Origin of the sequence: Bacillus sp. S71 (assembly GCF_016625265.1) — a bacterium.
Taxonomy (GTDB): Bacteria; Bacillota; Bacilli; order Bacillales; family Bacillaceae_G; genus Bacillus_A; species Bacillus_A cereus.
Genome location: NZ_JACVUW010000005.1, coordinates 346,030 through 450,691, shown reverse-complemented (window position 1 = coordinate 450,691; position 104,662 = coordinate 346,030). Strand labels below are relative to the sequence as shown.

Genomic DNA, 104,662 nt, shown 5'->3' with positions numbered 1-104,662 from the left:
ACCATCGATGTCATCAACTTTAGTTAATTCAACTGCGCCTTTAGTTAAGCTGTTAGTAGCAGTAACAGAAGCTTTAGCAGTTTGACTCTTTTCAATAGTAAACTTGATAGGATTTTGATTTAAGTCATAATGCTTAGGAGCTTTCGTTTCAATGAACTGATAATCTCCCGGACGTAAATCAGAAACAGAAATCTTCCCATCTTTATCGGTAGTTAAATCAGAACGAACATCCTTGCCGTCCATATCTACAATTTTAAAGATTGCTCCTTCAAGAGTAGTACCATCGATGTCATCAACTTTAGTTAATTCAACTGCGCCTTTAGTTAAGCTATTCGTAGCAGTAACAGAGGCGATTTTTTCTTGGCCTTTTTTAACTGTGAACTTAATAGGTGTTTTATTTAAGTCATAGTGTTCAGGAGCTTTTGTTTCGATAAACTCATAGTCTCCTGGCGGTAATTCATCCACAACTAAACGGCCGTTTTTATCAGTAGTTAAATCGGTACGAACATCGTGTCCATCCTTATTAACAATTTTAAATACTGCACCTTCAAGTGTTGTGTTTTGCTTGGCATCATCAACTTTAATTAACTCAACACTACCTTTCGTTAAGCTATTAATAGCTGTAACGAAGACATGCTTTGTTTGACTTCTTTCGATTGTGAACTTAATTGGTTCTTCATTTAAGTCGTAATGTTTAGGAGCTTTTGTTTCAATAAATTGATAGTCTCCTGGTTGTAAGTCTTTAGCGATGATTTTTCCGTCTTTATTGGTAACTAAATTCGTACGAATGTCGTTACCGTTCAGATCAGTAATTTTAAATACCGCACCTTCTAGCATTTCTTTCTTATCTATAGAGTCAACTTTCGTTAATTCCACGCCACCTTTTGTTAGGCCATTCTTAGCAGTAACAGAAGCGTGAGTTAGTTGACTTCTTTCGATAGTGAAGCTAATAGGTGTTTTATTTAAATCGTAATGCTTAGGAGCTTTCGTTTCAATGAATTGATAGTCTCCTGGGCGTAAGTTCGTAGCAGTAATCTTACCATCTTTATCAGTAGTTAAATCAGTGCGAACAATTTTACCTTTCGCATCGATGATGTTAAACACTGCATCAGAAAGTTTTGTATCTGGATTTATATCATCCACTTTTACTAATTCTACAGCACCCTCAGTTAAGCTATTTGTAGCAGTAACTTGGAGCTTTTCTTTTTGGCTTTTCTTAATTGTAAACTTAATAGGTGTACTATCTAATTTATAGTGTTCAGGAGCTTTCGTTTCAACAAACTGATAGTCCCCAGGACGTAAATCAGAAACAGAAATTTTTCCGTGTACATCTGTTGTAAGCTCAGTACGAATGTCGTTACCATTCAGATCAGTAATTTTAAATACCGCATCTTTAAGAGCAGTACCATCTACATCATCCACTTTAGAAAGTTCCACAGCGCCTTTCGTTAAGCTATTTGTAGCTGTAACGGAGATAGGATCAGCTTGGCTCTTTGTAATTGTGAATGGAATCGGCTCTTTGTTTAAATCGTAGTGTTTTGGAGCCGTTGTCTCGATGAATTGATAATCACCAGGACGTAGGTCAGAAACGCTAATTTTACCTTGTTGATTCGTAACAAGATTTTTGCGAATTACAGTACCATTCATATCCACAATTTTAAATACTGCGCCTTCAAGAGTAGTGCCATCGACGTCATCCACTTTAGAAAGTTCCACGCCGCCTTTTGTTAAACTATTTTTCATAGTAACGGTAGCAATATCTTTTTGGCTTTTTTCAATTGTAAATATAATTGGTTTTTTGTCTAAATCATAGTGTTCAGGAGCCGTTATTTCAACGAATTGATACGTACCAGGACGTAAGTTTTCGATAACGATTTTACCTTCGCTGTTTGTTTTTAAATCTGTTTTAAGTACTTTGCCATCTTGATCCAGTAAATTAAATACCGCATCAGCAAGTTTTGTTTGAGTGTTTAAATCATCAACTTTAAGTAATTCGATACTACCTTGTTTTAAGCTATTTGTAGCAGTTAAAGAAATAGCTTTCTTCTGTCCTTTTTCAATAGTGAATTTGATTGGTGTTTCATCTAAAACGTAATGCTTAGGAGCTTTCGTTTCGATAAATTGGTAATCACCAGGACGTAGGTCGTTAATTTCGATTATTCCTTGTTCATTTGTAACAAGGTCTTTATGAACTACATCACCGTTCATATTAACAATTTTAAATACTGCATCTTTAAGAACAGTGCCATCAACATCGTCTACTTTAGAAAGTTTAACTGCACCCTTTGTTAAAGCATTTGTAGCAGTGATATGAAGAGTTTCAGTTTGGCTCTTTTTAATTGTAAATACGATAGGTTTTTTATATAAATCGTAATGTTCAGGAGCAATTGTTTCAACGAATTGATACGTACCAGGACGTAGATTTTCAACAACAATTTTACCTTCAGCATTTGTTTTTAAGCCTTCTTCAACTAGCTCCCCGTCTGCATCTAATAAATTAAATACGGCGTTAGCAAGTTTTGTATTTACATCAATATCGTCAATCTTTGTTAGTTCAACGCTACCTTTTTTCAAAGCATTTTTGCCTGTAACATTGATCTCTTTCGTTTGACTTCTTTCAATTGTAAATGGAATCGTTGTTTCATCTAATACATAGTGCTCAGGAGCTTTTGTTTCAATGAACTGATAGTCTCCAGGGCGTAAATCAGAAACAGAAATTTTACCGTTTTTATCTGTAACAAGACTCGTATGAACTTCCTTACCATTCATATCCACAATCTTAAAGATTGCACCTTCGAGCATCGTACGATCGATGTCATCAATTTTTGTTAATGTTACTGCACCTTTCTTTAAACTGTTAGTAGCAGTAACAGTAATATTCTCTTTTTGACTTTTTTCGATAGTGAACGGAATAGGGTCTTTGCTTAAGGTATAGTCTTTTGGAGCTTTTACTTCAATAAATTGATAGTCTCCAGGACGTAAATCAGAAGCAGAAATTTTACCGTTTTTATCAGTTGTTAAACCTTTGCGAATTACCTTTTTAGTATCATGAGCGTCAACGATTATAAATTCTGCACCTTCAAGAGTAGTGCCATCAACATCATCAACTTTTGTTAAAGTGACGCCACCTGTAAGTAAACTATTTTTTACAGTAACGGGGATAGGAAGATCTTCCTTACTACCTTTTTTAATTGTGAACTTAATAGGTGTTTTGTCTAATTTATAATGTTCAGGGGCTTTTGTTTCGATAAATTGATAATCCCCTGGTGCTAAATCAGGAATAACTAATACTCCGTAATCATCTGTTGTTAAATCTTTCATAATTTCTTTGCCAGTTGCATCTTGCAATGTGAATACAGCGCCGGCAAGAGCTTTACTACTTTCCACATCATCTTCTTTAATAAGTTTAACTTTTCCTTTCGTTAAACTATTTTTAAATGTAAGTGGAAGGAGTTTTTGTTGTCCTTTTTCGATTGTAAATTCAATTGGTTCTACATTTACATCGTAATAAGTTGGAGCCTTTGTCTCGATAAGCTTATAGTTACCAGGACGTAAGTCATCTACAACTAGCATTCCTTTACTATTCGTAACAAGGTCCGTACGAACATCTTCATTAGTATCTCTATTAACGATTTTAAATACTGCACCTTCAAGTGTTTCCTTTTCATCTGCAGCATTCACTTTTGTTAACTCAATACCGCCTTTTGTTAAGCTGTTTTTAGCGGTAACAGTAGCCTGAGTTGTTTGACTTTCTGTAATCGTAAATTTAATTGGTTTTGTATTTTTGTCGTAATACTTCGGTGCTGTTACTTCGATAAATTTATAATCGCCAGGGCGTAAGCCAGTAGCGATAGCTTTACCATCCGCACCAGTTTTTACATTTTCGCGAATAACTTTCTTTTCATCATTTGCATCAACAATTTTAAATACAGCACCTTCAAGAGCTGTACCATCGATATCATCAACTTTTGTTAATTCAACATCTCCTGGTTTTAAAGCATTTTCAGCTTTCACAAGTAGAATTTCTTTCTGACTTCTATCGATTGTAAATTCAATAGGTTCTGCTCGTAAAACGTAATGTTCAGGAGCAGCTATTTCAATAAATTTATACGTACCAGGACGTAGGTTACTAACTTTAACTTTACCGTGTTTATCAGTAGTTAAGTTAGTGTGAGGGGAAACGTCATTATTATTTGTATCGACAAGTTTGAATACAGCACCTTCTAGTGGTTTTTTCTCACCAAACTCATCAACTTTTAATAATTCAACCTCGCCCGTTTTTAAGCTGTTATTTGCCGTAACAGTAGCAAGAGCTTGTTGGCTTTTATCAATTGTAAACTCGATAGGGTTTGTACTTAACGTATAATCCTTAGGAGCTTCTGTTTCGATAAATTTATAAGCACCAGGCTCTAAATCTTTAACGGTAACTTTTCCATCTGAACCTGTTTTTATATTTTCACGAATTACTTGTTTCTCGTCATTCGCATCGACAATTTTAAATACAGCACCTTCAAGGGCAGTGCCATCGACATCATCAACTTTCGTTAAAGTGACACCACCTTTAATGAGGTGATTTGTCGCTGTAACAGTAAGTGCTTTCTGTTGGCTCTTATCAATTGTAAATTTAAGTGGTTTTTTATCTATTTCATAATGTTCAGGAGCTTTCTCTTCAACAAATTGGTACTCTCCAGGAAGTAAATTTTTCGCTTCGATTTGTCCGTTACCATTTGTCGTTAATTTGGTATAACCAGGAATTCTTTTGTTATTTCGGTCCCGTACACTAAATACTGCACCTTCTAAAGTATTACCCTCTTTATCAACTTTTGTTAGGATAACTGAGCCTCTAATCAAGTTGTTTTGGGCCTCTTTATTAATTACTGTTGTTTGATCTTCCTCGATTGTAAATTCAATAAGTCGATCATCTAATTGATAATGTTCAGGAGCCTTTATTTCTTTTAAGTAGTAAGTTCCTGGTTTTAAATTATCTACAGTAATTTGTCCTTTATCATTTGTTATTAATTCTTTATGTTCAGGAATGACATTATGGTTTTGATCAAGCAGAGAGAAAACTGCATTTTTAAGCTTTTCTTTGTTATGAGCATCAGTCTTTGTAAGTACTACTTTTCCAACAAATTTCTCGTTTTTAAGAGTATATGTTGTAGTTTCTTCTGCACCAAGCTTAACAAGTTTACCTGCTTTTAATTCTTTACTAATGACATAGCCATCAAGAGTTTTCATTTCTCTAAGCAGATATTCATCGCGTTTTAAGTTGTTAAACTGAGCGATACCATTGTCGTCTGTTGTAATTGTTCGAATAGCAGTTGTACCTGTGCGATCGAATAAAGTAAATACTACGCCAGATAAAATTTTATTTGGATCTGCATTATCTACTTTTTTAATTTGAAGGTTTCCGCGTCCCTTAGTAGCAGAACCGCCTCCAGATCCAGAAGATACTTTAACTACTATTTCTTCAATTTTTTCAGTTTCTGTTAATTTTAAACTATTACCAGTAATCTTCGCTTTATTGCTTACCTTTTCATTATTGTCTGCATTAATGAGTGAACGGTATTCTAAAATATAAGCTCGATCAATAGTATGAAGAAATTCAATTGTAAATTGTTGTTTCCCCGTATTGTTGTCTGTTGTTATTTTGAGTTTATAGTCTTTTCCTTCTTTTAATTCGTTTGTTGTATCTTTCGTTAAAGTGCCATCCACGGCTACTGTTGTCCCATATAGGTGGAATGACTTTTCATCGAGAATTTGATTGTCTGTCGGATCGTCTGTTACGACAGCATTTTCAATCGTTGATTGACTTGCATTAATAGAAACGCTCCAATCAATGTACTTGTCATTTTGTTTTGCTTTTTTCGTAACGCCGCTACCACCATTTTTGATCTCGAATGCACCATGAATATTGGCGATAGTTTCCGATCCATCTTTTAATTTGGCGTAATTATCATAGCGCTTATTAATTTCTTCACCTGCAAGTGAAGTTTTAAAGCTGATATGGTACGCTGTTTTAATTTCATTTTTAAAATGAATCGTTAATGTATTTTTATTATCTTTCGTTGCATTTTCTACCGTATATTCGTCAGGGGAAACAAGTGCCCCTAATTTATAACCGTCTGCACCACCAGTTAATTCCATATGATGAATCTCAATGGAGTCTGGTATAAGTTTTTGATTGTTTTCTAGTACGTCAACGATAGAAGGGTCTTTAATAGTCCTGTTATTATAGTTAAACCCTATGTCCCATTTGATTTCTTTCGTTTGGGCATTGTAAGAACCGTATTTAAATCCGTTTCCTTTTGTATAGCCGTCAGGATTGAATCTATCATGAGATTTACTATTTTTATCGTTCCCATTTATATCTTTCCATGATAACTCAGCTGTATTTTTGAATGATTTATTATCATCCTTTTTAGATAGAGTCTCGTAATTAAAGTCTGTTGTGTACGTGATGGTTAAAGTTTTATCCATATTAGACTTATAACTACCAGCTAGTGTTACTTTGAATCCGTCAGCTGTTACATCAAGTGTGTAATCAGAGTCTAATTTCAGTTCAGTTGATCCATCAATAATTTTGAAACTATCTTTTTGTAATGTAAGTCCACTATAGTCAAACGTATCAGTGATAACAGCATCATTTAACACGTAATTGTTATCATTTACAATAATTGTCCATTTCGTTGTTTTCTTATTGTAATCTGTATCGTTTGCATTTTTATTATGTTTCTTTATGATGTTTTGTTGTTGTAATGTAACTTTGTTTGTTTTACTCCATTTTCCATCTGCAATAATTGTATTTTCGATTTCGCCATCTTGTATAACATCATTCTTGGCTTTCGATGTATAAGTAATCACATAGGCACTATTAATATCTTCATTAAATTGTAAATCAAATCCCTCATCGGTTTCTTTTACAGTAAAGTTTGTGGCGTTGTCACCTGTAACAAGTTTTCCGTTATTATCATAAGAAGCATTTTTAACCACGATAGAACTTGCATCAACTTTATGAGATTTGTCCAAGATGTCTTTTAAAAGCGCATCAGATTGTTTAATATCTCTTTGGTCACCGTTGAAAGTAATTGTCCATTCAATTGTTTGTGTTTTTGGATTATATTTACTAGTTTTCTCTAGATGTGTACCGCGTGAAACAGTTACAGTTGCATTTGCGGATACATCTCCTTGATTCTTGCTAGATACTTTTGCTTCATTTTTGAAACTAGTAACACTTTCGTCAGTAATTTTTGTTGCATATTCAATTTGATATGCTTTTTTTGTTTCATTTTTAAAAGCGATATTTAATTTATCGGAGGATGAAGTGAGTGTATATTCTTCTTTACTAACTTCGGCTCCACGAGTCGTTTTCCCGTTAATATCTACTTCTAACTCATAAACCTTAATAGAATCTTCATTGAGACTGGCTCCATTTGGAATATTGTCTTGGAAGACAGCGTTTGTAAGAATGTCTTTTGTTTTGTTCATTTCGACTGTCCAATTAATTTGATTCGTATTAATCGGTCTATCAGGTATACCTTTTTTATTCATAGATTTCTTTACATTAGGTTTGAAATCAAGCTCGATAATAACGTCTTGTTCTTTAATTGGGAAAGGAATTTTTTGTTCCGTAGTCCCTTTAATTTTTGTTTTATTGAATTCCGTACCAACTTTTAAATGACCATCTATATTAGGGTTGTCTTCAACGTACTCGTTAAAAGTCATAGTTACTTTTCCGTTTAAATCAACAACGAACGTCCCAATTTCATGTCCTGTTCCATCAACTAAAGGCTGTGTAATGGTGTTGTGGACGATAAAATATTCCGGTAGTTGGAAAATATAGTAATCTCCCTTTTTTACTTTTAATGATTCTAAAACTTCCCATGTAAAATCGATATTGGCAGCAGAATCAGGATTTGGACGATTATCTGTATCATTAAATGGTTTTCCGTCTTTATCTGTTAATTTTATGCTTGTTAAAATATTTTCTTTAATTTGCTTAGGTGATGGGTCTGGATTTTCAACAGGTTGCCCTGTTGTGTTATCACCAGGGTTCTCAGTAGGTTGCTGTATCCCGCCATCTTTTGGCTGTTCCGTAGGCTGCTGAGGATTCCCGTCTTTCGGCTGTTCCGCAGGTTGCTGAGTGTTCCCGTCTTTTGGTTGTTCCGCAGGTTTCTGCTGTGTCTCACCATCTTTTGACTGTTTCGCAGGCTGCTGAGGATTCCCGTCTTTTGGTTGTTCCGCAGGTTTCTGCTGTGTTTCACCATCTTTTGGCTGTTCAGTAGGTTGCTGTGCGTCACCGTTCTTTTGCTCTTCGGTAGTCTGCTTAGCATCATCACTATTAATAGTAGGTGAAGTAGGGTTATCTACTTGAACAGGAACTGAGATAGTCTTAGCTACTGTACCTAGAGGGAAAGTGAGTGGGACGGCTTTTATGCCAGGTTTTAAATCTGGATTGAATACAGTGTCAAATTTAATTTTTCCCTTAACACCTTTTGAATCTTTTACTGAATCGTTAAAGACTATTTTCATTTTGTTATCGTTTGCCGTAACAAAATATTGACCAATAATTTGTTGATCTGCCATCAAGTTTCCTTGTTGGTCATTTTTTACTTTTAATGCGTTAGGTATTTGAAGAACTGTTGCATCTTTTTCTTGTGCAATTTGATGATCTTTTATTGACCAAGCATATTCTAGGTGAATGATTGATCCTGCATTTATTAAGTTTTTAGGATTTAATGCTTCGTCAATAATATGATTCGTTGCATCTTTCATTTCAACAGTGTCAAATAAGGAATCTCCTGTTAAGGTTTCCGCTTTTACTTGATTGTATGGAAAACTAGCAAGTTGCGAAAATAGTACGAATACAATTAAACATACATTGAAAAGTTTTTTCATTTTTCCTCCTCTGAACATTCATTTGTCCATTGGGGACTTATTCCACATGAACAAATGGAATATAAAAAGTATTTTTTATAAGCTATTTACTTTTTGCTATCCCTCCGTTTCTATACGCGTTCTCAGACAAGTAGGATTATGTTCAAAGTAATATTATTTAACGTAAAACAAAATGTATATTTACACAGTTCTGTGGAAATATACACAATTCGACAAAAAATGTCGAAAAAAATACTGATATTAAAGAATGATATCAGACCTTTATATGTGAGATAGTTTTCATGTATATCTAGTAAAAAAGAATGGTTATAAAGGTAAGTTTTACGATACATACTAACCAATGTAGTGTATCCCTTTGTGAAGGCTTATTTTTGCCTTAAAGTTATGTGGAGATAAAAAGCTAGATAGGGTTGGTTTTGGTCAGAATGAAGACAATATGTACTTTGAAAATAGTCATTTATTTTGTCTAAAGAGAGTTGTGCGATTAGTGGACCGAAGTTGAAAGATGATAGTTTCTTACATTGTTAGAAGAATATAAGAATTACAGAATATTCGACTAACACGTTACTACGGTCATTTTTGAGACTGTTTAAACAATAAGAAAGAAGGTGTTTTACTCCTTAGTTACAATATCTTTTTAGTAAAGATAAGCTTAAGTAACCTCCGCTAAAGATTATATACTTAAATGATAAAGAGTTCAACAGTAGTTCACATATTTTCCCAAAAATAAAAACGGCTGTTTTATGTGGAATAAATCTACAAAACAGCCGTTTTTGGTATTAGATTTCTGTTAAAATTATTGGTTCGCCGCGCGTTACGACAACGGTATGTTCACATTGTGCAACAAGACTTTTATCAGGTGTAACGAATGTCCAGCCGTCGTCACCACGTTCAATAATATGATCAGCTTTCATAGAGATGAACGGTTCTACAGCGATAACAAGACCGTCTTTTAGAAGCGCATTATCCATTGGATCATAGTAACTTAAAATGTGATTTGGTGCTTCATGTAAGCTAAGACCAATGCCGTGACCAGTTAAGTTTTGAATAACATTGTATCCACTTTTATGTGCAAAGTTTGAAACAGCACGACCAATTTGATTTTGTTTTGAGCCAGCTCTAACCTTTTTCATTGCTGCCCAAAATGCATCAACCGCTGCTTGGCAAAGCTTTTCTTTTGCTTCGTCTTCTCCAAGAACAAATGAGATACCTGTATCTGCATAATAGCCATCAAGTGCAGCAGATACATCGACGTTTACTAAGTCGCCTTCTTTTAATACGCGATCTCCTGGAATACCATGAGCAACTTCCTCATTTACACTAATGCAAGTTACACCTGGGAAATCATATTCTTTTTCAGGTGCAGAAATAGCACCATGCTCATCTAATACTTTTTTACCGATCAAATCAAGCTCTTTCGTTGTCATACCTGGCTTCGCTTCTTTTTTCATTTCTTCACGTGCAAGCGCAACGATGCGGCCGATTTTTCGTAAGCCTTCTAAATCTTGTTCATTACGAATAATCATGAAAACCACTGTCCTTCCTCGAATATATATCTTAACCGATTGTATCATGTTTATTTTCGTCCTGCTACTCGCTTGCGGTATGCAGCTTGATTCCTCTCATAAAGAATACATGACAATTGTCATATCGATGTCATGACGCATCATACTGTTTCCTAAGTTTTCCAAGTAATACAATGTAAATATAAGAAACAGCGGGGGTGGAGAGATGGAAAAGATTATTGAAGTAAATGGTGTTTCTAAAACATTTAAACATAAAAACGCAGTAAATAATGTTTCATTTCATGTAAATAAAGGGGAAATAGTAGCGTTACTTGGTCCGAATGGTGCGGGGAAAACAACGACGATGTCGATGATGCTTGGATTAAAGGACCCGACAGAAGGTAAGGTCTTTATATTTGGAAAGAGTCCAAAGCATAGAGATGTTCGTAATAGCCTCGGTGCGATGCTACAAGAAGTAAGTGTCATTGATAGTATTACGGTGGAAGAGGCAATCGAGTTATTCCGTAGTTATTATACGAATCCTATAGCGAAAGAAACGTTACTGCAGTTATCAAATTTAGAATCAGAGCGAAAGCAAAGATGTGAGAAATTATCAGGTGGGCAAAAAAGAAGGTTGAATTTTGCGCTTGCACTTGCGGGAAATCCGGATTTGTTATTTTTAGATGAGCCGACAGTAGGAATGGATATTACGTCTCGAAGAACGTTTTGGGAAACGATTCGAAAGTTAGCAAGTGAAGGGAAAACGATTATTTTAACGACGCATTATTTAGAAGAAGCAGATGCTTTAGCAAATCGTATCTTATTATTTGCGAACGGAAAGATTATCGCAGATGGTACACCAGACGAAATGAAAGCAACGATTTCGAGAAAAACAATCACATTTTACTCGAAGGAAAGCATTCCTACAAAATTATTAAAGGAATTACCAAATGTAACAGAAGTAAAGTCAAGCGAAGGACGATTCATTTTAACAACGGAGGATACGGATGCAACTTTAAAAGCCATTTATCAAAGGAATTTACCTGTAATAGATGTTTCAGTTGAACGTGGAAGCCTTGATGAAGCATTTGAACAGTTTGTCGCAAATCAGAAGGAGGAAATCGCATGAGAGCATTATGGATGCAATGCAAAATAGAAATTTTACGTACATTCCGCAATAAATTATTTATCTTTTTCTCATTATTAATGCCTGTTATGTTTTACTACATTTTTACAAATGTTGTTCAAGTACCACAAAACGGAGATGCGTGGAAAGCACACTATTTAATTTCGATGGCAACTTTCAGTATTGTAGGGACTGCACTCTTTAGTTTCGGTGTGAGACTTTCTCAGGAAAGAGGACAAGGATGGACACATCTTTTGAAAATCACACCACTTCCAGAGGGTGCGTATATAACTGCTAAAATTATTGCACAAACAGTAGTAAATGCTTTTTCAATATTAGTTATCTTTATTGCAGGGATACTAATTAATCATGTTGAGTTAACGATAGGGCAATGGATTGGTGCGGGATTATGGTTATTGTTAGGGGTAACACCATTTTTAGCATTAGGAACAGTAATAGGTTCCATTAAGAAGGCGGACGCAGCTGCTGGCTTAGCAAATATTTTAAATATGAGTTTAGCTATAGTTGGCGGGTTATGGATGCCGATTGAAGTATTCCCCAAAATATTAAGAACGATTGGTGAATGGACACCGACATACCATTTCGGAAGTGGTGCGTGGGATATTGTAGCTGGAAAATCAATTGGATGGGAAAATATCGCGGTATTAGGAGGTTATTTCCTTATGTTTGTTGTAGTATCAATATATATAAGAAAAAGACAGGAAGCGGTATAAATGATAGAGAAGAAGAGGATTGAGATTTTTCCGAAACATATGGGATTCTTCCCGTATATGTGGTTTGTTTATCTATTATTTCCAATTTATCACTTAGCGCAGGCATCAGGATGGAAGCTTGTAATAGGAAGCGGTATGTTGATAATTTTTATCGTCACATACCGTCAGCTTTATTTTGTTCAGAGGACGTTTGTTTTTTGGGCGTGTATTCAAATGGTACTCATCTTTTTATTTGCTTTATTTTATAATCCTTTTATGATATTTTTTGGCTTTTTCACAGCAAGTGCGATGGGATTTGCGCCAAATAAGAAAGTATTTCGAGTGCTGTTATGTTCGTTAGTTATCATGCTTGGAGCATTTTTATTTGTAAATATGAATCAACTAACAACTACAAGTTTAGTAAATATCGTTCCAATGTTTATTTTAATGCTTCTTACGCCATTTGGTATGCGCAATTTTAATCAGAAAAAGATGTTAAGAAATCAATTGGATCAGGCGAACGAGCAAATTAAAGACTTAGTAAAACGTGAAGAACGGCAGCGGATTGCAAGAGATCTTCATGACACATTAGGGCATACGTTATCTCTTATTACTTTGAAAAGCCAGCTTGTAGAGAAGTTAATTGTGAAAAATCCAGAGCGTGCAAGTGCGGAAGCGAAGGAAATTACACAAACGTCTCGTACAGCCTTAAAACAGCTGAGAGAATTAATTTCTGATATGCGTATGATTACGGTAGAAGAAGAGCTAGAGCAAATAAAAGCGATCTTACAAGCAGCTAATATTGAATTAGAAGTGAGGCAAGAAGCCAGCTCGAGTTCGTTATCACCAATTGAACAAAATATTGTCGGGATGTGTTTACGTGAGGCTGTTACGAATGTTGTAAAACATAGCAAGGCAACGCGGTGCACAGTTTCTGTATTAGAATCGCAAGGTGAGCTGATTTTGAAAGTAAAAGATAACGGAATCGGTTTAACAGATCAAAATCATGATGGAAATGGTATCCGCGGCATGAAAGAACGAATTGCTCTTATTGATGGATTTGTTGAACTAGGTACAATCAATCCAGGGACGTTGTTAACAGTAAAAGTTCCAGTTGTAATTAGAACAGGAAAAGATGAGGTGAGGGCATGATTCGAATTATTATTGCAGAAGATCAACGGATGCTTCGTGGTGCATTAGGGGCCCTACTTGATCTAGAAGATGATATCGAAGTAATTGGGCAAGCGGCAAACGGGGAAGAGGCGCTAAAATTAATTGAATCGTTAAAACCGGATATAAGTATTATGGATATTGAAATGCCGATTCAAAGTGGATTAGATGTTGCTGAAGCGTTAAAAAAAGAAAAATCATTATGTAAAGTAATGATTTTAACAACATTTGCACGGCCGGGATATTTTGAAAGAGCAATGAAAGCTGGTGTGCACGGCTATTTGTTAAAGGATAGCCCAAGTGAAGATTTAGCAGCAGCAATTCGTAATGTAATGAAGGGGAAACGAGAGGTCTCCCAAGATTTAATGTTCGGCCTATGGCAGGAGCAAAATCCGTTGTCAGATCGCGAAAAGGAAGTATTGTTGCTTGCGAAAGAAGGAAAGACGGCAAACGAAATTGCGAAGGCACTTTATCTTTCACCGGGTACAGTACGTAATTATATTTCTGAAGTATTAACGAAGCTCGATGCGAAAAATAGAATTGAGGCAATTACAATTGCGGAAGAAAAGGGTTGGATATAAAAAGAAGGTTACCTATGAGAGGTGACCTTCTTTTTATACTTATTTTACTTCTATTACTTGATTTACTTTTTGTAATGACTTGTAACCATGTGCTTCAAATGCCTTTGCAAATTCATTTGATACGGCAGTGCCATATAGATCTTTTGCAGCTTGTACGATGTGAGATTGAAGTGATTCAAAGTCTTCAGCGGAAGTTGCGTAATTTTGCAATGCACGCATAACAACTTTACTTACTTTTTCATTACCTTGTTTTTGAACAGCAACACCGTTATATGTTTTACCTTCAGCTAATTGATATAATACGTGACTAATAATACCAGAATTCACGTGTGATTCTTGATTATTACCATCGTTATAGAAATCTTGTAAATTTGTATATAGTTTATGGCCGCCGTCACCAATTTCCCTTGGGATATCACGAATTGTTAGGCCGCCTAATGTATCGCCCATAATCCAGTTTCCCTTATCTTTCTTTACGTAATATTCGATTTGTGTACCCCAGAAATCCGCTAATCCCTCGTTTAGTGCAGATGTTTCAGCGCTTGGATATCTCACGACTTTATTTTTCGTCGTGCCACTGAATACAGCATGTCCAAATTCATGAGCTGTTACATCAAGAGCTGATGTTAGTTTTCCGTCTAAACCATCACCAAATACCATTTGGTTCCAAGCAGGATGCCAAAACGCATTTACATAGTCTTCTTTTACACCATCACTAACTTCAGTAGAATCAAAACCGTGTACACTAGCAACAACTTTTGAATCTTTATTGTCGTAACTTTTTAGATTATGTTCTTTCTTAAAGTAATCATAAATATCACTCATGTTCTTCATAGCGCCCGCGGCTTCTTTATCTGCAAAATTAGGAGTGCTACTTGAAATTAGTGTCCCTGGATAACCAGCTTGACTATATCCCCCGAGGGAATCGGCGTAGTTTGCATTATAAATATAAATACCATTTCCGCGTGATAAATCGGCTAAATAAAATTTTCCATCAGTTCCTTTGGCAATATTGAAAGAGATGTTTTCTTGAAGTGCATTTTTCCCAGTTCCTTGCTCACTTGCAGGGGATAATCTAGGTGATGTTACTTGATTTATAGTCTTATTCTCTTTGTTTTTAATGAATTTTTCTTGGAAAAGTACTTCGCCAGTTTTTAGATCAACGATAGCATTGCCGTTTATAATCTGTTCATTGTTTTCATAAGTAAATGTAATAACAGTTGCGAATGTATAATAGCCATCTTTTTTCTTATAAACAACGGTTTCGCTAGAGAATTCCGTCTCAGCTGCATCACTTGGAATTTGAACTATATCGCGTAATTTAGATTTTACTTCATTTTTCGACAAAAAATTTGTTATAGTAAGATTAGGTTGTTGATTTAAATTTTGAACAACTTTACCACTAACAGTTGTGATCACTCCATTTTTATCTACTTTTACAATGAGATCTTGGCCATATACTTTATAGTTTTTATATGTTTGTGCAAGGCGAACTTCGGTTTGATTTTCTTTGGTTTCTTTATTTGTAGGTTGGAAATCTACATTTTTTTCAGTAGTGACTTGTTCTTGTTGAGCTTTAGCCCCGTTTACCTCACCTTTTAAATACTTTTTAGCAATATTTTCTTTCGTATCATTTTGAGGTTGTGTTAATTTCCCGATTGTTAAACCAGGCTGAGCGATTTCAACTTTGACTGCACTTTTGTCTAATTCTTGAGCATGAATAGCTTCTGTTGATAAAGGGCAAAGAAGACCGAATGCAACGAAAGCACTAGCAAGTTTTCTATAATTCATCTATAACACTCCTAATCTATTATTGTATGTGAGATGAATTGTATGAGAAATTTGCCGAATTATATATATATTATGCATTATTTCATATCAAAAATTGTCGAATTCACATTATTGTAGTGGTATGACAACTCAAAAAATTAGATTGTTATAATGGGATGGTGAGTAAATATGCACGCAGAAAAATTAGGAAATGAAATTAAGAAAATTAGGACGATGAGAGGATTAACACAAAAACAGTTATCCGAGAACATATGTCATCAATCGGAAGTGAGTAGAATTGAATCGGGCGCGGTATACCCAAGTATGGATATATTGCAAGGTATCGCAGCAAAATTACAAGTTCCCATTATTCATTTTTATGAGGTACTCATTTATTCTGATATTGAGAGGAATAAGCAGTTAAAAGATCAAATTATTATGCTTTGTAAGCAAAAGAAATATAAAGAAATTTATAATAGAGTATGGAATGAGTTGAAAAAGGAAGAATATCACCCCGAGCTTCAGCAATTTCTTCAATGGCAATATTATGTAGCTGCTTACATATTGAAAAAAATCGATTACGAATATTGTATTTTAGAATTAAAGAAATTGCTCAATCAACAATTGGCGGGAATAGATGTATATCAGAGTCTTTATATTGAAAACGCAATTGCAAACATTTATGCTGAAAATGGCTATTTGAAGAAGGCTATTGATTTATTTGAAAATATATTAAAACAATTAGAGTCATTGCATGATAATAAAGAATTTGATGTGAAGGTGAGACATAATCATGCAAAAGCATTATTCTCAGATAATCAATACGAAGAAGCGCTTTGTCACGCAAATAAAGCTATTGAACTATCTTGTCAAATTAATAGTATGACATTAATTGGACAGTTATACTTTCGAAAAGGTCAATGCCTAGCAAAGCTAGGGTGTGATAGAGCGGAAATTGAAGATGCTTACGAAAAAGCGTGCTTCTTTTTTGATATATTAGGAAACCATACATTAAAAGAATCACTTATAAAAAAAATTAAGAAATAAAAAGTACCTAAAAAACAAATATGCATAATTGCATAATATATGGATAAATTTTCATGATATATTTAAATAAAAATGCGGGTGATGGAATATGAAGAAACTACTTATTGGTAGTATATTAACGTTAGCAATGGCATGGGGTATTTCATTAGGAGATACAGCATTAGAGAAAAGTCAAATAATTTCTCACAGTGATCAAGAGGTACAATTAGCTGGAGAGATACCTTATGAATATTAAAAAACAACCGTCTTACTTAGACGGTTGTTTTTTTATGGAGTAACATCCAAACGTCTTTACTAGAAACAGGTTTGCTAATAAAGAATCCTTGAATGTGATCACAATTTTGTCTATGTAAAAATTCCCATTCTTCTTCCGTTTCTACACCTTCTGCAATCACTTCTAAATTTAGTTCTTTTGATAGTGTAATAATGGAAGAGACAATTGCTTCTTCTAAAGGGCTAGTTGTAATTCCACAAATAAACTCTCGAGCAATTTTTAATGTGTTGATTGGATATTTTGTTAAATAAGCTAAAGAACTATAACCAGTTCCAAAGTCATCGATTGAAATTTGAATACCAAGATTTTGAAGTTGTTCTAGTTTTGCAACTACAGATTGATTTTGATTAATTGCGATGCTTTCCGTAATTTCAATATCTAGTGCTTCTGGTTTCAGTTCTGTTTCTTCCAACACCTTTGAAATAGTTGGGATTAAATCTGCATGGTTAAATTGAACAACAGATAAATTCACACCAACTTTTAAGTGAGAAAAACCTTGATTATGCCATCTTTTTGCCTCTAAACAGGCAGTACGTAAAATCCAATTACCAAGTTCAATAATAAAACCAGTTTCCTCTGCTAGGGGGATAAATTGGGCCGGAGATACGATACCGAGTTTTGGATGCTTCCAACGTATTAATGCTTCAAAACCGATAATTTGTTTTGTTTTTGTGCTTACTTGTGGCTGGTATTCAAGGAAAAATTCATTTTGTTGTAATGCTTTTGAAAGTTCACCTTCTAAGAATTGAATTTCATTTTGAGCGATACTCATTTCTTTTGAGAAGAAAACAAATCTGTTTTTTCCATTTGCTTTCGCACGGTACATAGCCATATCAGCATTTTTCATTAACTCATTTACATCAGTTCCATAATCAGGGTACATCGCAATTCCGATACTTGGTGTAATAGAGAGTTCTTCGCCTTGAATGAAGAATGGTTTGTTTAAAATAGTTAAAATCTGTTCAGCTATAAAAATTGCACTTTTTTCTGAGTACATTTCTGGTAATAGAATTGTAAACTCATCTCCACCTTGGCGAGCGACGACATCTTTTGAACGCAAGCAACCGCGTAATCTTTTTGCTACTTCAATTAATAATAAATCTCCGACGTCATGACCAAGTCTATCGTTAATTTTTTTAAATCGATCTAAATCAAGAAATATGACGGCGACATCATTGGCGTTAGTTTGAGCTGTATTTAAAATGGCTTTTAAATCTTTTTCGAACTTTCGGCGATTTGGTAATCCAGTAAGTGCGTCGTGAAAGGCTAAATGTTCTACTTGTTTTTGTTTTTCATATAAAGTGGTAATATCACGCGCTATCCCAAACATTCCGACCACTTCTTTGTTTATAAAAGTAGGGATAAGTGTAATATGGAGATAATAATAATAGCCTTCTTGTTCTTTTGTACGAACTTCTAACGTTTGTGGCCTACCTTCCTTTGTAATTTGTAAAGCCTTCTTTAGTAGTTCGTGGTCTTTTGAATCAATGAAGTGTACCAGAGAATAGCTTGCCACTTCGCAATAATAGGCAGTAAATAAGCTTTCGCATGCCTTATTAGATTGTTGAAAAATGCCATTCATATTTAAAGAGAAAACGGCATCGGGATGATCTTCGAATAAAGATTTATAACGTTGTTCACTTTTTGATAATGCAAATGCACCTTCTTCAACTTCATCCTCTAGTTGTGTAGTCAACTGTTCATATGTATGGATTAGTGCTTGATTATCTTTCCACATGTAAAGTTGCCGCAAGAATAACAAAATAAGTGATAATACGAGACCGATTAACATGAACTTATCATCCCAAGGTTGAATGATAATAAAAGAAAAAGTAATAATTATACTAAAATAAGGTAGTATAAAACGTACATAATCGAATCGATAATATTTTGCTTTCGTTTCATGCTGCATTGGTTTATCTAAAATATATAGTATGGAAGAAAGTCCAATTAATAAAATAGAAGCAGTGTGTATTAAATAATTAATTTCAGCAGAAGTTTTCATCCCAAAATTCAATTGAAATAGATGAATATAACCGTATACGAGTATAATAGTGAAACCAATAATTAATGCGATTCTACTAGAAGAATATTGTTCTCTTCTATATAGGCTAATAACGGCGTAAATTACTAATGATTGTGCAATGAAATACCCAATTAAAATCCAAGTATCCTTTGTTAACATGCGGAAACTTGAAAGATCTAAGATAAAAGTTAAGGTGAAATAAATGTTCATAATAATAATAAAGATGCTATCGAATGAAAATTGCGAAAGCCCCTTAATAGAGTAATTCTTTATAAACTTTATAGCAAATCCAACAAAGAGCAAAATATATTGTATGATAAAAAAAGGCAATGCTTTATATGAAAATATAGATTGATCATGTATGGAAAGTGAACTAAGAAATAGGGTTATCTCCATAACTAATCCACATAGGCAAGTACATAGTAATAAAATCCAAAATAGTTTATCACTGCGTTTCATTTTCTTAATAGCTTTATATAAACAGTGGCAAGAAAAAAGTGCAGCGAAACAGAATAAGAAAAGAATCCCAATTTCCTTTATATGCGACTCATTTGGAATAAAGAGTATCCAAAGAGCAAATATAGATATGTATATTATGACAAATTGTACATACTTTTTTTGACTAATCATATTATGACTCCGTTTCAATAAAGTTGAATCTCGGGGGAATGCTAATTTAAATAATAGCATATAAAATAGGATGTTTTTTACTATAAAAATTACTTTTTTGAAAAAATGGTGCAAAGTTACAATTTACCACTGTAACTTTGCACCACTTATTCTTTTAATTCCTCTTATAGCAGAAAGTTCATCTATTAATTGGAATAGTGCTAAGTCTTTTTGTTTACTTTCAATCATAATATCGAAATTATGATTGTTTTTTTTTGCAACGTGTAAGAAGGGCTTGATAAACTCTAAATCGATATATTCAGCATGAGCCCTAAATTCTTTTTCCGATCTCGGGGAGGAAATGTGAACTTTAGGAGAGATATTTGTATGTGACCAAGTTTCAAAAATTGCAGGAAGCAACTCTTCTAGTGGTTCCTCGCAAAGATTGGCCATATGATGATGATAATCAAATACAAATGGGATATTTTCTTTTTGGCAAATTGATAAAGTTTCAGAAGTTGTATATGTTTTATCATCGTTTTCAAGAGTCATTTGTTTTTTTATATGTGCAGGAAGTTTTTTTATGTTTTCACGGAAGCGCTCGATTGCCTTTTCTTTATTTCCATAGGCTCCACCTACATGAATATTAATGTAAGAGGAATCTGCAATGCCTATAGCATCTAATACTTTATAATGATAAGTCATATCCGTAATAGCGTTAGTAGTAATATGTGGCTTGTCGCTTGTAAATAGCGTAAATTGATTTGGATGAAAACTTATTCGTAAATTGTGTTCTTTAATTAAAGCTCCTATTTTACGCCAAAGTGGTGTAAATACCCCAATATAGTCAAACTCGACTTCGGGATGTGTTGCAAGTGGGACGATTGAAGACGATAGGCGATATAGTGGGATTTCATGCGCTATATTGTAATGTAGGATACGTATTGTGTGCTCTAAATTTTGCTTTATAACATGGTACAGTTTGTCTTCTCGCTCTTGCTTGCTGAGTTTCTTAAAGCTTGTAAACGTCATTGTTTTGGCAGGAGAACAGTCCCAGAGTGCCATTGCATGTGAGACATATCCAAACCGCATAATCATATAAGCTACACCTCTTTTATTCATTGTCTTTCCTATAAAAAGAAAGCAAGCATTGTTCCAATCCATTCCTTTCCTCTATCGATAAGAGAAGTTGGGTTTACGTCGCTATAGGAAAGTATGGATGCATTCTTTAGGTCTTCATGGAATTTATTTTTTACTGTTTGAACGAAATGTTTACTATATAACAGGCAGTTTATTTCATGGTTAATATATAAACTTCTCATATCAAAGTTTGCTGTTCCGATATCACAAATATCATCATCCACTATAATAATTTTGGCGTGAAAAAAACCTTGTTGAAATGCATAAATATTGCAACCAGCCTGTATTAATTTTCGGCAGTACGGGAATTTGGCTTCTCGAACGAGAGGGTGATCAGCTTTTTCTGGAACAAGAATTGTGATTTGAACCCCTCTTTCTCTTGCTTTTAATAAGGCATTCATAATTTTTTTTCCAGGAATGAAATATGGTGTACCGATACAGATTTCTTTTTTTGCTCCGTTAATTAAATGTAAAAAAGTATGCTGTAAATAAGCACCATCAGTCGGAATAAATTGATGCAGTATGGTACCTGGGTTTTGTTTTGGAAAATAAAGAGAAGCATCCAATAAATTCTGTTTCGTATCATCAAACCAGTCATGCAAAAATTGCTTTTGTAAATCTTGAACCCCTTCTCCTGTAAGACGTAAATGATAGTCTCGCCATAATCCTAGATATTCATTATGCCCCAGATACTCTTCGCCGATATTAAATCCCCCGATATAGCCAGTTTTCCCATCAATCACTGTAATTTTTCTATGGTTTCTTTGATTAGCAGAAAAGAAAGGCAGAGGAAATTTTACCTTATGACAAAATGAAAAAGATACACCGTGTTTTCGCAGGGAGCGAATAGCTTCGTTTGATAAATAATGGCTGCCAAATCGATCAAGTAAAAGTCGTACTTCAATTCCTTCCTGAGCCTTATCAATCAACAACTTTAAAAATTCGCGACTGATTTTATCATTTTTTACAATGAAGAATAAAATATGAATGTGGTGCTGTGCTTGTTTTATATCAGTAAATAAAGCGTCATATAAATCTTTCCCGTATGTATAAAGGTGAAAATCACTTTGACGTAAAGGGAAAGTGCGAGAGCTTACCCGTTTTAAATGAAGAAATCTCCCGTATGAAAGATCAATTATAATCCAAAGAGCAACGGATATTAACAAAAGAGATAAGTAGAGCATCAGTGAATTCCCTCCTTCGCATTCTTTTCACCTTCAGTGTGTTACAAATGATACGGGTAGCACGGCTGTTATTATAAATTTCATCAGATGATAGTATGTTGCACTGATTAAAGTTTCACTTTATCCCGCTTTAACGGGCAGTAAGCCTCTCACCTCAAAAACTGGTGGATAAGTAGAAGTTAGTTTGGAAATCAACTGCCCGTAAAAGCCCTACTGATTAAAGTTTCACTTTATAGTTTCACCGAAATAAACAGCTTTATGAAAAAATGTGTTGTTCTATAACAAAAAACTGTTGACTGAATGCTCACTCATTATATAATGGGGATAGGGGATATAATTCAGAAAATTATATATTTTTGAAGATTCAAAAAAAGAAAGAGGGCTTACAAAGAGAGGGGTAGCATAAAAATGAATAGCTTACTGATCATTAATTGGCTGGCTGCCATTGCTGTTATTGCTTATGCAGGATATTTGTTTGTATATCTTATACGGACGAGAATGGCCTACATACAATTAGGAAAAAAAATTGAATTTGACCGTCGTTTTAAAGAGCGTTGGGATCTCCTTAAGGTCAATGTTTTCGGTCAGAAAAAGCTGCTGAAAGATAAGAAAAGCGGCATCATTCACGTTATGTTCTTTTACGGATTTATTCTTGTCCAATTTGGAGCAATTGACTTCGTTTGGAAAGGACTCGCACCAGGATCACATCTTCCACTTGGACCACTATACCCTGCATTTACATTCTTCCAGGAAATTGTCACACTTGTTATTTTAATTGCAGTATTTTGGGCTTTTCATAGACGTTATGTAGAAAAGCTTGTTCGTTTAAAACGTAACTTCAAATCAGGTCTTGTTCTTATCTTTATCGGTGGCTTAATGATTTCTGTGCTACTTGGTAACGGTATGGGACTTATATGGCATGGCGAGGAGCTTTCATGGAGTGAACCAATCGCTTCTGCAATCGCTTACGTTTTTAGCGGGATAAATGAAACCGTAGCCATTTCAGTGTTCTATTTTTCTTGGTGGGTGCATTTACTAATTTTGTTAACGTTTTTAGTCTATGTTCCACAATCAAAACATGCGCATTTAATTGCGGGACCAGCTAATGTATTCTTCGGTCGTCTTTCAAACCCAGGGAAGCTTGAAAAGATTGATTTTGAAGATGAAACGCAAGAAACATTTGGTGTTGGTAAAATTGAAGACTTTAGACAAAATCAACTTATTGACTTATACGCTTGTGTAGAGTGTGGTCGTTGTACAAATATGTGTCCGGCAACAGGAACAGGAAAAATGTTATCGCCGATGGACTTAATTTTAAAACTTCGTGATCATTTAACTGATAAAGGAGCTGCGGTAACATCAAAAGCACCGTGGGTTCCAGTAGTTGCCTTCAATAATACACAAGGAAATCAGTTAGCGATGATGGCAGCTGGAAAAGGACAACAAGAATCAGCGGCTACAACTCTCGCTTACGATCCGAGTTTAATCGGAGATGTTATTACAGAAGAAGAGATTTGGGCATGTACAACGTGTCGTAACTGTGAAGATCAATGTCCAGTTATGAATGAGCATGTTGACAAAATTATTGATTTACGTCGATATCTCGTTTTAACAGAAGGAAAAATGGACGCGGAAGCACAACGCGCGATGACAAATATCGAGCGTCAAGGGAATCCGTGGGGTCTGAACCGTAAAGAGCGTGAAACATGGCGCCAAGGTGATGACGAAGTAACAGTTCCAACTGTAAAAGAAAAATCAAAAGCTGGGGAGGAATTCGAGTATTTATTCTGGGTTGGTTCAATGGGATCATACGACAATCGTAGTCAGAAGATTGCGATATCGTTTGCGAAGTTAATGAACGAAGCAGGCATTTCATTCGCAATTCTCGGTAATAAAGAAAAGAATTCTGGAGATACACCACGCCGCCTTGGAAATGAATTTGTATTCCAAGAGATGGCGACAAAGAATATCGAAGAATTTGAAAAGGCAGGAGTGAAGAAAATCGTTACGATTGATCCTCATGCTTATAACACATTTAAAAATGAGTATCCGGACTTTGGCTTGCAAGCAGAAGTCTATCATCATACAGAATTGTTAGCTCAGTGGGTGAAAGAAGGGCGCTTAAAGCCTGTTCACGCTATTGAAGAAACAGTTACGTACCATGATTCCTGTTATTTAGGAAGATACAACGAAGTGTACGAAGCGCCACGTGACATTTTGAAAGCGATTCCTGGAGTGAATCTTGTAGAAATGGCACGTAACCGTGAAACTGGAATGTGCTGTGGCGCAGGTGGTGGCTTAATGTGGATGGAAGAAACAACAGGTTCTCGTATTAACGTTGCTCGTACAGAACAAGCATTAGCTGTACAGCCATCCATTATCGGTACAGGTTGTCCATATTGCTTAACGATGATCAGTGATGGAACGAAAGCGAAAGAGGTAGAAGAGAAAGTTCAAACTCTTGATGTGACAGAGATTTTAGAACGATCTGTTATCGGACAGAAAAAAGAAGCGATGTAGTTTATAAGAATGTATACAACTTTAGAAAGAGGTGCAATGATTGCACCTCTTCTCAACGTAGGGATACCGAGCGAGCGCTCAGTGTTAAAAAAAGAAATGGGGGAAAGAAACATGAGTAAAACAGTTATTTTAAGTGCTGCAAGAACACCAGTTGGAAAATTTGGAGGATCTTTAAAAGATGTAAAAGCGACGGAACTTGGAGGAATTGCAATTAAAGCAGCGCTTGAAAGAGCAAATGTTGCGGCTAGTGATGTTGAAGAAGTTATATTTGGAACGGTTATTCAGGGGGGACAGGGGCAAATTCCATCGCGTCAAGCTGCAAGGGCTGCTGGAATCCCTTGGGAAGTGCAGACGGAAACAGTGAATAAAGTTTGTGCATCAGGACTTCGTGCGGTTACGTTAGCGGATCAAATTATTCGTACTGGCGATCAATCACTGATTGTAGCTGGCGGTATGGAGTCGATGAGTAACAGTCCTTACATTTTACGCGGAGCAAGATGGGGATACAGAATGGGCAACAACGAAGTTATTGATTTAAACGTTGCTGACGGTTTAACATGCGCATTTTCAGGTACACACATGGGTGTTTATGGTGGAGAAGTTGCGAAGGAAGATGGAATTTCTCGCGAAGCACAAGATGAATGGGCATATCGTAGCCATCAGCGTGCGGTTTCAGCGCATAAAGAAGGACGTTTTGAAGAGGAGATCGTGCCAGTAACGATCCCGCAAAGAAAAGGCGATCCTATTGTCGTTGCAAAGGATGAGGCGCCACGTGAAGATACAACGATTGAAAAGTTAGCAAAGTTAAAACCTGTATTTGATAAGGAAGCGGCGGTGACAGCTGGTAATGCGCCAGGACTAAACGATGGTGGTGCCGCACTTGTGTTAATGAGCGAAGACAGAGCGAAGCAAGAAGGAAGAAAGCCATTAGCGACAATTTTGGCGCATACAGCAATTGCAGTGGAATCTAAAGATTTCCCAAGAACGCCAGGTTATGCAATTAACGCATTGCTTGAAAAAACAGGCAAGACAATTGAAGACATCGATTTATTCGAGATTAATGAAGCATTTGCAGCGGTAGCAATTGCAAGTACAGAAATCGCAGGAATTGATCCAGAAAAATTGAATGTAAATGGCGGCGCGGTAGCGATGGGCCATCCAATTGGAGCAAGCGGAGCGCGCATTATCGTTACGCTAATCCATGCACTTAAGCAGCGCGGCGGCGGAATTGGAATTGCATCGATTTGTAGCGGTGGCGGTCAAGGGGACGCAGTGATGATTGAAGTTCACTAATTAAAGTTCGAGGGTATAAAATTTATTAACAATTAAGGGGGAAGAAAAAATGGGTGTACAAAACATTGTTGTAATTGGTGCAGGGCAAATGGGATCAGGAATTGCACAAGTATGTGCAATGGCAGGATATGACGTGAAGGTACAAGATTTAAAACAAGAGCAATTAGATAGAGGATTGGCTATCATTACGAAAAACTTAGCGCGCCAAGTAGAAAAAGGACGCATGAAGGAAGAAGAGAAGGAAGCGACATTAAATCGTCTTACAGTAACGCTTGATTTAGATTGTGTGAAAGAAGCGGATCTTATTATTGAAGCAGCTGTTGAGAAAATGGATATTAAAAAGAAAATCTTTGCGAATCTAGATGAAATTGCTCCAGAACACGCAATTTTAGCGACAAATACGTCATCTCTGCCAATTACAGAAATTGCAGCGGTAACGAAGCGTCCGGAAAAAGTAATCGGCATGCACTTTATGAATCCAGTTCCAGTTATGAAGCTTGTTGAGATTATTCGTGGTTTGGCTACAGATGATGCAGTATATGAAGCAATTGAAGATATTACGAAAAAAATTGGGAAAGTGCCAGTTGAAGTAAATGATTTCCCAGGTTTTGTATCAAACCGCATTTTGCTACCGATGATTAACGAAGCAATTTATACGTTATACGAAGGTGTAGCGACGAAAGAAGCAATTGATGAGGTCATGAAGCTTGGTATGAACCATCCGATGGGGCCTTTGACACTCGCTGATTTTATCGGTTTAGATACGTGTTTATACATTATGGAAGTGTTGCATGAAGGATTAGGAGATAGTAAATATCGCCCATGTCCGTTATTACGTAAGTATGTAAATGCAGGATGGTTAGGGCGTAAAACAGGTCGTGGATTCTACGTTTACGAATAAATGCCCCTTTTGTTACAAAATAGTGGTCTTACCAAATTATTTAAAGGATATATAGCAAATGGAGGCGGAATATATGAACTTTCGTTTTAATGAAGAGCAGCAAATGATGAGGAAAATGGTTCGGGATTTTGCACAGAAGGAAATTGCTCCCTTTGTTCCTAGTATGGAACAAGGGGTGTTCCCGAAAGAGATTTTGCAAAAGATGGGTGAGCTTGGATTAATGGGTATTCCAGCGCCTGCAAAATACGGCGGGGCAGAAATGGATTTTATTTCTTATATTCTAGCCATTGAGGAAATCTCAAAGGTAAGTGCAACAGTTGGTGTAATTTTAGCTGTACATACGTCAGTTGGAATGAATCCGATTTTATATTTCGGAACAGAAGAACAGAAGAAAAAATATGTTTCTAAACTTGCAACCGGGGAATATTTAGGCGCATTTGCTTTAACAGAGCCAAATGCAGGATCAGATGCAGGGAGTTTGAAATCAAGAGCTGTCAAAAAAGGTGATCATTATATTATTAATGGATCGAAAGTGTTTATTACAAATGGTGGTGAAGCAAGTACATACATTGTATTCGCTTCTACAAATCCAGAGGCAGGAAAAAGTGGTATTTCTGCATTTATAGTAGAGAAAGATACACCTGGTTTAATCATCGGAAAAGATGAACATAAGATGGGGCTCCTTGGTTCTCGTACAGTACAACTTACTTTTGAAGATATGAAAGTGCCAGCGGAGAATTTACTTGGGGAAGAAGGACAAGGATTCAAGGTGGCGATGGCGAATTTAGATGTTGGGCGAATTGGAATCGGTGCACAGGCGTTAGGAATTGCTGAAGCGGCGCTTGCATGTGCGATTGATTATGCAAAAGAACGAGAACAATTTGGGAAACCAATTGCGGCGCAGCAAGGGATTGGCTTCAAGCTTGCAGATATGGCAACAAGTGTCGAAGCGGCAAGGTTACTCGTATATAGAGCGGCGTCTCTTAGGGCACAAGGATTACCATGCGGTAAAGAAGCATCTATTGCGAAATTATTTGCTTCTAAGACAGCGGTTGAAGTCGCGATTGAGGCGGTGCAAGTATTTGGTGGTTACGGTTATACGAAAGAATATCCAGTAGAACGATTTTTCCGGGATGCGAAAATCACGCAAATATATGAAGGAACAAGTGAAATACAGAAACTTGTTATTAGCCGTGCTTTATAAAAGGGCGAGGGGGAGACGGAGATGCATTTTAAACTATCAGAAGAACATGAAATGATAAGAAAAATGGTTCGAGATTTTGCTAAAAATGAAGTAGCACCAACAGCAGCTGAGCGTGATGAGGAAGAGCGATTTGATCGAGAGTTATTTGATCAAATGGCAGAGCTTGGTTTAACCGGTATTCCATGGCCTGAAGAGTACGGTGGAATTGGAAGCGATTACTTAGCTTACGTAATTGCGATTGAAGAATTATCTCGAGTTTGTGCTTCAACAGGTGTAACACTATCTGCGCATACTTCACTTGCGGGATGGCCAATTTTTAAATTTGGGACAGAAGAACAAAAGCAAAAGTTTTTACGACCGATGGCTGAAGGGAAGAAAATTGGTGCATACGGCTTAACGGAGCCAGGATCTGGATCGGATGCTGGTGGAATGAAGACAATCGCAAAGAGAGATGGCGACCATTATATTTTAAATGGATCAAAAATTTTCATTACAAATGGCGGTATTGCTGATATTTATGTTGTTTTTGCGCTAACTGATCCTGAATCGAAGCAGCGCGGTACGAGTGCATTTATTGTAGAAAGTGATACACCGGGATTTTCAGTTGGGAAGAAGGAGAGCAAGCTAGGGATTCGCTCTTCACCAACGACTGAAATTATGTTTGAAGATTGCCGTATTCCTGTAGAGAATCTACTTGGAGAAGAGGGGGAAGGGTTTAAAGTTGCGATGCAAACATTAGATGGAGGTCGTAACGGTATTGCGGCGCAAGCTGTTGGTATTGCACAAGGGGCTTTAGATGCTTCTGTAGAATATGCAAGGGAGCGCCATCAATTTGGAAAACCAATTGCGGCGCAGCAAGGGATTGGCTTTAAACTTGCGGATATGGCAACAGATGTAGAAGCGGCACGCCTTTTAACATATCAAGCGGCTTGGCTTGAATCAGAAGGGCTTCCGTATGGAAAAGAGTCAGCGATGTCAAAAGTATTTGCAGGAGATACAGCGATGAGGGTGACGACTGAAGCGGTGCAAGTATTTGGTGGTTACGGTTATACGAAAGATTATCCAGTAGAGCGTTATATGCGAGATGCAAAGATTACACAAATATACGAAGGAACACAAGAGATTCAGAGGCTTGTAATTTCTCGTATGTTAACGAAGTAGGGACGAAAGCGTAGGTATTTTCCTACGCTTTTTCCTTCCAAAAAATAATAGAGAGAGGTGAAGGGAATGGTTAAACATAATGTACATGCATCGGTGAAAGATGAAAAATTAGTTGCGTTAAGACGTGAGCAAATGATTAAAGGTGCGGTGCAACTGTTTAAACAAAAAGGATTTCCGCGTACAACAACGAGAGAAATTGCAAAAGCGGCTGGATTTAGTATAGGGACACTTTATGAGTACATTCGTACAAAAGATGATGTGTTGTATTTAGTTTGTGATAGTATATATGAACATGTAAAAGAACGATTAGAGGAAGTAGTGTGTACAGAAAAAGGGAGTATAGAAAGTTTAAAGATAGCAATAACGAATTACTTTAAAGTGATGGACGAGTTGCAGGAAGAAGTATTGATAATGTATCAAGAGGTACGCTTTTTACCAAAAGAATCACTTCCGTATGTATTAGAAAAGGAGTTTCAAATGGTAGGAATGTTCGAGAATATTTTAGAACAGTGTACGGAAAATGGAACATTTACATTAAATAAAAAAGAAATACAGCTTCTTGCCCATAATATTTTTATACAAGGACAGATGTGGGGATTTAGACGCTGGGCGCTGCAAAAACTGTATACGCTCGAAGAATATACAGAAATGCAAATTAGGTATGTATTGCAAGGGGCCCATATGCTTCCGAAATAAGGGACAGACAAATTATTAATTTTATTACCTTATAAAAGTTTCCCGTTTTTTTTGTAGCATATTTGTGCGACTTTTGTTTATAATGAATAGTATGGATTTTTTTAAGCAGGCCGTTATATATAAGGTTATATTTGATGAAAGGAAGTGCCGCATAAGTGGATTTTAAGCAATATTCACCAGAAGAGCTAAAAGAATGTTCAATGATTGAAGTTGTACATAGCGTTTTAGGGGATAAAAAACAAGCAACGACATTCAACGAGTTGGTTCAAGAAATCGCTCAAGTGCTGGGACTATCTCAAGAGCAAGTTAATGCGAAACTCGCACAATTTTATACAGACTTAAACATCGATGGACGTTTCATTAATTTAGGAGAAAATCGTTGGGGACTACGCAGCTGGTACCCATATGAGCAAATTGATGAAGAAATCTTACCGCAGCCAAAACCGAAGAAGAAACGTAAAGTTGAGGAAGACGGTTTTGACGACTACATTGAAGAAGATGAAGATGACTTTGACGATGCAGACGGAAATGCAGACGATGACGAAGATGATGTAGAAGATTTGGACAAGGTTCTTGAAGATGAAGACGGAGATGACGACGATCTTGATGATTTAGAAGAAGATGAAGACGACGACTTCGCTGAAGAAGAACTTGAGTATGATGAAACTGAAGAAGAAGAAGAGGAAGAACTGTAGTTCTTGACTTTTCATTATCGTCCATGTAGAATCATTTTTGGGCTCTTTAAAAAAGGACGATAATACTTTTAAAGTGTAAATATAAAAGAAAATTGCTCCCTACTTATTACTTTATGTGATGAGGGGAGCAATTTTCTTTTTTGTTTTTTGTTTAGAAAATAAAAAGAGTCTAACAATAAGATGGATACAGTGTTATCTACATACGTTGCGCTTTGCAACGGTGATTATATAACAGCAAAATAGAAGGGAGCTTTTTCATGACTAAGTATATTTTTGTAACAGGCGGTGTAGTATCGTCTTTAGGAAAAGGTATTACAGCAGCATCTCTTGGAAGACTTTTAAAAAATCGTGGTTTAAACGTAACGATTCAAAAGTTTGATCCATACATTAACGTAGACCCAGGGACTATGAGCCCATATCAACACGGTGAGGTATTCGTAACAGATGATGGCGCAGAAACTGACTTAGACCTTGGTCACTATGAGCGTTTTATCGACATTAACTTAAACAAATACAGCAACGTAACAACAGGTAAAATTTACTCTTCAGTTCTTCAAAAAGAGCGTCGCGGTGAATATTTAGGAGGAACGGTTCAAGTTATTCCTCACATCACTAACGAAATTAAAGAACGCGTATATCGTTCTGGTCGTGAAACAAATGCGGATGTTGTTATTACAGAAATCGGTGGAACTGTTGGTGACATCGAGTCTCTACCATTCTTAGAAGCAATCCGTCAAATTAAGAGCGACATCGGTCGTGACAATGTAATGTACATTCACTGTACGTTAATCCCGTACTTAAAAGCAGCGGGTGAAATGAAAACAAAACCAACACAACATAGCGTTAAAGAACTTCGTAGCTTAGGTATTCAACCAAACATTATCGTTGTTCGTACAGAAATGCCTGTTTCTCAAGATATGAAAGACAAGCTTGCATTATTCTGTGATATCGATACAAAAGCAGTTATCGAAGCTCGCGATGCAGATACTTTATATGCGGTTCCATTATCTCTTCAAGAACAAAACATGGACCAAATCGTTTGTGATCACTTAAAATTAGACAATCCAGCTGCAGATATGACAGAGTGGACTGCGCTAGTTAACAAAGTACGTAACCTTTCTAAGAAAACAAAAATCGCTCTTGTTGGTAAATATGTAGAACTTCAAGATGCATATATTTCTGTTGTAGAAGCACTTCGTCATGCTGGTTACTCATTCGACACAGATGTAGAAGTAAAATGGGTAAATGCTGAGCACGTAACAGCAGAAAATGTACAAGAATTAGTAGGAGACACAGATGGTATCCTTGTACCAGGTGGCTTCGGCGATCGTGGTGTAGAAGGTAAAATCGTTGCGATTCAATATGCTCGTGAAAACAAAGTTCCATTCTTAGGAATTTGCTTAGGTATGCAACTTGCATCAATCGAATTCGCACGTAATGTATTAGGTTTAGAAGGTGCTAACTCTTCTGAGATCAATCCTGATACGCCATATGCAATCATTGACTTATTACCAGAACAAAAAGATGTAGAGGACTTAGGTGGTACACTTCGTCTTGGTCTATACCCATGTAAGCTTGCTGAAGAAACAAATGCTTACAATGCTTATAATGAGCCGGTTGTATATGAGCGTCATCGTCATCGTTATGAGTTCAACAATCAGTTCCGTCCGGATATGGAAAAAGAAGGATTTGTATTCTCTGGTACAAGCCCAGACGGCCGTCTAGTTGAAATTATTGAATTAAAAGACCATCCTTGGTTCGTAGCAGCACAGTTCCACCCAGAACTTGTTTCTCGTCCAAACCGTCCACAACCATTGTTCCATGACTTCGTAAGAGCTTCTATTACGAATAAAGAGAGCAAGTAATAAAAAAAGCGCCTGAAATAAGGCGCTTTTTTTAATATTCATTTAACATTTCATCGATTGTGAATTTGATCCCGTGATAAGCAAATAAAGCTACTATTAAACTTGGGAACCCGTAGCGATTACCTTCATCGTCTGGAATAAGACCTTTTAACAGTTTTGTATCAATATGTACGTCTGTATATCGTTCGAGTGATTCCGTACCTTCTTGAAGAGCAGAAATGCCGACAATAGAGTGTCCCTCTTCTTGTAGTTTTTTTGCAATTTCTACAACCGCTTCATCTGTTGAAAAACGGCTAATAAGAAGTACACGATCCGCAGAGGTTACTTCTGCTTCTTTACCATTTTCAAATAAGCGTTTTGCTTGCTTCATTGGTTCAGCACCGAATAGTGCCTCGGCAACAACGCCCTCCATTTCATTTGTACCATATAAATAAATGAAACCATCGCCAACTAGTGCTTGAGCAAGTAAACGAGCGCTATCTTCTATATTCATTTCTTCTTTTTGAGAAATTTTGGAGAAATAACCACTTAATTGAGTTGAAAAAATTTTTAACATAATATTACTCCCTTCGTACGTGCTTGCCGGCTTTCATTATAGTTTATTTTTTTAGAAAGGTGAAATCGTAGGGTAGCATAACAAAATAGGAAACGGTAAAATAAGAAAGAATAGGAAGGAATTTGCCAAAGAATAGCGAAAATAAATCGTTAAGATATAAGAAGCTTTAAATCTTGTACTTACACAGAAAGGTTGGGAATTATGGAAGGTAAAATTTTAATTGTTGATGATCAATATGGGATTCGTGTGTTATTACATGAAGTGTTCCAAAAAGAAGGTTATCAGACATTCCAAGCAGCGAATGGATTTCAAGCTTTAGATATCGTGAAAAAAGATAATCCAGATTTAGTAGTGTTAGATATGAAAATTCCAGGCATGGATGGTATAGAGATTTTAAAGCATGTAAAAGAAATTGATGAGAGTATTAAAGTCATTTTAATGACTGCTTATGGAGAGCTTGATATGATCCAAGAAGCAAAAGATTTAGGAGCTTTAATGCATTTTGCTAAACCATTTGATATTGATGAAATTCGTCAAGCTGTGAGAAATGAGCTCGCTGTAGAGGCGTAAAAATGAATTTTTTATAAAAAATATGGAAAAAAGCGTTTACATGGACTATTGTGCAGGTGAATACGGTTGAGTTTTTGAGTACAAGTTGTTATCCTATTGAGTGTAGAAAAAAGTCCGGTATGTAGATATACATATTTTACCTTATTCTGGTCATACTACCAGCGATAAGAACTTATCGGATACAAAAAACGTTTTTTAGGAGGATTCACCATGCCTTTAGTTTCTATGAAAGAAATGCTAAACAAAGCACTAGAAGGAAAATACGCAGTTGGTCAATTCAACATGAACAACTTAGAGTGGACTCAAGCTATCTTAGCTGCTGCGGAAGAAGAAAAATCTCCTGTAATCCTAGGTGTATCTGAGGGTGCAGCTCGTCATATGACTGGTTTCAAAACAGTTGTAGCTATGGTTAAAGCTTTAATCGAAGAAATGAACATCACTGTTCCTGTAGCGATTCACCTTGACCATGGTTCAAGCTTCGAAAAATGTAAAGAAGCAATCGATGCAGGTTTCACATCTGTAATGATCGACGCTTCTCACCACCCATTCGAAGAAAACGTTGAAACTACTAAACAAGTAGTAGAATACGCACACGCTCGTAACGTATCTGTTGAAGCTGAGCTTGGAACAGTTGGCGGACAAGAAGACGACGTAATCGCTGAAGGCGTAATTTACGCTGACCCAGCAGAGTGTAAGCACCTTGTTGAAGCAACAGGTATCGATTGCCTAGCTCCAGCTTTAGGTTCTGTACACGGTCCTTACAAAGGTGAGCCTAACTTAGGATTCGCTGAAATGGAACAAGTTCGTGACTTCACTGGCGTACCTTTAGTATTACACGGTGGTACTGGTATCCCAACTGCTGATATCGTAAAAGCTATCTCTTTAGGTACTTCAAAAATCAACGTAAACACTGAGAACCAAATCGAGTTTACAAAAGCTGTTCGTGAAGTATTAAACAAAGACCAAGAAGTTTACGATCCTCGTAAATTTATTGGACCTGGCCGCGACGCTATTAAAGCAACTGTTGCTGGTAAAATGCGTGAGTTCGGTTCTAACGGTAAAGCGTAAGAATAAAATTCCGTTTTGGAAACCGTCTAGTCTTTTAGACGGTTTCCTTTCGTTGTATAATGAAAGCGTGAACAAGTCGAAAGATTTTATCATTTTTGGTTTTTAAATAGAAAATAATGTGCATAGTCCTATTAATAAATGTGATAACGTATCTAAATTGATAAAGTGAATTCGATGAATAGTTGATCTTTATCTATTCGTGCTACAGGAGAAATGGAGATAATGGTTTCCTATTTATTGAGTTTTGGGATGGAAAGAGTAATTGAGATTCTTAAGGGGAGCTTTCTATGAAAAGATAGAAAGTAAATACATTCACAAGAAGGGAGCTCAATATGGAAAAATTGCTAATTGAAGGCGGAAGAGCTTTAAATGGAACAATTCGAGTAAGCGGTGCAAAGAACAGTGCCGTTGCATTAATTCCAGCGACAATTTTAGCAGATACTCCAGTAACTATTGGTGGTGTCCCTAATATTTCGGACGTGAAAATGTTAGGCGACTTACTAGAGGAAATTGGAGGGAAAGTAACTTATGGACAGGAGGAAGAGATGGTAGTCGATCCTTCTAACATGGTTGCAATGCCTTTGCCAAATGGAAAAGTGAAAAAATTGCGTGCTTCTTATTATTTAATGGGTGCGATGCTTGGCCGTTTTAAAAAAGCTGTTATTGGGCTTCCGGGTGGATGTCACTTAGGACCGAGGCCGATTGATCAGCATATTAAAGGGTTTGAAGCGCTAGGTGCACATGTTACAAATGAACAAGGTGCCATCTATTTAAGAGCAGATGAACTACATGGAGCACGTATTTATTTAGATGTTGTTAGTGTGGGGGCTACGATTAATATTATGCTAGCAGCTGTACGAGCAAAAGGTAGAACTGTTATTGAAAATGCAGCGAAAGAGCCCGAGATTATTGATGTAGCTACATTGTTAACAAGCATGGGAGCACGTATTAAAGGTGCTGGTACAGATGTAATCCGAATAGATGGTGTGGACTCTTTACATGGTTGTCACCATACTATCATCCCAGATCGTATTGAAGCTGGTACGTATATGATTCTAGGAGCTGCATCAGGAGGAGAAGTAACGGTTGATAACGTTATTCCTCAGCATTTAGAATCAGTTACTGCTAAGCTAAGAGAAGCTGGTGTTCAAGTTGAAACGAATGATGATCAAATTACAGTGAACGGTAATAGAAAGTTAAAAGTAGTTGATATCAAAACGCTTGTATATCCAGGTTTTCCAACAGATTTACAACAGCCTTTTACGACGCTTTTAACAAAAGCACATGGGACGGGAGTTGTAACAGATACAATTTACGGTGCCCGTTTCAAACACATTGATGAATTACGTCGTATGAATGCTCAAATTAAAGTAGAAGGTCGTTCGGCAATTGTAACTGGTCCTGTGTTACTACAAGGTGCAAAAGTGAAGGCGAGTGATTTACGAGCGGGAGCGGCACTTGTTATTGCAGGGTTAATGGCAGATGGAATTACAGAAGTAACAGGACTTGAGCATATTGATCGAGGTTATGAGAATATAGTGGACAAGCTTAAAGGGCTTGGAGCAAACATTTGGCGAGAACAAATGACAAAACAAGAAATTGAAGAGATGAAGAACGCATAAGTGATACTTCCGTAAGGGGGAAGCGAAGCATCACTACTTGCGGAAGTACACTTTATAGAAAAACACGGTTCACAAAATACGGCAGAAATATAAAGACTTAAAGGAGAGGGATTATTGTGGAAAGAAGTTTATCTATGGAGTTAGTACGTGTAACAGAGGCTGCAGCATTATCATCAGCGCGTTGGATGGGGCGCGGGAAAAAAGATGAAGCAGACGGTGCAGCAACATCAGCTATGCGTGATGTATTTGATACAATTCCGATGAAAGGTACAGTCGTAATTGGTGAAGGTGAGATGGATGAAGCACCAATGCTATATATCGGAGAGAAATTAGGTACAGGATATGGACCACGTGTAGACGTTGCGGTTGATCCTTTAGAAGGGACAAACATCGTAGCAGCTGGTGGCTGGAATGCTCTTGCTGTTATTGCAATTGCAGACCACGGTAATTTGTTACATGCTCCTGACATGTACATGGATAAAATCGCGGTTGGCCCAGAAGCAGTTGGGGCGGTCGACATTGATGCGCCTATTATTGATAACTTACGTGCAGTTGCGAAAGCGAAAAATAAAGACATTGAAGATGTTGTAGCAACAGTTTTAAACCGTCCACGTCACCAAGCAATTATCGAAGAAATTCGTAAGGCTGGTGCTCGTATTAAATTAATTAACGATGGAGATGTAGCTGGAGCAATTAATACAGCGTTTGACCGTACAGGTGTAGATATTCTATTTGGATCTGGTGGAGCACCTGAAGGTGTATTAGCAGCAGTTGCTTTAAAATGTTTAGGTGGAGAAATTCACGGAAAACTATTGCCACAAAACGAAGCTGAATTAGCACGTTGTAAAAAAATGGGCATAGAAGACATTAATCGTATCCTTCGTATGGAGGACTTAGTAAAAGGTGACGATGCAATCTTTGCAGCAACAGGTGTAACAGATGGTGAACTATTACGTGGTGTTCAATTTAAAGGTAGCGTAGGAACAACACAATCTCTTGTTATGCGTGCAAAATCAGGCACAGTTCGCTTCGTAGATGGTCGTCATAGCTTAAATAAAAAACCGAACTTGGTTATTAAGTAAAAGGTGGAAGCGGCTCGCTCAGAAAGGTTAAAATGGTCGATTTTTTTAACTATCGGAGCCGGAACTAAATTAAATAAGAAGCGAAGACAAATTTTCTTGTCTTCGCTTCTTGTATTTGTGTTCCAACGTATTGATTAAAACTAGATAAAAGGGTTACAATAGTGAATATTACCCTACTTGAACTTATTGCCTTTCATTATTAATTATTTGCCTTCCGTATTTTTTCCCTTTACCCATGAAAAAAGAGAATAACGTTAAAGTGTGGTGTCTGAATGAATTTGTCAATTGCAGCATTAGAAAACATGAAATTAAAAGAGTTATACGAGCTTGCCAAAGAATTTAAGATTTCGTATTATAGCAAGTTAACGAAAAAAGAGTTAATCTTTTCTATTTTGAAAGCTCGAGCAGAAAAAGAAGGTTTCTTTTTCATGGAAGGCGTATTAGAAATTATTCAATCAGAAGGATTTGGATTCCTACGTCCTATCAACTATTCTCCAAGCTCAGAAGATATTTATATCTCAGCTTCGCAAATTCGTCGTTTCGATTTACGTAATGGAGACAAAGTTTCTGGTAAAGTACGACCTCCGAAAGAAAATGAACGCTATTTTGGGTTATTACAAGTTGAAGCTGTAAACGGAGATGATCCAGATTCAGCAAAAGAGCGTGTGCATTTCCCTGCATTAACACCATTATACCCAGATCGCCAAATGAAATTGGAAACGGAACCGAAAAAGTTACCGACACGTATCATGGATTTAATCGCACCAGTTGGATTTGGACAACGTGGTTTAATTGTTGCGCCTCCAAAGGCTGGTAAAACAAGTCTATTAAAAGAAATTGCACACAGTGTTACAACAAATCATCCAGAAGCAGAATTAATTGTGCTTTTAATTGATGAGCGTCCAGAGGAAGTAACAGACATTGAACGTTCTGTTAAGGGCGACGTTGTAAGTTCTACTTTTGATGAAGTACCAGAAAATCATATTAAAGTAGCTGAACTTGTGTTAGAACGTGCAATGCGTCTTGTAGAGCACAAAAAAGATGTTATCATTTTAATGGATAGTATTACCCGTTTAGCGCGAGCTTACAACCTCGTTATTCCGCCAAGTGGTAGAACATTATCGGGTGGTATCGACCCAGCGGCTTTCCATAGACCGAAGCGTTTCTTTGGAGCTGCACGTAATATTGAAGAAGGCGGTAGCTTAACGATTTTAGCAACAGCCCTTGTTGATACAGGATCTCGTATGGACGATGTTATTTACGAGGAATTTAAAGGAACTGGAAATATGGAACTTCACTTAGATCGTTCGTTAGCTGAACGTCGTATCTTCCCAGCGATTGATATTCGTCGTTCTGGTACACGTAAAGAAGATCTATTAATTCCAAAAGAGCATTTAGACAAGTTATGGGGCATTCGTAAAACAATGCGTGATACACCAGACTTTGTTGAAAGTTTCTTACGTAAGCTTCGTCAAACGAAGACAAACGAAGAATTTTTACAAAACATTGTTGCAGACTCGAAAAGATATGTAACAACTAAGTAAAGGGAAAAGATTGGGACTCGCTTATTTTATAGTAAGCGAGTTTTTTATGCCTTTTAGGTGATATTAAAGAGAGAAATAAGTGGGAGAACCTTAGCTGGTCAGAGCAGAACGAACCGCCTCCACTTTAAGGTGATATCTAGCTCCAGCGGCTAGAATGGTAGGTGGCTTCGCGTCTTCCTACGAGGTAAAAAGCACCTCTACGTCAGAAGCTCCATCCCCCTCCCATTCTGAACGAGCCGCTTCTGCTTTTAAATTGTATCTAGTTCCGACGGCTAGCTCTTCGTGTCTAAGAACCTCCCGCACTAAAGGTAAAAAGCACCTTTTGTGCGAGAGAACCTTAGCCAGTCAGAGCTAAACGAGCCGTCTACACTTTAAATTTCAAAAGACAAAAACAGGTAGTTGCAAAATGAAGTTAGCCTTGTTATAATTTCATCATATGTGTTTCATCAATATAGTTGTGTATGCAGCTGAAGATGAAAAACTCTGTTTCGAAAATGATTCAGGGCGGAAGGAGATGAAAAGAATGAAAGCAGGAATTCACCCAGATTACAAGAAAGTTGTATTCATGGACACAAACACAGGCTTCAAATTCTTAAGCGGGTCTACTAAAGGCTCTAGCGAAACTGTTGAGTGGGAAGATGGTAACACTTATCCATTACTAAAAGTTGAGATCAGTTCTGATTCTCACCCATTCTACACTGGACGTCAGAAGTTTGCTACTGCAGACGGACGCGTTGATCGCTTCAATAAGAAATACGGTATCAAGTAATAAAAACATAAAACAGGCAAGTGTATGTATTCGCTTGTCTGTTTTTTTTGTGAAAATATTATACCTTTACCCTACTTTTAACTAAAAAGTAGATGAAAGGAGAGCTTCATGTACTTAATAAATCAAAATGGCTGGATTGAAGTGATTTGCGGTAGTATGTTTTCTGGTAAATCAGAAGAGTTAATCCGCCGTGTGCGCCGTACGCAATTTGCGAAACAACATGCAATTGTATTTAAACCATGTATTGATAATCGCTATAGTGAAGAAGACGTTGTATCACATAACGGATTAAAGGTAAAAGCAGTTCCTGTTTCAGCTTCAAAAGATATATTTGAACATATCACTGAAGATATGGATGTAATTGCAATCGATGAGGTACAATTCTTTGATGGGGACATTGTGGAAGTGGTGCAAGTATTGGCAAATCGTGGCTATCGTGTCATTGTAGCTGGTTTAGACCAAGATTTCCGTGGTCTACCATTTGGACAAGTTCCTCAGCTGATGGCGATTGCTGAACATGTAACAAAGCTACAAGCAGTATGTTCTGCATGTGGATCTCCGGCAAGTCGTACACAACGATTAATTGATGGAGAACCAGCGGCATTTGATGATCCGATTATTTTAGTTGGGGCTTCAGAATCGTATGAGCCACGCTGTCGTCATTGTCATGCAGTTCCTACAAACAAAGATAAGTAAAACTCGCTGCGCAAGGCGGGTTTTTTTCAGAATAGAGAGTGTGGTTGGTGTGAGCCGCTTACGCTTTTAAATATATCTAGTTCCGGTGGCTAGCTCTTCGCATCTAAGAACCTCCCGCACGAAAGGTAAAAAGCACCTTTTGTGCGAGAGAACCTTAGCTGGTCAGAGCTGGACGAGCCACCTCCACTTTTAAATATAATTTGCGTTTTTTTGAGTAAGTACCATATACTATTTGTATTAGATACTAGGATGTAGAGGTGAATGATGTGTTAGATCGTTTGCAAGCTGTAGAAAATCGTTATGAGAAGTTAAATGAATTGTTAAGTGACCCAGAGGTTATTAGCGATACAAATAAACTTCGTGAATATTCAAAGGAACAGTCTGATATACAGGAAACGGTAGAGGTGTATCGTGAGTATAAGGATGTTCGTGAGCAATTAAAAGATGCGAAAGCAATGTTAGAAGAGAAGTTAGACGCAGAAATGCGTGACATGGTAAAAGAAGAGGTTTCTGAGTTAGAATCACAAGAAAAAACGTTATCAGAACGTCTGAAAATTTTACTAGTTCCAAAGGACCCTAATGATGATAAGAACGTTATCGTTGAGGTTCGTGGGGCTGCTGGTGGCGACGAGGCCGCTTTATTTGCTGGTGACTTATACCGCATGTATAGCCGTTATGCTGAGGTTCAAGGTTGGAAAACAGAAATTATCGAGGCTAGCTATACAGAGTTAGGTGGATATAAAGAGATTATCTTTATGATTAACGGTAAAGGTGCTTTCGCGAAGCTGAAATTCGAGAATGGTGCTCACCGTGTACAACGTGTTCCTGAAACGGAATCTGGTGGACGTATTCATACATCTACAGCAACTGTAGCTGTATTACCAGAGGCAGAAGAAGTAGAAATCGACATTCACGAGAAAGATGTTCGTGTTGATACATTCGCTTCTAGTGGTCCTGGTGGACAAAGTGTTAATACAACGATGTCAGCGGTACGTTTAACGCATTTACCGACTGGTGTAGTTGTATCTTGTCAGGATGAGAAATCACAAATTAAGAATAAAGAAAAAGCGATGAAAGTATTACGCGCACGTGTTTATGATAAGTTTAGACAAGAAGCACAAGCTGAATATGATCAAAACCGTAAACAAGCTGTTGGTACGGGTGATCGTTCAGAGCGTATTCGTACGTATAACTTCCCGCAAAACCGTGTTACAGACCATCGAATCGGTTTAACGATTCAAAAGCTAGATCAAATCTTACAAGGTAAGTTAGATGATTTCATCAATGCCTTAGTGATGGAAGATCAGGCTCAAAGGATGGAGGCAGCTGAGTAATGCGTGTCTATGAAGCCCTGAAATGGGCTTCTTCTTTTTTACAGGAAAATGGACGAGATGAAAATGCGGGAGAAATTGTCCTTTGTCATGTATTAAAGACGAACAGAACGGGATTATTGATGAATATGCGTGAAGAAATAAATGAGGAACAAGAGGCAAGCTTTACGGAGTTTATCCACAAGCATGTAGAAGGTATTCCTATTCAATATATGATTGGTTATGAAATGTTTTATGGCCGGTCGTTCTTTGTGAATGAAGAAGTATTAATACCAAGACCGGAAACAGAAGAGCTTATAGTAGGAGTATTAGAAAGAATTGAGCGCCATTTTGGCGACAAGGAACTACATGTAGCAGATATAGGCACAGGTAGTGGAGCGATTTCTATTACGCTTGCTTTAGAAAATAAAAATCTCCACGTGTATACAGTAGATATTGCACAAGAGTCGATTGAAGTTGCAAAAGAAAATGCAAAAGCTTTAGGTGCAGAAGTAACGTTCTATCACGGTGATTTATTGTCACCATTTGATAAAACGGGTCAAAAGCTAGATGTTGTTGTTTCAAATCCTCCATATATACCGGAAGAGGATTGGCGTGGTCTTTCTCCTGTTGTGAAAGAGCATGAGCCGAAGAGAGCGCTTGTTGGTGGAGAAGACGGATTAGATTTTTATCGCCGTTTTATGGAAGAATTGCCGAATGTGTTGCAGGAGAAAGCAATTGTAGCGTTTGAAATTGGAGTAGGACAAGGTGAGGATGTAAAAAGATTGTTACAACAAGCTTTTCCACATGCCCATGTTGAGGTTGTTTTTGATATTAACGGAAAAGACCGTATGGTATTTGCAGAGATGGAGTAAGGTTCACACCTTACTCCATTTTTTTGTGGGAAAATTCATATAGATTTTGAATTTAATAGTTTAGAAATATGAAAGTCTGTCCACACTGTTTGTAGAGGGGACGGTGGAGGAAATGAAAAAACAAGTTATTGCTTATCTTCTTATACTATTAATTGGTGCACAGTTACTTGTGCAGTTTGGATATATGAAAGCTGATGCAAAAGGGCCTTCAGTTATTCCGAAAGAGGCCGTTCGATTACGAATTTTAGCAAATAGTGATTCAGATAAAGATCAGGCATTAAAGCGTAAAGTGCGTGATGAAGTAAAAGCACAAATTGATGGCTGGGTAGCGGATTTAACTTCATTTGAAGAGGCACGCAAAGTAATTCAAAGTCATATTCCAGAAATCGAGAAAACGGTGGAAAATACGTTAAAAAAAGAAGGAAGTAAAGAATCATTTCAAGTGAAATTTAGTAAGAATGTAAAGTTTCCTACAAAGGTATATGGGAATTTTATTTATCCAGCAGGAGAATATGAAGCGGTATTGATTACAATTGGAGAAGGTGAAGGGGCGAACTGGTGGTGTGTATTATTTCCACCAATGTGTTTCTTAGATTTTTCGAGTGGGACAGCTGTAAGAAAAGAAGAGCACGTTGTGAAGGCGGAATCTCCTGAAGAGGAGCAGGTGAAACAACTAGATGAGGAAGTAGTAAATACAGAAGAGAAGAAAGTGGATAAGGTAAAAGAAACGAAAGTTGTAAAACAGGAAGTAGTAAAAAAAGTAACATCTTCTGAAAAGAAAGTAGTAAAAAATGAAACAAAAGTCGAAGAGCAGCCTGTAAGCAAAGAAGAAACAAAAACTGTGGAAAAAGTGGAGAAACCTGTGGAGAAAAAACAAGAAAAGCAAAATGAGTATGTAAAAGTAGAAGAGGAAGAAGAAAAGCCAGAAGTTAAATTGTTTATTGTAGAAGCTTTTACATCTTTATTCTCTAAATAGTACTATTAATAAATCCCTCCTCATATATAAAAATGAGGAGGGATTTATTATGAAGAAAGTGTATTTTGCTACGAAAGCAGATGTGGAAAGATTACATTCTTTTTTCGGACAAGCTAATAAAAAAGATGATAAAATAAATGAGTTGTACGCACAATTTATGATTTTGGAAGAGGCGGAAGAAATACGAGCTGTAATTGGTTATGAACAAAGTGGGGAAGATGTACTTATTCGTTCTTGTTTATTCACACCTCATGTGGATAAACAGACTTTCTTATATTTTTTTGAAATGTTTTTGCAGTATATGAAAGAAAAAAATGTTCAACAATTGTACTTACTAACAAACCATCCACAATCTGTACCAATCTTTCAGTTCTTTGACTTTTTTACTATAGAAAAGGATGAGGTTCCAGAGGGAATTCAACAGTTAGAACATTTTTGTAAAAATATAAAAGAGCAGAATGCAATAATACTAAATTGTCAGCTATTCACAAAGTTATCCACGGATTAATTAGGTTTATCCACATTTTGTGGATAAACCTTGTTTGTCTTTTGGATAAATCTCATAGTAAACTAAAAATAGACAAGTATTTAAGGGTAGAAAAGGACGTGGAAAAAAATGCATACAAATATGTGGGTTGTGGATAATGTTGTGGAAAGAAAAAAATATTATCCACAGTTACAAGAAGCAGCAAAATTATTAAGAGAAAATGAGGCGGTTGCTTTCCCTACGGAAACAGTCTATGGGTTAGGTGCAAACGCGATGGATGATGAAGCAATCGCGAAAATTTTCGAAGCGAAAGGAAGACCGAGTGATAATCCACTCATTGTCCACATAGGTACAAAATCTCAGTTAGATGGGATTGTGAAAGAAATTCCACCAGTTGCAGAGAAGTTAATGGCGCATTTTTGGCCAGGACCATTAACAATTATTTTGCCGAGAAAAGAAGGGATTTCAGAGAGGGTGACAGCAGGACTTAACACGGTTGGGGTAAGAATGCCTGATCATCCAGTTGCACTTGCTCTTATTGAAGAGGCGAATGTACCTGTTGCGGCACCAAGTGCGAATCGTTCAGGGCGTCCAAGTCCAACACTAGCTTCTCACGTATATGAAGATTTGAACGGGAAGATCGCAGGTATTGTTGATGGTGGTGCAACTGGAGTAGGCGTTGAATCAACTGTAATTGATTGTACAAGCACGGTTCCAACAATATTACGTCCAGGTGGGATTACGAAAGAACAATTAGAAGCAGTGATAGGTACCGTTTCTTTAGATCCAGCTTTAAAGGATGAGAAGGAAAAACCGAAATCACCTGGAATGAAATACACACATTATGCGCCGAAAGCACCACTTAGTATTGTTGAGGGCTCACGTGAGTTTATTCAGCATCTTGTAGATGAGAAAAAGGAAGAAGGATTTAAAGTAGGCGTATTAACGACAGAAGAGTATCAGCATGTATATAGCGCAGATGTTATATTATCTTGTGGTGTTCGAAGTGACTTAGCTAGCGTTGCGACTAAATTATATGATGTACTTAGAACATTTGATGCAAGTGAAGTGGATGTTATTTTTAGTGAGTCGTTCCCTAATGAAGGAATAGGAAATGCTATTATGAATCGATTAACAAAAGCGGCAGGACATCATATTATTATTGAATGATAAGGTACGATTAGCAAACAGAATATTTCTCCTTGGATAAGCATATTGTGAAGTAGCACGTCCAAGGAGGGGCATGAATGACGTTTGAACAGCTAATACCTTTAATAATTATGGCATTCGCCTTAGGGATGGATGCGTTCTCGGTGAGTCTTGGTATGGGGATGATGCCCCTAAAGTTAAGACAAATCCTGTATATTGGTATGACGATAGGGATATTTCATATTATTATGCCGTTTATAGGAATGGTACTAGGTCGTTTTTTATCAGAGAAATATGGAGATATTGCACATTTTGCGGGTGCTATTTTATTAATCGGACTAGGTTTTTATATCGTATATTCGACCATTTTACAAAATGAAGAGACTAGAACTGCCCCTATTGGAATTAGCTTATTCGTATTTGCATTTGGCGTTAGTATAGATAGTTTCTCAGTAGGGCTTAGTCTTGGTATTTATGGGGCACAAACAATCATTACAATATTACTTTTTGGCTTTGTTAGCATGTTATTAGCGTGGATTGGTTTATTAATTGGGAGACATGCGAAAGATATGCTCGGTACATATGGTGAGATAGTAGGTGGTATCATTTTGGTTGGATTTGGATTATATATCCTTTTTCCTATATAATTTTATGTAGGAGGGAATTATGAACAAGCTATTGGAATGGTATGTTAAGTTTTTAACCTTCTTTCCTCGATGGCTAAGAATACTTATAATTTGGGGTATTATTTTGCAAATTTCGATGTTAGGTTGGATTAAGTTAATTCGTGAATGGTGAGATGGTTCCTTTCTGTGAATATTTTGTTGGTACTATATTTATTGCACTAAAAATTACAGATATAGAAAGGATGAGATGAATGACGAGATTGAAGCAAGTTTTTGGTGTTATTATTAGTTTTTTTGTTTTTTGGTTTAGTATGCTCGGTGTACAAATGTTTGCTGAGTTTTTAGATATTGAGTCATTGAAATTTGTTGCGGGAAAGACTGAGGCGGCGCGTGCCTTTTACTCTCCGTACCCGTTTTTAATTGTTTTTCTTATTACACTGCTTTCCCTATACTTCTTCGTAATTAAGCTAGGGAAACCGAAAAAAGAAAAACGGCCTACTTTAGAGGAAAAGAAGGAAGAATTACAATGATAAAAATCCCCTGCTAAAAAGCAGGGGATTTTTATGTTTGAGTGATGGCAGGAATCGATTCTGAGCGAGCCGCTTTCGCTTTTAGATATTATCCAGTTCCAGCGGCTAGAATGGTCGGTGGCTTCGCGTCTTCCTGCGAGGCAAAAAGCGCCTCTACGTCAGAAGCTCCATCCCCCTCCCATGAGCGAGCCGCTTTCGCTTTTAGATATTATCCAGTTCCAGTGGCCAGCTCTTCGCATCTAAGAACCTCCCGCACGAAAGGTAAAAAGCACCTTTTGTGCGAGAGAACCTTAGCTGGTCAGAGCTAAACTGGCCTAACCAATTCAAATTGTTCTCCTAATTTTGCATAGTTGTGTCCTGCTAGGCGGCTTATTGGTTTGAGTCCTTCTGCGTGAATGCGCCCTTTTTCATATAGATGTTCGGCAACGTGGAAACGAACGACGCGTCCAATTAGTAGATCACAAGCTGGTGAGTCTTCTGTTCCACCAAGTGGAATTGCACGTTCTAATACGCATTCCATTCGAATATTTGCTTCTTTTACACCTGGAACGGAGATGACTTCACTTTCAATTGGTGTTAGTTTTGCTAGTTCAATTTCACTTTCATTTGGCGGGAGATTAGCTGCTGTTTCATTAATTGCTGCTACATATGATTCGTCAGAAATATGTACGACAAATTCACCTTTTTCAATTGCGTTTCGGGAAGTGTCCTTTCTTTCTCCGGCTTTTCGTTGTACAGATACTGAGATAAGTGGTGGATTAGCAGCGACAATATTAAAATAACTATATGGTGCGCCGTTTAATACACCGTCTTTTGTTAAAGAAGTAACGAATGCGACAGGGCGAGGGATGATACTTCCAGTAAGTAATTTGTAATTATCTTTTTCAGTTTGTTCATTTGGATTAATGGATAACATGCTTGTAATCCCCTTTCTAAATATGAATACTTATTGTTTGTTTACAAGATAACGATGAGAAAATCCTGCTGGAAATAATATTTTGTTTCATAAAAAGAACTTACTTCAATTGTAATGAAGTAAGTTCTTTTTCAAGAATCTCAAATCTGAGATAAAAATTAAAGTAAAACGTATGCGCCAGGTCCGATTAAAGCTACACCAACAGCAACAGCGATTAACATTAAGTTATATTCATATCCATTTTGTGTTACCCAGTAACCATTTTTTCCGTGAACAGTGAAGATAGCCATTAACATTGTTCCAACGATAAATAATGAACCAACTACAATGAAAATACCTGATGCGAATAAGAAACCACCTAGTAATTCAGTTGCGCCAGCCATAAATGCCATAAATACACCAGGGCGTAAACCGATTGACTCCATCCAGCCACCTGTTCCTTTTAAACCGTAACCGCCGAACCAACCAAATAATTTTTGAGCGCCATGACCCATGAATGTAATTCCTATAATAAGACGAATAATAAGTAGACCGAAATCCATCATTTTTAAAAACCTCCTAAAAGTTATTAACTTACCTTACGTAAGTAATAATAAAATAGTTACTTACTTTAGTCAAGTTGATTTTGAAAAAAGTTTGAATTAAATTTTACAAATTAACAACAAAAAATAAAATGTGGTAAAGACCTCTAGACAAGTTGGGCAAAAAAAGAGAAAATATAAATAGAAGTTAACTTCTTATTGTTATTCAGACAATCAGAATTGACTGGAATTTTGTGAAGCGCTACAATAAGAGTCTATTAGTAATGACGTAATTTATTTCGAAAGCGTTTTTACAGTATAATATTCGAAGTATGAAGTCTTACATGTATCCCGAGCTTTACTAGGGATTGCCCTATAAACTTTTAGGTAAATTATAAGGAGGACTATCCTATGTTTAAAAAATTATTCGGTCTTGGTTCAAAAACAAATGAAGAAACAATCGTAGCTCCATTAACTGGAGCAGTGAAAAATATTGAAGAAGTACCAGATCCAGTATTCGCTGGTCGTATGATGGGTGACGGTGTTGCAATCGATCCTACTGAAGGTGTAGTTGTATCTCCAGTTGATGGTGAAATCGTACAATTATTCCACACAAAACATGCTATCGGAATTAAAGCGAAAAATGGCACAGAAATTTTAATCCACGTTGGATTAGAAACTGTAAAAATGGAAGGCGAAGGTTTCGAAGCTCACGTTTCTGAAGGCCAAGCTGTAAAAGCTGGAGATAAATTAATCTCATTCGACTTAGAATTAATCCGTGAAAAAGCGAAAAGCACAATTACTCCAATCGTTATTACAAACACAGATGCAGCTGAGTCTATTAAGACAACTGTAGGCGTAACAGCTACAAAAGGTTCAACAGAAGTAATGAAAGTTACAATGAAATAATTGCTGTATAAGAGGAATCCGTTTCGTATGAAATGGATTCCTTATTTTTGTTGCATATTCAGTAGGTATGTTAAAATACTCTGGGCACTTGGAAATAGGGTTTCACATATATGTGGATAAGGCGCATTTTTCTTAGAAAAAATATAAGAGAAATGCGCCTTTTGTATATTCACATTTCTTTTGTTCTATTCTAATGTAAGTTATGATGAGTGGTAAGAAATCGAATATAGGGGTGGGTTTGGATGAAACGAGTATTATTTGTTTGTACTGGCAATACATGTCGTAGTCCAATGGCTGAGGCGTTGCTTCGTCATCACGGAGGAGATAGGTTTGAAGTACAATCTGCCGGTGTTTTCGCCTATCCTGGGAGCGATGCATCGGTACATGCGAAGGAAGCTTTAGCTGAAAAAGGGATTTCAATTGACCATACCGCGCAGCAAGTAAACGAAACTTTGCTTGATTGGGCTGATATTGTCGTAACGATGACAGAAAATCATAAACAAATTGTACTTGGGCATTATCCGAGTGTTGAAAAGAAATTGAATACGTTATATGGATTAACTGAAGGTATAGGCAAGGACATTTCAGATCCATTTGGAGGCTCGCTTTCTATTTATAAAGAAACGTTAGATGAGATGGAAAAACTTGTACAAACTTTACTGAAAAAACATTCGGTAGGTTGATGTTTCGTGTATAATACGATATTGGAGATCACTTCGTCCTATTGAAGTAGCGAGTGTGAAATGAAGATAATTGATTGAAACTTTGGAGGGGTAAAAATGAAAGTAGTAATAGCATCTGATCACGGCGGTATGAATATCCGCAAAGAACTTGTAAATTTATTAGAAGAGTTAAATATTGAATATGTTGATTTAGGTTGTGAATGTGAAGCTGGTTCTGTTGATTACCCTGACTTTGCGTTTCCAGCAGCTGAAATGGTAACGAATGGTGAAGTGGATCGTGGTATTTTAGTTTGTGGGACAGGCATTGGTATGTCAATCGCAGCAAACAAAGTAAATGGTATCCGTTGTGCGTTAGTGCATGATACTTTCAGCGCGAAAGCAACGAGAGAGCATAATGACACTAACATGCTAGCAATGGGCGAGCGTGTAATTGGTGCTGGTCTAGCGCGTGATATCGCGAAAATCTGGTTAACAACTGACTATGAAGGTGGTCGTCACGAAAACCGCGTAGGAAAAATTAAAACATACGAAACAAAGTAATACATTCTAACTATCAGTAGTGTGAAATATAATTTGGTGAACCAACCTGTGAAAGGAAGAGGCGTAATGACAGAAATCGTAAAGGTAAGAGAACAGCTACAAATGTCGCTTTCTGATTTCCAAGAACAAGCTTCATTACAAAGCGGTCAAATTTTTGTAGTGGGTTGTAGCACGAGTGAAGTGCTAGGCGAAAGAATTGGAACATCAGGAACGATGGAAGTAGCAGAGGCGATTTTTTCTGAGTTAAAACAATTTCAAGAGCAAACAGGTATTGAATTAGCGTTTCAATGTTGTGAGCATTTAAACCGTGCTTTAGTGGTTGAGAGAGAAGTAGCGATAAAATATCAATTTGAAATTGTAACAGTTACGCCTGTTAGATCAGCAGGTGGTGCATTGGGGACATATGCGTATCACAATTTGAAAGATCCGGTAGTAGTTGAGTTTATTAAAGCAGATGCAGGAATGGATATTGGTGATACGTTTATTGGTATGCATTTAAAACATGTAGCTGTTCCGGTTCGTACAAGTGTGAAGGCAATTGGAAGTGCACATGTAACGATGGCCAAAACACGTGGAAAACTAATAGGTGGAGCACGTGCTGTTTACGCGGTGGCGGAAGAGACTACCACTTGCAGTTAAATATGAGAAATTAGGAAGTCATATAGTAGCTGTTTATCATAAGATAAAAGGTATGTTGTCTGACTTTATAGTAGAAGAAAGAAAAGACCGATTTTCGGTCTTTTTTTTCTTTTATGATATAGAAAGTCATGTTAGAATGTAGTTGAAAACATGAAGGTTCGAAAGAATTACAACCTGAATTTTCGTTTTTTCTGAATAAATAAGAAAAAACTGTTGGGAATTGATGTAATTCGTTCAGAAAAGGGGGATTTTGGTGGATCATTTAAAACGTCAAGATGAAAAGGTATTTGCTGCAATTGAGGCAGAACTAGGAAGACAGCGTTCGAAGATTGAGTTAATTGCTTCGGAAAACTTCGTAAGTGAAGCAGTAATGGAGGCGCAAGGTTCTGTTTTAACGAATAAGTATGCTGAAGGATATCCTGGAAAACGTTATTATGGTGGCTGTGAACACGTAGACGTAGTAGAAGATATCGCACGTGATCGCGTGAAAGAAATTTTCGGCGCAGAGCACGTAAATGTTCAACCACACTCTGGTGCACAAGCGAACATGGCAGTATACTTCACGATTTTAGAGCAAGGCGATACAGTACTTGGTATGAATTTATCTCATGGTGGTCACTTAACACACGGAAGCCCTGTTAACTTCAGTGGAGTACAATATAATTTCGTAGAATATGGCGTGGATGCTGACTCTCACCGTATTAATTACGATGATGTATTAGCAAAAGCGAAAGAACATAAACCAAAATTAATCGTTGCAGGTGCAAGTGCATACCCTCGTGTTATCGATTTCAAGCGATTCCGTGAGATTGCAGATGAAGTGGGCGCTTATTTAATGGTTGATATGGCACATATCGCTGGTTTAGTAGCTGCTGGTTTACATCCGAATCCAGTACCACATGCACATTTCGTTACAACGACAACACATAAAACGTTACGTGGCCCGCGTGGTGGTATGATTTTATGTGAAGAGCAATTTGCAAAACAAATTGATAAATCAATCTTCCCTGGTATTCAAGGTGGTCCACTTATGCACGTAATCGCTGCAAAAGCTGTTGCGTTTGGTGAAGCACTTCAAGATGATTTCAAAACATATGCACAAAATATCATTAACAATTCGAACCGCTTAGCTGAAGGTCTTCAAAAAGAAGGACTTACACTTGTTTCTGGCGGAACAGACAATCACTTAATCTTGATTGATGTTCGTAACTTAGAAATCACAGGTAAAGTAGCAGAGCACGTATTAGATGAAGTTGGTATTACAGTGAACAAAAATACAATTCCATTTGAAACAGCAAGCCCATTTGTAACAAGTGGTGTACGTATCGGTACAGCAGCTGTAACATCTCGTGGTTTCGGTTTAGAAGAAATGGATGAAATTGCGTCACTTATTGCTTATACATTAAAAAATCATGAAAATGAAGCTGCATTAGAAGAAGTACGTAAGCGTGTAGAAGCGTTAACTAGCAAATTCCCAATGTATCCAAATCTATAATAGATTGAAGAAGACTGCCGAGACTTAATTGTTTTGGCGGTCTTTTTTGTGGACATATATTATTTTTAAAGTATGTATACAAATGATGAATAAATTTTGGCGATATAATGAAGGATACAGCTCCCATAATTGGTAAAGATACTAGATAGATTCATCGTAAAATCATGATTTTGCCAAATTTGCCCTTGAATATTAGTAGCGTTTTCTTTACAATCGTAAATAGTGTAAAAAAGCGTGCAAACGCATGAATATCATCTAAAGGAGAGATTCACATGGGAAAACTGTATGTATTTGATCACCCGTTAATTCAACATAAGATTACATATATTCGCGATAAGAATACAGGTACGAAAGATTTTCGTGAATTAGTGGACGAAGTAGCAAGCTTAATGGCTTTCGAAATTACTCGCGACCTTCCGCTTAAGGACATCGAAATTGAAACGCCTGTAAGCAAAGCGACAACAAAAGTGATCGCTGGTAAAAAACTTGGTTTAATTCCGATTTTACGTGCAGGTTTAGGAATGGTTGATGGAATTCTGAAATTAATTCCAGCAGCAAAAGTAGGACACGTTGGTTTATACCGTGACCCTAAAACATTGCAACCGGTAGAATACTATGTGAAACTTCCAACGGATGTAGAAGAGCGCGACTTTATCGTACTAGATCCGATGCTAGCAACAGGTGGTTCTGCGGCTGAAGCGATTAACTCTCTGAAAAAGCGCGGTGCGAAACAAATTAAATTAATGTGTATCGTTGCAGCTCCAGAAGGGGTAAAAGTAGTACAAGAAGAACATCCTGATGTTGATATTTATGTAGCAGCATTAGATGAGAAATTAAATGACCACGGATATGTAGTACCAGGTCTTGGTGATGCTGGTGACCGTTTATTCGGAACGAAGTAAGACAACTGACGAGCAGGGGAGATTCCCCTGCTCGTTTTTTTTTTTGCTGCAAGCAAGTAGGGGAGGGGGAGGATAAATATACATCGTATATACAACATAAGTTGCATACACATCACATATAATATAGAAGTCTTACGTCTGAGGAACACTATATTATGGAAGGAAAGCGTTATATCTCGAAAATATAATAGTGACAAACTTGTGAACATTTCCTTCTATTATAAAGAGAAAACTGTTAGAAATTGCATATATGTAACCAGTATTTAGAAGGGGAACGTTTTCATTTTTGGGAGGAAATGCCTAATACTCAAATTTTTAGATTTTTTACGATTTCTCGTTGACACTGTTAATACCCTATTGTATGCTAACAACGGGGATAGATGGTAGGGCTTTCAGTGACAAAATTACATCTATTCCGTGACGAAAATGTAAACTTTTTGTTTTGTATAGGATTTATGCAAAAAAATGAGTTATTATTAACACATCGTGAATGAGGGTTACATATTGGAGGGATGAATCCTTGCAAAAAAACGATCGCAGCCATATAAAAGCATATGCTTTAATGTCAGGAATTCTTGCTCAGTTAGTCGGTTCTATACTTGTTGGAATCTTTGGTGGGCAGTGGATTGATAATAAGGTTGGAACGTTTCCATTGTTTCTTATTATAGGGTTATTACTCGGGTTAGGAACAGGGGTATACGCAATGATTCGACTCATTCGACATTACTATTCGGGAGAGCAATGATGATAGACGTACATGGACTTGTCCAAAGACAAAAGAAATATATGTACTACTTGCTTGCGCTTCTAGTGCTAGGATGGGGATTTACCTCTTACAAGGATGTATTTCTTGGGCTGATTATCGGAACGATTTTCAGTTTTCTTAGTTTGCGCATCATTGCACGTAGAACAGACAAGCTGTTAGATCGCGTAACAAATGGAGAAAACGTGAAGTTTAAGGCGACAGCTGTAAGTACATATTCAAGATTCGCCACGATTGGGTTATTAATTTTATTTGCAGCCAAATATCAAGAGTTAATTGCGATGTGGGGCTTAGGTGTAGGATTGCTGACAGGATACCTTGTCATGATCATAGATTTTCTTTATTTAGAGTATAAGAGCAGGGAAGAGAGGTGAATTACTAGTGGAACACGGTAAATTAGTTGAATTTCTAGGTTTAACGTTCGATTTGTCATCAGTTATGATGGTTACTGTAGCAGCAGTTATTGTTTTCTTAATCGCTGTTATCGGAACTCGCAGCTTAGCCCTTCGCCCAACCGGGATGCAAAACTTCATGGAATGGGTGTTTGACTTCGTGAAAGGGATTATCAATAGTACGATGGACTGGAAAACAGGTGGACGTTTCTTAACGCTTGGCGTTACGCTTATCATGTTTATCATCGTATCGAACTTCCTTGGTTTACCATTCATGTATTCAGCAACTGAAGCTGGCGAACATATTGCATGGTGGAGGTCACCAACGTCTGATCCAGCAGTTACATTAACATTAGCCGTGATGGTAGTTACCCTCACCCATTATTATGGAATTAAGATGAAGGGTACGAAAGAGTATGTTAAAGGTTATTTCCAACCTATGAAATTCTTATTCCCATTAAAGGTTATTGAGGAGTTTGCTAACACATTAACGTTAGGTCTTCGTTTATTCGGTAACATTTATGCAGGTGAGATCTTATTAGGATTACTTGCTAAGTTAGGCGGGGCATCATTCCTTGGAGCATTAGGTGCGCTTGTACCAATGTTAGCATGGATGGGATTCAGTGTATTCGTTGGATCAATCCAAGCATTTATTTTCGTTATGTTAACGATGGTTTATATGGCTCATAAAGTAAGTCATGACCATTAATATAATTTAAGTAAGAAAAAATTTATTTTTTTATAATACAAAGGAGGACAAATTAAATGAGTTTAGGTGTAATCGCAGCTGCAATTGCAATTGGTTTATCAGCATTAGGTGCAGGTATTGGTAACGGTCTTATCGTATCACGTACAATCGAAGGTGTTGCTCGTCAACCAGAATTAAAAGGCGCACTTCAAACAATTATGTTCATCGGGGTTGCTTTAGTTGAGGCACTTCCAATCATCGGTGTAGTTATTGCATTCATCGTAATGAACAAATAAGGGAGACTCCCCTTACATAGATGGCGAAGAGTGTTTTTCCGAACTTTCTTCGCCATTGCTTTATGAACGAAACGTATGTCTTTTTTTTTCATATGATCAATTTAGATATTTTGAAGGGAGTGAATCCTTGTGCCAACTTTATTATTAGGAGCTGCCATTCCATTTGGAACGATTGCTTATACATTGTTCATTTTCTTAATTCTATTAGTAATGCTACGCAAATTTGCGTGGGGTCCTTTAATGGGAATTATGAAAGAACGTGAAGAGCATGTTACTAATGAAATCGACGCTGCAGAAAGAAGTAACGCTGAAGCGAAGAAGTTAGTAGAAGAACAACGTGAAATGTTAAAACAATCACGTGTTGAAGCACAAGAGTTAATCGAAAGAGCGAAAAAACAAGCTGTAGATCAAAAGGATGTTATTGTTGCTGCTGCGAAAGAAGAAGCAGAATCAATTAAAGCATCTGCTGTACAAGAAATTCAACGCGAAAAAGAGCAAGCGATTGCTGCTTTACAAGAACAAGTCGCTTCTTTATCTGTTCAAATTGCTTCTAAAGTAATTGAAAAAGAATTAAAAGAAGAAGATCAAGTTAAGTTAATTCGCGATTATATTAAAGAAGTAGGAGAAGCGCGATGAGCAATGGGATTGTAGCAAAACGTTATGCTGTCGCTCTTTTTAAAATTGCAAAAGAAAAACACGTATTAGAAATGTTTGAAGAAGAATTACGCCTTGTACAAAACGTTTATGTAAAGAACGGAGAACTACATAGCTTTTTAACGCAACCGAACATTTCAAAAGAGCAGAAGAAAACGTTTCTTGCAAACGTATTCGGATCTGTTTCTGAATCAATTTTAAATACGTTATATATTTTAATTGATAACAAGCGTATTGATATCTTACCTGAAATTGCAGATGAATATGTTGTTCTTGCTAATGAAGAACGTAACGTAGCGGATGCAACTGTATATTCTATTCGTCTTCTATCTGAAGAAGAGAAGCTTAACATTGCAGAAGCATTTGCAAAGAGAACGGGAAAAGATGCAATTCGCGTGAAAAATGTTGTAGATGAAGATTTACTAGGCGGAATTAAAGTACGCATTGGAAATCGCATTTATGACGGAAGTTTACAAGGAAAATTAGCACGTATTCAGCGTGAATTAATGAAGAATAGATAGGGGTGAAGCACATGAGCATCAGAGCTGAAGAAATTAGCGCACTGATAAAGCAACAAATCGAGAACTATCAGTCTGAAATCGAAGTTAGTGATGTTGGTACAGTTATCCAAGTTGGTGACGGTATTGCGCGTGCTCATGGTCTTGATAACGTTATGGCTGGTGAGCTTGTAGAGTTCTCTAACGGCGTTATGGGACTAGCACAAAACTTAGAGGAAAACAACGTAGGTATTATCATTTTAGGACCTTACACAGAAATCCGTGAAGGTGACGAAGTTCGTCGTACTGGTCGCATCATGCAAGTACCAGTAGGAAAAGAACTAATTGGTCGTGTTGTAAACCCATTAGGTCAACCAGTTGATGGTTTAGGCCCAATCAATACAACAAACACTCGTCCAATCGAAAGTCCAGCACCAGGTGTAATGGATCGTAAATCTGTTCATGAGCCACTTCAAACAGGTATTAAAGCGATCGACGCTCTTGTACCAATTGGCCGTGGTCAACGTGAGTTAATCATCGGTGACCGTCAAACTGGTAAAACAGCAGTTGCACTTGATACAATCATTAACCAAAAAGATGAAGATATGATTTGTATCTATGTAGCTATCGGACAAAAAGAATCAACTGTACGTAACGTAGTAGAAACACTACGTAAGCACGGTGCATTAGAGTACACAATCGTTGTAACTGCATCTGCTTCTCAACCAGCTCCATTATTATACTTAGCTCCTTATGCTGGTGTAACAATGGGTGAAGAGTTCATGTACAATGGTAAACACGTATTAGTAGTATATGATGACTTATCAAAACAAGCAGCGGCTTACCGTGAGCTGTCATTACTATTACGTCGTCCTCCAGGTCGTGAAGCTTATCCAGGGGATGTATTCTACTTACATTCTCGCTTATTAGAGCGTGCAGCAAAATTAAGTGATGCAAGAGGCGGCGGTTCTTTAACTGCACTACCTTTCATCGAAACACAAGCAGGGGACGTATCAGCATACATCCCAACAAACGTAATTTCTATTACGGATGGACAAATCTTCTTACAATCTGACCTATTCTTCTCTGGCGTACGTCCAGCGATCGATGCGGGTACTTCTGTATCTCGTGTAGGTGGATCTGCTCAGATTAAAGCAATGAGTAAAGTATCAGGTACACTTCGTCTTGACCTTGCATCTTACCGTGAGTTAGAAGCGTTCGCTCAGTTCGGTTCTGACCTTGATAAAGCAACTCAAGCGAAATTAAACCGTGGTGCTCGTACTGTTGAGGTATTAAAACAAGGATTACACAAACCGTTACGTGTAGAGAAACAAGTTATCATTCTTTACGCTTTAACACGTGGATTCCTAGATGATATCCCAGTAGTAGATATCACTCGTTTCGAAGAAGAATTCCATGCTTGGTTAGATTCTAATGCGACTGACTTATTAGAAGAAATCCGCACAACTAAGAAACTTGCGGATGACGACAAATTTGCAGCAGCAATTAACGGATTTAAAAAAGTATTCGTAGCTTCTGAATAATAATAAAAGTGAAGCCGACTGTTCAGCCCCATCGGCTAAGAGGCGGAACTAGATTAATAAAAGCGGAAGCGGCTCGTACAAGCCGCCGACGCTAGATAATATATAAGGCATCTCAGCCTCTGAGATTGCTGACGGTTATGTAAAGGAAAAGAGTAGGTGCACCTATTCTTTTCCTTCAATCATGAGCAAGAATATCTTGCAACGTAGATTAGGAAGAGGATTCTTACTAATCGTGCCAACTTCCGGAAAAAAGGTGGTGAAAACCTGTGGCATCTTTACGCGATATAAAAGCGAAGATTACCTCGACAAAGAAAACGAGTCAAATTACGAAGGCGATGGAGATGGTATCTGCATCTAAGTTAAACCGTGCAGAGCAAAATGCTAAATCTTTCGTTCCGTATATGGAAAAGATTCAAGAAGTAGTAGCGAGCATTGCGCAAGGAAGTAAAGGAATTAATCATCCAATGCTAAATGCGCGTCCTGTAAAGCGTACAGGATACATCGTTATTACATCTGATCGCGGACTAGCAGGTGGTTATAACAGTAACGTATTACGTACAGTAAGTAACGTAATTCGTGAACGTCATAATATGGATTCAAATCAATATTCAATTATTGTACTTGGACGACTAGGACGTGATTATTTAAAACGTCGCGGCTTTAACATCATTGATGAAGTAGTTGGATTATCTGACCACCCATCATTTACTGATATTAAAGATCTTGCTTCTCGAGCAATTGCGATGTTCGCAGATGGTGCTTATGATGAGCTGTATATTTACTACAACCATTACGTAAGTAAAATTTCACAAGAAGTAACGGAAAATAAAATTTTACCGCTTACTGATGTGGCGTCTGACAAACCGACGACAGCTTATGAATTTGAACCTTCTGAAGAAGAAATTTTAAAAGTATTATTGCCACAATACGCAGAAAGCTTAGTGTACGGTGCATTACTAGATGGTAAAGCAAGTGAGCACGCAGCGCGTATGACAGCAATGAAGAGTGCTACAGACAACGCAATGGAAGTTATCGATTCACTTACACTTTCATTCAACCGTGCGCGTCAGGCAGCGATTACGCAAGAAATTACGGAAATCGTTGGTGGAGCAGCAGCGTTAGAATAGTAATAAAAAGTGGAAGCGGCTCGTCCAGAACAGGAGGGCATTGGAGCTCCTGACGAAGAGGCGTAGTTTGCCTCACAGGAAGGCGCGAAATGACCGACTGTTCTAGCCGCTGGAACTAGATTCAATAAAAAGTGGAAGCGGCTCTTTCAAAAGAGTCGCGTAAGCTAAACTAATAAAAAATTAAAAGCCGACTTCGCTTAGAGAGCTGGCTAATTAAAAGAAAGCTAGGAGGGAACCCGATGAATAAAGGGCGCGTTACGCAAATCATGGGTCCGGTTGTAGACGTTAAGTTTGATGGCGGAAAGCTACCAGAAATCTACAACGCCCTTACGGTAAAACAAAGCAACGAAAACGGAAGCATGAACTTAACATTTGAAGTTGCACTTCATTTAGGTGATGATACAGTTCGTACAGTTGCGATGTCTTCCACAGATGGACTTGTTCGTGGCACAGAAGTAGAAGATACTGGTAAAGCAATCTCTGTACCAGTTGGTGATGCAACACTTGGTCGTGTATTCAACGTATTAGGTGATGCAATTGACTTAGATGGTGAACTTCCTGCGGATGTACACCGTGATCCAATTCACCGTCAAGCACCTGCATTCGAAGAATTATCTACTAAAGTAGAAATTCTTGAAACTGGTATTAAAGTAGTAGACTTACTTGCTCCTTACATTAAGGGTGGTAAGATCGGCCTATTCGGTGGTGCCGGCGTAGGTAAAACAGTATTAATTCAGGAATTAATTAACAACATCGCACAAGAGCACGGTGGTATCTCTGTATTCGCTGGTGTAGGTGAGCGTACTCGTGAGGGTAATGACTTATACCATGAAATGAGCGATTCTGGCGTAATCAAGAAAACTGCGATGGTATTCGGACAAATGAATGAGCCACCTGGAGCACGTCAACGTGTTGCATTAACAGGTTTAACAATGGCTGAGCATTTCCGTGATGAGCAAGGACAAGACGTACTTCTGTTCATCGATAACATCTTCCGTTTCACGCAAGCTGGTTCTGAAGTATCTGCCCTTCTTGGTCGTATGCCATCTGCGGTAGGTTACCAACCAACACTTGCAACAGAAATGGGTCAATTACAAGAGCGTATTACATCTACAAATAAAGGGTCTATCACGTCTATCCAAGCGGTATATGTACCAGCCGATGACTATACTGACCCAGCACCAGCTACAACATTCGCTCACTTAGATGCAACAACAAACTTAGAGCGTCGTTTAACACAAATGGGTATTTACCCAGCCGTAGATCCATTAGCATCTACATCTCGTGCACTTTCTCCAGAAATCGTAGGAGAAGAGCATTATGAAGTAGCACGTCAAGTGCAGCAAACTTTACAACGTTACAAAGAACTTCAAGATATCATCGCTATCTTAGGTATGGATGAGTTATCTGAAGAAGATAAGTTAGTTGTACATCGTGCTCGTCGTATTCAATTCTTCTTATCTCAAAACTTCCACGTAGCTGAGCAGTTTACAGGTCAAAAAGGTTCTTACGTACCTGTAAAAAATACAGTTAGTGGCTTCAAAGAAATTCTAGAAGGAAAATATGATGACCTTCCAGAAGATGCATTCCGCTTAGTTGGTAGCATTGAAGAAGTTATTGAGAACGCGAAGAAAATGATGGCGTAAGGCCTTAGGAGGGACGAAGTATGAAGACATTTCCAGTCAGTATTGTAACTCCTGATGGACCGGTTTACGAAAAAGAAGTAGAAATGGTAAGTGTAAAAGCAGAGAGTGGGGAAATGGGGATCTTACCAGGTCACATTCCAACTGTTGCACCATTAAAAATTAGTGCAGTTCGTCTGAAAAATGGTGGACACACTGATTATGTAGCAGTAAGCGGTGGCTTTATCGAAGTTCGTCCAGATAAAGTAACTGTATTATCATCATCTGCTGAAGAAGCAAACCATATCGATATCCATCGTGCAAATGAAGCGAAGCGTCGCGCTGAGCAACGTATGCAAGACAAACAAGCACATGTTGACTTTAGACGTGCAGAAATGGCATTACAACGTGCTGTGAACCGTTTAAATGTTTCTGATATGAAGTAAAAAAATCCGTAAGGGCCTTGCCTTTACGGATTTTTTTTGTGTATTTTATGGATAATTTTACAAAACTGGTATAATTATATTGATGCTTGTATAAGTAGAAGTGTACAACAATTTATATTTTATGAAGGGGATGAATCAATGATCGGTGAAATGAAACGAGAAGCATTGTACTCTTTAAAGGGGAAATGGGGACTAGGTGTTGGATCAACGATTTTATATTTTATTTTAAGTTATGTCGTTTCGATGGCTGCAATGCTTATATTATTAATTCCAGGAATTATTATATTTCTTTCAGTTGTAAGTGTGACTGGATCATTTGAAGCGGAAACGATGTCAATTGGAGCGGGTATTACCTTTGGAATTTTTTATTGCATTATGATAATTTTGAGTAACGCATCGTATGGGATTACGTCATATGGTTATACAAATGTATTTTTACAGATTAGTAAACGAGAAGATGCTAAAGTAGATTACTTATTCGAAGGATTTCGTGGCTTTAAAAGAATGATGAAAACAATGTGGGCAATGCTTGCGATTTTGTTATATACGGGTACATGGATTCCGATGCTGTTAATAGGCTTATTTGCATTGTTAGGTGAAGAAGGGAATACGTCATTTGCAATAGCTTTCTTCGTACTATTAGCAATTTCAATTGTTGGTATGATTGTGATGTATTTTTCTTATGCACTGACGTACTATGTGATGATTGAAAATCCAGAATATAGTGTTTCGCAGGCGATGAAGGAAAGTAAGAATCTTATGAGGGGTCATAAGTTAGATTTGTTTCTTTTATGGCTGAGCTTCATAGGTTGGGTTGTTTTAGCGCTTCTTACTTTTGGAATAGGATTTCTTTGGCTTAGTCCGTATATGAGTACAACGACAGCACACTTTTATCGCTACATTTCAAAAGGTGAATTTCAATAGGAACATGCTATACTAATAGAATTATTGTGTATAGGAGGCGAGGCTACGCATGATTAGTGATCTAAAAGGAGAAGCACTAGATTCATTAGAAGGGAAGTGGGGATTAGCTGTTGGAGCTACACTGCTCATTTCAATTCTTATCACGGCTTTTAGTTTTAGTGTTGATTGGGGATTTTCTTTAATTTTCGGTTGGCAAAAAACAAATGGTTCACTTTCAACGAATATTCTTACATTTTTTGTTACTGGGCCGTTAACTTTAGGTGGATATTACCTTGGTTTAAATATCCTTCGTGAAAATCAAGCTAGTATCGGTAATGTATTCATTTGGTTTTCAGAGGGAAAGAGATTTCTAAAATCATTTTTATTATATTTATTAGTAAATCTTTATCTTTTCTTATGGACGTTATTGTTCATTATTCCAGGTATTATTAAATCATTTTCTTATGCGATGACATACTTTATTATAAACGATCATCCTGAATATTCACTGAACCAAGCTATTACAGAAAGTCGTCGTATGATGGATGGACATAAGATGGAGTATTTTATTTTATGTTTAAGTTTTATCGGTTGGTTTATATTAAGTTGTATTACATTAGGGATTGGATTCTTATGGTTAATTCCATATTTCTACACAACATCTGCGGCTTTTTACGAAGAGATCGCAGAAGAATATTATGAGAAAAATATTTAGCACTAAAAAACCCCCAGTATGAATTATTTGTTCATACTGGGGGTTTTTTGTAGAAACTTTATAAATTGATTGCTAGTAAGTGGTTTACTGAAATAGTAACCTTGCATATATTTACATTTATGTTTTTGCAGAAACTTAAGCTGTTTTTCGGTTTCAATTCCTTCGGCAACGACTGAAAGATTTAAAGTATTTGCGAGGGAAAGGATTGTAGAAACGATGGCTCGTTCTTCAGGACGATGATCAGCTAATTGTGTAAATTCTCTCGGTACTTTTAATGTGTCGATTGGAAAAATTGATAAATAAGCAAGAGAAGAATACCCAGTACCGAAGTCATCAATGGAAGTTTGGATACCGTATTCTTTTAATTGCTTCAGTCTTAATAACGTTTCTTTCTCGTCAATCATTGCAATTCTTTCTGTTAACTCAAGGGTTACATATTTTGGATCGACTTGCACGTCGTTTAATATTTGTGAAATGTTTTCGATTAATTGATCTTGCCGGAACTCTTTTGCAGATAAATTAACACTTATTTTTAAATTTTGGTAGCCAAAGGTATGCCATATTTTTAATTGGAGACAAGCTTCTTGTAATACCCAATGTCCAAGTGGGACTACTTGTGGCGTCTCTTCTACAATTGGAATAAACTCACATGGTGAAATGTCACCTAATAGCGGGTGTTTCCACCGTATTAAAGCTTCAGCACCGATAATTTTATTTGTTGTCGTATCAATTTGTGGTTGATAAACGAGATAAAATTCTTTGTTTACTAAAGCGATTGGCAAATCTTTTTCAATTCGAGCTTTTCGCTCCATTTTTTTATATAGTTCTTTCGTGTAAAGAGAGCTACCGTTTTTTCCTTTATTCTTTGCTTCGTACATGGCCATATCAGCATGCTGCAAAATGGATAGTGGATCTTCACCTGCTTCAGGATATATTGCAATTCCGATACTCGGTGAGATTTGTAAATGTTGATTTTCGATTTCAAATGGCTCATTCATGGCCGCTACAATCATATCAGCTATTTTTTGGACATCTGGCTTTTTTTTGTAATTCTCGATAAGGATTGTGAACTCATCTCCAGCTAGCCGCGCGAGTTTCATATTTGATGTTGATATTCTTTCGAGCCTTTTTGCTACTGCGATAAGCAATAGATCTCCTACTCGATGACCGAGGGTATCATTAATAACTTTAAAACGGTCTAGGTCGAGAAACATAACAGCAAAAGACTTTTTCGATACTTTTGCTCGTGCAATTGCCTGTTCTAAATGTTGATGAAATGCACGACGATTTGCAAGCTCGGTTAAAGTATCATGGTATGCTAGGAAATTAATCTGTTCTTGTTGTTGTTTGCTTTCCGTAATATCTTTAATCATTAAATAGACTCCAGAAATTTTCTCCTTTAAAAAGATCGGTACGGCGGTAACGTGCAAGTAGTAAATATCTCTGTTTTTATGGTATGCCCGTATTTCTAAAGAGATAGAATATCCCTTTTTTACACGATGAAAGGCGTTAATCATTTCTTCTAAATCTTCTTCGTATATGAGTGAGTAGTAAGGCTGGTTTAATAATTCATTCGTTTGATAACCGAGTAAAGTAGTACCAGCGTTATTTACTTTGAGAAAATTACCGTACAAATCTAATGTGAAGATTGGATCTGGATGATGCTCGTATAAAGATTTAAACATTTGTTGATTATGATAGAGTTCATTTTTCTGTTCTACTAAATCTTCTGTACGTAGTTCAATTTGTTTCTCGAGTTCTGAGTTGAATTGCATTTGAGCTAGCAATAATATTTTATTTTGTTTTCGAACTAAACTATGACGTATGAGAACGAAAGAGAAAGTTATTATCAGTCCGATTACTATAATAGGCGCAAAAACGTATTCGACTAATATAAAAACAATAAGCATTACTACCGAAATATACGGTAATGATAATCGGATTGCTTCACCAATTTTAAGTGTTAGTAGTACTTGTTCTTGTTTTTCAGGTTCTTTTGTATGGAGAATACAGGCAATTGCTACTAGTACTAAGGTTACTTGATAGAAAGGAGTAACTGTAAACATAGAATACTCTGGTATGAAGTATTTTATATAAGCATAAATCGCATCTGTAGTAGCATATAAAATTAAAGCACTGCCAAGAAGCGCACCAACCTTTTTAGGTAATAAGGATAGTGGTTTGAATAAAAGATTGATTCCTATTAAAAGAAAGAGTAAATCAGCCATTGGATAGGTAAGTTGAACAAATATGTCGATATAGGATGTTGTAAAGATGTGAATGGTTCGTTCAATAAGTAAGTAGTAACTTAAAGTAAATTGGGCTGTAACGATAATACAAATATCACATAGCATAAAAAGTTTTTCTAATAAATCTCGGTTATAAATGATTTCGTATAGAAAGGCAAATGCAAAACTAACTAAAAAAAGTAAGTAAAAAAAATCAGACGGATCAACGAACGTATAGAAGTCCTTTACAATTAAACGCTGATAGGCAACGACTATATCACCGATAAAATAAGAGAGAGCTCCAACAGATAATATGATCCAAAATAAACGAGGTAGCCCTTCTTTCATGTTTGAAAAGTAAAGAATATAACTACAAGCGATAATATCAATTAATAGGGTACTCGTTCCGATTAATAGCTGAAAAGGAAATGAGTATTCATATAGAAAAGGCATCGCTACGTAGTGAAGCGTTATGGACAGCAATACAATGCTTATAAGAATACTTACATGTGTTTGTTTTTTCATTTATATCACCTACGGTTCCTTGAAAAGCATATATAAGTTTTATATTTATTTTGCACAATTATAGCAAGTTGTAAAGATAGATTTTAATAATTCTTGTTTCTGTCTCCCAACATATCGACATAGGAATTTGAAGTTTGCTATAATGATTAGAATAGTTGAATTATTTAGAAAAATTTAAAAATAATAATTACTGCAACTAGGACATATTGTTTACTATGTGAACTTGTTCTTAATTTAGGGGGGAGGGTTTCACAATGGCAAGTGTATATGAAAATAGTTATATGATCGTTTTGATTTTCTTGCTATTAGGTATATTGCTGCCGGTAGTGGCTCTTACATTAGGAAGGATGCTGCGCCCAAATAAACCAAGTGCAGCAAAGGCGACGACGTATGAGAGTGGAATTGAGCCTTTTCATGATGCAAATATTCGGTTTCATGCTCGTTATTATATTTTTGCTTTATTGTTTGTGATCTTTGATGTAGAAACTTTATTTTTATATCCTTGGGCTGTTGCGTATGACAAGCTAGGTTTATTTGCATTAATTGAAATGCTCATCTTTGTTGTAATGTTGCTAGTTGGATTAGCGTATGCTTGGAAAAAGAAGGTGTTACAATGGTTATAAATTTTGAGGAATTACATCCAAATGAGCGAGCAGAATTAGAACGAAATATCTTTTTTTCTACATTGGAACAGTTGAAAGGATGGGCGAGGAGCAATTCTTTATGGCCGATGACATTCGGACTGGCGTGCTGTGCAATTGAAATGATGGGAGTAGGCTCATCACATTATGATTTAGATCGATTTGGGTCATTTTTTCGAACTTCACCAAGGCAATCGGACGTCATGATTGTATCGGGAACAGTAACGAAGAAGATGGCTCCTATTGTTCGGCGTTTATATGATCAAATGCCTGAACCGAAATGGGTTATTGCGATGGGATCTTGTGCGACAGCAGGTGGTCCGTATGTAAATTCATATGCTGTTGTGAAAGGTGTAGACCAAATCGTACCAGTTGATGTGTATATTCCTGGTTGTCCCCCAAATCCGGCTGCTTTAATTTATGGAATTAATAAATTAAAAGAAAAAATTCGTTACGAAGCAAAGACCGGGAAGCAGGTGACGAATAAATGAGTAATCCAAACAAAGATTTAGAGGATCTGAAAAAAGAAGCAGCTAGGCGTGCAAAAGAAGAAGCGAGAAAACGCCTTGTAGAGAAACACGGGGCGGAAATAAGTGAGCTTGAGGCAGAAGATCAAGAAAAAGAGAAAGCGCTACCAAAAAATGATGATATTACTATAGAAGAAGCAAAACGACGTGCAGCAGCGGCGTTAGCGAAACAGAAAAGAGAAGGGACAGAAGAAGTAACGGAAGAAGAAAAAGCGAAAGCCAAGGCGAAGGCGGCAGCAGCTGCAAAAGCAAAAGCGGCAGCGTTAGCGAAGCAGAAAAGAGAAGGAACAGAAGAAGGAACAGAAGAAGGAACAGAAGAAGTAACGGAAGAAGAAAAAGCGAAAGTGAAGGCAAAGGCAGCAGCGGCAGCAAAAGCAAAAGCTGCAGCGTTAGCGAAGCAGAAAAGAGAAGGAACAGAAGAAGTAACGGAAGAAGAAAAAGCGAAAGTGAAGGCGAAGGCAGCAGCGGCAGCAAAAGCAAAAGCTGCAGCGTTAGCGAAGCAGAAAAGAGAAGGAACAGAAGAAGTAACGGAAGAAGACAAAGCGAAAGTGAAGGCAAAGGCAGCAGCGGCAGCAAAAGCGGCGGCGTTAGCGAAACAGAAAAGAGAAGGGACAGAAGAAGTAACGGAAGAAGAAAAAGCGAAAGCCAAGGCGAAGGCGGCAGCAGCTGCAAAAGCAAAAGCGGCGGCGTTAGCGAAACAGAAAAGAGAAGGGACGGAAGAAGTAACGGAAGAAGAAAAAGCGAAAGCCAAGGCGAAGGCGGTGGCGGCGGCCAAGGCAAAAGCAGCAGCATTAGCGAAGCAGAAAGCCTCGCAAGGTGATGCGGACTCGGGAGATGAAAAGGCCAAGGCAATTACAGCTGCAAAAGCGAAAGCAGCAGCGGCTGCAAGAGCGAAGACAAAGGGAGCTGAAGGTAAGAAAGAGGATGAGCCAAAGCAGGAAGAACCGTCTGTAAATCAACCGCATTTAAATCAGTATGTTGAGGCTATTAGGGAGAAGTTAGGAGAGGGTGCATTAGTAGATTCCTATATTAATAAATTGTCAAAGGATGTGCCAACTCTTGTGGTGGATCCCGCAAAATATTATGAAGTGATGGAGTCACTGCGATTCCATGAGGGACTTGCTTTTGATTATATGTCAGAGCTACATGCGACGGATTTTGTGACACATATGGAAGTGTATGTTCATTTGTTTTCATATGGCAAGAAACAATCGGTAGCGGTGAAGGTAAAACTAGACCGGGAAGCGCCGCAAGTCGAGTCTGTGACAGCGCTTTGGAAAGGGGCTGACTGGCCGGAGAGAGAAACGTACGATTTGCTCGGCATTGTATTTAAAGGGCATCCGAATTTAACGCGTATTTTAATGCCAGAGGATTGGGTAGGATATCCGCTTAGAAAAGACTATGAACCGTATGATGTGGAGGTGTAGCTATGATCCGCACGGAAGAGATGCTTTTGAATGTAGGACCTCAGCATCCGAGTACACATGGTGTGTTCAGGCTCGTAATTAAGATTGACGGGGAAATTATTAAAGAAGCTACACCGGTTATTGGGTATTTGCATCGCGGGACGGAAAAGATTGCTGAGAGCTTACAGTATACGCAAATTATTCCTTATACAGATCGAATGGACTATTTATCAGCCATGACGAATAATTACGTCATTTGCCATGCTGTAGAGACGATGATGGGGCTTGAAATTCCAGAGCGTGCCGAATACTTGCGAGTACTTGCGATGGAGCTAGGAAGAATTGCAAGTCATCTCGTTTGGTGGGGGACGAATCTTCTTGATATAGGAGCGGTCAGCCCGTTTCTGTACGCGTTTCGTGAACGAGAGATGATTATAAATTTATTAAATGAATTATGCGGGGCACGGCTTACTTTTAACTATATGAGAGTTGGTGGTGTGAAGTGGGATGCGCCAGATGGTTGGATTGAAAAGGTGGAAGAGTTTGTTCCGTATATGAGAGAGCAATTGGCAGGTTATCATGATCTTGTTAGCGGTAATGAGATTTTCTTAAATCGTGTGAAAGGCGTTGGTATATATAGCGCGGAAGAAGCGATTTCGTATTCTTTAAGCGGAGCAAATTTGCGGTGCACTGGAGTAAACTGGGATCTTCGCAAAGATGAGCCATATTCGATTTATGATCGTTTTGATTTTGATATTCCTGTTGGAAGTGTGGGAGATGCTTGGGATCGCTACGTTTGCCGAATGCAAGAAATCGAGGAGTCTTTAAAGATTGTTGAGCAAGCGGTTCAACAGTTCCCGAAAGATGGAGCTGTGCTGGCAAAAGTACCGAAAATTATTAAGGCACCTAAGGGAGAAGCATTCGTACGTATAGAATCGCCGCGCGGAGAGATTGGTTGTTATATCGCAAGTGATGGAAAGAAAGAGCCGTACCGTTTGAAGTTTCGTAGACCATCTTTTTATAACTTGCAAATTTTACCGAAGTTATTAAAAGGTGAAAACATCGCTAATTTAATTACGATTTTAGGTGGAGTTGATATTGTACTTGGGGAGGTTGATGGCTAATGATTGAGACGCTCTTACAATCACCTTCAAGCTGGACGAATTTCTTCATTTTTTTCGGATTAGCGGTGCTTCTACTATTTGCAGTCCTTGGCTTCGTTACATATGGAATTTTGGCAGAACGGAAAGTGATGGGGTTTATGCAAGGGCGGATTGGACCAAACCAGGTTGGAGGCCGATTCGGTTTACTGCAAACGGTAGCTGATGTTTTAAAACTATTATTGAAAGAAGATAGTATTCCTAAAGCAGCAGATAAACCGCTGTTTATATTAGCGCCTGTCATTGCATTTGCACCAGCATTTATGGTGCTTGCAGTTATCCCGTTCACTGATAAATTTCAATTTGCAGATATTGGAGTCGGGCTACTTTATTATATTGCTGTTTCCGGTATTACGACGATAGGTGTTGTAACTGGGGGATGGGCATCGAATAATAAATATTCCCTTTTAGGAGGGATGCGTGCGGCGGCGCAAATGATTTCTTATGAGATTCCGCTCGTAATGAGTGTAATTGGTATCGTTTTGTTAGCTGGTAGCCTGAATTTAAATGAGATTGTAGCGGCGCAGGAGAAGGTTTGGTACATTTTCGTACAGCCAATTGGCTTCGTCGTTTTCTTAATCGCAGCAGTTGCAGAGTTAAATAGGACGCCATTTGATTTGCCAGAAGCGGAGTCAGAACTTGTTTCTGGATACCATACGGAATACTCAGGTTTTCGCTGGGCGTTTTTCATGCTTTCAGAGTACGTATATTTCTTCGGGATGGCATCGTTAATTACAGTGCTCTTTTTAGGAGGATGGAATCCAGTCATGTTTCTTGGATTTATCCCAGGTGCCGTATGGTTTGCTTTGAAATTTAGCAGTGTAGTCTTTCTATTAATTTGGTTCCGCGTTACGTTCCCACGTATAAGAGGTGACCAGTTAATGGAGTTTGGATGGAAAGTATTATTGCCGATTGCACTTGCAAATATTTTCTTAACGGCATTGATTAAGGAGTTATTCTTCTAATCTATGAGGGGGGTGCCAGTAAGAGATGAAAGGACTATTTAAAGGATTAAAATATACATTAAGTAATTTGAGCAAGAAGAAGGTAACGTATGATTATCCAAATCAGCCGTTGCCGTTGCCAGACCGTTTTCGGGGGATTCAAAAATTTTATCCCGAGAAATGTATTGTTTGTAATCAATGCTCTAACATTTGTCCGACAGACTGTATTCAGTTAACAGGAAAGAAACATCCAGATCCTACGAAAAAAGGAAAAATTATCGACACGTATGATATTAATTTTGAGATTTGTATTCTTTGTGATTTATGTACAGAAGTTTGCCCGACAGAGGCAATTGTCATGACAAATAACTTTGAACTCGCGGAATATTCACGTGATGACTTATTTAAAAATTTGCAGTGGCTTGACGAAAACGACGAAAACGTCAGGAAGGAGAATAAGGCATGAATGGCGAGTTTGTAGCATTCTTTATACTATCCTTGTCTGCAATTATCGGCGGTGTTCTTATGTTGAACTTAACGAAAGTTATGCACATGATGCTAGCTCTCGTTCTGACATTTCTCAGCATTGCAGGTTTGTATTTTCTTTTATCAGCTGAATTTATAGGCGTTGCACAAATTTTACTTTACTCTGGTGCAATCACAATTATTATGATTTTCGGCATTATGTTAACGAAACATAACGCGGAAAATGAATCGCGTCTTACTCTTCGAAAATGGATTATCTTCTTTGCAGTTGTAGCATTTGGAGCGGTTATGTATTTCGCTGTTAATAATGTTGATTTTGCAAATGAAAGCACACAAGGAAGTTTACCTCTCCATGAAAACAACACACTTCAAATCGGTACGCTTCTCTATTCAAAATATATTATTCCATTTGAACTAACTTCAGTTATTTTACTTGTAGCACTCGTTGGCGCGATTATACTTGCGAAAAAGGACGAGAAAGAGGAGGATTCCAATGAGTAGCGTTCCGGCTTCTGCATATTTAACACTTGCGATTATTTTGTTTTGCATCGGTCTATTTGGAGCTTTAACAAAGCGGAATACAGTAATCGTATTAGTTTGTATCGAATTAATGCTGAATGCTGCCAATTTAAACTTAGTGGCGTTTAGTAAATTAGGCCTATTTCCGAATTTAACAGGTCAAATTTTCTCACTGTTTACGATGGCTGTAGCGGCAGCAGAAGCGGCGGTAGGACTCGCTATTTTAATTGCTTTGTATCGTAATCGTACGACAGTTCAGGTAGATGAAATGGATACGCTCAAAGGATAGCATTGTGACCGAAAAAGGGGGAAGGAAACAATGATCGATTATGCATGGCTCATACCGCTTTTCCCACTCGTTTCGTTTTTGTTACTTATTATATTCGGGAAGAAAATTAGAGAAGGAAGCAGCGTACTTAGTATTTTTTTCGTCTTTCTCTCCTTTATACTTGCGGTACTTGTGTTAATAGAAAGGTTTTCAGAAGCAAGCGTGAAGCATAAGTGGGTGTGGCTTAGAGCTGGAGATGTGGATATATCATTCGGCTTTGAGGTGACTGCATTAGGAGCTTTAATGTTATTTATCGTTACGCTTGTGAGTCTGCTTGTACATGTGTATTCGAAAGGTTATATGAAAGGTGATGAACGATTACCAACCTTTTACGCATATTTAGGACTCTTTACATTTGCGATGTTAGGGCTTGTTATATCAACGAATTTATTACAGCTTTATATATTTTGGGAATTAGTTGGCCTTGGCTCATTTTTACTTATCGGTTTTTATTTCTTTAAAGAAGAAGCGAAGGCTGCTGCAAAAAAGGCTTTTATTATGACCCGTATTGGGGATGTTGGTTTATTTATCGGGATGATTTTAATTTTTTGGTACGCAGGTAGTTTTGAATATGACGCAATATTTAGGGCGATTTATACAGGGGATTTACCTCCTTACATGATTACGATAACAGCGATATTAATTTTTATCGGGGCGATGGGGAAATCAGGTCAGTTCCCGCTTCATACGTGGTTGCCAGATGCAATGGAGGGGCCAACGCCTGTTTCGGCACTTATTCACGCCGCGACGATGGTTGCAGCAGGCGTATATTTAGTAGCGACGATGTTCCCTCTATTTTCAGCAAGTACAGTGGCGATGCAGACCGTGGCAATCGTTGGAGCTTTCACTGCAATCTTTGCGGCCTCTATCGGTCTCGTGCAAACAGATATAAAGAGAGTACTTGCTTATTCTACAGTTAGCCAGCTTGGATATATGATGCTTGCGTTAGGTTCTGCAGGTTATGTAGCCGGTGTCTTCCATTTAACGACACATGCTTTTTTTAAAGCACTACTATTTTTGGCAGCAGGAAGTGTAATTCATGCAGTGCATACGCAAAACATTAATAAAATGGGCGGTTTACAGAAGAAGATGAAAGTAACTGGTACGCTATTTCTAATAGGTACCCTTGCCATTAGCGGTGTTCCGCTCCTTTCCGGTTTTTTCAGCAAAGATGAAATTTTAGCGGCGACTTGGATGAATGGCAATTACGTTTTATTTACTTTAGCAGTAATTGCGGCGTTTTTGACAGCGTTTTATATGTTCCGCCTATACTTTCTTGTCTTTACCGGAGAAACGAAGACGAAGGAAGATGTGCATGAGTCGCCCCGCGTTATGACGTATCCAATGATTGTTCTCGGCGTTCTCGCAGTAGTGGCAGGATATATAAATACACCATGGTTCGGTACGTTTCTCGGAGATTGGTTGACGAAAGGTGTAGGGTTCAAGGTTGAAGAAGCGCATGGGCCAGTTTGGATTATGATTGTTGCGACGCTCGTTTCATTTGCGGGAATCGCTCTTGCATATTTTATATATGGCAAGAAATCAATTTCTAGAGATTGGGCTGGGGGTACGGAAACCTCGCTTTATAATCTTTTGAAAGAAAAATATTATGTGGATGAACTATACAACATGACGGTGATCCCTATTACAAAAGGAATCGCTCATGTGCTTCGCTTATTTGAAGTGTATGTAGTCGAGGGAATTGCAGTTTTAATTGGAAGCGTAGTTAAAGGCACAAGTAATCTTGGATCGAAACTTCAAAACGGGAATGTACAAGTGTACGGTACTGTAACGGCGGTTTCGCTCGCTGTACTCGTCATTATTTTGCTCTATACAGGAGGGGATTTACGATGAATGATTTGTTGTTAACGTTCTTCATTTTTTCCCCGCTTTTAGGAATTTTATTGCTTGTATTAACACCGAAAAAGGAATTGCGTACAGTGCGGGCGCTTGGCTTATTTGGGACGGCACTTCCATTTGGAATCGCTATCGTCCTCGCTTGTACATATGCTTCTGGAAAGAGTTTGTCACTATTTGATGAAAAGGTGAAATGGATTAAGTTCGGAGATTTTACAGCGGTGGATAAAAGGTGGTTTTCTATTTATTACGAGCTCGGTATTGATGGTTTGTCGCTTGTTATGATGGTGCTGACGGCTCTTCTAGCGATGCTCGCAGCAATTGCAGCCTTTTCTATTAAAAGAAATTTAAAAGCATTTTATATGCTGTTACTCATGCTAGAAATAGGGATGCTCGGCGTCTTTGCTGCTCAAAATCTAATGTTGTTTTTTATCTTCTTTGAAATTACGTTGCCACCAATGTTCTTATTGATTGGGAAGTGGGGGAAATTGTCGAGCGAAAAGGCTGCGTATAGTTATTTAATATATAACGGTATTGGATCAGCTATTTTGCTCATTGTTTTCTCAATTTTGTTCGCGAAAACAGGTACAACAAATATTGTGGAGCTGAAAGAGATATTAAGAAGCGTAAGTGCAGAAGGAGAACTCATCATCCCAAGTAGCTTGCAGCTTGGTGTATTTATTTCCATAATGATTGCCTTTGCAATTAAACTACCTGTTTTTCCGTTGCACCGTTGGATGGTCAATGTGCACATAGAAGCGCATCCAGCTGTAGTTATGCTTCATGCTGGTGTTTTGCTAAAGATTGGAGCGTACGGTATTATTCGCTTCGGAAAAGGGCTATTCCCGGAATATTTTCACGATGTTGCAACGCTAATTGCGATATTAGGTGTAATTAATTTATTGTACGGTGCCTTTTTAGCGCTCATCCAAACGGACTTTAGGAAAGTACTGGCTTACTCTAGTATTTCGCATATGGGAATTGTGTTAATGGGACTTGCGTCACTTAATGCACCGGGTACACAAGGGGCGTTATTCCAGGTTGTATCGCACGGTTTAATTGCAGCCTTACTGTTTTTCTTACTCGGTGTTATAGAACAACGTTTCGGAACATCAGAAATTACAGCGCTTGGTGGACTCGCAAAAAGTGTCCCAGTACTTAGCGGCTTCTTCTTAGCAGGAGGAATGGCATCGCTTGGATTACCAGGGATGTCTGGGTTTGTTAGTGAATTTCTTGCCTTTCTCGGTTTATTTCAAGGAGAGCCCGTCATTGCTGCAGTCGGTGTGATTGGCATCATTTTAACCGCTGTATATGTATTAAGGGCGACACTTCAAGTGACATTCGGAAAGAAAGAGTGGGAAGCAAAATCTGATATACATGGATGGGAGTATGTCCCTGTTTTACTACTTATCTTTTGTATTATTGCAATTGGAGTTATGCCAGAGATACTAGGGGATCCGCTTCAAAATACATTGAAAACATTGGGGGTGAAGTAGGATGGATATGAATACGTTACTTAGCTTATCGTGGCATCTAATGGTGCCAGAATTTATTATTCTCGGGGCCGCCATCCTTCTTTCCATATGTGATTTGTTTTTTAAGCTGAACCATAGATATGTAGCTCTTGGTGCGATTGCTGCCATCGTATTAGCAATTGTTTCATTAATTACGCTATATAGCGAACCAGCTGGAGATATTTTAAACGGATCGTTTGTGTTAGATGGATTTTCAAAAGGGTTTAAAACGTTGTTATTAGGCGCCTCAGCTCTCATTTTATGCATCGCAATGAGCGATGATAAGAAGAATCCGATTGAAGATAAGGGCGAATATTATTACTTATTTTTAATGGCACTTCTTGGTGCGATGTTCATGGCTTCTAGTGTTGACTTTATCACCCTTTTCGTTGGTTTAGAGTTACTTTCACTTTCTTCTTATATTTTAGTAGGAATACGAAAAAAGAACCGTGCATCAAATGAAGCGGCAATGAAATATGTCATTAGCGGAGGAATTGGAACGGCGATCACGCTCTTCGGAATGAGTTATTTATACGGTATTACAGGTTCAACTAACATTGTAGATATGCAAAAGGTACTCACTGGGGAGCTCGCTAGTGGTATTCAGTTATTGCTAGCTCTCGCATTTCTTTTATTGCTAGTCGGTCTCTCATTTAAAATTGCCACAGTGCCGTTTCATATGTGGGCACCTGATGTGTATGAAGGAGCGACTACACCTGTTACTGCCTTTCTTGGAACGATTTCTAAAATTGCTGGGTTCCTACTCATTATTCGTTTGTTCCTTATGGTTTTTGCAAGTGTATTAATACAAGGAGATATGCAGTCTTTATATGGGCATATGAGTATATATATTGCGGTGCTAGCAAGTATTACGATGATTGTTGGGAATGTAGTCGCGTTAAAACAATACAACATAAAACGTTTATTTGCTTATTCAGGTATTGCGCATGCTGGGTATTTGCTCGTTCCACTTGTGGCATTATCACCATTTACGCTGGATAGCATGTGGTTTTATATGTTGGCATACATGCTTATGAATATAGGCGCGTTTGCCATTATCCACGGCTTAATCTTACAAAACGATAAGGAAAATATAACGATTTTCGCCGGATTATATAAGAAATCACCATTTGCAGCGATCATGATGACAATCTTTATTTTATCGCTGGCCGGGATACCAGGGACGGCTGGCTTCATTGGAAAGATTAACATCTTTTTAGGCGCGCTTCATGTAGAACCAGCACATTACGTACTAGCTTCGATTATGATGGGTACGACAGTTGTTTCATTCGTATATTATTTCCGTATTTTACAACAAATGTTTTTCCGCACCGGAGAGACAGAAGAGAGGATACGGTTACCATTAAATATAAAGGTTGTTATGAGCCTTTGTGCAATTTCGATTGTAATACTAGGGATTATGCCGATGATTGGGTACAATTTCTTTTATGAATATTTTCCATTAATGAAAGATTTCTTCTTCTTAGGGAACGTGGTACAATAGTGAAAATAAAAGGTGTGGAGTCAGTACTCTGCGCTTTTTATTTTGTGTTAACTTGTAATGTAGATATACGTTTTTTGAAAGAAAATCACGATGTAAAATGTAAGATGTCTATGTGCATTTGAAAAAGTGTGGCTCCTACTTATTATGGTATCGTTTTTATATTCTTTCATAAGTAGTAGCTGAGTAAAAAGGGGTCGATTTTTTGGCACAACTTTTAGGGCAACAAGCACTGATTGCCATTGTTTCGCATTTATTGTTTATTACCATTACGTGGTGGGCTTTGCAAGGCATTCACATTGAGCGTTTAATGAAGTCCGGAAAAGTGCTGCAGACGCGAGTATTACTCATCTTAATTACAATTGCAATTGGGACATCTGTAAGTAACTTTTTCCTTGATTATTTAGGCTATTCGAAGAGTTTAACGTATTTAGTAAAGTAAGTGTATAGAACCTCAAATCTCCGTTAACAATGGGGATAGGAGGGGATGAAATTGAAGCTTAAAGCCATTCTTATTGTTGCACTTAGTGTTGTTTTATTTTTGGTTGGATATAGAGAGATGAAACCGATAAGCGATGAACAGAAAATGGAGAGCATGATTAAGGCTTTAGAGAAAAATGATGCTAAAGTAGAAAAATGGTCATGGTTAGCTAGAGAAACAAAAACAATTTCTAATATACATACGTTTCAAAAGTTGTTAAACGATGTGAAGGACAAGGCAAATATTCAAAAGTGGGAAGTAGAGCAATCTCCAGATGGATATAAAGCTACATCCTATAAAAAGTTTGCTTCTCATGAAGAACGAGTAGTAGTAACTTGGAGTAAAGAAAATACTAAAGAAAACACTTTCATTATCTTTGAAGTAAGTGGGGCGAAATGGGACCCGAAGTATGTTCAAAAAGTAAATAAAATTTTTAGTGAAAAACCTATAATTTACACTTGTGTTCAAGGTGTACTGAATGATAAGATTGAAGGTGTTTTGCAAAATAAAACCAATCAGGTTTTGAAAGATCTTTCAGCAAGAGCGATCGAACAAGTAGAAGAAAGAGCATTTGTGTCAGTCTCCGCATACAATAAAAAGTGGGATGACGCTCTTTCAACAAATAGAGAGAAAATAAATGTGCAAATAGCAATACGTTCTACAGACAACAAAGATACAATTGTGGTTGGCACACCGATCATAACTTCTGAGTATTGAGTGAATAGATACTGAAAAAAGGACACGGAGGGGAATAATTTGGAAAAGATCATCGTCCGTGGCGGAAAGCGGTTAAACGGCACAGTGCGTGTTGAGGGCGCAAAAAATGCTGTATTACCTATAATCGCTGCAGCCCTATTAGCGAGTGATGGAAAGAATGTACTATCTGAAGTACCAGTTTTGTCTGATGTATACACAATTAATGAGGTATTACGTCATTTAAATGCTGAAGTCGTATTTGAAAATAATCAAGTAACAATCGATTCTTCTAAAGAACTAAACATTGAAGCACCATTTGAATATGTACGTAAAATGCGTGCATCTGTTCAAGTAATGGGACCATTATTAGCACGTAACGGTCGTGCTCGTATTGCACTTCCTGGTGGATGTGCAATCGGTTCACGTCCAATTGACCAACATTTAAAAGGCTTCGAAGCAATGGGAGCAAAAGTACAGGTTGGTAACGGTTTTGTTGAGGCATATGTTGAGGGAGAACTAAAAGGAGCTAAAATCTACTTAGACTTCCCAAGCGTAGGCGCGACAGAAAACATTATGTCTGCAGCTACATTAGCAAAAGGGACAACAATTCTTGAAAACGCAGCGAAAGAACCAGAAATCGTTGACTTAGCTAACTTCTTAAATGCGATGGGAGCGAAAGTACGCGGAGCTGGAACTGGAACGATTCGTATCGAAGGCGTTGATAAATTATATGGTGCAAACCACTCTATTATTCCTGACCGTATTGAAGCGGGAACATTCATGGTTGCAGCAGCAATTACTGGTGGAGACATCTTAATTGAAAATGCTGTACCTGAACATTTACGCTCAATTACAGCGAAAATGGAAGAAATGGGTGTTAAAATTATTGAGGAAAACGAAGGTGTACGTGTTATCGGCCCAGATAAGTTAAAAGCGGTTGATATTAAAACTATGCCTCACCCAGGTTTCCCAACAGACATGCAATCACAAATGATGGCATTATTACTACAAGCTGATGGAACAAGCATGATTACAGAAACGGTATTCGAAAACCGCTTTATGCACGTTGAAGAATTCCGTCGTATGAATGCTGATATTAAAATTGAAGGTCGTTCTGTTATTATGAACGGTCCAAACAGCTTACAAGGTGCTGAAGTAGGCGCAACTGATTTACGTGCTGCAGCTGCATTAATCTTAGCTGGTTTAGTATCAGAAGGTTATACTCGTGTAACTGAGTTAAAACATCTTGACCGTGGTTATGTAGATTTCCATAAGAAATTAGCTGCATTAGGTGCAACTATTGAACGTGTAAACGAAAAAGTAGAAGAAGTGAAAGAACAAGAAGTTTCTGATCTTCACGCTTAATTGAAATAGTCTCTATGTCTTTTGACATAGGGGCTATTTTTTTTGGGTTATTACTGTTATAGTCAATAAATTCTATACTTATGCACGTACCAGTAAAAATATTTAGAAAATTTACGTTTTATGCTCTTCCCCCTTAAGTATGTTCTAAAAGAAAGAGTTGTTCCATAAGAATGAATGGAGTAAAGCTTTTATATTGGGGGAAAAATAGGATGAAATTTTCAAAGCCACTTTTTATTACAGTAGCGCTCTTAATAGCGCTCGTTATCATTGTACCTGCAGCCCTTGTTATCCCATTTGCGAAAGCAAAAGTAGGGGAAGAAACAGCCTCTAAAACTCCTCCAGCGATAGAAAGTATACCAGCTCCAGGAAAAGTAGATACAGCTGTTCAAGTTGCTGTATATCGTGAGAAACAAAAGAAGGTAGAATCATTACCTATGGAGGAGTATGTGACCGGTGTAGTAGCTTCTGAGATGAATGCCAGTTTTGAAATAGAGGCACTAAAGGCACAGGCATTAGCAGCAAGAACATTTGTAGTACAACGTATGCTAAGCGGAGGAAAGAAAAATAATGCAGACGTGACAGATACGGTGAAAGATCAAGTGTACAAAAGCAAAGATGAATTGAAGAAGCAATGGGGCAATAACTACGAAAATAATTTGAAGAAAATCGAAGAAGCTGTTTCGAAAACAGCAGGACAAGTTTTAACGTATGATGGAAAACCAATTTCAGCATCCTTCTTTTCAACGAGTAATGGTCGAACAGAAAATGCAGCTGACTATTGGGGAAATGATTATCCGTACTTGAAAAGTGTAGATAGTCCGTGGGATCAAGCCTCACCAAAGTTTACGAGCGAGCAAACATTTACAGTAGCTGATTTTCAAAAACGTCTCGGTGTGAAAGTGCTAGCAGACGGGAAGGTTGGAAACATTAAAGACCTTACGGAAGGAAAGCGTGTAAAGGATGTAGCTTTTCAAGGAAAAACATTAACAGGAAAAGAAGTTCGTGAAAAGTTAGATTTACGTTCTTCTGATTTCACGTGGAAACAACAAGGAGATAAAATCATCGTTACGACGAAAGGCTTCGGTCACGGCGTTGGTATGAGTCAATACGGGGCGAACGGCATGGCAGCGGAAGGAAAGAAATATACAGATATCGTCGCTCATTACTATAAAGGCGTTGAAATAAAGACGATGAATGATTATGAAGGAAAATTGATGGTGAAGAAATAGGTGTCAGAACTCTGGCACCTATTTTTTTCTGTTTAAAATATCATAATTTTCCATTAACTGTTTGATATAATAGGATAAAAAGGCATTTGGGGGAAATGAAATGGCGTTACTAGAGTTGAAACAATTAGGGAAGGCGAACCAGTTACCGGCAATTGAGCTAGAGGTGGAGAAGGGACAATGTATTGTTTTGCAATGCAATAATCATACAGCTAAAGTGTTACATCGCATCATTATTGGTGAAGAAGAGGCGTCGACTGGCAATGTACTGTTTGAAGGGGGAGCAATTGGAAAGAAAAATTATTCCCGCATCGGTTTTTGTTTTTTGAAAGATGAGGCATATGATCGTTTGAAGGTGAAAGAATACTTCAAATTTTTATTAGGGCTTTATGAATCAAAGATAAGTATAGAAGAAGTTGTGCAGTCTGTTGGTCTCCTAGATAAACTAAACGTTAAAATAGAAAAATTATCATTTTCAGAGAAACGCCGTCTTCATATCGGGCGAGTGATGATTCATAATCCGGATTTAGTTATTTTGGAAGAGCCAGAGCAAAATGTAGATATAGAGAGTACGGTTATTATTCGAAAAGCAATCATGAAAATGAAAGAACAAGGAAAGGCGATTTTTATTACGTCATCTTTCCTATCGGATGCCCTTTCGTTAACGGAAGATGTATATATACTAAACAATGATGGTGTGAAAAAAGTAGAAATTGAACAAGAGGAAGCAGAAAAAGTCGATGAAGAGAAGGTCGTTCAAATAATTCCGCAAATGAAGTTAGAAAGAATACCTGCGAAAGTGAACGATAAAATCATTTTACTTGATCCGATGGAAATCCATTTCATTGAAACACAAAACGGAGTGACACATATTCACGTTCGTGAAGGGGATTTTGTATGTGCATTAACATTAAGTGAACTAGAAGCGAGATTAACAGGTTTTGGTTTCTTTAGATGTCATCGCTCGTATCTTGTGAATTTACAAAGAGTGCGAGAAGTGATTACTTGGACTCGTAACAGTTTCAGTTTAATTTTGGATGACGAAAGAAAAAGTTCAATTCCGCTTTCAAAAGGACGCATGGATGAATTAAAAGGCGTGATTGGGCTATAAAAAGTGCTCCAATAAGCTCAACATGCGATTCATTCACCGGTAAAAATACTCCTTTTACCGGTATTTTACTGCGTAAACCCTTTGTTTTTCATATGATTGAGTCAAGAAAAGCGAAACAAACGAACGAAAAGCGCTAAAGCGACTTTCATCTATAAAGAAGAAAAACAAAGGGGATGAAGAAATGACATTGGCAATTGAAATGAAAGATGTAATGAAAAGTTTCAGTGGAAAAACGGCACTTCGAAATGTAAATATTGAGGTGAAGCAAGGAGAGATATTCGGATTCCTCGGACCGAGTGGATCTGGTAAGACGACAACAGTAAAAATTTTAACTTCTCAATTGCTTCATAGTGTTGGAACGGTAAGAGTATTAGGGAAAGATATTACAGGACCAAGTAGCATCGATTACAAACGAATTGGTATTTTAACAGATAACAGCGGCTTATATGAAAGACTTAGCATTTATGATAACTTACTATTATTTTGTGACTTATACGATTGCAAAAAAGAAAGAATCGATGAAGTACTAACACAAGTAAATTTATTAGATGATAAAAAAACACCAGTAAAGAAACTATCAAAGGGAATGAAGCAACGCGTCACACTGGCAAGAGCAATCCTTCATAAACCAGATATCCTCTTCTTAGACGAACCAACATCTGCACTCGATCCAGTAAACGTACAAAACATTCATAAAATCTTAAAAGACTTAAATGAAGAAGGAACGACGATTTTCTTAACGACTCACAACATGGATGAAGCAGAAACGCTTTGTAACCGTATTGCCTTCCTTTGTGGCGGAGAAATTGTAGCGCTGGATACGCCAGAGAACCTACGCTTACAATACGCTAAGGATCAAATACAGGTCGTATTAAAAGATAAACAAAAAGCAGTAGTGCAAAAAGATGAATTAGGTGCAAAACGTATTTCAGAATGGATGAACAAAGGAGAATTACTATCCATTCATTCACACGAACCAACGCTAGGTGATATCTTTATTGAAGTTACTGGGAGGGGATTATAATGACTTTTTCAATGAGACGTGTATCAGCTATTTTTAGAAAAGAAGTACAAGATTTTAAGACAAATTCACAAGTGTTGTTAATGGCATTTTTACCAATTATACTTTCATTTTTGTTTAGCAGATTTGGAGTGGGAAAGGAAATGTTAGGCATTACTACTATAACGGCCTTCCTATTTGTCGCAGGCTTTGTTCAATCTATGGTAATTGCAGAAGAAAAAGAAAAACATACACTGCGTGTGTTGATGTTATCCCCAGCATCTTCTGTTGAAGTTCTTCTTGGAAAGAGTTTATTAACATCGGGTCTGACGATGGTCATTTGTATTGCAAATTTATTCATTTTAGATCAGTTAAATATTAATCTTCCATTGGTAGGATTGGTATTCTTATGTGGAACTATTTTGTTTATCGTGCTTGGAACAATGATTGGATTACTTGCATCTTCTGTACCACAAACATCTTTAATTGGTATGCCTATTTTAATGACGATGTATTTAGCTGTACAATTTGAGCCGATGGTTGAAAATAAAGTAATTAAGACACTAATTGAGTATCTTCCAACATCTCATATTGTAAAAGCAATCAAAAGCTTAGTAGATGGAGCTGGGTTTAGTAGTATTAGTGGGCATGTATTAAATGTTGGAGTGTGGCTTATTATTGCGCTTATTGCGTGTTTAATCGTATATAAGAAGAAACAAATGGACTAAAAACTGAGCCGAAACGCTCAGTTTTTTCTTTTTTCTATCATTTCCTCGGAAATTTTACAGTTCTTATACATATTTTTACAAATTTTGTCGAAAATTAATTAGTTATACGTTGTATAGGATACGTGAATATTGTTCAAAATGATTGCTGAGGTGATGATGGAATGCGAGGAAGAAATAATAAAAAGTCGCAAAAGGTAGTACATTTATTTCAAAAAAGATGGGTGTTTCCGGCACTATACATTGCTTGTGCAGCGGTAATCTTAATGGTTGCGCTATGGTTCCAAGGAGCTAATCCGAAGAAGACTCCAAACCACGATCAAGCAACACCGTATACACAATCGGAAGATCCAGCAGTACCAGTAACGAAATCTTCAGAAGTAGTGAAAATGCCAGCTGCCGCGAATGCGGAAGTAGTCGTACAAAAGAAATTCTATGAAGATGCAGCAACTGAGGCGGAACAAGAAAAAGCACTTGTCTTTTATAACAACACATATTCCCCAAACAAAGGAATTGACATTGCTGCGAAGAATGGAAAAGAATTCAATGTTGCCGCTGCTTTAAGTGGTACAGTAACGAAAGCTGAAAAAGATTCACTTCTTGGTTATGTTGTAACAGTTGATAGTGGAAATGGTGTAGCGGTATCTTATCAAAGCTTAGGCAGTGTGAAAGTAGAAAAAGGTGCAAGAGTTGCACAAGGTGAAGTATTAGGAACATCCGGTCTAAGTGCAATGAATAAAGAGGCAGGCTCTCACGTTCACTTTGAAGTACGTAAAGACAATGTGGCTGTGAACCCTGAACGTTACTTAAATAAATCAGTAACAGAAATTAAAGCTGATGCAGGTGCTGCAAAGGCTACGAATGCTTCTGGTAAAAAAGCTGATGACAAATCTCAAAAAGAAGAGAAGTCAACGAGCACGAAACCAGAAAATAAAACAGAAGACAAGTCTCAAAAAGAAGAGAAATCAACAAGCGGTTCAACTAGTGACAAAAAAGAAGAACCGAAGAAAGAAGAAAAATCAACAAACGGTTCTACAGAATCATCTAACGATTCTTCTTCACAAGAATAATAAAGTGAAAAAATCAGTTCTCATCAAGAGAATTGATTTTTTTATTTTTATCCCGCATTAACGGGCAGTAAGACCCCTACTTCAAAATTCAGTGAAAGCTAAGAAGTTAGGTCGGGGATCAACTGCCCGTAAAAGCCCGATTGGTTCAACTAATAATCAGTGGGAAATGGCACCCACTGATTAAAGTTTCACTTTATATAAAAATACTCAATTTCGAGAAAAAAGTTGTAAAAACAAGGAAAAATGACGAGATTCTCGAATATATATTACAAAAGGGAGGGGATACTGTGTCATTTTTGTTTGTTCTGTCGACTGCTATTATTTTATTGTTTGTTTTATTCACTTTATATTATTATATTGCCGGTAAGAAAGAGGTTCCCCACCATCAGTTGTTAGAAGAAGAATTGGAACGAGAAGAATGACGCCTTTTATACAAGGTGTCATTTTTTTTGGCCATAATAGTCAGTTTTAACGTATTTCTCACAAAAAAACGTAATTTTTCTTAACTTAGTCCGCAAAAATAGTGAACATGTAGCATATATCAGTAGTGCGGGCAATACAATGGTATAAACCAAAGCAAAGAGAGTGTTTGAGGTGAGAAATCGTGAATCATTTCATTATAAATCCAAGAATGTTTAACGCTTACAAACAGCACTCACACTTACTTCTTAGTCATATGCAGCGAGGCTCATTTCACCCTTCTCACATCCAAATTAGGGAGGCGAGTGGTGTGCACGATTACATCAAAGAGAGAACTATCAAGATTGGTAAGTATATCGTGGAGACAAGAAAGACAGTGCGTGTCATTGCAAAGGAATTTGGGGTATCAAAGAGTACAGTCCATAAAGATTTAACAGAACGTCTACCAGAGATTAATCCAGAGCTCGCAAATGAGGTAAAAGAAATTCTTGATTATCATAAGTCTATTCGTCATTTAAGAGGTGGAGAAGCAACAAAACAAAAGTATAGAAAAGAAGATGTAGAGAAGCCTGTACGTCAATAATGTTACAGTAGCAAACATTCCGTTCACATTCGGTAATATTTTTCAGAAGAATTCTTTTTGCGAATATTACGTTTCTGTTAAATTTATGATAAAATCAGAAATTAGGTGAAAAGAATTCGGGTGTAACCTGATTTTGAATATCGAGGAGGAAAAAACGGGAATGTTTGCGCGAGATATCGGAATTGACCTAGGTACGGCTAACGTATTAATTCATGTTAAAGGTAAGGGTATTGTATTAAATGAGCCATCTGTTGTGGCCATTGATCGTAATAGTGGTAAAGTATTAGCAGTCGGTGAAGAAGCGAGAAGTATGGTGGGACGTACGCCTGGTAATATTGTAGCAATTCGTCCACTTAAAGATGGTGTAATCGCAGATTTCGAAATTACAGAAGCAATGTTAAAGTATTTCATTAACAAATTGGACGTAAAGAGCTTCTTTTCAAAACCTCGTATTTTAATTTGTTGTCCAACAAATATTACATCAGTAGAACAAAAAGCAATTCGTGAAGCTGCTGAACGTTCAGGTGGTAAAACAGTATTTTTAGAAGAAGAACCAAAAGTAGCCGCAGTTGGTGCTGGTATGGAAATCTTCCAACCAAGCGGTAACATGGTTGTTGATATTGGTGGAGGTACAACAGATATCGCTGTACTATCTATGGGTGATATTGTTACCTCTTCCTCTATCAAAATGGCTGGCGATAAGTTTGATATGGAGATCTTAAACTATATTAAACGTAAGTATAAGCTATTAATCGGAGAACGTACTTCAGAAGATATTAAAATTAAAGTTGGTACAGTATTCCCAGGTGCACGTAGCGAAGAACTTGAAATTCGCGGACGTGACATGGTAACAGGCTTACCACGTACAATTACAGTATGCTCTGAAGAAATTACAGAAGCATTAAAAGAAAATGCAGCTGTTATTGTACAAGCTGCAAAAGGTGTATTAGAGCGCACGCCACCAGAATTATCTGCAGATATCATCGACCGCGGTGTTATTCTAACAGGCGGTGGAGCTTTACTACACGGTATCGATATGCTTCTAGCAGAAGAACTAAAAGTACCAGTATTAATTGCTGAAAACCCAATGCACTGCGTTGCGGTTGGTACAGGTATTATGTTAGAGAATATCGACAGATTACCAAAGCGTGCTTTGAGATAATTTGAAAGAACTAAGGCTAATGCCTTAGTTCTTTTTTTTGTTTTTATATTTTTTTATTTTGTTTTTTTGCGAAAATGGAAGGAAAATAGAGAAATATGAAGGAAACAGGTAAAATATTCATATATATGGTTAAATTTAATATTTCCTTAATTGAAAACGTTTATAATATAATGAGTCGAATACGACATTAAGGCAAATAATGTTTCAATACATATTGCCTTTCCCTAATTTGGGCATACACTCCTTTCCACCTCCGTGTCAGTTGCAAAAATGTGCAACTATTTTAATGGAATAGAGTGTGTGCATTTTTTTTTAGGAAGTTGTGCTAAATATAAAATGTTACTTTGTAATGACAAACAATAAACAAAATGGGATAATAGCAATATGTCCAAGTGGTAAGACCAATATTACAAAAGGGGCGATTGTTACATGCTAAATATAGAACAAATTAAAGAAATCATTCCTCACCGCTATCCATTTTTACTTGTTGATAAAATATTAGAAGTAGATGAAGGTAAAAGAGCGGTTGGGATTAAAAATGTATCCGCAAACGAAGAATTCTTTAACGGACACTTCCCTGACTATGCAGTTATGCCTGGTGTACTTATTGTAGAAGCATTAGCACAAGTCGGAGCAGTTGCAGTATTAAAGAAAGAAGAAAACCGCGGAAGACTTGCTTTCTTTGCAGGTATCGACAATTGCCGTTTCAAAAAACAAGTACGCCCAGGTGATCAGCTTCGTCTAGAAGTAGAAATGACACGCGTACGCGGCCCGATTGGAAAAGGAAAAGCAATCGCAACAGTAGATGGTGAAGTTGCATGTGAGGCAGAAATTACATTTGCGATTGGTGATAAAAAAGAATAGATAGTACTAAAAAATCTCCTTGTAAAAAGACAAGGAGATTTTTTTAATTTCTGCTATATAACGATGAAACGATAATATACAAACTAATCAGAAAACAACTTGTAAATAGATGGCAATTACCATATACTTACTTTATTGTTTATCTAGAAAACAGGATAAGTGATAAAGGTAATAAAGAAATAAGGGCATTGTCATATTGTTAAGGTACTTAAATAAGACAAAGTAGAATGTTATTGATTATGATGAAATGTGGGGAAATCAGCAAGAATATTAATTAGACGTATGAAATCGAGCATAAGAGAGAGAAAAGGGAAATGTCGCATTTTACAAAAGGAGATTATGAATATGTTCGGGAGAAAGAAAAGAAAACCATTACGACAATTAATTACACATAAAGAGCCTAAATCGCGTATTACAGAACAATACCGTAACATTCGTACAAACATTGAGTTCACATCTGTAGATAATCATGTTCGTTCTATTATTGTTACTTCAGCAGATCCAGGTGATGGGAAAACAACAACAATCGCAAACTTAGCAGTTGTTTTCGGACAACAAGGAAAGAAAGTTTTATTAATTGGAGCTGACTTGCGTAAGCCGACAATACAAAACTTATTTGCCGTTCATAGTTCAAATGGGTTAACGAACTTATTATCAGGACAAGCAAAACTTATGCAATGCATTCAAAAAACAGATATAGAGAACGTATACTTAATGGCAGCAGGTCCAATCCCGCCAAACCCAGCAGAACTATTAGGGAGCCGGGCTATGGACGAGGCGTTGCTAGAAGCATATAACATGTTTGATATTATATTAATCGACACGCCACCTGTCCTTGCGGTTACGGATGCACAAATACTTGCGAATAAATGTGATGGAATCGTACTCGTTGTACGAAGTGAAAAGACGGAAAAAGATAAAATCGTAAAAGCGAAACAAATATTAGATAAAGCATCAGGCAAAATACTCGGTGTCGTTTTAAACGATAAAAGAGAAGAAAAAGAGCAATATGGTTATTATTAAAATATGAAAAAGCCAACAAAAATTTGTTGGCTTTTTACTTTTTTCTGAAAATTCTTTATCAAGTTACACAGTGTAAAAAACGTGCTAAAATAAAAATTTTGGAAAATGATTGGAATGTGTTGTCATATTTAAGATTATTTTGTAAGATTAAACTTGTTTCTTGTGAACAAATACAGAACTGAATTATTAAAAATAAAAAATGTAAGATTTATATGTTATAATTTTTCCTATGTGTAAATTTTAGAAAGTTGGAGGAACCTATGGAAGAAACAATTAGTTTAAAAGAGTTATTTCATATCTTAAAAAAACGTTTAGCAATGATCCTCGTAATTGCATTTGGTGCAGCTATTGTAAGTGCTATCATTAGCTTTTTCTTCATGACACCAATCTATCAATCTTCGACGCAAATTCTTGTTAACCAGAAGAAACAAGAGGGTGCAATGTTCCAAGCTGGTGAAATTCAAACGAATATTCAATTAACGAATACATATAAGGTTATTATTAAAAGTCCAGTAATCTTAGAACAAGTGAATGAAAAATTAAATTTAAATATGACATCTCAAGCGCTAACAGGAAAGATTAATGTTGCGAATGAAAAGGATTCACAAGTAATCTCTGTAACAGCTGAGGATAAAGATCCAAAACTAGCTCGTGATATTGCGAATGCAACTGCAGATGTATTTAAAGGTGAAGTTGCAAAAATTATGAACGTTGATAACGTAACAGTGCTATCTAAAGCAGAAGTTGCAGAAAATCAATCTCCAATTAAACCACGTCCAATGTTAAATGTGGCAATTGCTTTCGTTGTTGGTTTAATGGCTTCAGTTGGTCTTGCATTCTTACTAGAGTACTTAGATAACACAGTGAAAAAAGAAGAAGATGTGGAAAACTTACTTGGCTTACCAGTATTAGGAATTGTAGCTCGTATGGATGAAGAAACAATGAACGTGAAATCACACGCTCCATCATCAAGAAAAGTGAGGGGACAAACAATTGGCTCTTAATTTATTTAAAAAGAAAAAGAATCATCGTCAACGTCGTCAATTAATTGCTCATCAACAGCCGAAATCACCAATTTCAGAACAATATCGTAATATTCGAACGAATATTGAATTTGCAGCTATTGATACGAATTTACATTCATTAATGGTCACGTCTGCAAACCCAAGTGAAGGGAAAACGACAACGACAGCGAATATGGCTGTTGTGTTTGCTCAACAAGGAAAAAAAGTATTATTAATTGATGCAGATATGCGTAAACCAGCAATGCATCAAATGTTCCAAGTAGACAATATTTTTGGACTAACGAATGTGTTAACAAATAGTGAACGTTTAGAGAAATGTGTGCAAACAACACTAGTTGATAATCTACACTTTTTAGCTTGTGGTCCAATCCCCCCAAACCCAGCTGAATTGTTAGGTTCAAAATCAATGAAAGAACTTCTTGGACAAGCATACAGCATGTACGATCTAGTTATTTTTGATATGCCACCAATTTTAGCTGTTACCGACGCGCAAATTATGGCAAATGTATGTGATGCTTCTATTCTTGTTGTTCGTAGTGAATCAACAGAAAAAGAAACAGCAGTAAAAGCAAAAGGATTGTTAGAATCGGCTAAAGGTAAATTGTTGGGCGTTGTTCTGAACGATCGTGAACGTGAAGAAGGCTTATATTATTATTACGGTGCAAACTAATTAAAAGAGTGAGATATGGTAGAAACATATCTCCTTTTTTCCCTTGAATATGAGCGATATCTCATATTCAAGGGAAAAAAGATCTTTATAGGAGAGAGGGAGGATGAAACAAATGATAGATTTACATTGTCACATTTTACCTGGTATCGATGATGGTGCACAGACAGTCACCGATAGTTTAGCGATGGCACAGCAAGCAGTGTCAGAAGGAATACATACAATTGTCGCAACGCCGCACCATCAAAATGGAAAATATGTAAATGAACGTACCTCAATTATTCATCATGTAAAACAGCTAAATAATGAACTACAACAACATAATATTCCACTTACCATTTTACCTGGGCAAGAAGTCAGATTATATGGCGATTTATTAGAAGACTATGAAGCTGGTAAAATCGTTACTTTAAATGAAACAAATAAATATATATTCATTGAATTTCCATCGAATCACGTACCACGTTATGCCGAACAATTATTATACGAATTACGTGTAAAGGGAATGATTCCAATTATTGTTCATCCAGAACGTAATGCCGAGTTAATCGAGCGGCCAGATAAGTTATATAACATTGTAAATAAAGGTGCATTAACACAAGTAACAGCAGGTAGTTTGCTTGGGAAATTTGGTAAAAAGATTAAAAAATTCTCATTACAGCTTGTGGAACATAATTTAACACATATGATCGCATCAGATGCACATAACACGACATCAAGAGGATTTCATTTAGCGGAAAGCTATGAACTAATTGAGAAAGAATTTGGAATGAGTGTTATGAGTGATTTAAAGGAGAATCCGTACTTATTAATTAGCGGTAAAGCAATTTATAAGGAAGATCCAGAACAAATTCGTCGCAAAAAATTGTTCGGTATTTTTTAAATAAAGAATTGGTGATGTCTCCTAACCGTTATCAATGGAGGCACTCGGTCGTGCTGTGGGTAGAAATTTTTATTTCGAACCTACCTTAGACGCTTGTCGTCGGGAGTATGACGTGAGGATGGGTTAGATGCCCATAATTTATTCATGTTAGAAACTCTACTTATGGAGTTGTAAAGACGACCCTATAAGTAGGGTTTTTGTTATTGTTACATATGGATATAATAATATGTTTGGGGGACTAGATTTGAAAAAAGTAAGAAAAGCAATTATTCCAGCTGCGGGACTGGGGACAAGATTTTTACCGGTAACAAAGGCAATGCCTAAAGAAATGTTACCAATTGTTGATAAACCAACAATTCAATACATAGTAGAAGAAGCGATACAATCCGGAATTGAAGATATTATTATTGTTACTGGAAAAGGTAAACGTGCTATTGAAGATCATTTTGATCATTCCTTTGAATTAGAGCAAAGCTTACTAGAAAAAGGGAAGTATGAGATGCTAGAAAAAGTACAAGCTTCCTCAAAAATTAATATTCATTACATAAGACAAAAGGAACCAAAAGGTTTAGGACACGCAGTATGGTGTGCACGTAAGTTTATTGGAAATGAACCATTTGCAGTATTACTTGGTGATGATATTGTTCAAGCAGAAACGCCATGTTTGCGCCAATTAATGGATCAATATGAAGAAACACACTCATCTGTTATTGGTGTACAAACAGTGCCTGAAAACGAAACACATCGTTACGGTATTATTGATCCGATTGAACAAAGCGATCGCCGTTATCAAGTGCGTCAATTTGTTGAAAAACCAGCAGAAGGTACGGCACCATCAAATTTAGCAATTATGGGACGTTACATATTAACACCAGAAATCTTTATGCTCCTTGAAGATCAACAAACAGGTGCTGGTGGGGAAATTCAATTGACAGATGCAATTCAACGTTTAAATGAAGTTCACCGTGTATTTGCTTATGACTTTGAGGGTACGCGTTACGATGTTGGGGAGAAGTTTGGATTTATTAAGACGACGATTGAGATGGCGCTACAAAATGAAGAATTAAATGTAGAGTTAATGAAGTATATGAAAGAACTTGTAAAAAAGGAAGAGGTACATTCATAAGAGAATGTACTTTTTTATTATGAATAAGATAAGAATTATATAAAGAAGGGAACAGGTATATTGAGTTATCGAAGACGGCTCTCATTATTAATTTTATTAGATTCATTTATCGTATTAACTGCCGTGTATTTAAGTTATTGGTTTATACATCCAAATGTATTAAGCAAAATTCCTACAACAGTAGTTATTAGTTCTATTACATTATTGTGTAGTCATCATGTTTTTGCAGCTATTTATAAGTTGTATAACAAGGCGTGGGAATATGCAAGTATTGGAGAATTAAAACAAATATTTAAGGCAATTACATTATCGATTTTAGTAACGGCAATTGTTCAACAAATTATAAATCATGATATTTATGTTCGCATTTTAGCAATCGCATGGATGTTGCATTTATTATTAATAGGTGGTTCTCGCTTCATATGGCGTATGTTCCGTGATACATATATTACGAAAGCAACTAATAAAAAACGAACATTAATTATTGGTGCAGGTTCAGCAGGGACAATGGTAGTACGTCAGTTGCAACATAATAAAGAAGCAGATTTATATCCAATTGCATTTGTTGATGATGATAGAAATAAACAAAAATTAGAAATTTATAATGTACCAGTTGTTGGTACAACAAATCATATTCAAGAAATTGTAGAAGATAATGATATAGAACATATTATTATCGCAATTCCTTCATTAAATAGAAGTCAAATCAATGAAATTTTTGAGAAGTGTAGAAAAACAAAGGCGAAAACGCAAATTGTGCCGATGCTAGAAGACCTTTTAGATGGTAAGCTCTCTGTCAATGAATTCCGTGATGTACAAGTAGAGGATTTATTAGGGAGAGAACCAATAAAGCTAGATGATGCTGGAATTGGGGAAAAGATTACAGGTAAAACGATTTTAGTAACGGGCGCTGGTGGATCAATCGGATCAGAAATTTGTCGTCAAGTGATGAAATACAAACCAGCTAAAATTGTTCTTTTAGGACATGGTGAAAACAGCATTTATAATATTGAGATGGAAATGAGAGTTACTTATAAAGATTCTGTGGAAATAACAACAGAAATCGCTGATATTCAAGATCGTCATAAAATCTTTGAAATAATGAAAAAGCATCAACCGTATATTGTGTATCATGCAGCTGCACATAAGCATGTTCCTTTAATGGAGCGTAATCCAGAAGAAGCTGTGAAAAATAATATTTTTGGTACGAAAAATGTAGCTGAAGCGGCAGATACGTTTAAAGTGAATACATTTGTAATGGTTTCTACAGATAAAGCTGTAAATCCGACAAATGTAATGGGAGCTACAAAACGATTTGCAGAAATGATTGTACAGCATATGGCATCTGTTAGTACGAATACACGTTTTGTTGCTGTTAGGTTCGGTAATGTCCTTGGGAGTAGGGGAAGTGTAATTCCTCTGTTTAAGAAACAAATTCAAAAAGGTGGACCTGTAACAGTTACTCACCCTGATATGATTCGTTACTTTATGACAATACCTGAGGCTTCGAGATTAGTTATTCAAGCTGGTACGCTAGCTAGAGGTGGAGAATTATTTGTTCTTGATATGGGAGATCCAGTGAAAATTGTTGATTTAGCCAAAAATCTTATTACACTTTCGGGTTATTCTGTTGAGGAAATTGGAATCGAATTTACTGGATTAAGACCAGGAGAGAAAATGTATGAAGAGCTATTAAATGAAGGAGAGATTCACCCTGAACAAATATTCCCTAAGATTCACATTGGAAAGGCAGTTTTAATGGATCAAGATATCTTAATGCAGTTTATGGATGATTTTGAAAAGATGAGTAGGAAGGATATTAGAGATAGATTATTAAGAATTGCTAATGATTCTTTGGAAAGTCAATTTAACTGACATTCCTAGATAGAAATTGATGTATTTTTAGCTATAAAGATTATTGCTTATTTTATATTTGGAAAAATATAAAATAAATTTATTTAATGAATTTATAAACATAGGAAGGAGATGGAACGATGATATATACAAAATATATAAAAAGATTCTTAGATATATTGTTTGCATTATTATTACTACCTATTATTCTTATCGTTACATTAGTATGTGCAGTATGTATAAAGATTGAGGACGGAGGACCTATTTTTTATTTTGGCGAAAGACTGGGAAGAAATAAGGTAACTTTTAAGATGTTTAAATTACGTTCTATGAAGGTAAATGCACCAGATTTACGTAATGAAGATGGTTCAACATTTAATTCAGAGGATGACCCGAGATTGACACGTATAGGTAAGATGCTTAGAAAGACTAGCTTGGATGAGTTACCACAGTTATTTAATGTATTAAAAGGTGATATGAGTTTTATCGGCCCAAGACCAGATTTACCAGAACACCTTAATTATTACGATGAAGAAGAAGGAAGAAAGCTCGATGTCCTTCCAGGAATTAGTGGGTATAATCAAGCATATTATAGAAATTCAACTGAGTGGAAGCAGAGGTTAAAGCACGATGTTTATTATGTAGATAATATTTCTTTTATACTCGATTTAAAAATAGGATTTAAAACTGTTACAGGAATAGTAATGCGCAAAGGAATCTATTCAAATGTAGGTGATGTAAATGTTAAAAGGGAAAATAAATAGTATAGAAAGCATATATAATGAAACATATGAAGCTTTTAAACTAAGTTGGGATACAGAGTATTTTGGAATGTCATCAGCTAGGGTAATATTGAAGGATGCAATTTTGAATGAAGGAGAACTATCGATATTTTTAGATAGTTATGATTTTATAACTATTACTAACTTGAATAATAATCCCCAAAATAATCAATGGCTAGGGAAATATAAAAATGCCTTTCTTGTGGATGTTAATATTCAATTTGTTAAACGTTTATCGAACAAGTCAGCAGATAAAGAGGATATTACGGAAGTCCATGAGGACTATCCTTATAATGAAAGTATTATAAAGATAGCTCAAGAGGCATTTAAACATTCTAGATTTTTTAATGATGAATTTCTTCCTTTGAGTAAGGCAAGGGATGTATATAAACATTGGGTGAAAAGTGCTTTTAATAAATTGGGACGTTATTTTGTTACAGTTAAAAGAAATGGAAAAATTGCTGGATTCTTACTTTTTTCAATAAATGATATTAATTCTTTTGCCACTATTGAGCTAATTGCAGTTGATATGGAATTTAGAGGGCAAAAAATTGGAAAAACTCTAATAAGTGGAATGGAAAAATATTTAGCTGGTAATAATATTGAGCTTATAAAAGTAGGTACACAGGTTAATAACATTAGTGCTATAAATTTTTATAATAGTTACGGTTTTAAAAATACAAATTGTAGTTCTGTTTATCATTATTGGCCAAAAAAATAAAAAATGGTTAGGATGTTGAAAATGTCAAATGATTTATGTCTTGATAGAAGAGAAAAATTCTTAGCGTATTGTTTACCTGATATTACGGAATCAGAGATTAGTGAGGTTATTAATGCTTTAGAATCTGGTTGGTTAGCAAAAGGACCTCGTACCATTGAATTTGAGAAGCGCTTTGCTGAATATGTGGGAGCAAAGTATGCGGTGGGAATGAATTCTTGTACCGCTGCGTTACATATTGCGCTTCTGGCTGCAGGTGTTGGGCCTGGGGACGAAGTTATAACTACCCCTATGACCTTTGCAGCCTCTGCTAATACTATTATCCACACAGGTGCAACTCCTGTTTTTGTTGATATTGATCCAGAAACTGGTTGTATCGATCCAGATAAAATTGAAGAGAAAATAACCTCTAAAACGAAGGCAATTGTACCGGTTCATTATGCAGGACAGGCTTGTGAACTAGATAGAATTTATGAAATAGCAAATAAGCATAATTTATTTGTATCTGAGGATGCAGCACACGCCATTTATACACGTTATAAAGGGAAACGGATTGGAAATTCCCCTCAAGGCGCTGTAGCGTATAGTTTCTATGCTACAAAAAATCTTGCTACAGGAGAGGGAGGTATGCTTGTTACGGATGACGAAGAAATTGCTAATAAAGCACGTATATTAGTTACTCATGGAATGAGTAAGAATGCTTGGAATAGATATGCTAAAGGTGGTTCTTGGATGTATGATATAGAAGAACCTGGTTATAAATACAATATGTTTGATCTTCAAGCTGCGTTAGGAATTATACAGTTAGATAGACTTGAGGGAATGCAGAATCGTCGTGAACAGATTGCGGAAAAATATAATGAGGCATTTAAAGAGATAGCTACTATTGAACTACCAAAGGTTACTAAAGGAACTACAACTCACGCATGGCATCTTTACATGATTAAAATAGTCCCAGAAAAACTCAAAATCGACCGTAATCAATTTATCATAGAGTTAAATGAGCGTAATATAGGTACTAGTGTACACTTTATTCCGGTACATTTAATGACCGCCTATCGTAATCGATTTGGATATAAAAATGGTGAATTCCCAAGTGCGGAAAAGTGGTTTGACAGAATTATATCATTACCACTATATCCTACTATGAATGATAGTGATGTTAATGATGTTATAAAGGCTGTTAAAGATATTATAGAATTATACGGGGTGTGACTTTTTTGAAAAAAGCATTATTAGTATCAACAGTAAGTAGGCAATTTACTCTATTTGATCAAGATAATATAAATATATTACGAGAACTAGGATATGAGGTGCATTGTGCAGCTAATTTTAATGATGCCACTATAGCACTAGATAAACTTAATATTATTAGACACCATATCGATATTCAAAGGTCTCCATTTTCATTAGTAAATATTAAAGCTGGATATCAATTAATGAAGTTAATGAAGAAGGGGAATTTTGATTTAGTACATTGCCATGCCCCTATGGGTGGCTTATTGGGAAGAATATGTGCAATGTTAACAAAGACAAAACCAGTTTTGTATACAGCACATGGATTTCATTTTTATCAGGGTGCACCCACTATTAATAATTTAGTCTACAAAGGTATTGAACGTTTTGCTGCTTCTTGTACAGATGGTTTATTAACTATGAATGAAGAGGATTACAATGCAGCTAAACGTTTTCGTCTTCGAAAAGAGGGTAGAGTGTATTATATACCTGGTGTGGGTGTTGATACCGTAGCTATAAATGAGGTAAAAGTAGAACGTTCTTTAAAAAGAAAAGAAATTAATGTTCCAGAAGATGCATTTCTAATGTTATCAATTGGGGAGTTAATAGAAAGAAAAAATCATAAGCAGGCAATAAAGGTTTTAGCAGAGCTAAAGAAGGAAGGATATGACCAGATTTATTATGCAATCTGCGGACGAGGTGCATTAATAGATGAACTAAGAGAGTTATGCGATAGGTCAGGTGTTGCGGATCGTGTAATATTTTTAGGGTATCGTACTGATATTACAGAAATCTTAAAAGTATCAGATTTATTTGTTTTTACTTCCTTTCAAGAAGGCTTACCTAAATCAGTTATGGAAGCGATGGCGGCAGGTTTGCCAATTGTCGCTACTAAGATAAGAGGTAATATTGATTTAATAGATAATGGTAAGAATGGTTTCCTAGTAGAGTGTAACGATTTAAAAGGAACAGAAGAGGCAATAAAGAAAATATATTTAGATAAAGAAGCTCAAATGGCTTTTTCAAAAAATAGTTTAAATAAAATTAAAGAGCATGATACTAAGGTAGTAAAAGATATTATGTTGCGAATTTATAGTGATTTTGAAATTAATGGTTAAATTAAGGTGGATCTAGAGGTGAAGAAGAATTGAGGATAGTTTTTTTAAGGTCCAATCCAGTTAATCCTGATCCAAGAGTGGAAAAAGAAGTAAACACTCTAATAGGTTTAGGACACAAGGCAAGTATACTAGCTTGGAATAGAACAGTTAATAAAGATGAGGACTTGAAAAATGGGGAGTTACATCTTCAAAACGGCTCGGTACCGATTCGTTATTTTAATATTAAGGCAACATTTGGGGGTGGGATAAAAAATATATTCTCACTCATTTTATTTCTTATTTGTCAGATTGTATGGTTGATTAAACATCGTAAGAATTATGATGTTATACATGCTTGTGATTTTGATACGGTAATACCGGCGTATATTTGTGCAAAGTTGTTTCGTAAGAAGTATGTATATGACATCTTTGACTATTATGTAGAGGCATATCATGTACCCTCGTTCTTAAAAAATACAGTTGAAAAATTGGATATATGTATGATAAATAATTCTAATGCAGTAATTATTGCTAATGAAAATCGATTACAGCAGATAGCAAAAAGTACGCCAGAAAATTTATATATAGTTCATAATTCTCCAGACGTTAAATTTAACTTGTCAGTAGAACCAGATGTTATTATAAAACCATCTAATAGGCTTAAATTTGTATATGTAGGTATCCTTGGAAAGGGCAGGATGCTTGAGGAGATAATTGATATGTTTGGACATCATCCTGAGTGGGAGTTACATATAGGCGGATTCGGAGAATTAGAATCTTATGTAATAGATAGAGCGCATGAAAATGCCAACATATTCTTTTATGGGAAAATTCCTTATGCAAAAACTTTAAAGTTAGAATCGGAGTGTGATGTACTATTTGCAGTCTATGATCCTAGTGTACCAAATCATAGATATTCATCTCCTAATAAACTTTATGAAGCATTGATGCTTGGAAAGCCAATAATTGTTGCAGAAGGAACTGGTATAGATGAGCTAGTTAAACAAAATGATATAGGTAAGGTCGTAAAATATAATAAATTCTCTTTTGAACAAGCGTGTGAACAAATAGAAAGAGAATTTGCTAAGAAGGAAGAAATAGCTAGAAAAGCAAGAATACTATATGAGAACGAATACTCGTGGGGTATAATGGAAAAACGTTTGGGTGATTTGTACGATACTCTCTAAAGAGATTATAAGGAGTTAAAATTGAGCTTTTTAGATGAATATATTTAAAAACTTTTGAGGTGTTTTTTGTGAATATACTATTAGTAACTACATGCTATCCGCCTATTAATGTTTCAGGAAGTATTAGGGCTCTATATTATGCCAATTATATGTTAGAACTTGGCCATAATGTTAGCGTACTTACAGTAGATGTACCAAGTGATATGTCTAATTATGATGAAACTTTATTTAATAAGATTAGTAAGGGAATAGATGTTACAAGATGTGATATGGGTTTTTTATACAAAAAGTTTTATGCGAAAAAGAGTAGTGACGAAAAGGTAAGTTTTGTGAAAAGTGAAAAAAATACAAGTGATTCTGCTACAAGACTAAAAAAGTTAATTAAGGACAATGTGGCTATACCTGATAGTTATTATATGTGGTCTAAAAATGCTGTGAGGAAAGGAAAAGAGATTATAGTTAAAAAAAACATTGATTATGTCTTATCGATGCATGAGACACCATCTTCTCATTTAGTAGCATATAGACTTAAGAAAAACTTTCCTCAGTTGAAATGGGTTGCGTATTGGAGTGATCCATGGGTAACAGATCCCAACAGACAGGATTATAGTGTATTTAGAAAATATATTGAGGGTAGGTTGGAAAAAAAGGTGGTTGAGACCGCAGACAAACATTTGTTCACAACTGAAAATACTCAAAAAGAATACATTAATAATTATAAATTAAAGGCAGAAGACACTGATATTGTATATCGTGGATTTGATCCTAAAATGTATAAATTAAATGAGTCGGATAAAAAACCAAAGTATATTGACAATGATAAATTGAATATTATACATGCTGGAGAAATTTTTACTAAACTTAGGGACATTAACCCTTTCATTGAATCTATAGCATATTTACAGGAACATCATAAGGATATATATAAGAAAATAAATGTTATATTTTTAGGCGGGATAGATAATTTTGAAAGAGTTAGTAGTAAAATTAATAAATTAGACTGTATTCAAATATTGCCTCGTACAGGTTTTGAAGAAGCGATCAAATATATTAATTATAGCCAATTATTGTTATTATTTGGTAATAGAGGGAGTAATCAAATACCTGGAAAAGCATATGATTATTTAGGAGCTAATAAGTGTATTTTAACGATTTTAGGAGATGCAAATGACCCTGTAAGAGCTATGATGAATCATGCAAAGAGTGGTCCAATACTCCTAAATAAAGAAGAAGAAATCACAAAAACACTTTTAAATTTATATGCTATTTATCAAAGCGATAAAAATCTCAGTGAAATTTTGAGTAAAAGTAATTCGAAATTTGAATGGAAAAATGTTGTTGAAGATTTGTTGAAAAAAATTTCTGGGTAAAGTTAATGAAATAGATTGGATGTTAGGAATTTATGTGGAAATTAATAGGAACGGTCTTTTGTATCATACTGATTATAGTAATAGTAGTATTTGAAGCTAGAAGGCCTAAAAAAAATATAAATAATCGTTTTGATTTATTATCGGGTATCAATGTAATTTATGTGTTTTGTTATGGAATTATACCCATATGCCTTCTGAATTTAGATTTTAGCATGTTATCTAATCATATTTTAGATAGTTTAGATATGGAAAAAGAAAATTTTTTATTTGCTTCTGTTTTAAGTATTATAGGCTATGTTTCAATTTTAGTTGGATATTATTATAAGAATATTGTATGTAAATTAACTAGGAAACCTATAAAATACAATGATTCCTTATATAATCAATCTAAATCTTATAATGTATCTAAATTTTCAATGGTAGTTTTCACAATTTTGATTTTTGCAATTGGTTCTGTCAGCCTTATTCAATATGTGAATAATCTTGGTGGATTTTCACAAGCCATTAGAGTGGCGGAAGTACTGAGAATGTACACAGATACAAATAAATTTTCTAATCCTTATGCCGTAATGTTAATGCCCTTAATTATAGCGAGTTGTACCATGTTTTATGTATTAAATAAATTAGAGCATAGTCTTTTAGCTAAGATAATATATCAGGCGATGTTCATTGTTACGTTTACTATGTCTATATACTATTATTTACTAAATGCAGGAAGATTACCTTTATTTATTTTTTTATCAAGCTTCATAATATTAGGTTACATAATGAAAGAGAAAAAAAGTATAAAAGCAAACTTATCGATAATTATCGTAGTTCTACTTGGAGTTTTTATCTTGCAAAATTTAGATGATTTATTTTCTTATTTAGCATTTGATACGGTTAACAAAGAAGATGTTTCCGCGCTAGATAAATTCAAGAAAAACATACTCGAATTCTCTTTTCCATATGTTAACTTGGTTAAAGTTCATAGTTTTACTTATCCAGATGGAACATTTAGATATTTTGTGGATTATTTTACATGGTTGGTTAATATCATACCGACATCAATATTAAATGTTTTTGGGGCAGATAAAGTAATGAGCTCACATCTTTTAAATACAGCCAATTATAATTTAGTTAATATTGCTGGAATTCCTGTTGATTTAGTTTCTTTAGGCTATTATCAATTTTCAGTCCCAGGTGTAGTTATTACCTGTAGTTTATTTGGAGTTATTGCTACTTCAGTAGAGGATTTTCTGCAGAAATTTACTCATCCAGCATTTATGTTGATTAAAATTAGAATAATGTATTTGTGTATATTTTGTGTAATGTATGCGGATCCAGATGTTATAGCTAGAGGAAGATTAGATGTAACAATAATAATTTTATTCTTAGTATTATTTTCAAGAGTTAGTTCAAATAAAGAAAAGAATGGAAAGTTTATTAAGCGATAAACTAGGTAACTAAGAGGAAGACAGAGGAGAATTAATATGGATAATGGATTTAAAAGTATAATATTATTTGTGAGTAAGGCATTTACAGTTATGGTTAATATAGTATCTATGATGATTATATCCAGATTCTTACCTTTGGAAATGTATTCGAATTATAGAGAAATTAATACAGTACTAACATTAGTTATTTCTGTCGCTTCTCTTGGATTACCTTCTTCTATACTTTATTTTATGTCTTCGAATAAACGACATGTATATTTACCTAATTTTTTTATGGCCATGTTGTTTATATTAATGTTATTACTACCCATTTCTATAATCTCATTGTTTTATTTTAATTATAACTTTAATACTTTTTTATTTACCGAGTATTGGGTCTTTTTTATCTTGCTATTTTTATTTAGTTTTGTTGGAGCATGTATAGAAAACTTGTTTATTGCATTTAATACTTTTAAATTGCTATTAATCAACTCGTTTATTCCAAACTTGGTATTTATATGTAGTTTGTTTTATACTTGCTATTATAAACAAACCTTAGTTTCGTTATTACTATGCCTAATATCGAGAGAATTCATAAGGATGCTTATATTGTTATATTTCGCTAAGGTTATAAAAGTGGAATTGAAGCACTTTAGTATGGAAAAGACCATGAAAATACTTACTTTTGGTGTACCTATTGGTGCAGCAGCTTTAATTGGTGCTATAAATACTAATTTGGATAAGTTAATTATTGGGAAGTTTTTCACAGAAAAAGAATTCGCTGTTATTGCTACTGCTTCATATGAGATACCAATTCTAGGTTTGATTGGAGTATCATTGTTTAATATATTAATTCCATCATTAAAGGATAAGTATGATAATAACAGATATTCAGAGTTAATTGAGTTATGGTATAGGGCTGGAAAAGTAATGATAACAGTAGTTATTCCTATTGTAGTGGCATTGATAGTCTTTGCCAATGAGATTGTAACACTGATTTTTTCTAGCAAGTATATAGATGCGGTAAACTTATTTAGGGTATATCAAGTAAATGCTCTATCCAGAATTTATTATTACGGCTCATTATTCTTAGCATTAGGATTAAGTCGCCTATATACAAGGAATGCTATAATAAATTTAATTAATAATCTTATATTGAATATTGTGTGTATCAAAGTATTTGGAATGAAAGGTGCTGCAGTAGCAAATGTAATTAGTGCTCAACTCTTAATTTTTATTCAAACTTCACAGCTAAAGAAAGTATTAAAGGTAAAAAGTACAGAGCTATTTCCAATTATTGAGTTTATAAAAGGAACAGTATTGACGTTTATGATTACTATATGTATATACGTAATCTATAAATATATATTTGATTTTAATATATACATTGGCTTAGTATTTATGATTATTGCTATGGTATTATCGATTCTGATGTTGAGTAAGGTCATCACAAATGAAATACTAATTTACCTAAATATGAAATTGAATTTGAGGGATAAGTTATATGGGTTATTTAAAAAAGACTCTAAAAAGATGGTTAACAAAGAGTAGCTTTTGTAATGATTATTTTAAAATTGTAGATAATAAAATTCCAGTTACATTTAAGCAATTTATTTTCTTTAAAGTATTTAATAAAAATAAAAGAGTATATTGGCCGGTTCATAAAAATTCTATAGTTTATGGTAATGTTACAGTTGGTATCAATAGCTCTGTTGGAGCTACTCCTGGTTGTTATATACAGGGAATCGGTGAGATAGTTATAGGGAATTATACACTCTTGGCTCCTAATGTAGGTATTATAAGTTCTAACCATGCTATGAGTGATTATAGAAAGCATAAGAAAAGTAAAGTTATTATAGGTAATTATTGCTGGATTGGTATGAATTCTGTAATATTACCTGGCGTTATTCTAGGGGATCATACTATAGTTGGGGCTGGCGCAGTTGTTACAAAGAGTTTCGAAGAGGGAAGTTGTATAATTGGAGGAAATCCTGCCAGGGTAATAAGAAAATTAAGTAAAGAGGAAATCATAGATTATAGGGATGAACATGAATTTTACGGTTTTATTCCTAAAGAAAAGTTTGAAGAATATAAGCAAAGAAATGTGACAGTTACTAATTAAAATAAGGAATTAAAGGTGATGTTAATATGAATAAAAAGATTTGTGTTATTGGGCTAGGATATATTGGGTTACCTACTTCGGCTATATTTGCAAAAGCTGGATATAATGTTATAGGAATAGATGTTAACCCTACTACTGTAGAAATGATCAATAAGGGGAAAATACACATTGAAGAGATTGGTCTAGGTGAATTGGTAGAGGAAGTGGTGAAAGAAGGAAAACTTAAGGCTAGTATGGAACCAGCCTGTGCAGATGCCTATATTATTGCTGTTCCAACTCCACATAATAATGATAATACAGCGAATCTAGATTATGTAGTAGAAGCAATAAATTCTATTTTACCATTTCTAACAAAAGGAAATGTTGTTATTGTAGAATCGACTATCCCTCCAAGGACTATTGATGATATAGTTGCACCAATTTTACAAGCGCAGGGTTGGGTGATTGGTGAGGATATCTATTTAGCTCATTGTCCGGAACGTGTTCTACCTGGTCGTATTTTAATAGAGCTTGTGGAGAATACTAGAATAGTAGGAGGAATTAATCAAAAATCAACTGAAAAAGCAGTGGAACTATATAAAGGATTTGTAAAAGGGAAAATTATTGAAACTAATGCGTTGACAGCGGAGATGTCCAAACTTATGGAAAATACATTCAGGGATGTAAATATTGCGTTAGCAAATGAGTTAGTAAAGATTTCTGAAAGGCTTGGTGTTAATGCTTTAGATGTAATTAATTTAGCTAATCATCACCCACGTGTTAATTTGCACTTCCCTGGTCCGGGTGTGGGAGGACATTGTCTGGCAGTAGACCCATATTTTATCATTGAAAAGGCTCCTGAACAGTCAATTTTAATTTCAGATGCTAGGAAAATCAATAATTCAATGCCGTATTTTGTAATAGAACAACTTCAAAAAATAGTTCCAGATAAGGATGCTAAGATTGCTGTATTGGGTATTACTTACAAAGGAAATATTGATGATGTTCGTGAAAGCCCAGCTATGGATATTGTAAGCTTATTGCAAGAACAAGGTTACAAGGTAAATGTTCATGATCCTCATGTGAAACAGGAACAAGTTGAGTTTAAATTACATAGCTTTGAGGACTCAATAGGAGATGCAGAATGTATTTTAGTATTGACCGATCATAGTGAATTTAAGAATTTGAATGAAATTAGTATTTTAAAAGAAATGAAGAACCCGGTAATTTTCGATACACGTAATTGTACAGATGTAAAAGATATAAATATCCGATACTATAATTTTAATAATTTACATTCTGTAGAAGTATTACAGCCAGTTCAGGTATAGGCCATAGATAATATATAG

General features: G+C 36.5%; 97 protein-coding genes. 87 read left to right on the top strand and 10 right to left on the bottom strand.

Annotation, left to right across the window (positions count from 1 at the left end):
• Positions 1–8,898, bottom strand: an 8,898-nt coding sequence (locus tag IBT51_RS15055; RefSeq protein WP_200483286.1) for a SpaA isopeptide-forming pilin-related protein, incomplete at its 3' end; no start/stop codon positions are given.
• A gap of 779 nt (positions 8,899–9,677) precedes the next feature.
• The gene (gene map, locus IBT51_RS15050) at positions 9,678–10,472 is read right to left on the bottom strand and encodes a type I methionyl aminopeptidase (protein WP_100910518.1); all 795 of its coding nucleotides are present in this window, start codon (positions 10,470–10,472) and stop codon (positions 9,678–9,680) included.
• Positions 10,473–10,629: 157 nt separating this feature from the next.
• On the opposite strand from map, the gene IBT51_RS15045 reads away from it, so the two are divergent.
• The 4 genes from IBT51_RS15045 to IBT51_RS15030 are packed head-to-tail and all read left to right on the top strand — an operon-like array spanning position 10,630 to position 13,993.
• A complete protein-coding gene (locus tag IBT51_RS15045) occupies positions 10,630–11,532 on the top strand; it encodes an ABC transporter ATP-binding protein (protein WP_053563298.1) in 903 nt (300 codons plus the stop codon).
• Complete coding sequence (locus tag IBT51_RS15040) at positions 11,529–12,263, top strand: ABC transporter permease (protein WP_197242325.1); 735 nt, start codon at positions 11,529–11,531, stop codon at positions 12,261–12,263. The genes IBT51_RS15045 and IBT51_RS15040 overlap by 4 nt, the downstream gene beginning before the upstream one ends.
• Entirely contained in the window at positions 12,264–13,394 is a 1,131-nt protein-coding gene (locus IBT51_RS15035) for a sensor histidine kinase (RefSeq protein ID WP_063549175.1), read from the top strand.
• Positions 13,391–13,993, top strand: a complete 603-nt coding sequence (locus IBT51_RS15030) for a response regulator transcription factor (protein WP_053563301.1) — start codon at positions 13,391–13,393, stop codon at positions 13,991–13,993. The genes IBT51_RS15035 and IBT51_RS15030 overlap by 4 nt, the downstream gene beginning before the upstream one ends.
• 39 nt (positions 13,994–14,032) lie before the next feature.
• Here IBT51_RS15030 and IBT51_RS15025 read toward each other — a convergent pair whose 3' ends face one another.
• Positions 14,033–15,784, bottom strand: coding sequence for a M4 family metallopeptidase (locus IBT51_RS15025; RefSeq protein WP_089172035.1), 1,752 nt, complete (start codon positions 15,782–15,784; stop codon positions 14,033–14,035).
• Positions 15,785–15,952: 168 nt separating this feature from the next.
• On the opposite strand from IBT51_RS15025, the gene IBT51_RS15020 reads away from it, so the two are divergent.
• Together IBT51_RS15020 and IBT51_RS15015 are read left to right on the top strand one after the other, a co-directional pair.
• Positions 15,953–16,810: a helix-turn-helix domain-containing protein gene (locus IBT51_RS15020; RefSeq protein ID WP_053563303.1), complete on the top strand. Its 858-nt coding sequence runs from the start codon at positions 15,953–15,955 to the stop codon at positions 16,808–16,810.
• Positions 16,811–16,898: 88 nt separating this feature from the next.
• Entirely contained in the window at positions 16,899–17,045 is a 147-nt protein-coding gene (locus IBT51_RS15015; RefSeq protein ID WP_000734719.1) for a quorum-sensing peptide PapR, read from the top strand.
• 16 nt (positions 17,046–17,061) lie between these two features.
• Here IBT51_RS15015 and IBT51_RS15010 read toward each other — a convergent pair whose 3' ends face one another.
• The 3 genes from IBT51_RS15010 to cls form a co-directional block, all read right to left on the bottom strand.
• Entirely contained in the window at positions 17,062–19,740 is a 2,679-nt protein-coding gene (locus IBT51_RS15010) for a DUF4084 domain-containing protein (protein ID WP_200458675.1), read from the bottom strand.
• 123 nt (positions 19,741–19,863) lie between these two features.
• The gene (gene uvsE, locus IBT51_RS15005) at positions 19,864–20,817 is read right to left on the bottom strand and encodes a UV DNA damage repair endonuclease UvsE (RefSeq protein ID WP_200458676.1); all 954 of its coding nucleotides are present in this window, start codon (positions 20,815–20,817) and stop codon (positions 19,864–19,866) included.
• Between the two features lie 32 nt (positions 20,818–20,849).
• On the bottom strand, positions 20,850–22,043 hold the full coding sequence (cls, locus tag IBT51_RS15000) for a cardiolipin synthase (protein WP_144465593.1): 1,194 nt from the start codon (positions 22,041–22,043) through the stop codon (positions 20,850–20,852).
• 408 nt (positions 22,044–22,451) lie between these two features.
• Here cls and IBT51_RS14995 point away from each other — a divergent pair, with 408 nt between their 5' ends.
• The 8 genes from IBT51_RS14995 (at position 22,452) to pyrG (ending at position 32,378) form a co-directional block, all read left to right on the top strand.
• Positions 22,452–24,563, top strand: a complete 2,112-nt coding sequence (locus tag IBT51_RS14995) for a (Fe-S)-binding protein (protein WP_001086772.1) — start codon at positions 22,452–22,454, stop codon at positions 24,561–24,563.
• Between the two features lie 9 nt (positions 24,564–24,572).
• Complete coding sequence (locus IBT51_RS14990) at positions 24,573–25,856, top strand: acetyl-CoA C-acetyltransferase (RefSeq protein ID WP_120459809.1); 1,284 nt, start codon at positions 24,573–24,575, stop codon at positions 25,854–25,856.
• Positions 25,857–25,905: 49 nt separating this feature from the next.
• Positions 25,906–26,757, top strand: a complete 852-nt coding sequence (locus IBT51_RS14985) for a 3-hydroxybutyryl-CoA dehydrogenase (RefSeq protein ID WP_000538874.1) — start codon at positions 25,906–25,908, stop codon at positions 26,755–26,757.
• Positions 26,758–26,830: 73 nt separating this feature from the next.
• A complete protein-coding gene (locus tag IBT51_RS14980) occupies positions 26,831–27,961 on the top strand; it encodes an acyl-CoA dehydrogenase (protein ID WP_001011175.1) in 1,131 nt (376 codons plus the stop codon).
• A gap of 21 nt (positions 27,962–27,982) precedes the next feature.
• Positions 27,983–29,122 carry an acyl-CoA dehydrogenase AcdA gene (acdA, locus tag IBT51_RS14975; protein ID WP_088022147.1) on the top strand — a complete coding sequence of 380 codons (1,140 nt, stop codon included), beginning with the start codon at positions 27,983–27,985 and terminating at the stop codon, positions 29,120–29,122.
• Positions 29,123–29,188: 66 nt separating this feature from the next.
• Positions 29,189–29,818 (top strand): TetR/AcrR family transcriptional regulator, encoded by a 630-nt coding sequence (locus tag IBT51_RS14970; protein WP_000238599.1) that lies wholly within the window; start codon positions 29,189–29,191, stop codon positions 29,816–29,818.
• A 155-nt stretch (positions 29,819–29,973) separates the two neighbouring features.
• Positions 29,974–30,513 carry a DNA-directed RNA polymerase subunit delta gene (gene rpoE, locus IBT51_RS14965; protein ID WP_053563307.1) on the top strand — a complete coding sequence of 180 codons (540 nt, stop codon included), beginning with the start codon at positions 29,974–29,976 and terminating at the stop codon, positions 30,511–30,513.
• A 257-nt stretch (positions 30,514–30,770) separates the two neighbouring features.
• Entirely contained in the window at positions 30,771–32,378 is a 1,608-nt protein-coding gene (pyrG, locus tag IBT51_RS14960) for a CTP synthase (protein WP_000170461.1), read from the top strand.
• Positions 32,379–32,409: 31 nt separating this feature from the next.
• On the opposite strand, the gene IBT51_RS14955 is transcribed toward pyrG, so the two are convergent.
• Positions 32,410–32,934, bottom strand: coding sequence for a DUF2529 domain-containing protein (locus tag IBT51_RS14955; protein ID WP_200458677.1), 525 nt, complete (start codon positions 32,932–32,934; stop codon positions 32,410–32,412).
• Between the two features lie 201 nt (positions 32,935–33,135).
• Between IBT51_RS14955 and spo0F the strand changes: the two genes are divergently transcribed.
• The 15 genes from spo0F to IBT51_RS14885 all read left to right on the top strand — a co-directional run bounded on the left by spo0F (position 33,136) and on the right by IBT51_RS14885 (position 46,238).
• Complete coding sequence (gene spo0F / locus IBT51_RS14950) at positions 33,136–33,504, top strand: sporulation initiation phosphotransferase Spo0F (protein ID WP_000398594.1); 369 nt, start codon at positions 33,136–33,138, stop codon at positions 33,502–33,504.
• Positions 33,505–33,714: 210 nt separating this feature from the next.
• Complete coding sequence (locus tag IBT51_RS14945) at positions 33,715–34,572, top strand: class II fructose-bisphosphate aldolase (RefSeq protein ID WP_001131856.1); 858 nt, start codon at positions 33,715–33,717, stop codon at positions 34,570–34,572.
• Between the two features lie 332 nt (positions 34,573–34,904).
• The gene (gene murA, locus IBT51_RS14940; RefSeq protein ID WP_000413248.1) at positions 34,905–36,194 is read left to right on the top strand and encodes a UDP-N-acetylglucosamine 1-carboxyvinyltransferase; all 1,290 of its coding nucleotides are present in this window, start codon (positions 34,905–34,907) and stop codon (positions 36,192–36,194) included.
• A gap of 116 nt (positions 36,195–36,310) precedes the next feature.
• A complete protein-coding gene (gene glpX, locus IBT51_RS14935; RefSeq protein ID WP_000442336.1) occupies positions 36,311–37,276 on the top strand; it encodes a class II fructose-bisphosphatase in 966 nt (321 codons plus the stop codon).
• Positions 37,277–37,548: 272 nt separating this feature from the next.
• Positions 37,549–38,820: a transcription termination factor Rho gene (rho, locus tag IBT51_RS14930; protein WP_001053903.1), complete on the top strand. Its 1,272-nt coding sequence runs from the start codon at positions 37,549–37,551 to the stop codon at positions 38,818–38,820.
• Positions 38,821–39,343: 523 nt separating this feature from the next.
• Positions 39,344–39,589, top strand: a complete 246-nt coding sequence (locus tag IBT51_RS14925) for a type B 50S ribosomal protein L31 (RefSeq protein ID WP_000643435.1) — start codon at positions 39,344–39,346, stop codon at positions 39,587–39,589.
• Between the two features lie 108 nt (positions 39,590–39,697).
• Positions 39,698–40,285 (top strand): thymidine kinase, encoded by a 588-nt coding sequence (locus IBT51_RS14920; protein WP_000280851.1) that lies wholly within the window; start codon positions 39,698–39,700, stop codon positions 40,283–40,285.
• Positions 40,286–40,551: 266 nt separating this feature from the next.
• Positions 40,552–41,619, top strand: a complete 1,068-nt coding sequence (prfA, locus tag IBT51_RS14915) for a peptide chain release factor 1 (protein ID WP_000887066.1) — start codon at positions 40,552–40,554, stop codon at positions 41,617–41,619.
• Positions 41,619–42,470, top strand: coding sequence for a peptide chain release factor N(5)-glutamine methyltransferase (prmC, locus tag IBT51_RS14910; RefSeq protein WP_200458678.1), 852 nt, complete (start codon positions 41,619–41,621; stop codon positions 42,468–42,470). The genes prfA and prmC overlap by 1 nt, the downstream gene beginning before the upstream one ends.
• A gap of 112 nt (positions 42,471–42,582) precedes the next feature.
• Positions 42,583–43,446, top strand: a complete 864-nt coding sequence (gene spoIIR, locus IBT51_RS14905) for a stage II sporulation protein R (RefSeq protein WP_069356557.1) — start codon at positions 42,583–42,585, stop codon at positions 43,444–43,446.
• Between the two features lie 49 nt (positions 43,447–43,495).
• Positions 43,496–43,954, top strand: coding sequence for a GNAT family N-acetyltransferase (locus tag IBT51_RS14900; RefSeq protein WP_016079644.1), 459 nt, complete (start codon positions 43,496–43,498; stop codon positions 43,952–43,954).
• 108 nt (positions 43,955–44,062) lie between these two features.
• Positions 44,063–45,103 (top strand): L-threonylcarbamoyladenylate synthase, encoded by a 1,041-nt coding sequence (locus IBT51_RS14895; protein WP_050844751.1) that lies wholly within the window; start codon positions 44,063–44,065, stop codon positions 45,101–45,103.
• A 77-nt stretch (positions 45,104–45,180) separates the two neighbouring features.
• The gene (locus IBT51_RS14890) at positions 45,181–45,729 is read left to right on the top strand and encodes a manganese efflux pump MntP (protein WP_000142475.1); all 549 of its coding nucleotides are present in this window, start codon (positions 45,181–45,183) and stop codon (positions 45,727–45,729) included.
• Between the two features lie 19 nt (positions 45,730–45,748).
• Complete coding sequence (locus tag IBT51_RS27225; RefSeq protein WP_023523564.1) at positions 45,749–45,880, top strand: hypothetical protein; 132 nt, start codon at positions 45,749–45,751, stop codon at positions 45,878–45,880.
• A 79-nt stretch (positions 45,881–45,959) separates the two neighbouring features.
• Entirely contained in the window at positions 45,960–46,238 is a 279-nt protein-coding gene (locus IBT51_RS14885) for a DUF3935 domain-containing protein (RefSeq protein WP_200458679.1), read from the top strand.
• Positions 46,239–46,542: 304 nt separating this feature from the next.
• Here IBT51_RS14885 and IBT51_RS14880 read toward each other — a convergent pair whose 3' ends face one another.
• Positions 46,543–47,154: a flavin reductase family protein gene (locus IBT51_RS14880; RefSeq protein WP_000949046.1), complete on the bottom strand. Its 612-nt coding sequence runs from the start codon at positions 47,152–47,154 to the stop codon at positions 46,543–46,545.
• A gap of 158 nt (positions 47,155–47,312) precedes the next feature.
• The gene (locus tag IBT51_RS14875) at positions 47,313–47,699 is read right to left on the bottom strand and encodes a DoxX family protein (protein WP_000968616.1); all 387 of its coding nucleotides are present in this window, start codon (positions 47,697–47,699) and stop codon (positions 47,313–47,315) included.
• Positions 47,700–48,086: 387 nt separating this feature from the next.
• Here IBT51_RS14875 and IBT51_RS14870 point away from each other — a divergent pair, with 387 nt between their 5' ends.
• The 19 genes from IBT51_RS14870 to IBT51_RS14780 all read left to right on the top strand — a co-directional run bounded on the left by IBT51_RS14870 (position 48,087) and on the right by IBT51_RS14780 (position 62,490).
• Positions 48,087–48,584, top strand: a complete 498-nt coding sequence (locus IBT51_RS14870; protein WP_000473666.1) for a PTS sugar transporter subunit IIA — start codon at positions 48,087–48,089, stop codon at positions 48,582–48,584.
• A gap of 242 nt (positions 48,585–48,826) precedes the next feature.
• On the top strand, positions 48,827–49,267 hold the full coding sequence (locus IBT51_RS14865) for a low molecular weight protein arginine phosphatase (protein WP_000832375.1): 441 nt from the start codon (positions 48,827–48,829) through the stop codon (positions 49,265–49,267).
• A gap of 96 nt (positions 49,268–49,363) precedes the next feature.
• Positions 49,364–49,807, top strand: a complete 444-nt coding sequence (rpiB, locus tag IBT51_RS14860) for a ribose 5-phosphate isomerase B (protein ID WP_200458680.1) — start codon at positions 49,364–49,366, stop codon at positions 49,805–49,807.
• A 66-nt stretch (positions 49,808–49,873) separates the two neighbouring features.
• Positions 49,874–50,446, top strand: coding sequence for a TIGR01440 family protein (locus tag IBT51_RS14855; protein WP_000136377.1), 573 nt, complete (start codon positions 49,874–49,876; stop codon positions 50,444–50,446).
• A gap of 253 nt (positions 50,447–50,699) precedes the next feature.
• Positions 50,700–51,941, top strand: a complete 1,242-nt coding sequence (gene glyA, locus IBT51_RS14850; RefSeq protein WP_200458681.1) for a serine hydroxymethyltransferase — start codon at positions 50,700–50,702, stop codon at positions 51,939–51,941.
• 272 nt (positions 51,942–52,213) lie between these two features.
• Entirely contained in the window at positions 52,214–52,843 is a 630-nt protein-coding gene (gene upp / locus IBT51_RS14845; RefSeq protein WP_000517539.1) for a uracil phosphoribosyltransferase, read from the top strand.
• 380 nt (positions 52,844–53,223) lie between these two features.
• A complete protein-coding gene (locus IBT51_RS14840) occupies positions 53,224–53,337 on the top strand; it encodes a DUF4024 domain-containing protein (protein WP_000232962.1) in 114 nt (37 codons plus the stop codon).
• Positions 53,338–53,363: 26 nt separating this feature from the next.
• Positions 53,364–53,588, top strand: coding sequence for an AtpZ/AtpI family protein (locus IBT51_RS14835; RefSeq protein ID WP_001171223.1), 225 nt, complete (start codon positions 53,364–53,366; stop codon positions 53,586–53,588).
• A complete protein-coding gene (locus tag IBT51_RS14830) occupies positions 53,588–53,980 on the top strand; it encodes an ATP synthase subunit I (RefSeq protein WP_000567600.1) in 393 nt (130 codons plus the stop codon). Before IBT51_RS14835 ends, IBT51_RS14830 begins: the two co-directional genes overlap by 1 nt.
• A 7-nt stretch (positions 53,981–53,987) precedes the next feature.
• On the top strand, positions 53,988–54,707 hold the full coding sequence (gene atpB / locus IBT51_RS14825; protein WP_000399870.1) for a F0F1 ATP synthase subunit A: 720 nt from the start codon (positions 53,988–53,990) through the stop codon (positions 54,705–54,707).
• Between the two features lie 56 nt (positions 54,708–54,763).
• Entirely contained in the window at positions 54,764–54,982 is a 219-nt protein-coding gene (gene atpE / locus IBT51_RS14820; RefSeq protein ID WP_000052064.1) for a F0F1 ATP synthase subunit C, read from the top strand.
• Between the two features lie 129 nt (positions 54,983–55,111).
• Positions 55,112–55,618, top strand: coding sequence for a F0F1 ATP synthase subunit B (gene atpF / locus IBT51_RS14815; protein WP_001142615.1), 507 nt, complete (start codon positions 55,112–55,114; stop codon positions 55,616–55,618).
• Positions 55,615–56,157, top strand: a complete 543-nt coding sequence (gene atpH / locus IBT51_RS14810; protein ID WP_000064682.1) for a F0F1 ATP synthase subunit delta — start codon at positions 55,615–55,617, stop codon at positions 56,155–56,157. Before atpF ends, atpH begins: the two co-directional genes overlap by 4 nt.
• Before the next feature lie 11 nt (positions 56,158–56,168).
• Complete coding sequence (gene atpA / locus IBT51_RS14805; protein WP_000027521.1) at positions 56,169–57,677, top strand: F0F1 ATP synthase subunit alpha; 1,509 nt, start codon at positions 56,169–56,171, stop codon at positions 57,675–57,677.
• A 266-nt stretch (positions 57,678–57,943) separates the two neighbouring features.
• Positions 57,944–58,804: a F0F1 ATP synthase subunit gamma gene (gene atpG / locus IBT51_RS14800; RefSeq protein WP_000157703.1), complete on the top strand. Its 861-nt coding sequence runs from the start codon at positions 57,944–57,946 to the stop codon at positions 58,802–58,804.
• A 239-nt stretch (positions 58,805–59,043) separates the two neighbouring features.
• Positions 59,044–60,450, top strand: coding sequence for a F0F1 ATP synthase subunit beta (atpD, locus tag IBT51_RS14795; protein ID WP_001032596.1), 1,407 nt, complete (start codon positions 59,044–59,046; stop codon positions 60,448–60,450).
• A 20-nt stretch (positions 60,451–60,470) separates the two neighbouring features.
• Complete coding sequence (gene atpC / locus IBT51_RS14790) at positions 60,471–60,872, top strand: F0F1 ATP synthase subunit epsilon (protein WP_000847215.1); 402 nt, start codon at positions 60,471–60,473, stop codon at positions 60,870–60,872.
• Between the two features lie 138 nt (positions 60,873–61,010).
• The gene (locus tag IBT51_RS14785; RefSeq protein ID WP_053563312.1) at positions 61,011–61,796 is read left to right on the top strand and encodes a DUF975 family protein; all 786 of its coding nucleotides are present in this window, start codon (positions 61,011–61,013) and stop codon (positions 61,794–61,796) included.
• Between the two features lie 49 nt (positions 61,797–61,845).
• A complete protein-coding gene (locus IBT51_RS14780; RefSeq protein WP_023523558.1) occupies positions 61,846–62,490 on the top strand; it encodes a DUF975 family protein in 645 nt (214 codons plus the stop codon).
• Positions 62,491–62,513: 23 nt separating this feature from the next.
• Here the strand turns inward: IBT51_RS14780 and IBT51_RS14775 are convergent, their stop codons facing one another.
• Positions 62,514–65,243, bottom strand: a complete 2,730-nt coding sequence (locus IBT51_RS14775; protein WP_200458682.1) for a putative bifunctional diguanylate cyclase/phosphodiesterase — start codon at positions 65,241–65,243, stop codon at positions 62,514–62,516.
• Positions 65,244–65,497: 254 nt separating this feature from the next.
• Between IBT51_RS14775 and nuoA the strand changes: the two genes are divergently transcribed.
• From nuoA to IBT51_RS14580, 39 genes are all read left to right on the top strand, one after another.
• The gene (nuoA, locus tag IBT51_RS14770) at positions 65,498–65,866 is read left to right on the top strand and encodes an NADH-quinone oxidoreductase subunit NuoA (protein WP_000179273.1); all 369 of its coding nucleotides are present in this window, start codon (positions 65,498–65,500) and stop codon (positions 65,864–65,866) included.
• On the top strand, positions 65,857–66,375 hold the full coding sequence (nuoB, locus tag IBT51_RS14765; protein WP_000236331.1) for an NADH-quinone oxidoreductase subunit NuoB: 519 nt from the start codon (positions 65,857–65,859) through the stop codon (positions 66,373–66,375). The genes nuoA and nuoB overlap by 10 nt, the downstream gene beginning before the upstream one ends.
• Complete coding sequence (locus IBT51_RS14760; protein ID WP_200483285.1) at positions 66,372–67,838, top strand: NADH-quinone oxidoreductase subunit C; 1,467 nt, start codon at positions 66,372–66,374, stop codon at positions 67,836–67,838. Before nuoB ends, IBT51_RS14760 begins: the two co-directional genes overlap by 4 nt.
• Positions 67,839–67,840: 2 nt before the next feature.
• Positions 67,841–68,941 carry an NADH-quinone oxidoreductase subunit NuoD gene (nuoD, locus tag IBT51_RS14755; RefSeq protein ID WP_000621434.1) on the top strand — a complete coding sequence of 367 codons (1,101 nt, stop codon included), beginning with the start codon at positions 67,841–67,843 and terminating at the stop codon, positions 68,939–68,941.
• A complete protein-coding gene (gene nuoH, locus IBT51_RS14750) occupies positions 68,941–69,942 on the top strand; it encodes an NADH-quinone oxidoreductase subunit NuoH (protein WP_000573426.1) in 1,002 nt (333 codons plus the stop codon). Before nuoD ends, nuoH begins: the two co-directional genes overlap by 1 nt.
• Before the next feature lie 25 nt (positions 69,943–69,967).
• Positions 69,968–70,387, top strand: coding sequence for an NADH-quinone oxidoreductase subunit NuoI (nuoI, locus tag IBT51_RS14745; protein WP_000677191.1), 420 nt, complete (start codon positions 69,968–69,970; stop codon positions 70,385–70,387).
• Positions 70,384–70,908, top strand: a complete 525-nt coding sequence (locus IBT51_RS14740) for an NADH-quinone oxidoreductase subunit J (RefSeq protein ID WP_001012812.1) — start codon at positions 70,384–70,386, stop codon at positions 70,906–70,908. Before nuoI ends, IBT51_RS14740 begins: the two co-directional genes overlap by 4 nt.
• Complete coding sequence (gene nuoK, locus IBT51_RS14735) at positions 70,901–71,215, top strand: NADH-quinone oxidoreductase subunit NuoK (protein WP_000100079.1); 315 nt, start codon at positions 70,901–70,903, stop codon at positions 71,213–71,215. Before IBT51_RS14740 ends, nuoK begins: the two co-directional genes overlap by 8 nt.
• A 30-nt stretch (positions 71,216–71,245) precedes the next feature.
• A complete protein-coding gene (nuoL, locus tag IBT51_RS14730) occupies positions 71,246–73,108 on the top strand; it encodes an NADH-quinone oxidoreductase subunit L (protein ID WP_200458746.1) in 1,863 nt (620 codons plus the stop codon).
• On the top strand, positions 73,105–74,607 hold the full coding sequence (locus IBT51_RS14725) for an NADH-quinone oxidoreductase subunit M (protein ID WP_053563318.1): 1,503 nt from the start codon (positions 73,105–73,107) through the stop codon (positions 74,605–74,607). The genes nuoL and IBT51_RS14725 overlap by 4 nt, the downstream gene beginning before the upstream one ends.
• 7 nt (positions 74,608–74,614) lie before the next feature.
• Entirely contained in the window at positions 74,615–76,129 is a 1,515-nt protein-coding gene (gene nuoN, locus IBT51_RS14720; protein ID WP_326267563.1) for an NADH-quinone oxidoreductase subunit NuoN, read from the top strand.
• 202 nt (positions 76,130–76,331) lie between these two features.
• Entirely contained in the window at positions 76,332–76,568 is a 237-nt protein-coding gene (locus IBT51_RS14715) for a DUF1146 family protein (RefSeq protein WP_000057889.1), read from the top strand.
• A gap of 51 nt (positions 76,569–76,619) precedes the next feature.
• Entirely contained in the window at positions 76,620–77,324 is a 705-nt protein-coding gene (locus tag IBT51_RS14710; protein ID WP_000767913.1) for a YwmB family TATA-box binding protein, read from the top strand.
• 39 nt (positions 77,325–77,363) lie between these two features.
• Complete coding sequence (gene murA / locus IBT51_RS14705) at positions 77,364–78,668, top strand: UDP-N-acetylglucosamine 1-carboxyvinyltransferase (RefSeq protein WP_000411275.1); 1,305 nt, start codon at positions 77,364–77,366, stop codon at positions 78,666–78,668.
• 209 nt (positions 78,669–78,877) lie between these two features.
• On the top strand, positions 78,878–79,897 hold the full coding sequence (gene spoIID, locus IBT51_RS14700; protein WP_000672651.1) for a stage II sporulation protein D: 1,020 nt from the start codon (positions 78,878–78,880) through the stop codon (positions 79,895–79,897).
• Between the two features lie 100 nt (positions 79,898–79,997).
• Complete coding sequence (locus IBT51_RS14695) at positions 79,998–81,005, top strand: LytTR family transcriptional regulator DNA-binding domain-containing protein (RefSeq protein WP_200458745.1); 1,008 nt, start codon at positions 79,998–80,000, stop codon at positions 81,003–81,005.
• A 181-nt stretch (positions 81,006–81,186) separates the two neighbouring features.
• Positions 81,187–82,029, top strand: a complete 843-nt coding sequence (locus IBT51_RS14690; protein ID WP_053563320.1) for an ABC transporter ATP-binding protein — start codon at positions 81,187–81,189, stop codon at positions 82,027–82,029.
• The gene (locus IBT51_RS14685; RefSeq protein ID WP_053563321.1) at positions 82,029–82,733 is read left to right on the top strand and encodes an ABC transporter permease; all 705 of its coding nucleotides are present in this window, start codon (positions 82,029–82,031) and stop codon (positions 82,731–82,733) included. Before IBT51_RS14690 ends, IBT51_RS14685 begins: the two co-directional genes overlap by 1 nt.
• 161 nt (positions 82,734–82,894) lie before the next feature.
• Entirely contained in the window at positions 82,895–83,800 is a 906-nt protein-coding gene (gene spoIIQ / locus IBT51_RS14680; RefSeq protein ID WP_001214922.1) for a stage II sporulation protein SpoIIQ, read from the top strand.
• Between the two features lie 287 nt (positions 83,801–84,087).
• Positions 84,088–84,222 (top strand): hypothetical protein, encoded by a 135-nt coding sequence (locus tag IBT51_RS14675; protein ID WP_000008903.1) that lies wholly within the window; start codon positions 84,088–84,090, stop codon positions 84,220–84,222.
• 308 nt (positions 84,223–84,530) lie between these two features.
• Positions 84,531–84,803, top strand: coding sequence for a sporulation transcriptional regulator SpoIIID (gene spoIIID, locus IBT51_RS14670; protein WP_000544012.1), 273 nt, complete (start codon positions 84,531–84,533; stop codon positions 84,801–84,803).
• A gap of 160 nt (positions 84,804–84,963) precedes the next feature.
• A complete protein-coding gene (mreB, locus tag IBT51_RS14665; RefSeq protein WP_000457978.1) occupies positions 84,964–85,965 on the top strand; it encodes a rod shape-determining protein in 1,002 nt (333 codons plus the stop codon).
• 429 nt (positions 85,966–86,394) lie between these two features.
• Positions 86,395–86,829, top strand: coding sequence for a 3-hydroxyacyl-ACP dehydratase FabZ (gene fabZ, locus IBT51_RS14660; protein ID WP_000931959.1), 435 nt, complete (start codon positions 86,395–86,397; stop codon positions 86,827–86,829).
• Between the two features lie 345 nt (positions 86,830–87,174).
• Positions 87,175–87,852 carry a CpsD/CapB family tyrosine-protein kinase gene (locus IBT51_RS14655; protein ID WP_050844744.1) on the top strand — a complete coding sequence of 226 codons (678 nt, stop codon included), beginning with the start codon at positions 87,175–87,177 and terminating at the stop codon, positions 87,850–87,852.
• Positions 87,853–88,112: 260 nt separating this feature from the next.
• Positions 88,113–88,856 carry a YveK family protein gene (locus IBT51_RS14650; protein WP_088349223.1) on the top strand — a complete coding sequence of 248 codons (744 nt, stop codon included), beginning with the start codon at positions 88,113–88,115 and terminating at the stop codon, positions 88,854–88,856.
• Entirely contained in the window at positions 88,846–89,547 is a 702-nt protein-coding gene (locus tag IBT51_RS14645; protein WP_097877289.1) for a CpsD/CapB family tyrosine-protein kinase, read from the top strand. The genes IBT51_RS14650 and IBT51_RS14645 overlap by 11 nt, the downstream gene beginning before the upstream one ends.
• A 112-nt stretch (positions 89,548–89,659) precedes the next feature.
• Positions 89,660–90,427, top strand: a complete 768-nt coding sequence (locus IBT51_RS14640) for a tyrosine-protein phosphatase (protein ID WP_078384781.1) — start codon at positions 89,660–89,662, stop codon at positions 90,425–90,427.
• 244 nt (positions 90,428–90,671) lie between these two features.
• A complete protein-coding gene (galU, locus tag IBT51_RS14635) occupies positions 90,672–91,553 on the top strand; it encodes a UTP--glucose-1-phosphate uridylyltransferase GalU (protein ID WP_200458744.1) in 882 nt (293 codons plus the stop codon).
• Positions 91,554–91,613: 60 nt separating this feature from the next.
• A complete protein-coding gene (locus IBT51_RS14630) occupies positions 91,614–93,428 on the top strand; it encodes a polysaccharide biosynthesis protein (RefSeq protein ID WP_200458743.1) in 1,815 nt (604 codons plus the stop codon).
• 122 nt (positions 93,429–93,550) lie between these two features.
• Positions 93,551–94,171, top strand: a complete 621-nt coding sequence (locus IBT51_RS14625) for a sugar transferase (RefSeq protein WP_200458748.1) — start codon at positions 93,551–93,553, stop codon at positions 94,169–94,171.
• A complete protein-coding gene (locus IBT51_RS14620; RefSeq protein WP_200458742.1) occupies positions 94,149–94,910 on the top strand; it encodes a GNAT family N-acetyltransferase in 762 nt (253 codons plus the stop codon). The genes IBT51_RS14625 and IBT51_RS14620 overlap by 23 nt, the downstream gene beginning before the upstream one ends.
• Positions 94,911–94,931: 21 nt before the next feature.
• Positions 94,932–96,122 (top strand): DegT/DnrJ/EryC1/StrS family aminotransferase, encoded by a 1,191-nt coding sequence (locus tag IBT51_RS14615; RefSeq protein ID WP_200458741.1) that lies wholly within the window; start codon positions 94,932–94,934, stop codon positions 96,120–96,122.
• Between the two features lie 5 nt (positions 96,123–96,127).
• Positions 96,128–97,261 (top strand): glycosyltransferase family 4 protein, encoded by a 1,134-nt coding sequence (locus IBT51_RS14610; RefSeq protein ID WP_200458740.1) that lies wholly within the window; start codon positions 96,128–96,130, stop codon positions 97,259–97,261.
• A 29-nt stretch (positions 97,262–97,290) separates the two neighbouring features.
• Complete coding sequence (locus tag IBT51_RS14605; protein ID WP_200458739.1) at positions 97,291–98,427, top strand: glycosyltransferase family 4 protein; 1,137 nt, start codon at positions 97,291–97,293, stop codon at positions 98,425–98,427.
• 149 nt (positions 98,428–98,576) lie between these two features.
• Positions 98,577–99,797: a glycosyltransferase family protein gene (locus tag IBT51_RS14600; protein ID WP_200483284.1), complete on the top strand. Its 1,221-nt coding sequence runs from the start codon at positions 98,577–98,579 to the stop codon at positions 99,795–99,797.
• Between the two features lie 32 nt (positions 99,798–99,829).
• Complete coding sequence (locus tag IBT51_RS14595) at positions 99,830–101,233, top strand: O-antigen polymerase (RefSeq protein ID WP_200458737.1); 1,404 nt, start codon at positions 99,830–99,832, stop codon at positions 101,231–101,233.
• A gap of 36 nt (positions 101,234–101,269) precedes the next feature.
• A complete protein-coding gene (locus IBT51_RS14590) occupies positions 101,270–102,763 on the top strand; it encodes a lipopolysaccharide biosynthesis protein (RefSeq protein WP_200458736.1) in 1,494 nt (497 codons plus the stop codon).
• Positions 102,717–103,334: an acyltransferase gene (locus IBT51_RS27285; RefSeq protein ID WP_200458735.1), complete on the top strand. Its 618-nt coding sequence runs from the start codon at positions 102,717–102,719 to the stop codon at positions 103,332–103,334. The genes IBT51_RS14590 and IBT51_RS27285 overlap by 47 nt, the downstream gene beginning before the upstream one ends.
• 26 nt (positions 103,335–103,360) lie before the next feature.
• On the top strand, positions 103,361–104,644 hold the full coding sequence (locus tag IBT51_RS14580) for a nucleotide sugar dehydrogenase (protein ID WP_200458734.1): 1,284 nt from the start codon (positions 103,361–103,363) through the stop codon (positions 104,642–104,644).
• Positions 104,645–104,662 lie beyond the last annotated feature (18 nt).

Coding starts and splice junctions, on each gene's coding strand:
- map (WP_100910518.1), bottom strand. CDS start 10,472: ATGATACAATCGGTTAAGATATATATTCGAGGAAGGACAGTGGTTTTC.
- IBT51_RS15045 (WP_053563298.1), top strand. CDS start 10,630: ATGGAAAAGATTATTGAAGTAAATGGTGTTTCTAAAACATTTAAACAT.
- IBT51_RS15040 (WP_197242325.1), top strand. CDS start 11,529: ATGAGAGCATTATGGATGCAATGCAAAATAGAAATTTTACGTACATTC.
- IBT51_RS15035 (WP_063549175.1), top strand. CDS start 12,264: ATGATAGAGAAGAAGAGGATTGAGATTTTTCCGAAACATATGGGATTC.
- IBT51_RS15030 (WP_053563301.1), top strand. CDS start 13,391: ATGATTCGAATTATTATTGCAGAAGATCAACGGATGCTTCGTGGTGCA.
- IBT51_RS15025 (WP_089172035.1), bottom strand. CDS start 15,784: ATGAATTATAGAAAACTTGCTAGTGCTTTCGTTGCATTCGGTCTTCTT.
- IBT51_RS15020 (WP_053563303.1), top strand. CDS start 15,953: ATGCACGCAGAAAAATTAGGAAATGAAATTAAGAAAATTAGGACGATG.
- IBT51_RS15015 (WP_000734719.1), top strand. CDS start 16,899: ATGAAGAAACTACTTATTGGTAGTATATTAACGTTAGCAATGGCATGG.
- IBT51_RS15010 (WP_200458675.1), bottom strand. CDS start 19,740: ATGATTAGTCAAAAAAAGTATGTACAATTTGTCATAATATACATATCT.
- uvsE (WP_200458676.1), bottom strand. CDS start 20,817: ATGATTATGCGGTTTGGATATGTCTCACATGCAATGGCACTCTGGGAC.
- cls (WP_144465593.1), bottom strand. CDS start 22,043: ATGCTCTACTTATCTCTTTTGTTAATATCCGTTGCTCTTTGGATTATA.
- IBT51_RS14995 (WP_001086772.1), top strand. CDS start 22,452: ATGAATAGCTTACTGATCATTAATTGGCTGGCTGCCATTGCTGTTATT.
- IBT51_RS14990 (WP_120459809.1), top strand. CDS start 24,573: ATGTATACAACTTTAGAAAGAGGTGCAATGATTGCACCTCTTCTCAAC.
- IBT51_RS14985 (WP_000538874.1), top strand. CDS start 25,906: ATGGGTGTACAAAACATTGTTGTAATTGGTGCAGGGCAAATGGGATCA.
- IBT51_RS14980 (WP_001011175.1), top strand. CDS start 26,831: ATGAACTTTCGTTTTAATGAAGAGCAGCAAATGATGAGGAAAATGGTT.
- acdA (WP_088022147.1), top strand. CDS start 27,983: ATGCATTTTAAACTATCAGAAGAACATGAAATGATAAGAAAAATGGTT.
- IBT51_RS14970 (WP_000238599.1), top strand. CDS start 29,189: ATGGTTAAACATAATGTACATGCATCGGTGAAAGATGAAAAATTAGTT.
- pyrG (WP_000170461.1), top strand. CDS start 30,771: ATGACTAAGTATATTTTTGTAACAGGCGGTGTAGTATCGTCTTTAGGA.
- IBT51_RS14955 (WP_200458677.1), bottom strand. CDS start 32,934: ATGTTAAAAATTTTTTCAACTCAATTAAGTGGTTATTTCTCCAAAATT.
- spo0F (WP_000398594.1), top strand. CDS start 33,136: ATGGAAGGTAAAATTTTAATTGTTGATGATCAATATGGGATTCGTGTG.
- IBT51_RS14945 (WP_001131856.1), top strand. CDS start 33,715: ATGCCTTTAGTTTCTATGAAAGAAATGCTAAACAAAGCACTAGAAGGA.
- murA (WP_000413248.1), top strand. CDS start 34,905: ATGGAAAAATTGCTAATTGAAGGCGGAAGAGCTTTAAATGGAACAATT.
- rho (WP_001053903.1), top strand. CDS start 37,549: ATGAATTTGTCAATTGCAGCATTAGAAAACATGAAATTAAAAGAGTTA.
- IBT51_RS14925 (WP_000643435.1), top strand. CDS start 39,344: ATGAAAGCAGGAATTCACCCAGATTACAAGAAAGTTGTATTCATGGAC.
- IBT51_RS14920 (WP_000280851.1), top strand. CDS start 39,698: ATGTACTTAATAAATCAAAATGGCTGGATTGAAGTGATTTGCGGTAGT.
- prmC (WP_200458678.1), top strand. CDS start 41,619: ATGCGTGTCTATGAAGCCCTGAAATGGGCTTCTTCTTTTTTACAGGAA.
- spoIIR (WP_069356557.1), top strand. CDS start 42,583: ATGAAAAAACAAGTTATTGCTTATCTTCTTATACTATTAATTGGTGCA.
- IBT51_RS14900 (WP_016079644.1), top strand. CDS start 43,496: ATGAAGAAAGTGTATTTTGCTACGAAAGCAGATGTGGAAAGATTACAT.
- IBT51_RS14895 (WP_050844751.1), top strand. CDS start 44,063: ATGCATACAAATATGTGGGTTGTGGATAATGTTGTGGAAAGAAAAAAA.
- IBT51_RS14890 (WP_000142475.1), top strand. CDS start 45,181: ATGACGTTTGAACAGCTAATACCTTTAATAATTATGGCATTCGCCTTA.
- IBT51_RS27225 (WP_023523564.1), top strand. CDS start 45,749: ATGAACAAGCTATTGGAATGGTATGTTAAGTTTTTAACCTTCTTTCCT.
- IBT51_RS14885 (WP_200458679.1), top strand. CDS start 45,960: ATGACGAGATTGAAGCAAGTTTTTGGTGTTATTATTAGTTTTTTTGTT.
- IBT51_RS14880 (WP_000949046.1), bottom strand. CDS start 47,154: ATGTTATCCATTAATCCAAATGAACAAACTGAAAAAGATAATTACAAA.
- IBT51_RS14875 (WP_000968616.1), bottom strand. CDS start 47,699: ATGATGGATTTCGGTCTACTTATTATTCGTCTTATTATAGGAATTACA.
- IBT51_RS14870 (WP_000473666.1), top strand. CDS start 48,087: ATGTTTAAAAAATTATTCGGTCTTGGTTCAAAAACAAATGAAGAAACA.
- IBT51_RS14865 (WP_000832375.1), top strand. CDS start 48,827: ATGAAACGAGTATTATTTGTTTGTACTGGCAATACATGTCGTAGTCCA.
- rpiB (WP_200458680.1), top strand. CDS start 49,364: ATGAAAGTAGTAATAGCATCTGATCACGGCGGTATGAATATCCGCAAA.
- IBT51_RS14855 (WP_000136377.1), top strand. CDS start 49,874: ATGACAGAAATCGTAAAGGTAAGAGAACAGCTACAAATGTCGCTTTCT.
- upp (WP_000517539.1), top strand. CDS start 52,214: ATGGGAAAACTGTATGTATTTGATCACCCGTTAATTCAACATAAGATT.
- IBT51_RS14840 (WP_000232962.1), top strand. CDS start 53,224: ATGGTAGGGCTTTCAGTGACAAAATTACATCTATTCCGTGACGAAAAT.
- IBT51_RS14830 (WP_000567600.1), top strand. CDS start 53,588: ATGATAGACGTACATGGACTTGTCCAAAGACAAAAGAAATATATGTAC.
- atpE (WP_000052064.1), top strand. CDS start 54,764: ATGAGTTTAGGTGTAATCGCAGCTGCAATTGCAATTGGTTTATCAGCA.
- atpH (WP_000064682.1), top strand. CDS start 55,615: ATGAGCAATGGGATTGTAGCAAAACGTTATGCTGTCGCTCTTTTTAAA.
- atpA (WP_000027521.1), top strand. CDS start 56,169: ATGAGCATCAGAGCTGAAGAAATTAGCGCACTGATAAAGCAACAAATC.
- atpD (WP_001032596.1), top strand. CDS start 59,044: ATGAATAAAGGGCGCGTTACGCAAATCATGGGTCCGGTTGTAGACGTT.
- atpC (WP_000847215.1), top strand. CDS start 60,471: ATGAAGACATTTCCAGTCAGTATTGTAACTCCTGATGGACCGGTTTAC.
- IBT51_RS14785 (WP_053563312.1), top strand. CDS start 61,011: ATGATCGGTGAAATGAAACGAGAAGCATTGTACTCTTTAAAGGGGAAA.
- IBT51_RS14780 (WP_023523558.1), top strand. CDS start 61,846: ATGATTAGTGATCTAAAAGGAGAAGCACTAGATTCATTAGAAGGGAAG.
- IBT51_RS14775 (WP_200458682.1), bottom strand. CDS start 65,243: ATGAAAAAACAAACACATGTAAGTATTCTTATAAGCATTGTATTGCTG.
- nuoA (WP_000179273.1), top strand. CDS start 65,498: ATGGCAAGTGTATATGAAAATAGTTATATGATCGTTTTGATTTTCTTG.
- nuoB (WP_000236331.1), top strand. CDS start 65,857: ATGGTTATAAATTTTGAGGAATTACATCCAAATGAGCGAGCAGAATTA.
- IBT51_RS14760 (WP_200483285.1), top strand. CDS start 66,372: ATGAGTAATCCAAACAAAGATTTAGAGGATCTGAAAAAAGAAGCAGCT.
- nuoD (WP_000621434.1), top strand. CDS start 67,841: ATGATCCGCACGGAAGAGATGCTTTTGAATGTAGGACCTCAGCATCCG.
- nuoH (WP_000573426.1), top strand. CDS start 68,941: ATGATTGAGACGCTCTTACAATCACCTTCAAGCTGGACGAATTTCTTC.
- nuoI (WP_000677191.1), top strand. CDS start 69,968: ATGAAAGGACTATTTAAAGGATTAAAATATACATTAAGTAATTTGAGC.
- IBT51_RS14740 (WP_001012812.1), top strand. CDS start 70,384: ATGAATGGCGAGTTTGTAGCATTCTTTATACTATCCTTGTCTGCAATT.
- nuoK (WP_000100079.1), top strand. CDS start 70,901: ATGAGTAGCGTTCCGGCTTCTGCATATTTAACACTTGCGATTATTTTG.
- nuoL (WP_200458746.1), top strand. CDS start 71,246: ATGATCGATTATGCATGGCTCATACCGCTTTTCCCACTCGTTTCGTTT.
- IBT51_RS14725 (WP_053563318.1), top strand. CDS start 73,105: ATGAATGATTTGTTGTTAACGTTCTTCATTTTTTCCCCGCTTTTAGGA.
- nuoN (WP_326267563.1), top strand. CDS start 74,615: ATGAATACGTTACTTAGCTTATCGTGGCATCTAATGGTGCCAGAATTT.
- spoIID (WP_000672651.1), top strand. CDS start 78,878: ATGAAATTTTCAAAGCCACTTTTTATTACAGTAGCGCTCTTAATAGCG.
- IBT51_RS14695 (WP_200458745.1), top strand. CDS start 79,998: ATGGCGTTACTAGAGTTGAAACAATTAGGGAAGGCGAACCAGTTACCG.
- IBT51_RS14690 (WP_053563320.1), top strand. CDS start 81,187: ATGACATTGGCAATTGAAATGAAAGATGTAATGAAAAGTTTCAGTGGA.
- IBT51_RS14685 (WP_053563321.1), top strand. CDS start 82,029: ATGACTTTTTCAATGAGACGTGTATCAGCTATTTTTAGAAAAGAAGTA.
- spoIIQ (WP_001214922.1), top strand. CDS start 82,895: ATGCGAGGAAGAAATAATAAAAAGTCGCAAAAGGTAGTACATTTATTT.
- mreB (WP_000457978.1), top strand. CDS start 84,964: ATGTTTGCGCGAGATATCGGAATTGACCTAGGTACGGCTAACGTATTA.
- fabZ (WP_000931959.1), top strand. CDS start 86,395: ATGCTAAATATAGAACAAATTAAAGAAATCATTCCTCACCGCTATCCA.
- IBT51_RS14655 (WP_050844744.1), top strand. CDS start 87,175: ATGTTCGGGAGAAAGAAAAGAAAACCATTACGACAATTAATTACACAT.
- IBT51_RS14650 (WP_088349223.1), top strand. CDS start 88,113: ATGGAAGAAACAATTAGTTTAAAAGAGTTATTTCATATCTTAAAAAAA.
- IBT51_RS14640 (WP_078384781.1), top strand. CDS start 89,660: ATGATAGATTTACATTGTCACATTTTACCTGGTATCGATGATGGTGCA.
- IBT51_RS14620 (WP_200458742.1), top strand. CDS start 94,149: ATGTTAAAAGGGAAAATAAATAGTATAGAAAGCATATATAATGAAACA.
- IBT51_RS14615 (WP_200458741.1), top strand. CDS start 94,932: ATGTCAAATGATTTATGTCTTGATAGAAGAGAAAAATTCTTAGCGTAT.
- IBT51_RS14600 (WP_200483284.1), top strand. CDS start 98,577: ATGTTAGAACTTGGCCATAATGTTAGCGTACTTACAGTAGATGTACCA.
- IBT51_RS14595 (WP_200458737.1), top strand. CDS start 99,830: ATGTGGAAATTAATAGGAACGGTCTTTTGTATCATACTGATTATAGTA.
- IBT51_RS14590 (WP_200458736.1), top strand. CDS start 101,270: ATGGATAATGGATTTAAAAGTATAATATTATTTGTGAGTAAGGCATTT.
- IBT51_RS27285 (WP_200458735.1), top strand. CDS start 102,717: ATGGGTTATTTAAAAAAGACTCTAAAAAGATGGTTAACAAAGAGTAGC.
- IBT51_RS14580 (WP_200458734.1), top strand. CDS start 103,361: ATGAATAAAAAGATTTGTGTTATTGGGCTAGGATATATTGGGTTACCT.